The sequence below is a fragment of the Saccharothrix coeruleofusca genome (assembly GCF_017876325.1).
GTDB classification, from domain to species: Bacteria; Actinomycetota; Actinomycetes; order Mycobacteriales; family Pseudonocardiaceae; genus Actinosynnema; species Actinosynnema coeruleofuscum.
This window is the reverse complement of the sequence record NZ_JAGINV010000001.1, coordinates 3309061-3422432: the sequence shown is the minus strand read 5'-3', so window position 1 is coordinate 3422432 and position 113372 is coordinate 3309061. Positions and strand designations below refer to the sequence as shown.

Genomic DNA, 113372 nt, shown 5'->3' with positions numbered 1-113372 from the left:
CGCCGGACTTGAGCACGCCCAGCACTGCGACGACCAGGTCCAGCGAGCGGGGGAACTTCAACGCCACCAGGCGTTCCGGACCCGCGCCCAGGCCGATCAGGTGGTGCGCCAACCGGTTGGCCCGCTCGTCCAGCTCCGCATAAGTCAGATGGCGGCCTTCACAGGTGACCGCCACCGCGTCGGGGGTGCGGGCGACCTGGGCGGCGAACAGCTCGGGGATGGTGCCGGTGGGCGCGTCGACCACATCACCGTTCCACTCCACCAAGACCTGCTCGCGCTCCGCTTCGGACAGCCACGGCACGCCGCCCACCGGCCGGTCCGGATCGGCGACCAGGCTGACCAGCAGGGTCCGCAGCCGCTCGCCCAGCCGCTCCACGGTCGCCGCGTCGAACATCGCGGGTTCGTAGCCGAGCAGCACCTCCAGCCGCCGCGCCGGGTACACCGTGGCGCTGAGCGCGAAGTTGGTCGTCTCCACGGCTTCCAGCTCGCGCAGGCCCATCTCGTCGGCCAGCTCGGTCGGGTAGTTCTCGAACACCACGGCGCTGTCGAACAGCGCGGCGCCGGGCTCGACCCCGCTCCACGCCTGCAAGCGGGTCAGCGGCACGTGCTCGAACCGGCGCGACTCCACCTGCGCCGCCTGCAGCCCGCGCAGCCAGTCCGCCACCGGCGCGGCCCCGTCCACCAGGACGCGCACCGGCAGCGTGTTGATGAAGATGCCGGTGATCCCGTCCACGCCGGGCAGGTCGGCGGGCCTGCCCGACACCGTCGCGCCGAAGCACACGTCGCGCCTGCCGCTGTACCGGCTCAGCAGCAGCGCCCACGCGCCCTGCACGACCGCGCTGGGCGTCAGCCGGTGCTCGCGGGCGAACTCGTACAGCCGCGCCGACTCGGCCTCGGTCAGCGACACCGGCAACCGCGCGGACGACGAGGTGGGGCCCGTGGCCGGGCGGTCGGCGGGCAGGGGGGTGGGGGTGTCGAACGTGCCCAGCACGCCGCGCCAGTGCCGCTCGGCCGCCTCGTCGTCCTGCTCGGCAAGCCAGGCCGCGTAGTCGCGGAACGGGCGGCGGTCCGGCAGTTCCTCGCGGGTCAGCACGTCGGAGAGCACCTGGAACACGCTCCAGCCGTCCAGCAGCACGTGGTGGAAGGTCCACAGCACCCGAACGGAGTCGGGGGAGAGCCGGGCGATGGTCACCCGCATCAGCGGCGCCCGCGTCAGGTCCAGGCCCCGCGCCCGGTCCTGGTCGAGCAGGCCGCGCAGTTCCTCCGCCTGTCGCCGGGCGTCGAACCGGCTCCAGTCCAGGAAGGTGAACGGCACCCGCACACCGGCGTGCACCACCTGCACCGGCTCGGGCACGTCCTGCCAGCGCACCGAGCTGCGCAGCACCGGGGTCCGGTCGACCACCCGCTGCCAGGCGGCGGCGAAGGCCGCCGAGTCCGGCACACCGTCCACGACGAACGTGGTCTGCTGGAAGTAGGCGTTGGAGTCGCCCAGGCCGTGGAAGACCATGCCCGCCTGCATCGGGGTCAGCGGGTAGACGTCCTCCACGTCCGAGGGCAGCAGGTCGACCTGCTCCTGGGTCAACCGCGCCAGCGGGAAGTCCGACGGGGTCAGACCACCGGTCCGCGACGAGGCGCAGTGCACGAGGATGCCGCGCAGCGCGGCGGCGAACTCCTCGGCCAGGCGTGCCACCGTGGCGTCGTCGTGGACGTTGCGGCTGTAGTGCCACGAGAACTCCAGCCGGTCGTCCTGCACCTTGCCCACCACGTCCAGCAGGTGCGGTCGGGGCGCGGCGGGGTCGGCGGACAGCTCCAGGTCCCGCTGCTCGGCGGTGAACCGGCCCAGGTAGTTGAAGCTCACGTCCGGGTCGCAGGCCAGCTCGCGACCCGCCAGGTGGCGCAGCGCGCCGTAGCCGATGCCGCGTCGCGGGACCGCGCGCAGCTGCTCCTTGACCGCTTTGAGCGCCCCGCCCCAGTCGGTGCCCCGCTCAGCGCGGGGCAGCTCCAGCGCCACCGGGAAGATCGTGGTGAACCAGCCGACCGTGCGGGACAGGTCCACGCCGTCGAACAGCTCCTCGCGGCCGTGGCCCTCCAGGTCCACCAGCACGCGCCGCCGCCCGGTCCAGTCCGCCAGCACCCGACCCAGCGCCGTCAGCAGCACGTCGTTGACCTGCGTCCGGTACGCCGAGGGCACGTCCTTGAGCAGCGCCGCGGTTTCGCGCTCCGACAGCCGCACGGTGACCACCCGCTCGGAACCGGCGGTGTTCGGGCCTTCCCGGTCGCGCGGCACGTCGGCGGCCTCGGTGACGACCGAAGCCCAGTGCGGCAGCTCGTCGTCGAACCCGCCCGAGGCGGTGTGCTCCGCCAGCCGCAGCGCCCACTCGCGGAACGAGGTCGTCTTGCGCCCGATGTGGGTGGCCCGGCCCCGGCGGGCCTGCTCGTAGGCGGTCATCAGGTCTTCGCTGAGCACCCGCCACGACACGCCGTCGACCACGAGGTGGTGCGCGGTCAACCGGACCCGGCGCGGACCGACGACCTCGGCGCGCAGCAGCGGCCCCCACGACGGATCGGGCGCGGCCTGCGGCGCGGCGTTGACCTGCCGCCACCCGGAGGCGTCGCGGTGGAACCGCATCCGCAGCGCGTCGTGGTGCTCCACCAGCGCGGCCACCGCGGTGGCCAGCGCGCCCCGGTCCACGTCGGCGTCGAACTCCACCGCCACCGCCTGGTCGAAGTGCTCCGGCCGCACGGTGTGGCGGTCCAGGAACCAGCGCTGGACCGGGGTCAGCGGCACCTCGCCGGTCACCGGGCCCTGGTCGGCCGCGGTGGGCAGGTCGCGGGTGACGTGCGGGGCGATGGCCGCGATCGTCTGGTGGGTGAAGATGTCGCGCGAGGTCAGCACCAGACCGGCCTGCCGCGCGCGGGTGACCACCTGGATGCCCAGGATGGAATCGCCGCCCAGCGCGAAGAAGTTGTCCCGCACGCCCACCCGCCTGGCGCCCAGCACCTCGGCGAACACCCCCGCCAGCACCGCTTCGACCGGTGTGCGCGGGGCCACGTAGCGGGCCTGGGTGTCGTGCTCGGGCGGTGGCGCGGGCAGCGCGTCCCGGTCCAGTTCCGGCACCACGACGAAGGCCGATGGCACCAGGTGCGCGGGCAGGACCTGCTCCAGGAAGCCGCGCAGCGCGGCGCTGCCGGGCGTGGACGCCCCAGGGGTGACGTAGGCGATGAGCCGGTCGCCGTCGGCGACCACGGCGGCGGCGGACACGTCGTCGTGGCGCAGCAGCACCCGCTCCACCTCGGTCGGATCGACGCGCAGCCCGCGCACGCGCAGCACTCCGTCGTCGGGCGGGAAGTCCAGCTCCACCAGGCGGCCCAGCGGTCGGTCCGGGTCCTCGACCACCAGGCGCAGCAACGACTCCAGGTCCTCGGCCAAGCCCTGCGCGGTCGCCGCGTCGAACAGGTCGGTGTTGTACTCGACGGTCAGCACCAGCGAGTCGTCGCGCGGCCAGAACTCCACCACCACGTCGAAGCGGGCCGACGGACGGGGCAGGTCGTGCTCGCGCACTTCCAGCTCGCCCATCCTGGTGCGCCGCAGCAGCGGCTGCTGCAACGCCACCACGGCCTGCACCAGCGGGCCGCGGCTGGGGTCGGGGTCGGGGCGCAGCTCGGCCACCAGCCGGTCGAACGGCACCGCGTCGTGCTCGAGGGCCTCCAGCGTGGTGGCCCGCACCCGGTCCAGGAACGCGGTGAATGGCAGCTCCGGGTCGACCCACGAGCGCAGCACCAGCGTGCGCACGAAGAACCCGGCCACCCGCTCCAGTTCCGCGCGCTCGCGACCGGAGCTGACCGTGCCGACCGCGATGTCGCGCTGGCGGCTGCGAGCGGACAGCAGCACCTGCACGGCGGCGGTGAGCGTCATGAACAGGGTGGCGTCGTGCGCTCGGCCGACGCTCGCCAGCCGCCGCACCAGCTCGGCGTCCAGCGGCCTGCGCAGCACCGCGCCGGAGGTGGTGCGCAGTGGCGGGCGCGGCCGGTCGGTGGGCAGGTCCAGCGCCTCGACCCCGTCCAGCCTGCGCCGCCAGAACTCCAGGTGCGGGGCGAGGTCGTCGCGGGCGGCGTCCCACACCGCGAAGTCCGGGTACTGGGCGGCGGGCTCCGGCGGGCGCGCCCCGGCGTAGAGGTCGGCCAGCTCGTCGACCAGCAGGGCCACCGACCAGCCGTCGGTGACGATGTGGTGCTGGGCCAGCAGCAGCACGTGCTCCTCGGGCGCGGTGCGCACCAGCACGGCGCGGGTCAGCGGGCCCTTCCGCAGGTCGAACGGCTCGGCCAGCTCGGCGGCCAGCACGCCGTCCACGTCGTCGCTGTCGACCACCCGCAGGGGGATCTCACCCTCGGCGGCGACCAGCTGCACGGGCTCGCCGTCGGCGGTGTCGAACGTGGTGCGCAGCGCGTCGTGCCGCCGTGCCAGCGCGTCGAGCGCGTCGGCCAGCCGTGGCACGTCCAGCGGCCCGCTCAGCCGCAGTCCGATGCCGGTGGTGTGCTCGGCGGTGCCGTCGAGGGAGAACAGCCTGCGCTGCGTCGGTGACAGCGGCAGCGGCACGCCGCGCGGCGCGCGCGGCAGCGGAGCGGCGTCCGTGGGCTTCAGCCGCGCCAGCGCGGAGACCGTGCGCGCGTCGAACAGCGCCCGCGCGGGCAGTCCGCGGCCCAGCCTGGCCACCACCCGCGCGGCCAGGACCGAGTCGCCGCCCAGCGCGAAGAAGTCGTCCTCCGCGCCGACCAGCGGCACGCCCAGCACCTCCGACCACACCCGCGCCACCTCGCGCTCGGCGTCGGTGCGCGGCGCCACGTACCCCTCCGGCTCCGCGTCGCCGAACACCGGCGCGGGCAGCGCGGCGCGGTCGAGCTTGCCGTTGGGGGACAGCGGGAACGACTCCAGCGCCACGAACGCCGACGGCACCAGGTAGTCCGGCAGCGAGGCGGCCAGGTGCTCGCGCAGCCCGGTGGTGTCACCGACGACGTAGGCCACCAGCCGCTTGGGGCCGCCGTGGTCGTCGCGCGCCACCACCACCGCCTGCCGCACCGCCGGGTGCTCGCGCAGCAGCGCCTCGATCTCGCCCGGCTCGACCCGGAACCCGCGGATCTTGACCTGGTGGTCGGCCCGGCCGACGAACTCCAGCTGCCCGTCGTCCCCGCGGCGCACCACGTCGCCGGTGCGGTACATGCGGGAACCGGGCGCGCCGAACGGGTCCGCCACGAACCGCGTCGCGGTCAGCCCCGGCCGGTCGAGGTAGCCGCGCGCCAGCCCGACCCCGGTCACGTACAGCTCGCCCTCGTCGACCGGGCGCAGCTCGTCGTCGAGCACGCGCACCTCGGTGCCGGGGATGGGGCGGCCGATCGGCGGGGTGCCGCCCGGTTCCAGCGCGCCGCTCCAGCTGGTGACCACGGTGGACTCGGTCGGCCCGTAGGCGTTGATCATGGTTCGGCCCGGCGCCCACTGCCGCACCAGCTCCGGCGGGCACGCGTCGCCGCCGACGATCAGCAGGCGGAAGCGGGGCAGCGGCCGGTGGGGCACCGTCGCCAGCGCCACCGGCGGGATCAGCGCGTGCGTGACCCCGTACTCCTCCAGCACGTCGGCGAGCTGGTCGCCCAGCAGCGGACCGGGCGGCGGCACGACCAGCGCCGCGCCCGCGGGCAGCGCCATGCACAGCTCCAGCACCGAGGCGTCGAAGCTGGGCGAGGAGAACTGGAGCACCCGGTCGCCCGGCCGCACGCCGAAGTGCTCGATCTCGGCGGCGGCGAACGCGGGCAGCCCGCGGTGGGTGACCACGACACCCTTGGGCCTGCCGGTGGAACCGGAGGTGTAGATGACGTAGGCCGGGTCGTCGGGGGAGATCTCCACGCCCGGATCGGTGTCGGGCAGCCCGGACAGGTCCACCGGGCCGTCCAGCACCAGCAGCGGCTTGGCGTCGTCGAGCATGAACGCGATCCGCTCGGCCGGGTAGTCCGGGTCGACGGGCAGATAAGCCGCGCCCGCGCGCAGCACCGCCAGTCGCGCGACGACGTTGTCGACCGAGCGCGGCAGCGCCACCGCCACCACCCGTTCCCGCCGGGCGCCCTTGGCGATCAGCAGGTGCGCGAGCCGGTTGGCGCGCGCGTCCAGCTCGGCGTAGGAAACCGATTCCCCGGCGGCGAGGATCGCCGGCGCGTCGGGTGTGCGTAACGCTTGCTCCCGCACCAAGGCGGGAAACAGCACTTGGGCAGACGTCATCGTCACATGAGCCTTTCAACGACTCGGTGCGCGTGGGCACGGCAGTTACCCACGAATGGTGAAGTTCAAACTTCGGATATCCGATCAGGCCATTTCCGGAACCTGCCGGCGAGCCAACCGGCCGCCGATCTGTATCCACTCGATGCCGCCGTCGCGCGGGTTGCGCAGGAACCGGCCGGTCTGACTCGTGTCGCCGGTGTCGGAATCGCGCATGGCGAACACCAGCCCGTCGAACAACGACAGGTCGGCGAACGGTTCGCCGTCCACGGTGAGCACCAGGTGTTCCCGATCGGCGGCCCGGACCGCGTATTCGGTGTCGCCGTTGAGGAAGCTGCCGGTGCAGTCCGGGGGCGGCGGGATGCGGCGGGCGAGGTTGCGGAAGCCGTCGTAGTCGCCCACCGGCACCCCGGCCTCGGCCAGTTCGGGCACCAGTCGCCGCCACAGCGGCAGGCCGCTGCTGCCGTTGGTGGTCAGCGCCACCACGGTGCCGTCCTCGGGGTTGATGCGCAGGTGGCAGGAGGTGCCGTCGCCGTTGCCGTCGTGCCCCACCCAGGTGCTGCCGTCGCGCTGCCACAGCGCCATGCCCAGGCCCCAGCCGTCGGCCATGCCGAACGGTTCGGCGTGCCGCACCGGGGTCCGCATCAGGACCAGGTCCTCGGGGGCGACCAGCGGCGGGGCTCCGCCGCCGAGCATCCGGCCCAGCGCCAGCAGGTCGGTGGCGCTGGCCGCGAGCGCGCCCGCGGGCGCGTCGACCAGGGCCAGCGACTGGCGCACCGGGACCACCCTGCGGGTGCGCGGGTGCACCGCGTGACCGGGCACCACGGCCGGGTCGGCGCCGGGGCCCACGGTGAACCGCGCGGGCACGCCCAGCGGCCTGAGCAGCACCGAGTCCACGGCCTCCCACCAGCTCATGCCGGTCAGCACCTCGATGAGGTGGCCGAGCAGGACGTAGCCGATGTTGGAGTAGGAGAAGCCCGCGCCGGGGCGGTGCAGCGGCTCCAGCGTGCGGAACGCCTCCAGCACGTGGCGGCGCAGCGAGGTGCCGTGCGCGTCCTCGGGGTCCGACGGCAGACCGCCGGTGTGGCTGAGCAGGTGCCGGGCGGTCAGCTGGGTGCCCAGGTCGCTGGCCACCCGGCGCAGCTCGGGCAGGTGGTCCGACAGCGGCGCGTCCAGCTCCAGGTCGCCGTCGGAGACCAGCGCCATGACCACCGTGGCGGTGAACGTCTTGGTGATCGACCCGATCGGCACGGCCGCGTCGTCGGTGAGGGGCGTTCCGGTGCTCGCCTCACCCACGGCGCAGGTCCACGTCCGGCCGTGGCGGTGCACGGCGAACTGGGCTCCGGGAACCCCGTGCGCACGGGTCAGTTCGCTTAATCGCTGCTGGATCAGATCGGTGTCCATCACGGTCCTTCGCGAATGAGCCAATTGGCCTCGGTGTCACGTTGACGGTTCGCCCACGATCATCGCGACCGCCGAACGGAGCATTTATCAAAATGCAGGGTTCCCGGTTTGTCAACACGTAACCGCACGTTGGTGAAGGGCCTGCGGAGGTTCACTCGAACGGCATGTTTGGACTCGTTGGTTTCGTAATACCAGGGCTTTGAGCGGGCGGTTGGCCGGGTCTGCGGAGTAACCTCCGTCACGTCCGGAGGTCTTGAAAGGGATTAGACGAACCTTACCGAGCCGGTTCCGAAAAAATGTCCACCGGGCCGTAACCAATGGAGTTCCCGGTCGTTTGCGGGGGGCTATGCGTTGCCGGGCGCGTCGGTAGTGTCCACCACGCGGTGGCCGGAGTACAGCACCTGTCGCGCCGCGTCCCCCCGACCGACTCCCGCCCAGGGGTGGCGAGGGGGCGCGGCCCACCCCCGGCGATCGACTCGCGACTCCCCGCGGCGGGGGTCAGCGCTCGTCGCGCTGGACCTCCAGGTGCAGCGCCTCCATGCGCGAGTCCAGCTCGGCGGCGATGGCGGCGGTGCGGCCCAGTTCCTCCACGAAGCCCGTGGGCACCTGGTCGTCGTACTTGTAGAAGAGCTTGTGCTCCAAAGTGGCCCAGAAGTCCATGGCGATGGTGCGCAGCTGGACCTCGACCTTGACGTGCTCCACCCGGTCGGACAGGAACACCGGGATGCGGACGATCAGGTGCAGGCTGCGGTAGCCGTTGGGCTTGGGGTGGGCGATGTAGTCCTTGGTCTTGAGGATCTCGACGTCGCTCTGCCTGCCCAGCATGTCGCGCACCCGGTAGACGTCGGAGACGAACGGGCACACCACCCGCACGCCCGCCACGTCGTCCAGGTGGTCCGCGGCCAGCGACAGGTCCGCGGGCAGGCCCTTGCGGCGCAGCTTGTCCAGGATCGCGTCCGGCCGCTTGACCCGCTGCGTGATGTGCTCGATCGGGTCGTGGCTGTGCACGAGGTCGAACTCCTCGCTGAGGATGCGGAGCTTGGTCATCAGCTCCTCGACCGCGAACTTGTGGATCACCAGAGACCGCCGCAGCAGGTCGTCTGCGACGCCGACGTCCATGCTCACGAGGATACCGGTGGTCCGGGTGGGCTAGGCTGACGGCCGTGAGCACCCACTGGCACGTAGTGCTGCCCCCTCCGTGCGCCTGATCGGGCGCACCAGCTGAGGTCATCCCGCACCGGCCACGGCCGTGCGCCCGTTCGCGTCCCGATCCCGGTCGATGTGAACGGAGAAACCGTGTCATCCCTTGCGGTACGAGCACGTCCTCGATTCGTCCAGGGACCGCTGCCGATCCTGGCGGCGTGCTTCCTGTGGGGCACCACCGGCACCGCCAGTGCCTTCGCGCCCGCGTCCGCGCCCGCCTCGGCGGTCGGCGCGGCGGGCCTGGTCGTCGGTGGCTGCCTGCTGTTCCTGACCGCCCCCGGTGCGCGCGCGGTGCTGCGCCGGGCCGACTGGCGGCTGCTGGTGCTGGGCGCGGTCACCGTGGCGGGCTACGCGCTGGCCTTCTACCCGGCGGTGCAGCGCACCGGCGTGGCCGTGGCGACCACGGTGGCGCTGGCCACCGCGCCGATCGTGCTGGGGCTGCGGTCCCGGCCGGTGGTGACCGCGACCGCGGTGGCGGGCTGCGCGATCCTGGTGCTGGGCGGCGGTGACGCGCGCGTGGACCTGGTCGGCGTGGCGCTGGCCGTGGTCGCCGGGCTGTCCTACGCGGCCTACTCGGCGATCTGCGCCCACCTGATCGACCTGGGGCACCCCTCCCGCGCGGTGGTCGGCGCGGTGTTCGGCGGCGCCGCGGTGCTCACCGCGCCGGTGCTGCTCGCGCTGGGCGCGGGGTGGCTGGCCAGTCCGGCCGGGCTGGCGGTGGTGGCGCACCTGTCGGTGTTCACCACGTTCCTGGCCTACCTGCTGTTCGGGCGGGGGCTGCGGCACACCGGCGCGGCGGCGGCGACCACGCTGACCCTGGCCGAGCCCGCGGTGGCGGCGGTGCTGGGGGTGGTGGTGCTGCACGAGCGGCTGCCGCTGGTGTCGTGGGGCGGCATGGCGGTGCTGGCGGTCGCGCTGGCGGCGCTGTCCCGGTGAGACGTGGCGGCGTTCCGACCGGTGTCGGGACGCCGCCACGCCCGTGGGATGTCACTCGGGGCGGTGGGGGACCGAGCCGCCGAGGCCGTAGAGGATGCGCTGGATGACTTCGGGGTCGACTTCGGGCTCGTCGCCCAGCCGCTCGGCGGCCGGGGAGCGGCGCGGTTCGCGGCGGGGCAGCGGCACGGCGGAGGCGTTCATGCCCGAGGGCAGCGCCAGCTCGCACCACGCCAGGTGGCCACCCGCGGTGAGGTCGACCAGACCCGCGCGCGCGTTGGCCAGCTCCGGCGGCATGGCCACCCGATCGCCCTCGACCTCGACCACCAGGTAGGTGCCGGTCAGTCGCAGCCGCACCAGCAGGAAGCCGGGGATGCCGCGCTCGGCGACCTCGACCGCCGCCGCGACCAGGCGGCGCGCGGTCTGCGCCGCCTCGTCCCGCATGGAGGTCAGCCGCCACTCGCCCAGCGAGAAGCGCACGAACATGTCCGCGACGTTGATGGCTGTGGGCAGCGCTACCAGCCGAATGTCATCGACCTGCTCGGTCTGGGCGTTCACACGGATCCTCCTCGCCAGCGTCCGACGCGCGCTGCGCCAGATGGTGCCATGCGTCCGAGCGCCGTCACCCACGTGGTCTACCACTGCGGGCGAACCGCGTGGTACTAAGCTCTGCGGCTTCAGCGCCGATCGAAAGCGTTTCGGGTTCCACGTCTGTCACGGCTACTTACGGGCGTGACGGCGTTCCGGTTCACCCCGGTGATCGGGACGCCGATTGCCGGGCAACGTACCCCGATGCCGGTCCCAATGGAATACGCCACGGCGTGCGGACGCGAAAAGGGCCCGCCGTCGCGCGGCGGGCCCTCGTCGACCGGGAAGTGCTCAGCCCTGCTTGACGGCCTCGATCTCCAGCACGATCTTGACCTTGTCGCCGACGACCGCGCCCGCCGCGCCGCCGGTCACGCCGAAGTCGCGGCGGTTGATCTCGGTGGTGGCGGAGAAGCCCGCGACCTTGGCGCCCTCGAAGCCGTCGCCGAAGCCGTTGGGCTCCAGCTCCAGGGACACCGGCTTGGTCACGCCGCGCAGCGTCAGGTCGCCGTCGATGAAGAACTGCTCGCCCTCGGCGCGCACCCCGGTGGAGGTGAAGGTCAGCGTCGGGTACTGCTCGACGTGCAGGAAGTCCTCGCCCTTGACGTGCGCGTCGCGCTGCTCGTTCTTGGTGTCGATCGAGTCGGCGTGGATGGTCGCGGTGACCGTCGACTCCAGCGGGTTCTCCGCGGTGACGATCTGGCCCTCGACGCTGCCGAAGTGGCCGCGCACCTTGGACACGCCCAGGTGGCGGATGACGAACGAGACGTCGGAGTGCACCGGGTCGATGGCCCAGGTGCCCACGAGGTAACCGGGGATCTGCGCGGTGGAGGTCATGGTCGATCCTTCTCGCTCGGTCTGATTGAACTCTCAACCTAACGTAACGCATCCTGGTTGAGAGTTCAACCATCGCGTATGATGGAGGTATGGCAGACGTGCGGTGGCTCAGCGCCGAGGAACAGCGGATCTGGCGCGGCTTCATGACCGCCGTGACCACCTTCAGCGAGCACCTGGACCGGCAGCTCCAGCGCGACGCCGGGATGCCGATGGCCTACTACGAGATCCTGGTCGCGCTGTCCGAGACACCGGGGCGGGCGCTGCGGATGAGCGAGCTGGCGATGATGTGCCACTCCTCGCGCAGCAGGCTGTCCCACGCGGTGGCCAAGTTGGAGAAGGAGGGCTGGGTGGTGCGCCGGGCCTGCCCGTCGGACCGCCGCGGCTCGATCGCCGAGCTGACCGACGAGGGCTTCGCCGTGCTGGAGGCCGCCGCGCCCGGCCACGTCACGACCGTGCGCGAGCACCTGTTCGACGTGCTGACCCCCGAGCAGCTCCGGGCGCTGGACGGCATCAGCCGCGCGATCAGCGCCGGGTTGAGCACCGAGTGCGACCGCGCGCGGGCCGAGGTGCCCGAGTTCTGACCCGCCCGCTGGGACCGCTCAGGCACCTAACGGCTGGTCGGTCGCCGCGGGCGGCTGGTGGACATCGGGTCCTTCTCCCGCTCGCGGGTCACAGCCGCTGGTAGTGGTGCTCCCGGTGGAAGTGCCCGAGCGGACGACGGCCGCGGACCGCACCTCGCCGCCGGGGCGCGTTCCACATCGGATCAGTGCGGAAACCGTTGCCCCTCAACCGCTTCGAGGGCAACGGCGCTGATCGCCGGGCGGTTGCGGGAAGAAACCGGAGCTACCATGGCCGCCATGCTGCGCAGCACGTACGAAGGCCAGGTGTGCTCGGTCGCCCGCGCCCTGGAGGTGGTGGGGGAGCGCTGGACGCTGCTCATCGTGCGGGACGCGCTGCAGGGGGTGACCCGGTTCGACGGTTTCCTGGCCCGGCTCCCGATCGCCCGCAACGTGCTCAGCGACCGGCTCAGCGGGCTGGTCGGGCACGGGGTGCTGGAGCGCGTGCAGTACCAGGAACGCCCCCGCCGCTTCGAGTACCGGCTGACCGCGATGGGGCGGGAGCTGATCTCGGTGGTGGTCGCGCTGATGGAGTGGGGCGACCGCCACCTGTCGGGGGAGGCGGGGCCGCCGCGCGTCGCCGAGCACGCGGACTGCGGTGGCCACGTGGGCGCCCGGCTGGTGTGCGAGGACTGCGCCGCCGCGGTGTCCCCCGCCGAGGTCACCACCCGCGCCTCGGCCTAGTCACCGGTGCGGGTGACGCGTGCGATCCGGCGGCTGCCGGGTGCCTTCGGCGACGCTGCGACCGGCCGGGCGGAATCGGGGGCTGTGGGGGGCGTCAGCGGACGCCGCGCGGGCGGAACTGGACGCTGATCCGCGGCCCGACCGGCCTGGCGGTCTTGGGCACCGCGTGCTCCCAGGTGCGCTGGCACGACCCGCCCATGACGATGAGGTCGCCGTGCCCCAGCGAGTGCCGCACCGTCGGCCCGCCGCCTCGCGGCCGCAGCAGCAGGGGACGCGCGGCGCCCACCGACACGATCGCGACCATGGTGTCCTCGGTGCCGCCGCGCCCCAGCGTGTCGCCGTGCCAGGCCACGCTGTCGCGGCCGTCGCGGTAGAAGCACAGCCCGGCCGTGCGGAACGGCTCGCCCAGTTCCCCGGCGTACCGGGCGCTCAGCGCCTCCCGCGCCAGGTCCAGCACCGGGTCGGGCAGCGGCGCGCCCTCGCCGTAGAAGCACAGCAGGCGCGGCACGTCGACCACCCGGTCGTACATCCGCCGCCGCTCGGCGCGCCAGGGCACCTCGGCAGCCAGCCGCTCGAACAGCACGTCGGCGCCGGTCAGCCAGCCCGGCAGCACGTCGACCCAGGCCCCGTGGCCCAGCGTCGAGCGGCGCAGGTCCGCGAGCGGGCGCAGAGCGGGTTCCTCACCGCCGAACAGCGACCCCTGCACAGGCTGCGACACGGGGCGAGCCTAGCGCACGGTCGAACGCCTGTTCGACTTCGAACCGGGGGTTACCCCTGCGGTTCGGGTTTGCGTCGCCTGCCGCCGGTGCGGACCTGCGGAGACGGCTCGGCGACCGGCGGCGGGGGCGGCTCGGCGGGAGCCTGCGCGGCGGTCGGCAGGTCGGCGAGGTGGATGGCGGCCAACTCGTCGTAGATCGGCGTGTTGCTCATGGGCGGTCCCTTACCCCTTTTGGTCCAACGCTACACGGGCCTCTTGAGGGGAAACGGACGGGGGGCGGCTGTGGATCAAACACCGGTGAGGTGGAGCACATTTCCCTAGCACTTCCAATAGACGGATGTCCTAGTAATCTAGGGGTGCCCGCGATGTCGAAGGAGCCGTCGTGACCACCTCCAACACCTTGCACGTGCCCCGCAACCCGGTCCGCTTCGTGACCGCGGCCAGCCTGTTCGACGGCCACGACGCCGCGATCAACATCATGCGCCGCATCCTGCAGTCGCAGGGCGCGGAGGTGATCCACCTCGGCCACAACCGCTCGGTGCGCGAGGTCGTCGACGCGGCGCTGCAGGAGGACGTGCAGGGCGTGGCCATCAGCGCCTACCAGGGCGGCCACGTCGAGTACTTCACCTACCTGGTCGAACTGCTGGCCAAGCGCGGCGCCGGGCACGTCAAGGTCTTCGGCGGCGGGGGCGGCGTGATCGTCCCCGAGGAGATCGAGCTGCTGCACTCGCGCGGCGTGGCGCGGATCTTCTCCCCGCAGGACGGGCAGCGGCTCGGCCTGGCCCGCATGATCAACACCATGGTCCGGGAGTGCGACCGCGACCTGGCCCTGGACGCCCCGACCGACTGGGACGCGCTGTTCACCGGCGCGCAGGACGTGCTGGCCAGGGCGATCACCCTGATCGAGGCGGGCAGGCTGCCCGAGGACGTGCGCGCGGCGATGGCGCGCGCCGCGGCCTCGCGCCCGGTGCCCGTCCTGGGCATCACCGGCACCGGCGGCTCGGGCAAGTCCTCGCTGACCGACGAGCTGGTCCGCCGGTTCCGGCTGGACCAGCAGGACAAGCTGCGCATCGCGGTGCTGGCCATCGACCCGACGCGGCGGCGCGGCGGCGGCGCGCTGCTGGGCGACCGCATCCGGATGAACTGCCTGGACGGCGACCGGGTCTACTTCCGGTCGATGGCCACCCGGCGCGCGGGCGCGGAGGTGCCCGACGGGCTGGCCGACGCCGTGCTGGCCTGCCGCGCGGCCGGGTTCGACCTCGTGGTGGTGGAGACGCCGGGCATTGGCCAGGGCGACGCGGCGATCGTGCCGTTCGCCGACCTCTCGCTGTACGTGATGACGCCGGAGTTCGGCGCCGCGTCGCAGCTGGAGAAGATCGACATGCTGGACTTCGCCGACGCGGTGGCCATCAACAAGTTCGAGCGACGCGGCGCGGAGGACGCCCGCCGCGACGTGGCGCGGCAGCTGGTGCGCAACCGCGAGGCGTTCGGCCGCTCGTGGGAGGACATGCCGGTCTTCGGCACCAGCGCGGCGACGTTCAACGACGACGGCGTGACCGCGCTGTACCAGCACCTGCGCGACGAGCTGGCGCGGCGCGGGCTGGGCGTCGAGCGGGGTGCGCTTCCCGCCGTGGCGGGCAAGGTCTCCACCTCGGCCGCCACCGTGGTGCCGCCCTCGCGGGCCCGCTACCTCTCGGAGATCGCCGAGACCGTGCGCGGCTACCACCGCGCCACCGAGACGCACGTGGACGCGGTGCGCCGGGTGGCGCACCTGCGCGCCGCGCGCGAGGAGCTGGCCGCCGCCGGGCACGACACCGCGGTGGTCGACGACCTGCTGGCCTCGGCGCGGCGGCGGGTCGACGCGGACGTGGCCGACCTGCTGGCCCAGTGGCCCGAGGTGGTCGAGGACTACACCGGTGACGAGCTGGTGGTGCGCGTGCGGGACAAGGAGATCCGCACCCGGTTGACGCGGGAGACGTTGTCGGGCAACAAGGTTCCGCGCGTGGCGCTGCCCCGCTACGACGACGACGGCACGCTGCTGAGGTTCCTGCGCAAGGAGAACCTGCCCGGCCGCTTCCCCTACACCGCGGGCGTGTTCCCGTTCAAGCGCGAGGGCGAGGACCCGGCGCGCATGTTCGCGGGCGAGGGCGACGCCTTCCGCACCAACCGGCGGTTCAAGTACCTGTCGCGCGGCTCGGAGGCGACCAGGCTGTCCACCGCGTTCGACTCGGTGACCCTGTACGGCCGCGACCCGGACACCCCGCCGGACGTGTACGGCAAGATCGGCACCTCCGGCGTGTCCATCGCGACGCTGGACGACATGAAGGCGCTCTACGACGGGTTCGACCTGACCGCGCCGACCACCTCGGTGTCGATGACCATCAACGGACCCGCGCCGACGATCCTGGCGTTCTTCCTCAACACGGTGGTGGACCAGCGGCTGGACGCCTTCCGCGCCGAGCACGGCCGCGAGCCCACCGCCGCCGAGGCCGAGCAGCTCAAGGCGCACGCGCTGGCGACCGTGCGCGGCACCGTGCAGGCCGACATCCTCAAGGAGGACCAGGGGCAGAACACCTGCATCTTCTCCACCGAGTTCTCGCTGCGGATGATGGCCGACATCCAGGAGTGGTTCATCCAGAACAAGGTGCGCAACTTCTACTCGGTGTCGATCTCCGGTTACCACATCGCCGAGGCCGGTGCGAACCCGATCAGCCAGCTCGCCTTCACCCTGGCCAACGGGTTCACCTACGTCGAGTCCTACCTGGCGCGCGGCATGAAGATCGACGACTTCGCCCCGAACCTGTCGTTCTTCTTCTCCAACGGGATGGACGCCGAGTACAGCGTGATCGGCCGCGTCGCCCGGCGGATCTGGGCGGTGGCCATGCGGGAGCGCTACGGGGCCAACGAGCGGTCGCAGAAGTTCAAGTACCACGTGCAGACCTCCGGGCGGTCGCTGCACGCGCAGGAGATGGACTTCAACGACATCCGCACCACGCTGCAGGCGCTGTGCGCGCTCTACGACAACTGCAACTCCCTGCACACCAACGCCTACGACGAGGCGATCACCACGCCGACGGAGTCCTCGGTGCGGCGGGCGATGGCCATCCAGCTCATCATCAACAAGGAGTGGGGCCTGGCGGCCAACGAGAACCCCCTGCAGGGCTCGTTCGTCATCGAGGAGCTGACCGACCTGGTCGAGGAGGCCGTGCTGGCGGAGTTCGACCGGCTCTCCGAGCGCGGCGGCGTGCTGGGCGCGATGGAGACCGGTTACCAGCGCGGCCGCATCCAGGACGAGTCGATGCTGTACGAGCAGCGCAAGCACGACGGGTCGCTGCCGCTGATCGGGGTCAACACGTTCCTGCCCGAGTCGGGAACGCCCGAGCGGGTGGAGATCGAGCTGGCGCGGGCCACCGAGGAGGAGAAGCGGTCGCAGGTGGAGCGCACCCGCGCGTTCGCCGAGGCGCACGCGGCCGAGGCGGAGCCGGCGCTGCGCAGGCTCAAGGAGGCCGCCGCGTCGGGGGAGAACGTGTTCGCGGTGCTGATGGACGCGGCGCGGGTGTGCACGCTGGGGCAGATCACCGAGGCGTTCTTCGAGGTGGGCGGCCAGTACCGGCGCAACGTGTGAGGTCGGGCCAGCCGGACCGGCTGAGGACCTCCTCGGCGGCGTCCTCGGCGCTCAACGCCCCGGTGTCGATCCACAGGTCGCCGATGCCGGTGCGGCGCAGCGCCTCGGCGTCGGCGGCGGCCCGCTCGGCGACGCGGAGCAGGTGCGCGGTCGAGCGGCCCCGCAGCGGGTCGCCCGGCTGCCACCAACCGCCTCCCCGCCCGCGCGCCGCGATCCGCTCGGCCAGCCGGGCGCGGCCGGCGTGCAGCCCGCACAGCGTGATGGTCGCGGCGGGGAGCGCTTGGGCGTACACCTCGAACGCGGCCGCGTCCTCGACCGGGCCGACCACGACCACCGCCTCGGCCCCGGCCGCGCGGTAGGTCCCCCACAGCACGGCCAGGTTGCGGGCCCGCACGCCGTGGTCCGCCGGAGCGGGGCCGAGGAAGCCGAGCTGGTCCAGGTCGACGTAGGCGACCCTGCGCCCGGTGCGCAGAACCCGTCGGTACACGTCGAAGCCGACCGCCGACTTGCCCACGCCGGTGACCCCGCACAGCCACAGCACCGGCCCGTCGGCTCGCGGTGCGGCCGCGCTGGGGCAGGGGCCGGGGTCGGTGAGCACGGGCCACCCGTGCTCCAGCACCCGCCGAGCCACGTCGACCACCGGCAGACCAGTCGTGTCGACGCGGAAATCGGCGAAGTCGCGGGCGTCCAGGGCCTCGGCCTCCCGCAGGACGTGCTCGACCTGCTCGACCGGTTCCCCCCGGCCCAGGAAACGCCGTTCGAGTTCTTCCGGGGCGGCCCGCAGCAGGCACACGGTCAGCGCGACGCCCTGCAGCAGGTCGACCGGCACGCCGCGGTCGACGTCGACGACCCCGGACACGACGACGCACCGCGCCCCGGCGGCTCGGAAGTCGGCCACCACCCCGGCGAGGTTGCGCGCCTGCATCCGATGCCGTCCGGGGTCGTCGGAGGGCTCGGGGTAGCAGATGCCCAACTGGTCGATGTCGACGTAGCCGGTCCTGATGCCGGAGCCGGCGAGGCGGGAGTAGACCTCCCAGCCGACAGCGGTCTTGCCGACGCCCGGCGGACCGGACAGCCACAGGACGGGTGTGCTCAACGCTGTTCACCCCCACACCGGGAAGACCCGCATCCTAATGCCGGGGACTGCCGCCCCGGAAAGGACTTCCGGGTCGCTCAGCCCAGGTCGTGGTCGTCCAGCCAGGCGGTGACGGCCGCCGCGACGACCTCCGGGTGGTCCTCCGGCGTGTGGTGGCCCGCCGGTTCCGGGTGGTGGTGGACGCGCAGGCCCGTGATGTTCTCCCGGCACCACCGCACGGTCTCCGGCGTCGTCATCGCGCCCGGCCCCGGCTCGAAGGTGATCAGCAGCTTCGGGACCTCGCCGCTGGCCGCCAGCCAGCGGTCGTAGCGCTCGACGCGGGCCACCACGTCGGCGGGTTGGCCGTCCAGCGGCATGGAGCGCGACCACTGCAGCAGCGGGCGGCGGCTCCCCGGAGTCGGGTACGGGGCGAGGTAGACCTCCAGGTCCTGCTCGGCGATCGGGTTCGCGACCGTCATGGGCAGGACCTTCTCCAGGAACGCGTTCTCGTCCAGGACCATCGCCTCGCCGACGCCCGGTGTCCTCACGGCCCGGAACAGTTCGTGCCCGCCCTCGGGGAACTCCTGCCAGGACAGGGGTTTCACGATCGTCTCGGTGAACGCGACGCCCCGCACCCGCTCCGGGTGGCGGGCGGCCCAGTCCAACGCCAGCGCGCCACCCCAGTCGTGCCCGACCAGCACGACCTCCTCCAGCCCCAGTGCGTCGAACCAGGCGTCGAGGTAGGCGGCGTGCTCGGCGAAGGTGTAGGCGATGTCAGGCTTCCCGGACTCGCCCATGCCGACGAGGTCGGGGGCCAGTCGCCTGCGCGCCCCGCCGATGGCGGGCAGGACGTGCCGCCACAGGTGCGACGACGTGGGGTTGCCGTGCAGGAAGACGACCGGCGCTCCGGAGCCGACTTCCCGGTGGTGCAGCGTCGAGCCGAGGATGTTGGTGTGCATGGGGGTTCCCTTCAGCGGAAGATCGCGGCGTTGCGCTCGGCCCAGTCGGCGAAGGACCGCGCTGGGCGCCCGAGCAGTCGTGCGACGTCGCCGCTGACCCGCCGTTCCTCGGGCAGCGGGTCGCCGAGGATGGCCAGCGTGGCGTCCACGACAGGCTCGGGCATGAACGCGGTCATCCGCGCGCGGGCCTGCTCGCGCGTCTGCTCGACGAACCGCAGCGGCACGCCCAACACGTCGCCGATGGCCTCGGCGCGCTCGCGCGGAGTGGTCGGCTCGGGGCCGGTGAGCACGTAGGTCCGCTCCTCGTGGCCGTGGTCGAGCAGCGCCGCGGCGGCCACTTCGGCGATGTCGACCGGATCGACGGTGGGCAGCGCCACGTCGCCGAACGGGGCGGCGACCGTGTGCTGCTCGCGGATCGACCGGACCCAGGCGAACGCGTTGGAGTGGAAGCCGCCGGGGCGCAGGACCGTCCACGGCAGGCCGTGGTCCCGCACGGCCCGTTCGAACGCCGCCGGGTGCGGGTACTGGTGCGGACGCGTCCCCGCGCCCTGCGACGACAGCAGCACGACCCGCCGGACCCCGCCCGCCTCGGCGGCGTCGAGGACCGCCCGCGGGTCCCGGCCCGCGGTCAGCAGGAACAACGCGTCCGCGCCGTCGAAGACGGGCAGGAGGCCGTCCGGCTCCGCGAGGTCGGCGGACTGGTGCCGGACCCCTTGCGGCAGAGGCGGTTCCGGTGATCGGCGGGACACCGCCACCACGTCCTCACCGGACGACGCCACCAGACCCACCAGCGTCCGCCCGACGTTCCCGGTAGCCCCGGTCACCACGATCATGCCGCTTCTCCTCGCTCGTCCGGAAGATCGCGGCGAAGCTAGCATCGCGAAGATAGTAGGTACCTACAGGAAAGTGGCTTCCCGGGAGGAACCCTTGAGCGGTGCGACGGTGACGAGCCGGGTCGACCCGGAGCAGGCGTGCCCCATCGCCCCGGTGGTGGACCTGGTGTTCAGCCGGTGGACCACGCCGATCCTGTGGACGCTGAACGAGCACGGCAGGCAGCGGTTCGTGGAGCTGGAGCGCCGCATCGGCTCGATCACGCCCAAGGTGCTCACCCAGCGGCTGCGGCAGCTGGAGCGGGACGGGCTGGTGGTGCGCACCTACCACCCGGAGGTGCCGCCGCGGGTGGAGTACGAGATCAGCGAACTCGGGCGCAGCCTCGCCCCGCTGTTCGCCTCGCTGGCGCGGTGGTCGACCGAGCGCCTGCCCGAGGTGGAGCGGGCGCGGGTGGCCTACGACGCCGCCAAGGCCAAGCGCTAGCCCCACATCCCAGAGGATCGACCGCGCCCCCCGCGAACACCACCCGAGCTTCTCGTGTCGACCGCTGACCGCGATCCGCTGCCCGACCGCTGGGTCCGCGGTACCCCAACGCTCGGCTCGCGGTGTCCGGACGCTCGGTTCGCGGTGCCCGGACGCTCAACTCGCGCACTCGGATGCCTCGGACGGCGTCGGCGTGGGCCCGGTGGGCAGGCTTCCGGGCGGCCGAGCCGCCCCGGCGGAGGCGGGGCCATCGGACACGGAGGCCCGCACGACCAGCTTGGTGGGCAGGAAAGCGGGGGCGGGGGGCTCGCCGCCGTGCACCATGGTCAGCACCGCCCGCGCCGCCGCCACGCCGATGCCCGCCTTGTCCTGGGCCAGGGTGGTCAGCGGCGGGTCGACCAGCGCCGCCAGCTCGATGTCGTCGAAGCCGATCACGGCCACGTCCGAGGGCACGGCCAGGCCCGCGTGGCGGGCCGCCAGCATCGCGCCCACGGCCATCTCGTCGCCCGCGGCGAACACCGCGGTGGGCGGGTCGGGCAGGGCCAGCAGCGCGCGCATCGCGGCCTGGCCGCTGGGGCGGTAGAAGTCGCCCGCGACCACGTACTCCGGCGGCACGGGCAGGTCCGCCTCGGCCATCGCGGCGCGGTAGCCCGCGAGCCGGTCGGTGGCCGGGCGGTTGTGCGGCGGGCCGGTGATGGTGGCGATGCGCCGGTGCCCGGCGGCCACCAGGTGCTGCACCGCCATCCGCGCGCCCCCCACGTTGTCGGAGGTGACGTAGGTGGCGCGCGGCCCCTGCACGGCCACGTCCACGGCCACGCACGGCAGGCCGGACTGCGCGAACGCGGCGAACGCGGGCGCGTCCGAGCCGCTGTCGATGAGCACCAGCCCGCCCAGGTGGTGCCTGCGCGTCATGTTCACGTACGCCACCGGGTCGGCCAGCGACGCCCCCACCGCGCGCAGCGCGGCCGACCCGCTGGTGGCCAGCATCAGCAGGTGGTAGCCGTGCGCGCTGAGCGCGGACTTCAGCCCGATCAGCAGCTCCTGCAGGTACGGGTGCCGCCAGCCGGGCCTGCGGTGGTCGGTGTCCCAGACCAGGCCGATCAGGCCGGAGCGCTTGGTGGCCAGCGCGCGGGCCGACTCGTTGGGCCGGTAATCGAGTTCGCGGGCCACCCGCTCGACCACCTCGCGCTTTTCCCGGCTGACCGTGGAGGGCTGGTTGAAAACGCGCGAGACGGTCGCCACGGACACCCCGCAGAGTTCCGCGATCTCCCTGATGGTGGTCATCTGGGCTCTTCTCTTTGTAACCGGTTACAGCGTTCCAAGCCCACCGGGGCTTCTGTGGTCTGACCAGGCTGGATACCGTACCACCTGCGGAAACGCCAGCAGGGTGTCCGGGGTCACCGCACAACCAGGTTATCGCTTTGTTACTTGACGGTGTCGCCGGGCTGCGGTTGTCATGAACACCGCACCGGGCTGGCACCGCACCGGCTCATTCCCGGAAACCCCTCGTGAGGACGTTCCCGGTATCAGGTGCGCCCAAAAACGGAAGGGGAGTAGCGAAATGCGCCGCACCACGAGAGCCGCCGTACCCCTGCTGGGCGTTGGCCTGCTGGCCGCGAGCCTGGTAGCCGGTTGCGGCAGCGGTGCCGCTGACGGCAAGACCCGCATCACCATCGGCCTGTTCGGCAACTTCGGCTACCAGCAGCTGTTCGAGGAGTACGAGAAGGCGCACCCGGACATCGACATCACCGACCGCACCGCCTCCTACTCCGACCACCACAAGAACCTCGCCGCGCACCTGGCCACCAACAACGGCGCGGCCGACATCGAGGCCGTGGACACCGGCTACATCAACCAGTTCAAGACCAACCCGGACCGCTTCGTCGAGCTCGACGCCAGCCGCAAGGACCAGTGGCTGGACTGGAAGTGGGAGGCGTCGCTGTCCAAGGACGGCAAGCAGATCGGCTACGGCACCGACGTCGGCGGCCTGGCCATCTGCTACCGCCGCGACTTCCTGGAGCAGGCCGGTCTGCCCACCGAGCGCGACCAGGTCTCGGCCCTGTGGCCGACCTGGGAGGACTTCATGGCCAAGGGCCGTGAGTTCCAGGCCAAGGCGCCCGCGGGCGTGAAGTGGTTCGACGGCGGGCCGAGCCTGCTCAACGCGATCGTCGGCCAGGCCCCCACCGGCTACTACGACCGCGACGACAAGATCGTCGTGGGCAGCAACACCGACATCAAGAGGGGCTGGGACCTGGTCGCGAAGGGCGTGGCCGACGGCCTGTCGGCGGGCCTGCTCTACAGCACCCCGGCGTGGAACACCGGCTTCAAGCAGGGCCAGTTCGCCACCGTGATCTGCCCGGCGTGGCAGATGGCCAAGATCAAGGACCAGGCGCCTGACACCGCGGGCAAGTGGGACCTGGCCGCGGTGCCCGGTGGCGGCGGCGGCAACTGGGGCGGCTCGTACCTGACCGTGCCCAAGCAGGGCAAGAACACCGAGAAGGCCATCGAGCTGGCCACCTGGCTGACCGCGCCCGAGCAGCAGGCCAAGGTGTTCGCCTCGGCGGGTCTGCTGCCGTCCGCGCCCAAGCTCTACAGCGAGCAGTCGGTCGCCTCGAAGACCGACCCGTTCTTCAACAACGCCCCCGTGGGCAAGGTCTTCACCGACGCCGCCCAGGCGCTCAAGCCGCAGTACCAGGGCCCCAAGGCCGGTGACGTGCAGACCGAGCTCGGCAACGCCATGCTGCGCGTGGAGCAGGGCAAGCAGGGTCCGGAGGAGTCGTGGACGCAGTTCGTCGGCGACGCCGAGAAGCTGGCGAAGTAGGCCGCTGGTGAGGACGGACTGGCGGGAACGCCGCCACCGCTGGGACATCCGGTACGCGCCCTACGCCTACATCGCGCCGTACTTCCTGCTGTTCGCGGTGTTCGGCCTGTTCCCCCTGCTGTACACGGCGTGGGTGTCGCTGCACGACCGCAACCTGCTCGACGGCGACTCGGCCACCTTCGTGGGGCTGGAGAACTACGCGCAGCTGCTCACGGCCGACCCGTACTTCTGGAACGCCATGGGCAACACGCTGAGCCTGTGGGTGCTGACCACCGTGCCGCAGATCGCGCTGGCGCTGGGCATCGCCCAGCTGCTCAACCGGCGCATCCGCACCCGCACGCTGTTCCGGATGGGCGTGCTGCTGCCCAACATCACCTCGGTGGCCGCGGTGACGATCATCTTCGCGCAGCTGTTCGGCCGCGACTTCGGGCTGATCAACTGGGTGCTGGAGCTGTTCGGGGCAGGCCGCATCGACTGGCAGGCGGGCACCGCCAGTTCGCACGTCGCCATCGCCACCATGGTGGTGTGGCGGTGGACGGGCTACCACGCGCTGATCTTCCTGGCGTCGATGCAGGCCATCCCGTCCTCGGTCTACGAGGCCGCCCGGCTGGACGGGGCGAACTCGTGGCAGCAGTTCTGGCGGATCACCGTCCCCATGCTGCGCCCGCAGATCATCTTCTCCACGGTGATCGCCACCGCGGGCAACATGCGGCTGCTGGCGGAACCGCTGCTGTTCAACCCCGGAGCCGCCGCCGCCACCGGCGGCTCCGACCGGCAGTTCCAGACCGCCGCGCTCTACCTCTACGAGCAGGGCTTCGCCAAGTACGACTTCGGCTACGCCTCGGCCATCGCCTGGCTGCTGCTGGTGGCGACCGTGCTGATCACCGGGCTGAGCTACCTGGCCGCCCGCCGCATCCGGACCGACTAGGAGGGCCGACATGACCAGCGTGCTGGACCGGTCCGCGCCGTCCGCCGCCTCCCCGACGCCGCCCAAGCGGCGGCGTCGGGTCGCGGTGGTCGCCGGACCGTGGACCTACGCGGCGCTGATCGCCGTGCTGGCGGGCTCCGCCTTCCCGGTGTACTGGTCGCTGGTGGTGTCCTCGCAGACACCAGCGGCGGTGGACCGGGTGCCGCCGGTGCTGGTGCCCGGCGGGCACCTGTTCGCCAACATCGCCCGCGTCTTCGACACCACCGACTTCGCGCTGGCGCTGATGAACTCGCTGGTGGTGGCGGGCACCATCACGGTGTCGGTGGTGTTCTTCTCCACCCTGGCAGGCTTCGCCTTCGCCAAGCTGCGCTTCCGGGGCCGCTCGGCGCTGATGCTGCTGGTCGTCGCCACCCAGGCGGTGCCGACCGAGCTGGGCGTCATCCCGCTCTACATGATGATGAGCGACTTCGGCTGGGCCGGGGAGATCCACGCGGTGATCGTGCCCGGCCTGGTGACCGCGTTCGGCGTGTTCTTCATGCGCCAGTACTTCGAGCGGGCGGTGCCCGACGAGCTGCTGGAAGCGGGCCGCATGGACGGGTGCAGCTCGCTGAGGCTGTACTGGCACGTGGTGCTGCCCGCGGCGCGGCCCGCCGCGGCCGTGCTCGGGCTGTTCACCTTCATGCAGGCGTGGAACGACTTCTTCTGGCCGCTGGTGGTGCTGGTGCCGGAGAACCCGACGGTGCAGACCGCGCTGTCCACCCTGGCCAGTGGTTACACCACCGACTACACCCTGGTGCTCACCGCCGCCACCATCGGCACGGTGCCCGTGCTGCTGGTGTTCCTGCTGTTCGGCAGGCAGATCGTCGGCGGCATCATGCAGGGCGCGTTGAAGGGCTGACGTCCTCCCCGGTCGCGCACGACCGGGGAGCACCGCCGCGACAGCCTGCTCGGCACCCCGTCGAGGACGACGGGGACACCGGATTCCTCTTCCACCCGGTGGGACCGCGGGAACCTCCCCGCGGTCCCACCGGCTGTCAGCGCGGCACGAAACACCCGCGCATTCGCAACGGGAGCTTTAGATGACCGACTTCCCCGAGGGGTTCCGCTGGGGCGTGGCCACCTCGTCCTACCAGATCGAGGGCGCGGTGGACGCGGACGGCCGCGGTCCGTCCATCTGGGACGCGTTCGGCGCGGTGCCGGGCGCCATCGCGGGCGGCGACACCGGGGCGGTGGCGTGCGACCACTACCACCGCTGGGCCGAGGACCTGGACCTGCTGACCGCGCTGGGCGTGGACTCCTACCGGTTCTCGGTGGCCTGGCCGCGCGTGCAGCCCACCGGCAAGGGGCCGGTCGAGCAGCGCGGGCTGGACTTCTACCGGCGGCTGGTGGAGGGGATGCGGGAGCGCGGGGTCGAGCCGTTCCTCACCCTCTACCACTGGGACCTGCCGCAGGCGCTGGAGGAGGAGGGCGGCTGGCGCTCCCGCGAGACCGCGCTGCGGTTCGTCGACTACGCGCTGGTCGTGCAGGAGGCGCTGGGGGACCTGGTCGACCACTGGACCACGTTCAACGAGCCCTACGTCTCGGCCATGGTCGGCTACGGCGAGGGCAGGCACGCTCCGGGGGCCAAGGAGGGCCACGGCGCGCTGGCCGCCGCCCACCACCTCCAGCTCGGCCACGGCCTGGCGGTGCGGGCGCTGCGCGAGGCGGGCCGGTCCTCGCACCGCTTCGGCATCGTGCTCAACCAGTCGCCGTCCGTGCCCACCAGCGACGACCCGGCCGACGTGGCCGCGGCGCGCAGGCACGACCTGCTGCTGCGGCGGCAGTTCACCGACCCGATCTTCGGCGGCCGCTACCCGGCCGACTACGACGAGGTCTTCGGCGAGCTGACCGACAAGTCCTTCCGGCACGACGGGGACCTGGAGGTCATCGGCACGCCACTGGACTACGTGGGCATCAACTACTACTACCGCCAGCACGTCACCGCCGCGCCGCACCGCGACCCCGACCCGGCCACCCGGACCGCGGTGGACATCGGCATCGACACCACCCGGCTGCCCGACGTGCCGCGCACCGGCATGGGCTGGCCGGTCGAGCCCCAGGGGCTGACCGAGACGCTGGTGGGGCTCAAGAACCGCTACCCGGACCTGCCGCCGGTCTACGTCACCGAGAACGGGTGCGTGTACCCGGACACGCCGGGGTTCGACGACCAGGAGCGCATCGAGTTCCTGCGCACCCACCTGGCCGCCGCCCACGAGGCCATGGCGGCCGGGGTGGACCTGCGCGGCTACTTCGCGTGGTCGCTGCTGGACAACTTCGAGTGGGCGCACGGGTACAAGCACCGGTTCGGCCTCGTGCACGTCGACTACGCCACCCAGCAGCGCACCCCGAGGGCCAGCTTCCACTGGTACCGCGACTGGATCGCGGGCAAGCGCTGACCCGGCGCGTCCCCGGCCCCGCGAACCGCGCGTTCGCGGGGCCAGGGACGTCAGGTCGCCGCGCGGGCCCACTCCCGCGTCTGCGCCCGCAGCGTCACCGCCGCCCGCTCCAGCGTCCCGAGGACCCCGGCGGGCAGGTCGGCGCGCGGTCCCGCCACCTCCTGCAGCATCACCTGCATCGGCGCGCCCTCCTCGGCCTCCACCACCGCCAGCACCTTGAAGGTCGTGCCGGGCGGGAAGACCACCCGCTCCTGCAGCACTCCGCCGAACTGGTCGACCACGGTCACCCGCCGCCCGGCCACCGACCAGATGAGGAACTCCGTGCGGCCGTCCGCGGGCACCGGTCCGGCCACCGTGCTCAGCGGGCCGTGCTCCACCAGCAGGTCACCGGTCCGGTACTGGTGCGGCTCGCCCCAGCACACCGTCACCCCCTGGTACACCGGCAGCCTGCGCAGCCCCGACACCACCGCCGCCGCGTACGGCCGCAGCCTGCCCAGCTTGCCGAGGCGGAACGCCTCGACCATGACCTCCTCGTCCTGGGTCAGGCACGCCGACACCGCGGCCAGGTCGGTCACCACCGCCTCGAACGCCTCCGGGTCGTCCGGCCGCTCGACCAGGTGCCTGCACGCCACGGCGGCGTGCTGCCCGTACCGCTCGCCCAGCATCCGCCGCAGCGCGTCGCGCTCCTGCTCGGTGCTGCGGTGGTCGGCGGGCACGACCTCGTCGCCGGACAGCTCGCCCCACAGCGGCGCGGGTGGCGCCGCCAGCGGGCCGTCGACGCTGAGCGGGATCGGGTCCTCCGCCACCGCCGCGGGCGGCGGCTCCTCGGCCACCGGGGGCCGGGGCGGCGGCGTCGGGTCGCAGAAGACCACCCTCAGCAGCCTGCGCACCTCCGGCTCCAGGCGCTCCACCAGCGACGCGCCCGCCACGGCCACCGCGCCCGCGGTGGTCCGGCCGGGGGTGCCCACGGTCAGCCGCGCCCACTCCGGGTCCACCGGCAGCGCGCGCACCTCCGCCGCCCTGCCGTCCTCGGCGTCGCGCACCCACAGCCCGGACGGCACCACCTCCAGCACCACGCCGCCGCCCAGGTCGAACACCCCCGGCCCGCGCTCGACCAGGCCCTGCACCGGTGGCCGGTAGGCGGCCACCACGGGCGGCCCGCCCGGCTGGTAGCGCACCTCGGTCACGTACGGCCGCCACGTCTGCTGGCCGCGCGGGTTCACCGCCACCACCGCGGCCCCCGCCCGCAGCGCGCCCACCGGCAGACCGGTGTACAGCGACACCGGCTCGCCGAGCTGGTCGGCCACCGCCTGCGCCTGGTGCTCGCCGCCGTACCAGACCAGCCGCACCCGCGTCCGCGCCGCCGACGACAGCCCCGCCAGCAGCCTGCACACCTCCTCCACCGGGATCGGCGGCTGGCCGGGACCGCCCACCACGACGGTCAGCACCGCGTCCCGGCACGGCAGCGCCAGCACCGCCCGCGCCTCCGGGGAGGCCAGGTCCGGCGGCGTGCGCTGCGCCCGCAGCCACAGCCCCGCCGGGATCGGCTCGGAGACCCCCACCTCGCCGGTCGGCCACAGGGAGTTCGGGTCCACCGCCTCCCACTGCGGCACCGGGAACCGCCTGCCCATCGGCGTCGGCGAAGCCCCCGGCAGGAAGCGCAGCCAGCTGCCGTACCCGCCGCCCGCGCCGGTCACGAACGCCGCGCCGGGCACCGTGCTCAGCACCCCGTCGGGAGCCACCACCTCGGTCTGCAGCTGCTCGGCCAGCCACTGCGCGGGCGCGGTCGGGCGCATCGTGCCCGCGTGCGAGGTCGCCAGCCGCACCGGACCGCGGCCGTGCAGCGCGGCGGCCACGGCGTGCCAGAACGCCGCCTCCTCGCCCGGTGGCGCGTCCACCACGACCACCGTGCGCCCCCGGTCCACCGGCAGGCTCCTGGCCAGCGCCGCCGCCGCCGGGGACGCCCCGGACGGCGGCGCCACCACCAGCGCCGGACCCGAGAACGACGCCGAGTAGGCGGGCGGGGGCGGAGGCGGGGGCTCCTGCTCCACCACCGGTTCGACGGGCGGCGGCGGAGGCGCCTGCGGCGCGCTCTCCTTCGGGGCGGAACGTCGGAACACCAAGGCGCCCGATCACCTCCTGGCCGGACCTGCGGGGGATTCGGCGGCACTCTACCGGGGGTCACACGAACGGGTTTGGCCTCCCATCGCGGCCCGGTCCACAGTGGACCCGATACCCACCGTTCATCGCCTGTCGCTCGTTAGAGGTAGGATGAAAACTCACGCGGTGGGCCACCACACCCCGCTCTCCGGGACGGCCCCACCACGAGCGGCGCCCGCCGACACCGGCGAACCGCCCGCGGTGGCGACCACCACACCGTCCGACCCGGTCACCGAGCACGGTGTCCGCAGAAATGTCGGACCCGGTGGTTACCCTCCACTACCGTGAACCGCCCGATGAACGCCACGACCTGGGGAGTCCGGTGACCGCTGAGATCCTTTACGGGGCCGACGACCTGACCCACCTGGAGGGTCTGGAAGCGGTTCGCAAGCGCCCCGGCATGTACATCGGCTCCACCGACAGCCGCGGCATCAACCACCTGTTCACCGAAATCGTGGACAACTCCACCGACGAGGGCGTCGCGGGCCACGCCACCCGGATCGCGGTCACCCTGCACGCCGACGGCAGCGTCCAGGTCGACGACGACGGCCGCGGCATCCCCACCGGCGTGCACGCCAAATCCGGCCTGTCCGGCGTCGAGCTGGTGCTCACCCGCCTGCACGCGGGCGGCAAGTTCGGCGGCTCCGGCTACAAGACCTCCGGCGGCCTGCACGGCGTCGGCGCCTCCGCGGTCAACGCCCTGTCCCACCGCTTCGACGTCACCGTCCGGCGGGAGGGCAAGACCCACGAGATGTCCTTCGCCCACGGCGTGCCCGGCGTCTTCGACGGCCCCGGTCCCAAGGCCGCCTTCACCCGCCAGTCCGGCCTGCGCGTCACCGGCCGCACCAAGCGCACCGGCACCTCCATCCGCTACTGGCACGACGCCCGCTACTTCGAGAACGGCGCCGCGCTGGACGTCGAGGCCGTCCGCACCAAGCTGCGCAACACCGCCTTCCTCGTCCCCGGCGTCACCTACGTGCTGCGCGACGCCACCGGCGGCGCCATCTCCGAAGAGGTCTTCCACTACCCCGGCGGCCTGGCCGACATGGTCGACTTCCTCGCCCCCTCCGGCGAGAAGGCCGTCTCCGGCACCCTCCTGGTCACCGGCGACGGCGTCTACCACGAGAACGCCGCCGACGAGAACGGCGTCATGCGCTCCAAGGTCGAGCGGCACGCCGAGGTCGAGATCGCCCTGCGCTGGGGCACCGGCTACGAGCGCACCGTCGAGTGCTTCACCAACACCATCCGCAACGTGCACGGCGGCACCCACCGCCGCGGCTTCGAGCGCGCGGTGCTCAAGGCGGTCCAGGAGGCCATCGGCCGCACCAGGGGCCTGCTCAAGCCCAAGGAGGACCCGCCCACCCTGGAGGACGTGCTGGAGGGCATGACGGCCGTGATCCACGTCCGCATCCCCGAGCCCCAGTTCACCTCCCAGACCAAGGACGAACTGTCCACCGCGGGCATCACCAAGGTCGTCCTGGGCGTCGTCGAGCGGCACGTCAAGGCCTGGACCGAGGACCGCCGCACCAAGGCCGAGGCCAAGGTCGTGCTGCAGAAGGTCGTCGACGCCTCCCGCGTCCGGCTGACCCAGAAGCAGCAGAAGGACGCCGCCCGCCGCAAGACCGCGCTGGAAGGCGCGGCCATGCCCGCCAAGCTGGTCGACTGCCGCACCACAGGTGTTTCGCGAAGCGAACTGTTCCTCGTGGAAGGCGACAGCGCCCTGGGCTCGGCGCGCATGGCGCGCGTCTCCGAGTACCAGGCGCTGCTGCCGCTGCGCGGCAAGATCCTCAACGTCCAGAAAGCCAGCCTGGCCGACACCCTGCGCAACGCGGAGATCGCCTCCATCGTGCAGGTCCTCGGCGCGGGCACCGGCCGCACCTTCGACCTGGCCGCCATGCGCTACGGCCGCGTCATCCTGATGGCCGACGCGGACGTCGACGGCTCGCACATCCGCACCCTGCTGATCACCCTGTTCGCCAAGTACATGCGACCGGTCATCGAGGACGGCAGGCTCTACGCCGCGATGCCCCCGCTGCACAAGGTGGTGACCAAGGGCCGCAACCCGGAAACCCACTTCACCTTCACCCAGCGCGAGATGGAGCGCAAGGTCGCCCAGTTGGAAAAGGCGGGCAAAACGGTGGTCAAGCCCGTTCCCCGGTTCAAGGGACTGGGCGAGATGGACGCCGACGAGCTGTGGGAAACCACCATGAACCCCGCCACCCGCTCGGTCCGCCGGATCACCCTCGACGACGCCGAGGCGGCCGAGGCCGCGCTCGAACTGCTCATGGGGGAGAAGGTCGAGCCGCGCCGCGCGTGGCTCGTCGAGTCCGCCGCACGGGTCGACCAGTCCGCGATCGACGTCTGACGCCAGGAGAACGCTCAGCCATGGCACGCCGCAAGGGCCCCGTCACCAGGGTCGACCCGTCCGCCTTCGACCGCGCGGGCGCGCAGGTGTTCGACAACTCGCTGACCACCGAGATCGAGGACTCCTACCTGGAGTACGCGTACTCGGTCATCCACTCCCGCGCGCTGCCCGACGCGCGGGACGGGCTGAAGCCGGTCCACCGCCGCATCCTGTACTCCATGAACGAGCAGGGCCACCGCCCGAATTCACCTTACGTGAAATCGTCGCGAGTGGTCGGCGACACGATGGGCAAGTACCACCCGCACGGTGACACGGCCATTTATGACGCCATGGTCAGATTGGCCCAGGACTTCTCGCTGAACGCGCCGCTGATCGACGGGCACGGAAATTTCGGCAGTCCAGACGACGGGCCGGCCGCGTCGAGATACACCGAAGCGCGGATGTCGTCGGCGGCGATGCTGCTGGTGGGGGAGCTTGACGAGGACACCGTCGAGTTCCGGCCGAACTACGACGGCTCGTTGCAGGAGCCCTCGGTGCTGCCTGCGGCGTTCCCGAACCTGCTGGTCAACGGCACCTCGGGGATCGCGGTCGGCATGGCGACGAACATGATCCCGCACAACCTGGGCGAGGTCGTGGCGGCGGCGCGGCACCTGATCTCGCACCCGGACGCCTCGCTGGACAAGCTGATGGAGTTCGTGCCGGGCCCGGACCTGCCCACCGGCGGTGTGCTGCTGGGGCTGGACGAGGTGCGCAGGGCGTACGAGACGGGCCGCGGCGTGGTGCGGATGCGGGCCAAGGTGGAGACCGGGCCGCTGGAGGGCAGTCGGGGGCGGCAGGCCATCACGGTGACCGAGCTGCCCTACGGGGTGGGCCCGGAGAAGATCATCGAGAAGATCCACGACGAGGTCACCAAGTCCAAGCGGCTGACCGGCATCGCCGACGTGAAGGACCTCACCGACCGGGAGAACGGCGTCCGGCTGGTGGTGGAGTGCAAGGTCGGGGTGAACCCGCAGGCGCTGCTGGCGGACCTGTACCGGCTGACGCCGCTGGAGCAGTCGTTCGGCATCAACAACCTGGTGCTGGTGGACGGGCAGCCGCGCACGCTGGGGCTCAAGGCGCTGCTGGAGGTGTTCCTGGCGCACCGCTACGAGGTGGTGACGCGGCGGACCCGGTTCCGGCGGCGCAAGCGGGAGGACCGGCTGCACCTGGTCGAGGGCCTGCTCAAGGCGCTGGTGGACATCGACAAGGTGATCAAGCTGATCCGGGGCAGCGAGAACGCCCAGGCCGCGAAGGAGGGCCTGGTCAAGCGGTTCAAGCTCTCGGAGGTGCAGGCCACCTACATCCTGGACACGCCGCTGCGCAGGCTGACCCGCTACGACGCGATCGAGCTGGAGGCCGAGCAGGACCGGCTGCGCAACGAGATCGCGGAGCTGACCCGCATCCTCGAGGACGACAAGGTGCTGCGCAAGGTCGTCTCGACGGAGCTGGGCAAGGTGGCCAAGGAGCTGACCGCCCCTCGGCGCACGGTGCTGCTCGACGGTGACCTGAAGGAGGTGCTGGCGGCGTCGAAGCCCGCCGGGCCGCTGGAGGTGGCCGACGACCCGTGCCAGGTGATCCTGTCGGCGACGGGGCTGGTGGCGCGCACGGCGGCGGAGTCGGAGGAGGCTTCGGAGGCGCGCAGGCGCAACGGTCGGGCGCGGCACGACGCGGTGGCGGCGGTGGTGCACACCACGGCGCGCGGCCAGGTGCTGCTGGTGACCAACCGGGGTCGGGCGGTGAAGGTGGACGTGCTGCCGCTGCCGGTGCTGCCCGAGGCCAGCGGCACGGTGTCGCTCAGCGGCGGGATGGCGGCCAGTGAGCTGCTGGACCTGGGCAAGGGCGAGCGGGTGGTGGGCATCGCCCCGCTGGTGCCGGGCGAGTCGCCGGGGTTGGCGCTGGGCACGCGGCAGGGCGTGGTGAAGGTGTGCGCGCCGGAGTGGCCGGTGCGGTCGGACGAGTTCGAGGTGATCACCCTCAAGGAGGGTGACGAGGTGGTCGGGGCGACGTGGCTGGCGGGTGCGGACAGCACGCTGGTGTTCGTCTCGTCGGATGCCTCGTTGCTGCGCTACAGCGCGTCGCTGGTCCGCCCGCAGGGGCTCAGGGGTGGTGGCATGGCGGGCATCAACCTGGGCGCGGGGGAGAAGGTGGTGTTCTTCGGTGCGGTGCGCACCGATGACGACGAGCACGGCGAGCCGATGGTGGTCACCTCGACCGGGCAGAGCGTGAAGGTGACGCCGTTCGCCGCGTACCCGGCGAAGGGGCGGGCGACCGGCGGGGTGCGGGCCCACCGGTTCCTCAAGGGAGAGCAGGGCCTGGTGCTGGCGTGGGTTGGTCCTCGGCCCGCGGGCGCGGCGAGCAACGGGTCGGCGGTCGAGTTGCCCGAGGTGGACCAGCGCCGGGACGGCTCCGGTGCGCCCCACCCCGGTCCGGACGTGGTCGGCCACCTGGTCGAGCGCGGCTGACCCGCCCGCTCGCGGTGGCCTGGCCGCGCACTCCTCCGGGCCACCGCGAGTCGCGCGTTCGGGCATCACGAACCGCGCGTCCGGACACTGCGAACCGCGCGTCCACGCACCTCGGGTAGTAGCTGTCGGCCCCGATGTGGCCGTCGGGTGGTACTTGCAGGCGCTTTGGGAGGGGGCGGGGGCATGATCATCGCGGGATTGGCTTCGGTCACCTTCCGGGGCAGGGCCGTGGACGAGGTCGTCGACCTGGTCGCGGACGCCGGGTTGGGGGCGGTCGAGTGGGGAGCCGACGTGCACGTGCCGCCGGGCGACCCGGCGAGGGCCGCGCGGGTGGCCGAGCTGTGCCGGGTGCGCGGACTGGTGATCGGCACCTACGGCTCCTACTACAAGGCAGGCCGCGGCGACCCGGCCGAGTTCGCCGCCGTCCTGGACTCCGCCGAAGCGCTGGGCGCGCCGCGCGTGCGGGTGTGGGCGGGGGTGCGGGGCTCCGCGGAGACCGGCCCGGCCGAGCGCGCGCGGATCACCGACGACCTGCGCCGCTGCGCGGAGCTGGCGGCCGGGCGCGGCATCGCGGTCACCGCCGAGCACCACGCCTGCTCGCTCACCGACGACCTGGCCTCCGCGCTGCGGCTGCTGGACGAGGTGGACGGCCTGGTCGCGCACTGGCAGCCGAAGGCGAGCCCCGAGGTCGCCGCGTGCCTGGCCGAGGTGACCGCGCTGCTGCCGCGGCTGGCCGCGGTGCACGCCTTCTCCTGGGGGTCGGGCGGCTACACCGACCGGCTGGCGCTGGCCGAGCGCGCGGACCTGTGGCGTCCGCTGCTCGCGCTGCTGGCCGAGGACGGCCGGGACCGGCACGTCGTGCTGGAGTTCGTCGCCGACGACTCGCCGGAGTCGATGCGCCGTGACGCCGCCGCCCTGCTCGCCTGGCTGGGGGCATGAGGGTCGCCTCGGTCGCACTGCCCGCTCCGCTCGTGGTGGGCTGATGGCTGAGCTGTGGCCGGGCACGACTCGCGCGACCATGGGAGCATGACCGACATCGCGCCCGGCGGGCCCACGGACTTGGTGCGGCGGCTCTACGTCGCGGAGAACGCCCGCGACTGGGCCGGGGCCGCCATGCTGGTGCACCCCGACATCCGGTCGACCACCTGGCCCTCCGGCAGGACCGTCATCGGCGTGCGCGACTACCTGGCGGCGCTGGAGGAGGCGTACCAGGGGCGCGATGAGCCTTTGCGGGTGCTCGCGATCGCCGAGGACACCTGCAAGGCGACGGTGTTCGCCGAGCTGGAGGTGGCGGGCAAGCGCTCGATCGACGTCTTCCACCTCGTCGACGGCCTGATCCACCAGGAGCGCTCGTACCTGTGCGAGGGCTACGGCGGGTAGCGCCTGATCAGCGGGCGCGTGCCTCGCGCCACCCCGGCAGCGCCCCGGCGGCGGCCACCGCCGAGGTCCGCGCGGTCGAGCCGGTCAGCGCCTGCGGTCCGCCGTGCTCTGCACCGGGAAGGACTCCCCGGCGGCCTTGCGGGCGATGGCGTCGGCGAGCTCGGTGAGGTCCTCGGCCAGTTCGCGCTCGACCTGCACCAGCGGCACCGAGTGCCGGGGCGCGGGTCTGAGGCAGGCTTCGTCGACCAGGCGTACGACGTAGCGGCCCAGCCGGGTGTTGACGCTGGTGAGCCAAGCGTTGAAGAGCAGCTCGTCCCTGTCCATGCGATGCGGCCCTCTGCTGAGTGGTGGGGGCGCCCGGTCCGGGGCGTCTCGTAACCCCAAGGTAGGGACGGCCGGGGGTGGTCGGATGCACGAATGGGTAACTATCGGCGGCGGTCGGCGGGTCATCGGACCACTGCCCCCGGCGGGGTCGGAATAGCGGGGGAGGGGGTACTGTTGGAACAAGTAGTTGAAAGCGCAACTACCTGATCGAGGAGCGGACATGATGCAGTTCGGCGTCTTCACCGTCGGCGACGTGACGCCCGACCCCACCACGGGCCGGACGCCCACGGAGGCCGAGCGCATCAAGGCGATGGTCACCATCGCGCTCAAGGCCGAGGAGGTCGGTCTGGACGTCTTCGCCACCGGCGAGCACCACAACCCGCCCTTCGTGCCGTCCTCGCCCACCACCATGCTGGGCTACATCGCCGCCCGCACCGAGCGGCTGATCCTGTCCACCGCCACCACGCTGATCACCACCAACGACCCGGTGAAGATCGCCGAGGACTACGCGATGCTGCAGCACCTGGCCGACGGTCGGGTGGACCTGGTCCTCGGGCGGGGGAACACCGGCCCCGTGTACCCCTGGTTCGGCAAGGACATCCGCGACGGCATCGACCTGGCGGTGGAGAACTACGCCCTGCTGCACAAGCTGTGGCGGGAGGACGTGGTCGACTGGCAGGGCCGGTTCCGCACCCCGCTGCAGTCGTTCACCGCGACCCCGCGCCCGCTCGACGGCGTGCCGCCGTTCGTCTGGCACGGCTCGATCCGCAGCCCGCAGATCGCCGAGCAGGCCGCCTACTACGGCGACGGTTTCTTCGCCAACAACATCTTCTGGCCCAAGGAGCACTACATCCGGCTGATCAACCTCTACCGGCAGCGCTTCGAGCACTACGGGCACGGCGCCGCGCACCAGGCGTACGTGGGCCTGGGCGGTCAGGTGTTCATGCGCCGCAACTCCCAGGACGCGGTCCGCGAGTTCCGGCCCTACTTCGACAACGCCCCGGTCTACGGGCACGGGCCGTCGCTGGAGGAGTTCACCGAGCAGACCCCGCTGACCGTGGGCAGCCCCCAGGAGGTCATCGACAAGACGCTGACCTTCCGGCAGCACTTCGGCGACTACCAGCGCCAGCTGTTCCTGATGGACCACGCGGGCCTGCCGCTGAAGACCGTGCTGGAGCAGTTGGACTTCCTCGGCGAGATCGTCCCGGTGCTGCGCGCGGAGTTCGCGGTCGGCCGCCCGGCCGACGTGCCCGACGCCCCCACCCACCGGGGGCTGCTCGCGGCGAAGGCGGAGGTCGTGCGATGACCACCCTGGCCGTGGTGTCCGCCGGGCTCGGCGAGCCGTCGTCCAGCCACCTGCTGGCCGACCGGCTCGCCACCGCGGTGGCGAACCGGATCGACGTGGACACGAAGGTCGTGCACCTGCGCGACCTGGCCCGCGACGTGGCCGACAACCTCGTCACCGGCTTCCCCGGCGCGCGGCTGCGCCGGGTGGTCGAGGACGTGGTGGGCGCGGACGCGCTGATCGCGGTGACGCCGACGTTCAACGCCTCCTACAGCGGGTTGTTCAAGTCCTTCGTGGACGTGCTGGAACCGGGCTCGCTGGTGGGCAAGCCGGTGCTGATCGGGGCGACCGGCGGCACCGAGCGCCACTCGCTGGTGCTCGACCACGCGCTGCGCCCGCTGTTCGCCTACCTGCGCGCGATCGTGCTGCCGACCGGCGTCTACGCCGCGTCGTCGGACTGGGGCGCGCAGGCGGGGCTGGTCGAGCGCATCGACCGCGCGGGCGCGGAGCTGGCCGACCTGCTGGCGGGCCGCGCGCCCGCCGCGCCCGCCGACCCCTACGGCGACGTGGTGCCGTTCGAGCAGCTGCTCAACGGCGGGCGGCCCACGCCGTAGGGCGACGATCACGACCGCCGCGTCCGGGCAGGCGCGGCGGTCCGCTCGCGCTGCGCCCGCGCGGGCGTGGCGATCGGGGTCCTCGAACCCGGAGGGCCGGAATGCGGCGGATATCACGACCGCTCGCGAAAAATGTGGTGAACCGCTGGTGCACAACCGGTTTTCATTCCTTGGGATGCGCCCCCTGATCGGGTGACACGGACCCGGTGTGGGAGACTCGCCGCCATGGCTGCTCTACGCTTCGCCCTGCCCAACAAAGGGTCGCTGAGTGCTCCCGCCGCGCAAATGCTGGCCGAGGCGGGATACCGCGTCAACCGGTCCGGGCGGGAGTTGATCGTCGCGGACCCGGCCAATGACGTGCAGTTCTTCTTCCTCCGCCCCAGGGACATCGCGGTCTACGTGGGCGAGGGGTCGCTGGACGTCGGCATCACCGGCCGCGACCTGCTGCGCGATTCCACCGTCTCCGCCAAAGAAATCCTCTCGCTCGGCTTCGGCCGCGCCGCGTTCTACTTCGCGGGCAAACCCGGAGGCATTTCCGACGCCGCCGGGCTGGCGGGCAAGCGGATCGCCACCAGCTACCCGAAGCTGGTCCAGGAGCACCTGGCCGAATTGGGCATCGAGGCCCACCTGGTGCGGCTCGACGGCGCGGTGGAAACCGCCGTGGAACTCGGCGTGGCCGACGCCATCGCCGACGTGGTGGAGACCGGCACCACGCTGCGCACCTCGGGCCTGCAGACCTTCGGCGACCCCATCCTGAAGTCCGAGGCGGTGCTGATCCAGGGCGAGCAGGTCGCCGACACCCAGCAGACCGTGGACGCGGTGGAGGTCCTCACCCGCAGGCTCCAGGGCGTGCTGATCGCCCGGCGCTACGTGATCCTGGACTTCGACTGCCCGGTGGCCGCCCAGGAGGAGGCGTTCAAGCTGGTGCCCGGCATCGAGGCGCCCACGGTCTCCCCGCTGGCCCGCGAGGGCTGGGTCGCCGTGCGGTCGCTGGTCCCGCGCGACCACGCGCCGCGCGTCATGGACGAGCTGTGGCGCGTCGGCGCCCGCGCGATCCTGGTCAGCTCCCTGGACACCTGCCGGATCTGACCACCGCGCCTCCGACGCGGCCTCGCGTGGTGCCCACCGGCCACCCACCGCGCGTCGGGGGCGCCCGTCCGCGTGAGTTGAGCGTCCGGGTCGGCCGGTGACGCCGTTCTCAGCCGAGCCGGGCGGCGATCACCTCGGGCGGCGAGGGGGAGGCGAACAGCGGGCCGGAGCCGGTGTCCGCGCCGGCCTCCCGCCACCACCTCGCCTGCTCGACCGAGGACAGCCCGTCCACCGCCACCGCCACGCCCGCGTCGCGCACCACGGCCAGCAGGTCGGCCACCACGCGCCCGCCCGGCGGCCCACCGGGCACCGGCCCTCGGGACAAGGTGATGCGCACCGACGCCACCGGCAGTTCGGCCACCCTCACCAGCTCGCCCGGCGCGGCGCTGAAGTCGTCGACCTCCACCACCACCCCGCTCTCGGCCAGGATGCGCGCGTTGTCCGCGGCCGCCTCGTCCTCGTCGAGCACCGCCGCGGCGGGCAGGCCCAGCCGCAGCAGCCGCGGCGGCAGCCCGGTGTCGGCGAGCACGCCCAGCACCGCGCCCACCAGTTCCTGGTCGGCCGCCTGGCTCGCGGTCACGCCCACCCGCACCGGCAGCTCCCGGCCCCGGTCGCGTCGCCACGCCAGGGACTGCTCGCACGCCGTCCGCAGCAGCCACGCCAGCAGCGACCCCACCAGGCCGGTGTCCTCGGCCAGCGCCAGGCACTGCTCGTGGGGCAGCGCGCCCAGCTTCGGGTGGTCCCAGCGCAGCACCGCCTCGGCGGCGACCAGCGCCGAATCCGCCAGCCGCGCCAGCGGCCGGTAGCGCACCCGCAGCTCACCGCCCTCCCACGCGCCCGGCATGGTCACGGCCAGGCTGAACCGCCTGCGGTCGCGGCCGTCCTGCGTCGGGTCGGCCAGCTCCCACTGCCGCCTGCCGCCGCCCTTGGCCCGGCGCAGCGTCAGGTCCGCCGAGTCCAGCAGGTCCGACGGCGAGGCGTCGGAGGGCGGGCGGTGCACCACGCCGATGGTCGCCGAGGTGGCCACCCGGTGGCCACCCGCGTCGAACGGCTCGGACAGCCGGTCGTTGATCCGGCGCACCAGGGTGACCACGTCCGGCGTGCTGGCCGAGTTCTCCACCAGGATCGCGAACTCGTCGTAGCCGAACCGGGCCACCATGGCGACCTCCTCGGCCACCACCTCGCGCAGCCGCAGCGCCACGGTCTTGAGCACCTGGTCGCCCACCCGCCTGCCCAGCCCGCCGGTGATCAGCGAGAACCCGTCCAGGTCCAGGTGGAACACGCTGATGCCGGTGGCCGGGTCGGCGGTGCGCAGCGCCTGCTCCAACCTGCTGGTGAAGTACTGCCGGTTGGGCAGCCAGGTCAGCAGGTCGTGCAGCGACTGGTGGTTGAGCTGGCCCTGCAGCAGGCTCACGTCCGAGCTGTCCTCGGCCAGCACCACCACCTGGCCGCGCCCGTCGTGCAGCCGCAGCGGCGTCAGCGTCAGCGTCACCCACGCCGTCTCGCCGTCCGCGCGCAGCAGCCTGCGGGGCTGGCTGATCACCTCGCCGGAGCCCGCCGCGAGCCGGGCGAAGTCCGCGCGCACCGCGTCCCGCTGATCGGGGTGCACCAGGTCCGGCAGCGACAGCCCGGTGACCGCGGCGGGGGGCAGGTCCACGATGCGGGCCAGCGCGTCGTTGGCGCGCAGCACCTGCCCGGCCAGATCGGTGGTGGCCACCCCGCTGGAGGTGAAGGTCTCGACCACCTCGGTCCTGGCCTCGCTGGCCTGCAGGTCCAGCTGGACCTGCCGCATGGCGCGGTGCAGCGCGCGCCCCAGCTGCTCCTGCTGCTCCAGGGTGGCCAGCCGCAGCTTCTCGGCGAACCCGGAGGCCAGCGCGGCGACCACCTCGACCACCCGGTCGCGCCGCTGCGGGATGCCGCGCAGCGAGGTCATGTCCAGCAGGCCGCGGCTGATCACCTCCACGCTCAGCCGCAGGGTCTCGGCCAGCGTGCAGTTCATCTCCACCAGCGCCACGCCGACCTCGCGGCCGACCTGGTGGGCCAGCGGCCCGGTGACCACGCCCGCGCACAGCCGCTCGACCAGGCCCAGCAGCTGGCGCTCCAACTCGGCCTGCGACATCGGCAGGTAGGTCCGCTTGCTGAGCAGGTAGGCCCACTTGCGGGCCAGCTTCACGCGTTCGCGCAGCCCGGCCGCGTCGCGGGGGAGCGGGGCGGTCACGTCCCCCGCTCCCCAGGCGCGGGTTTGCGCCCGACGCCGACGTAGACCTGGGTGTTGTCCTCGGGGGTGTCGGCCATCGAACCCGCGCCGTCGGGACGCCACAGCGCGCAGCCGACGACGCCGGGCTCCTCCAGTTCGTAGCCGGTGAACAGGGCGGTGACCTCGGCGCGGTCGCGGTAGACCAGGTTGTCCCTGGACCGGGCGCGGCGCACGGTGTCCGCCGCGCGCCGCATGGTCTCGGCGCGCCGGTCGTCGGTGGCGTGCGAGACGACCAGGAAGCTGCCCGGCGCCAGCCGGTCCCGGTAGCGGCCGAGCAGACCCACCGGGTCCTCCTCGTCGGTCAGGAAGTGCACGACCAGCAGCAGCAACAGCGCCACCGGCTGGTCCAGGTCCAGCAGGCCCTTGACCTCGGGCCTGCCCAGCACGTCCTCGGGGTCGCGCAGGTCGGCCAGCACCACGTCGGTGCGTTCGTCCCCGGCCAGCAGCATCCGGCTGTGCGCGACGGCCACCGGGTCCTTGTCGACGTAGACCACGCGGCAGTCCGGGGCGTGCGCCCCGGCGACCTCGTGCACGTTGCCCGCGGTCGGGATGCCCGAGCCGATGTCGAGGAACTGCCGCACCCCCCGCCGCACCAGGTGGGTGACCGCGCGGCGCAGGAACGAGCGGTTGAGGCGGACCAGGTGCCGCGCGCCGGGCAGCACCCGGAGCATCTCGTCGGCCATCCTGCGGTCCACCGCCAGGTTGTGCGCGCCACCGAGCAGGTAGTCGTAAGTGCGAGCCACGCTCGGAATCGAGGTGTCGACACCCTCGGGCACCCAGTCCGGCTCGTCCACGGCGCGCTCCAGTTCATTCCCCGAGGGGTTCCGGGTGAGAGGTGCGACCACCCGGTTGGTGGTTGGAACGCGAGTATCCAACCGCTTGGGCCGGGCGGATGCCAGTCGATCCAATAAATTAACTCGATTGCGCTATCCCTCTCCGCCTGAACGGCCGCATAGAGTGCTCGCCGTTCATCGCCCGACCGAGTGGGGGCAAGTGACGTGATCGCACGCCGGAAAACCGGAAGCGCTCCTCGGTGCGAGGCTCCGGTGGTGCCGGGCCGCTGGCCGCTGCTCGGGCACACCCCCGCCATGCTGCGGCGACGCCTCGACTTCAGCGCCGGTCTGAGCGCTGTGGGCGATGTCGTGCGGATCTACCTGGGCAAGCGTGTGGTGTACGTGGTGACCACCCCGCAATTGGCTTGCGAGGTGCTCGCGGCGGAGACGTGCGGGGTGGGAAAAGGGCTGCCGGTGGGCAAGTTTCGAAAGTTTTTCGGAAACCGCCCTCCGGTCGCGGGTGGCGATTGCCGCCACGGCGAGCGGAAGGCGGTGCAAGCCGCTTTCCATCCCGACCGGGTGGTTCAGTATTGCACCGCTGTCACGAAAGGCGCCGCTGAGCTGGTCGATTCCTGGCGGCCTGGACAGGTGTTGGAAATCGATCGGGTGATGCGGGACTTCGCGATCGCCACTGTCGACCGGATGCTGCTCGCAACCGATTCCGATCCCGAGGTCGACGGCGAAATCCGGCGCTGGACGCCCGAGCTGATCCGGCACGGCGTGGCGCGGGTGCTGCCGCTCCCACGGGCGCGGAAGCTGGTCCGACCGGTCGACCGCCGCTTCGACGAGGCGGTGGGGCGCGTGCACGCCGCGGTGGACCGGGCCATCGCCTCCGCCCGCGCCGATCCCGTCGAGCGCCAGGACCCGCTGCGCTCACTGCTGTCGGCCCGCGACAGCACCGGCCGCGTCCTGTCCGACCGGCAGGTGCGCGACGAGGTGGTCACCCTGCTCGTGGCGGGCAGCGGGACCACCGGTCCGGCGCTGGCCTGGTTGTTCCACGAGCTGGCCCGCCACCCCGAGGTGCAGCGGCGGGTGCAGACCGAGGCGGACGAGGTGCTGCGGGGCCGCCCCGCCACGATCGGCGACCTGCCGAGGTTGCGGTACCTGCGCCGCGTCGTCAACGAGGTGCTGCGCCGGTACCCGCTGTGGTTCGTGGTGCGCCGCACCGCCGAGGACCTGGTCCTGGCGGGCGTGCGCGTGCCTGCGGGCGCGGAGGTCGCGTTCAGCCCGCACGCGCTGCACCACGACGAGCGGTTCCACCGGGACCCGTGGCGCTTCGACCCCGACCGCTGGTCGCCCGAGCGCGCGGGCGCCCTGCCCAGGGGCGCCTACCTCCCGTTCGCGGGCGGAGCGCACCGCTGTCCCGGCCACGCTTACGCCACCGCCGGGATCGCCATCGTCGCGGCCACCACCGCCGCCCGCTGGCGCCTGGTCCCCGTGCCGGGCAAGTCCGTGCGCACGAAGGTCGTCGGCACCATCCACCCCGGTCGGATGCCGATGGCCGCACTGCCCCGCCCGAGAACCACGACGCTGTGAAGGAAAGGACACCCCACTCTTGCGGTACCAGCGAGCACTCGCCGCCGGGCTCGCGGCACTGACCGTCGCCGCCACCCCCGCCCCGGCCGCCGGAGCCGACCCCGCCACCTGTCGCGAGGTGCGAGCGCCGGTGACGGTCCTGGCGACCCGCCACACCGTGCACGGCCAGCTGTGCACGCCCGCCGGGGGCGCGGACGCGGTCCAGCTGCTCATCCCCGGAGCCACCTACAACAGCTCCTACTGGGACTTCCCCGACGGCAGGCACTCCTTCCGAGCGGCCCAGAACCGCGCGGGTTTCGCCACCCTCGCCGTCGACCGGCTCGGCAGCGGCCGCAGCTCGCGGCCACCCGCGCCGCTGCTGACCGCGCTGGCGCAGGCCGACGCCATGCACCAGGTGGTGCGGGGCCTGCGGTCCGGCGCGTACGGGCCGAGGTTCGACAAGGTCGTCATCGGCGGGCACTCCCTCGGCGCGGCCGTCGCCGCGATCGAGGCGGGCGCCTACCGCGACGTGGACGGTGTGCTGCTCACGGGCATGACCCACCGGATCAACCCGGCGGGCGTGGCCGCCTCCTTCGCCAACTTCCGGCCCGCCAACCTGGACCCGAAGTTCGGCCCGCTGTTCCCGGTCGGCTACCTGACCACCGCGTCGGGCACCCGCTACGCCAGTTTCCACGCACCCGCCCCGTCCGCGTCCGACGTGATGGCGGTGGAGGAGGCGACCAAGGACGTCTTCTCACCCACCGAGGCCGCCGACGGGTTGGGAGTGGCGGTGCTGCTCCCGTTCAGCCGGAACATCACCGCGCCGGTGATGACGGCGGTGGGCGGCCGCGACGCGGCGGTGTGCGGACCGCTGGCCACCGATTGCTCGACCGCGCTGACCCTGCTGGCCGCCGAGCGGCCGTACTTCGGCCCGCAGGCCCGCCTGCAGGCGTACGTGCTGCCCGACTACGGCCACTCGATCAACCTCGCCCCGCACGCGGGCGCGTACTACGACGCGGTCGCCGACTGGGCGCGGACCGAGGTGGGTCCTTGAGCCGCGTTCCGCGAGGGTCGGCGTACGGGTGAAAGAGCGGGCGCTCGGGGGGAATCGCGCCGAACCGGTGACCGGAGGGTTCCCCTGGCACAGACTGGTGATCCACCAAGGGCAGGGGGCGTCATGGCTGGTGCGCGGGAAGCGGTCGTCGTCGGGGGCGGGATCGGCGGGCTGGTCGCGGCCAGGGTGCTGGCCGACCACTTCGAGCGCGTCACCCTGCTGGAGCAGGACGAGGTGACCGCCGACACCGAGTACCACAGCGGGGTGCCGCAGGCCCGGCACCCGCACGCCCTGCTGGCCAGGGGCGCCGAGGTGCTGGAGCGGTTGTTCCCCGGCCTGGGTGCGGAACTGGACCGGCTCGGCGTGCCGTCGGGTGACCAGGCGCGGAAGACGCGGCTGCGGATGGTCACCGGGTGGGCGCCCGAGGGCGTGCTGGGGCTGACCATCCGGTGCTTCACCCGCGTCTGCCTGGAGACCTGCCTGCGCCGTCGGGTGCTGGCGCTGCCGCGGGTGCGGCTGCGGGCCGGGGCCAGGGTGGACGACCTGTGCTTCGACGAGGCGGGCCTGCGCGTCACCGGGGTGCGCGTGGGCTCGGAGGTCGTGGCGGCCGACTTCGTGGTGGTGGCCGCGGGCAGGCACGCCAAGCTGAGGGACCGGCTGGCGGCCGCGGGTTTCGACGTCCCCGAGGACCTCGTGGTCAACGGCGGGCTCTCCTACTCGACCCGCCTCTACCACGTGCCGCCCGGCGCGCGGCGGGACTGGATCGCCACCGCGCAGGGCACGCACGCGCCGGTGGTGCGGCGCGGTGGCGCGGTGTTCGCCGTCGAGGCCGACCGGTGGCAGATCTGCCTCATCGGCTCGGGCGGCGAGCCGACCCCGACCGACCAGGACGGATTCCTGGCCTACGCGCGGTCCCTGGACAACCCGCTGATCGCCCAGTGCGTCGAGCAGGGCGTCCCGGCGGGCGAGCTGTACCGGGTGGTGGGCCTGGGCAACCGCTGGACCCCGTTCCACCGCATGTCCCGCTGGCCGCGGCGGCTGGCGGCGCTGGGCGACGTCGTGTGCAGCTTCAACCCCGTGTACGGCCAGGGCATGACGGTGGCGGCGCTGGAGGCCGAGGAGTTGGGCGGGCTGCTGTCCCGCTCGACGGACCTGGACGCGCTGGGGTGGCGGTTCCAGCGCCGCGCGGCGCGCGTGCTGCGGTTGCCGTGGCGCATGGCCACCAGCGCCGACCTGGGGTGGACCGCAACCAGGTCGGGCCCTGCCGCGCGACTGGTCCGCTGGTACCTGGACCGGATGATCGAGGTGCTGCCCGGCGACCTGGCCGTGTACCGGCGGTTCTTCCAGGTGGCCCAGATGGTCAAGGGGCCCTCGGCGCTGTTCGACCCCAGGGTGGTGGCGAAGGTGCTGGCGGGCCCGCGCTAAGCGCCGAGCAGGAAGTCGCGCAACTCCTCGTCGCGCGGGATCGGCGTGTCCCCCGGGTGGTGCGCCACGCACAGCAGCGCGTCCTCCACGTCGGCGTAGTCGTCGGAGCTCTCGCTCTGGGCCACCACGACCAGCGCGTCCCGCAGCCGCCACAGCGCGTGGTGCCACCGCCTGCCGTGCCGCCCGATCAGCGGGTCGCCCAGCCGAGCGGCCACCGCGTCGACCCCCTCGCGCCACCGGGCGTCGAAGTCCGCGCGGGTGGCGTCCGGGTCGACCGACCACCCGGCCCCCAGCGCGTCCGGACCGCCGAAGTCGGCGGCGTCCGGGTCGGCGCTGTCGGAGTAGGTGGCGAAGTCCACCGAGAAGCTGGTGATCTCGTCCGGGTCGAAGCGCATCCCCAGGCGCAGCAGGCGGTCGCCGGTGCCGAAGGTGTAGGTCAGGTCGTCGAACACCTGGGCCGCGAGCGGCAGCCCGCCGGGCAGCGCCCAGCCCGTGGCGGCCCAGGTCCGGTCCAACTCCGCCGGTGTCCACGGGGAGCGCGCCAGCACGAGCATCCGGTCGATGGTCTCGTCGTCGAGAGGTAACCACACCAGTGCCATGCGGGCACGGTAATGACCCCCGCGATGTCGTCACGCGGTTCCCGGTGGGAGGTCGGTCACTCCACCGTCAAAAGTCCGTAAAGGGCAGCCCATGAGACGAAGCGCGTTATCGTTAGTCGGTTCCGTATAGTAGGTTCCGACTAGTAGAGAGCGGTGATACATGGCGAAGAGGAAGATCACCAACACGGTCGCCCTGGCCGTGCTGGGGCTGCTGCAGGAACGCCCGATGCACCCGTACGAGATGGCCACGACGCTGCGGGAGCGGTTGAAGGACAGCAGCTTCAAGCTCAACTCCGGATCGCTGTACGACACGGTCGAGGCGCTGGTCCGGCACGGCTGGATCGAGCCGGTGCGGACCGTGCGCGAGGGCAGGCGCCCCGAGCGGACCGTCTACGCGCACACCGACCTCGGCCACCGCGAGTTCCTCGCCTGGCTGGACGAACTGCTGCGCAGACCGGTGCCCGAACACCCGAAGTTCGCGGCCGCGGTGTCCTACCTGGGCGCGCTCGGCCCGGAGGCGGCGGCGGACGCGCTCGCGGAGCGGGTGGAGCACCTGACCCGGCACGTCGAGGAGATCGAGCGGGTGCTGGCCTCGACGGTCGGCGCGGGGGGCCTGCCGAGGCTGTTCATGATCGAAGCCGAGTACCTGCTGCACGTGGCGCGGGCCGAGCTGGAGTGGACGCGGCGCACCGTCGCCGAGATCCGCGGCGGCAGCCTGGCCTGGCCCGAAGCGGAGCGCACCGACCAGGGCTGGACCTGGAGCGGCCAGGAGCGAGGGGGAAACGGGTGAGCGCCGACTGGGACACCGAGGTCGTCATCGTCGGAGCGGGACCGGCGGGGCTGCTGCTGGCGGCCGAGCTGCGGCGCGCGGGCGTGGCCACCACCGTGCTGGAACGCCACGCCGAACGGCCCGGCTTCTGCCGGGGGTTCACGCTCAACGCCCGCGCACTGGACCTGCTGGCCCGCCGGGGACTGGACGCGCCCTTCCTGGCCGAGGGCTGGCAGGTCCCGCAGGCGGCGTTCTCCGGCCTGCCGGTGACGCTGGACCTGACCGGCGCGCGCACCGACCACCCGTACACCCTGGGCATCCCGCAGACCAGGGTCGAGGAGGTGCTCGAAGCCCACGCGCTGGAACTCGGCGCGGACCTGCGGCGCGGCTGGGAGCTGCGCGCCCTGCGGCAGGACGCCGACGCGGTGACCGCCACCGCGGCGACCCCCGACGGCGAGCGCGTCCTGCGCGCGGGCTACCTCGTGGGCTGCGACGGGGGCCGCAGCACCGTCCGCAAGCAGGCGGGCATCGCCTTCCCCGGCACCCCGGCCACCCGCTTCTCCCTGCTGGGCGACGTCGAGTCGGCCGATCCGGACGGGCTGCCGCTCGGCGTGACCACCGGCCCCGGCGGTGCGGTGCTGGTCATCCCGCGCCCCGGCTACGTCCGGGTGGTGGTCGACGACCCCGAGCCGCCCGAGGACCGGGACACCCCGGTCACCCTGGAACGGCTGCGATCCGCCGTGGACGCCGCCCTGGGCAGGCGCGTGGAGCTGCGCGCGCCCCGCTGGCTGACCCGCTTCGGCGACGCCGCCCGGCTCGCAGAGCGGTACCGGACGGGCCGGGTGCTGCTGGCGGGCGACGCCGCGCACGTCCACCCGCCCGCCGGGGCGATCGGCGTCAACGCCGCCCTGGACGACGCGTTCAACCTCGGCTGGAAGCTCGCCGCCGCGGTGCGCGGCACCGCACCCGCGCACCTGCTCGACACCTACCACGACGAACGCCACGCCGCGGGGGTGCGGCTGCTGGCGAGCACCCGCGCGCAGGCGTTGCTGGGGACGGCAGGCGACGGGCTCCGGCCGGTCGCGGACCTGCTCACCCGCCTGGCTGAGCACCCCGACGGCAACCGGGCGCTGGCCGAGGTCGTGACCGGGCTGGACACCCGCTACCCCGCGCCCGCGGCCCCGGAGCACCCGTGGCTGGGCCGGATGGCCCCCGACCTCGTGCTCGGCACCGGGACTCGGTTGGCCCAGCTGCTGGCCCCCGGCCGGGGCGTGCTGCTGGACCTGGGCGACGGGACGGCCGCCGAGCGGGCCGCGGGGTGGGCGGACAGGGTCGGGATCGTCACCGACCGCTGCCCGGACCACCCGGACCTGCGCGCGCTCCTGCTGCGCCCGGACGGCCACACCGCCTGGGTGGGCGTCGTGGGTGAGCAGGCCGACGGGCTGCCACGGGCGCTGGAGCACTGGTACGGCCCGGCTCGTTCCGGCGTCCTCGCGACCGGCTGAACCGGTGCGGGGCCGCCCGGGCGGCCCCGCACCGGGTGCGTCAGCGGAACAGGCGCAGTGGCACCGAGTTCGCCATCGCCTCCATCCCCGCGTCGTTGGGGTGCAGGTGGTCGCCGCTGTCGTAGGCGGGCAGGAGCCGGTCGGGCTGCCGGGGATCGCGGACGGCGGCGTCGAAGTCGACGTAGCCGTCGTACTCGCCGCTGGTCCTGATCCAGTGGTTCACCTGCTGGCGGACGGCCTCGTTGTCGGGGTTGTAGAAGCCCAGCGTGTCCCCGCGGAACGGCGTGATGGTGGCGCCGTGGATCTCCACGCCCCGCTCGTGCGCGCGGGCGATCAGCTGCCGGTAGCCTGCGATGAGGTCGTGCGCGGTGACCTTCTCGCTGATCGGCGCGATGTTGCCGGGGTGGCCCAGGTCGTTGACGCCGATGAGCACGACCACGTGCCGCACGCCCGGCTGGAGCAGCACGTCGCGGTCGAAGCGGCGCAACGCGCTCTGCCCGAAGTAGGCCGCGTAGTCCTGCGCGGGCGAGCCCTCCGGCGGGTTGGGGTCGTGCAGCAGGCGGTTGCCGCCGATGCCCGAGTTGACCACGCCGAGGTGACGCAGCCCCCGGTCGGCCTGGAAGCGTCGGGCCAGGAAGTCCGGCCAGCGCCGGTTGGCGCCCGGCGTGGTGATCGCGCCGTCGGTGATCGAGTCGCCGAACGCCACGACGGTGCCACCGCGGCGCGGTTCACCCGCGACCCGCACACCGCTGAGGAAGTACCACTGCGGCAGCACGGTCGGCGAGTCGAAGTCGGTGCTGCCGGTGGCGTTGCCGGAGGTGAGGAAGCCGTCCTGGAACGGCGAGCCGTGCACGGTGGTGGCGGGCGTGCGCTCGGGCAGGTACAGGCTGATCACCAGGTCCGCGCCCGGCCGCACGGGCAGCGCGACCGGGTCGCTGAGCAGCGGGGCGCCCGCGGGCACCGTGGCGGTTGGCTTGCCGCCGAAGGTGATCCGGCGGTCCGAGCCGGGTTCGACGCGGGCGTCCGAGCCCTCGGAGGCCGACCGGGCCACGTGCGCCTCGCCGACGACCAGCGGCTGGGAGCCGAACTCGTTGGACAGCCGCACCCGCAGGGTGCTGCCGCCGACGCTGGTGTGCACGATCTGGCGCAGGGTCTGGTCCTGGAACACCGTGTTCGCCGACGCGGGCACGGAGGTGGACGAGGTGCCCCACGTGCCGATCCAGGTCGGTGCGGGGGCGGCGGTCGCGGTCTGCGCCCCCACCGCCAGCAGCAGGCCGGTGAGCAGGGCTGCCACGCGGGTGCCGAGGCGGTCGCGGCGTCTGGGGGGTAACTGCGGCAAGGGAGCTCCTCGGTGTCGGGTTCGGCCGCGGCGGCAGCGGGCGCGAACGCCCGCCGGGGGCGTGCCCCGATTCTGCCGCGATTCCCGCCGGGCAGGGGAGTACCCCGTGCGAGGGCGGATCCCGCACGGGGTGACCGGAGTCATCCGACCGCGCAAGCGGTTCCGTTGAGGGAGAACGAGGACGGCTCGCCCGCGTCACCGGTGTGCGAGGCCTGCAGGCCCACACCGATGGACGCGCCGGGGCTGATCGCGGGGTTGTGCGCGGCGTTGCGCGCGGTGACCACGCCGCTGGTGGGCGAGTAGGTCGCGCCCCAGCCCGAGGTGATCCGCTGCCCGTTGGGCAGGGTGAACTCCAGCGCCCAGCCGTTGACCGCGGTGGTGCCGGTGTTGGCGATGGTGATGGACGCGGTCAGGCCCTCGTTCCAGGCGTTGACGGCGTAGGAGACCTTGCAGGTGCCCGCGCCGGGTGGGGTGGTCGTGGTGGTCGTCGTGCTCGTCGGCGGGGTCCGGTCCAAGCCGAAGAACTGGATGGTGCGCAGGGCCATCCCCGACGCCATGACGTTGTGACCGGTGCCCTGCAAGGAGATGGCCTCGACCTTGTCGCCGTAGCGGGTGCGGGTCCAGTTGGCCTGCGGGCGGTCGGTGAAGGTCGGCGTGGTGGACAGGCCGTGGACGTTGGTCCACTGGTCGATCTCCTCGCCGAAGTTCGGGTAGCGCAGGGTGTCGTCGGCGGTGCCGTGCCACAGCTGCACCCTGGGCCGCTGCCCGGAGTAGCCGGGGTAGGCGGAACGGGCGATGTCGCCCCACTGCTGGGGCGTCCTGAGCACGTTCCCGTTGGCGCACGCGCTGTTCCAGCCCGAACCGTCGGTGGTCGCGAAGCAGCCCGCGGGCACGCCCGCGTACGCCGCGCCCGCCTCGAAGACGTCCGGGTAGTTGGCGAGCATGACGTTGGTCATCATGGCCCCGGACGAGGTGCCGGTGACGTACACGCGGCTCGCGTCGCCGTTGTGGCGTTGCAGCACGTACCGCACCATCGACATCAGCCCCACCGGGTCGCTGCCGCCGTCGCGCCGCAGCGCCTGCTGCGAGGAGACGTCGAAGCACTGGCCGCTGCGGGTGGCGGACGGGTAGATCACGATGAACCCGTGCTGGTCGGCCAGCCGCGCGAACTCGGTGCCGGAGTGGAACGCGGGGCCCGAGCCGGTGCAGTAGTGGATCGCCAGCAGCACCGGGGGCTTGCTGAGGACGCGGTCGGGCACGTAGAGGTGCATCCGCAGGTTGCTGGGGTTGGTGCCGAAACCGGTCACCTCGGTCAGCGAGGCCGCGGAGGCCTGCGGCGCGACGAGGACCGCGATGACCACGGCCAGCGCGGAGGTGACGGCGGCCAGTGCCTTCACGGCGCCACCACCACCGCTGGGCCTGTCCGGCCGGTGGTTCCGCCGGGACGCCGGACCTCCGCCTGCACGAGCATGAGCGCTCTGATGACCATCCCTCCTCCTTGAGAGATCGCCCCTGAAGTCAGCTCACTATGTTGCGACGCCGACACGCCGAGCAATCTCTTGCGGAGAAGTTTCGGGTCTCAACTGGCCCAACGTCTGCAAGTACTACCCGTGCCGCTCCGTCGAGCGCGTAACTACTACCCGCGCGGATCGACGTCGTGGGCCGGGTAGTGGTTACCGGCCCGTGGTGGTGGGGCGGGTAGTACTTGCCGACGCGGGTTAGTTGGGCAGCGCCAGGAGGGGGAGCACGGCGGCGATCGCGACCATGGCGACGGCGTTGGCCGCCTTGTACTGCGCCAGCAGCGCGACGAACTCCCGCACGAACGCGTTGGGCAGGAAGTACCAGGCCGTCCTCGCGCCGCGGACGTCGGCGCGCAGCCCCAGCCGCCGGGACAGCACGGCCGCGCGCAGCACGTGGTAGTTGCTGGTGACCACGAGCAGCCTTCCCTCCAGCCCCCGCGCGGCCAGCAGGTCGGCGGAGTAGCGCAGGTTCTCCCACGTCGAGGTGGACCGGTCCTCCTCCACCACCGCCTCGGGCGGGATGCCGCGCGCGTGCAGGTAACCGGCCATGACGCTGGCCTCGGACGCGGGCTCGTCGGGCCCCTGGCCGCCGGAGGTCACCACCACCGGACGGGCGCCCGCGGCCAGCTCCCGCCGGTACAGCTCGGCGGCCCGGTTGAGCCGCGCCGCCAGCAGCGGCTGCACCCGCCCCTGCGGGACACCGGCGCCGAGCACCACGATCGCCGCGTGGCCCGCCCGCTGTGGGACGCGGCCGTAGACCACCGAGTACAGCAGGAAGGCGGTGAAGGCGAATCCCAGGTAACCCGCGAGCAGCACGGCCGACCGGGCGGCCACCAGCAGCCAGTCGGCGGCGCCGGTGTCGTCCGCCGCCTTGGTCAGCGCGGTGGACACCCCGGCCACCAGCGCGATCACCGCCAGCCCGGCGGCCAGCGACAGCGCGTTGGCGAGCTGGACGCCTTCGCGCCGCAGCATGAGCCACCCGTTGGCGAGCAGGAACACCGCTATCACCGCCGCGAACAGCGGAGCGGCCCGCAGCAGCAGCGCCACCACCGCCTCATCGCTGCTGTAGCCGGTCAACGTGAGCAGCCACAGCGCCCCGAACGCCAAGGCGAGCAGCAGGTAGACGCCGTTGACGATGCGCCGGGGCTCCCGCCGCAGCCGCACCAGGAAGACCACCAGCAGCACCGCGGCGAAGATCAGCAATTCCACGAAGCGGTGATCGTAGTCGGACGAGATCGGCGAACCGCACTCGCGCCCCGCGCCGAACCGGCATGCTGTGAGGCCACCAGTCGCGGGTCGGGCGGGGGATCGGGATGGGCGCAGCGGACGGCGGACGGCCAGCCACCTTCAGGTCGGTGTTCGCCTCGGGCGAGTTCCGCGCGCTGTTCCTCGCCCAGCTGCTCAGCGTGCTGGGTGACCAGCTGGCGCGGGTGGCGGTGTCGGTGCTGGTCTACGAGCGCACCGCGTCGGCCGGGCTGACCGCCGTGACCTACGGGCTCACCTACGTCCCCGACCTGGTGTCCGGGCCGCTGCTGTCCGGCTTCGCCGACCGCTACCCCCGCCGCGCCGTGATGATCACCACCGACCTGTGCCGAGGGGGCCTGGTGGCGGTGATGGCGCTGCCCGGCCTGCCGCTGTGGTGCGCGGCCGTGCTGCTGGTGCTGGTGCAGGCGCTCAACGCCCCGCACGGCGCGGCTCGCGCGGCCACCCTGGCCGCGGCGATGCGGGGCGACCGGTTCGTGGTCGCCTCGGGCGTGCAGGACGTGATGGTGCAGACGAGCCAGGTCCTGGGGTTCGCCACCGGTGGGGCCGTGGTGGCCGTGGCGGGCACCAGCCAGGGCCTGCTGCTCGACGGCGCCACGTTCCTGCTCTCGGCGGTGCTGGTGCGGCTGGGGGTGCGGCACCGGCCCGCCCCGCTGGCCGACGCCGCCGCGGGCGCACCGGCCGTGTGGTCGTGGTGGCACTCGCTGGGTGCGGGCCTGGGCCTGGTGCTGCGCGACCGGAGGCTGCGCTCCTTGGTCGCCCTGGCGTGCGTGGCGGGCTTCTACATCACGGTCGAGGGCCTGGCCGTGCCCTACGCCGGGGAGATCGGCCAGGGCGCCACCGCGGTGGGACTGCTGCTGGCGGCGAGTCCGGCGGGCACCGTGGTCGGGATGCTGCTGCTGACCAAGCTGCCGCCGAGGACCAGGCTGCGCTGGCTCGGTCCGCTGGCTGTGGCGGCGTGCCTGCCCCTGGTGCTGTGCGCGTGGCGACCGGGGCTGGCGGCCACGGTCGCGCTGTGGGCGCTGTCGGGCGCGGCGTCGGGCTACCACATGGTGGCGCGGGCGGCGTTCGTGCAGGCGGTGCCCGACCGGCACCGCGGGCAGTGCCTGGGCTTGGCGGTCACCGCGCTGCGGACCGCGCAGGGCGGCGGGATCATGCTGGCGGGTCTGGCGGCCACGGCCGTGCCCGCCTCGCTGGTCATCGCCGGAGCGGGCGTGCTGGGCGCCGTGACCGCCGTGGCCGCCGGAGCGGCCTGGCGGCGAGCGGGCGCGGACGCCCCGCCGGTGCCGTCGTGATGTCACCGGCGGAGCGGTCCGGAGGGGTCAACGCCGGGCGGGCCACTCGTTGCCCCGGCAGGTCCACTCGTTGCCGCGCAGGGTCCACTCGTTGCCGCGCGCCCCCCACTCGTTGCCGCGGAAGGTCCACTCGTTGCCTCGGCTGGTCCACTCGTTGCCGCGCGTGATCATGGGGTGCTCCTGGGATTCGTGGGTGGTCGCTCCCACCCGGACGGTCTCGTGACGAGGGGTAGTTCTCTGGTTACGGTGCAGGGATACGAGGAAGTGCAGCCAGTAGAGAGCGTGGGATTCCCCATGAGTGTGAACGCGGAGTCACCGCAAGGGCGAATACACGAGCACCGACTGCGCCTGGTTCCCCCTTTCCGGTGGCGACTGTGGGGGCTACCCCGGCCCGTCCTGGCCTATGTGCTGCTGGTCGACGTCGCGGCGCTGGCCGTGATCGCCACCAGCGTCGCGTTCACCGGGGTGACCGGCGCGGACCTGACGCGCTTCCTGGTCCTCACCGCCGCCGCCGTGGTCCACCTGGAGGCCGTGCGCGGGATCGAGCGGCTGCGCGAGGTGGCCGTGGAGAGCGGGCCGTATGTCAACCTGAAGTCGTTGTGGGTCTTCGCGTCGGTCATCGTGCTGCCCCTGCCGCTGGTGATGGCGCTGACCGTTATCAGCTACCTGTACTGCTGGCTGCGCGTCTACGGCCACACGATGGTGTTCCGCAAGGTTTTCTCGGCCGCCACCTTCGTGCTGGCCTCCGGTGCGTCCGCCGCTGTGCTCGACGCGACCGGCCTGGTCGTCCGCCCCGGCATCCCGGAGGGGCCGCTGGGCGCACTGGCGCTGGTGGCGGCCGCCGCCGTGTGGTGGCTGGTGAACTTCGCGCTCGTGGTGGGCGCGATCGTGCTGTCCAACCCGACCGCCCCGGCCAGCCGGGCCGTGGGCGACCTGGCCGACCAGCTGGTGGTGGCCGCCGCGCTCGGCCTGGGCGTCGGGCTGGCCGCGCTGCTGGTGTTCGCGCCCTGGCTGGTGGCCGTCCTGATGGTCACGGTGCTCGCCCTGCACCAAGGCCTGCTCATGCCCCAATTGCAGCGCGCCGCGCAGACCGACGGCAAGACCGGTTTGATGGAGGCCACCTACTGGAGCCGGATGGCGGGCGCGGAGCTGGCGCGGGCCCGCCAGCACGGCAGGCCGGTGGCCATGCTGGTGCTGGACCTGGACCACTTCCGGCAGGTCAACAACGAGCACGGCCACGTGGCGGGCGACCAGGTGCTGCGCGCGGCCGCCGCGGTGCTGCGCGGCGAGCTGCGGCGCGGCGACCTGGTGGGCCGCTTCGGCGGCGACGAGCTGGTCGTGCTGCTGCCCGGCGCCACCGCGGGCGACGTGCGCGACATAGCCGCGCGCATCCTGGACCGCCTGCGGGCGCTGGTCGTCGCGGTGCCCACCGTCACCGGCCAAGTGGAGATCACCGGGCTCACCGCGTCCATGGGCGCGGCGCTGAGCCCCGACCACGGCACCGAGGTCGACCAGCTGATCCTGGTCGCGGACCAGGCGCTGCTGCGAGCCAAGCGAACCGGACGCGACCGGCTCTGCCTCGCCTCCTGACCGGCCCGCGCCCTCGGCTGAGCGCGGGCTCCCACGACGCGACCCCGCACCCGGTGTGACACCCTGGGAGCGAGTCCGCCCCGGACTCCCGGACGAGCGGCGCCGTACCCGGCCAGCGACAAGACGGCGTACTGGGGGACAACCGTGCACTGGCTCGTCCTCATCATCTCCGGCGTCCTCGAAGCCGTGTGGGCCGCCGCTCTGGACCGCACGCAGGGCTTCACCCGCCTCGCTCCGACCGTCGTCTTCGCGGTGGCGCTCACCGCGAGCATGGCCGGACTCGCCTACGCCATGCGCGGCCTGCCCCTGGGCACGGCGTACGCGGTCTGGGTCGGCATCGGCGCCGTGCTGACCGCCTGCTACGCCATGTGGTCGGGGCAGGAACCGATCTCCGCCGTCCGGGTGCTGCTGCTGGCGGGCATCGTCGGCTGCGTCATCGGTCTCAAGCTGACCCACTAGGCGACTTCCCCCGGAAGGCGGTTTCCGCGCGGGCGACTCCCGTAGCGTGGACTCGTCAGGCAAGGCATGAGTCACCGAGGAGCACCATGGCCGAGCGGCCCCGTACCAAGAGCGGGCACGTCGTGCGCACCGAGCGGATCACCCCCCACATGACCAGGGTGGTGCTCGGTGGTGAGGGGCTGGCCGAGTTCGCCGTCGGCCCGTTCACCGACAGCTACGTCAAGCTGCTGTTCCCGCTGGAGGACGTGGTCTACCCGGAGCCGTTCGACATCGGCGAGATCCGCGCGTCGATGCCGCGAGAGCAGTGGCCGCGCACCCGCACCTACACCGTGCGGCGCTGGGACGCCGAAGCGCGCGAGCTGTGGATCGACTTCGTGGTGCACGGCGACAAGGGCGTCGCAGGTCCCTGGGCGGCCAAGGCACAACCCGGCGACGTGCTGCGCTTCGCGGGCCCCGGTGGCGGCTACGCGCCCGACCCGACCGCCGACTGGCACCTGATGGCCGGTGACGAGAGCGCCCTGCCCGCCATCGCGGCGGCGCTGGAGGCGCTGCCCGATGGCGCACCAGCCAAGGTGTTCATCGAGGTCGAGGGGCCGGAGGAGGAGCAGGCCGTGGTCTCGCCCGGCGCGGTGGACCTGGTCTGGCTGCACCGCGCGGGGCGTCCGCTGGGACAGGCGGTGGTGGCGGCCGTGCGCGAGCTGGCGTTCCCCGAGGGTGATGTCCAGGTGTTCGTGCACGGCGAGGCGCACATGGTCAAGCAGCTGCGCGGGCACCTGCGCTTGGAGCGCGGGGTGGCGCGGGAGCGCATGTCGATCTCCGGCTACTGGCGGCTCGGCGCGGACGAGGACGGCTGGCAGTCCTCCAAGGCCGAGTGGAACCGGCAGGTCGAGCAGGAGCAGGAGCGCTCGTAGCGGTCGGCGTGAGGCCGCGCTGACCGCGCTGGTCGCGGTGGCTCTGGACGCCGCCCGGCGGCCGCCGGGCGGACGCCGCTGCGCGCCCTCACCTGCGGTTGCATGATCACCCGATGGCATGATGTGCGCCGTGAACCCGATCTTCGTCCTGGTCCACGGCTCCAACGGCAACTCGTTCAGCTGGGCCCCGCTGCAGCGCGAGCTGACCCTGCTGGGGCACCGCGCGCTCGCGGTGGACCTGCCGGGACACGGCTTCGAAGCGGATTTCCCCGCTGCCTACCAGGCGCCGCAGGACCCGGCCGCGCTGGCCACCGCGCCGTCCGCGCTCGCGGGTGTCCGGCTCGCCGACGCGGTCGAGCACGTGATCGGCGTGGTGCGCCGGGCCGCCGAGCACGGGCCGGTGATCCTGGTCGGGCACAGCCGCGGCGGGCTCGCCCTGACCGGCGTGGGCAACGCGGTCCCGGACCTGCTGCACCGGCTCGTCTACATCTCCGCCTGGTGCTGCGTCGACCTCACTCCCGGCGAGTACATGGCGGAACCGGAGTACGCGTCGAGCGCGCTCGCCGCCACCGCGGGCGTGCTGGTGGGCGATCCCGCCGAGCTGGGCGCGCTGCGGATGAACTGGCGCACCGCGGACCCCGAACTCCTCGCCGCGCTGAAGACCGCCATGCTCGCCGACGGCACCGAGCGGGAGTTCCTGGCCTACCTCAACACCCTCGAACCCGACGAGAGCATGGACGCGGGCACCGCGCACGACCGCGCCCGCGCCGACACCTGGGGCCGCGTGCCCCGCACCTACGTCCGGCTCACCGGGGACACCTCGATGCCGCTCGCCCTGCAGGACCGCTTCATCGCGGAGGCCGACGCGCTCACCCCGGACAACCCGTTCGACGTGCGGTCGCTGGACAGCAGCCACGTCGGGTTCCTGGTCCGCCCGGCCGAGGCCGCCGGGCTGCTGGCCGACCTGGCGCGCTGAGGGTCACTCCACCAGTTCGGCGACCAGCACCCGGAAGTGGAAGGTGGACGTGCGGCCGGTCGCGATCACCAGGTAGGCGTCCGGCGAGATGCGCAGCACCTGCCGGGCGCGCAGGAACCACGGGTGGGCCGGGACGTGCTCGCGGGCCAGGCGCAGCGCCTCGGCGCGGGCCGACTCGCGCTCGCCCACCGCCTGGGAGTGCGACAGCGTCCACTCCCGCTCGCCCGCGCCCTGGTTCTCCTCCAGCACGACCCACCAGCCCCCGGTCCCCATGCCGGTTCGACGCCCGGCCGCTGGGAGCGGTTCCGGGTGTGGCGCGCGCATCGGTTGGGCAGGCGGTCGCGCGGGGTAGCCGGTGGGGGAAGGTGAAACCGACACGGCGGAGGACGGTGCCGATGAGCGACACGACGACGGTGGACCGGCTGCGGACCGGCTTGCGGGACGTCCGGTACCCGGCGGAGAAGGGGCAGCTGGTCGACCACGCGTCGCGCAACAACTCCGACGAGGACACCGTGCACGCGCTGCACTCCATCCCGGAGAAGCTCTACGGCTCCTTCGAGGAAGTCCTCCGAGCGGTTCCGGTCGACCAGAGCCGCGAGAGCTGAAACGCCGCGGTGGCGTCGCCCGCGGGTCCGGCGACGCCACCGGCGCAGCAGCGGGAAGATCGGCGTTTACGTTTATCACGCCGGGGTTCGGCCGGTCGCCCCGTCGGGTACCCGGCGGCCATGGCACCCGATGCGGCGGTCGCCGCGTCCAGCCGGTGGGTCGACGAGGACGGTGTCCGCCAACCCGCCGGGGACGTGCACGCCTGGACCCGCGGCACGAACCAGACGCTGTGCGGGCTGGCGCTCAGCCGCAGCGAGTTGGCCCGGTTCCCGCACGTGCCGTGGGCGGACGCGGTGTGGCTGGCGCAGACCGGTGAGCGGTCGCTGTGGTTGTGCCCGCGCTGCTCGGCCGCGCTGACCCCGCGCAAGGAGCGTGGCAGGAGTTGGACGCGGGTCCGCCCGCGCCCCTGATCGCGCGATCTCAGATAACAGCTCAGGGTAAGCCGTTCGGGTGAATAAGTGCGTCCAAAGGCCGATTCCCTCCATCGGCCATTAAGCCCTGCCTACCCTGGAGCGTGGGCGAACGGGGGGCGGCGCGCACCGCGCCGAGGGCGCCCTGGACCGGTGTCGCGCGCGGATTCGCGCCGTACGACCCGCGTACCGGCGGTGGGGGCCGTCGTAAGGGGGAAACATGGCCGATGGGCTCGTGCTGGGGGTGGTCATCGGGTTCAGCGCGGGGATCAGCCCTGGCCCGCTGCTGACCCTGGTCGTCCTCGCCTCGGCGAAGGGCGGGTTCACGGCGGGGTGGCGGGTCGCGGTCGCGCCGCTGCTCACCGACGTGGTCATCGTCGTGCTGGCGATCACCGCGCTGGGCGCCCTGCCCGAGGGCGTGCTCGGCGCCATCGGGCTGGTCGGCGCCTGCCTGGTGGGGCTCATCGGGGTGCGCACGGTCCTGTCCTCGCGCACCGCCGAGCCGGTGGCGGCGGGGGAGCGGGAGGTCAGCGGCGTCTTCCGGCAGGCGGCGGTGGTGAACCTGCTCAGCCCGCACCCCTGGTTGTTCTGGGCGACCGTGGGAGCGCCGATCGTGCTGACCTCGTGGCGCGAGGAGCCCTCCCGCGCGATCGCCTTCGTGCTGGGCTTCTACCTGTTGCTGGTGGGGAGCAAGGCCGCCCTGGCGGGCCTGGTCGGCGGTGGCAGGAGGCTGCTGGCCCCGCGCGCCTACCGGCTCACCGTGCTCTGCTGCGGGCTCGCGATGGCGGTTTTCGCCGTCGTGCTCGCGGCGGAGTCGCTGCCCGCCGCGCGAGACCTGTTCCGGTGAGAGCAGTCGAAGAACTTCGGGGGGATGACGTGCGCACAGCAGAACTGCGGAGGACGGAGCTGCCGTGGCCGTCCTGGTCGGTGGTCATGGTGGAGCGGCGACCGGTGCTGCCCGCCACGGTCGACCGGGACATCCGGCAGGTGCTCGACTGGCTCGACGACTTCATCAGCGCTCCGCACCCGGACCTGGGCCGCTCCGGCGACGTGTGCCCGTTCGTCCGGGCCTCGAGGCTGCGGCGCGAGCTGTTCCTGGCCCTGCGCTACGACGTGGACGGTGACTCCGGCGAGGAGTTGGGCCGCGTGGTGCGCGAGGAGGTGGAGCGGTTCACCGCCCGGTTCCCGCTGCCCCCGTCCGCTCGCGGACCGGTGACCACCTCCCAGGTCGTGGCGTTCCCGGCGATCCCCGACCGGCGGTGGGAGGTGATCGACCAGAGCTACCCGGCGCTGAAGGAGGAGCTGGTCGCCGAGGGGCTGATGATCGGCCAGTTCCACCCGACGTGCCCGGAGCCCGCGGTCCGCAACCGCGACTTCCCGGTGTCCCGCTCGCCGTTGCCGATGTACGCGCTGCGCTGGATGGCCGTGCACGACATCCTGTTCCTGCGTGGCCGCAGGACGTGGTTCGAGCGGTACCGGTCGAGGTTCGGGGCGCTGCACGACAACGGCAGGGTCGCCGACCCGCTCCTGCGCCGGTACTACGAGGAGGCGTTGCGCGCCTACGGCTGAGCGGGCGGATCGGGCATCCTGGTGGGGCAGGTCGCGGGCGGCGGTCGAACGCGGCGCATCCGGGGGTGGACATGGCGTCGAGGCGTGGGGGCGGCGTCGCGCCGTACGTGGCGCTGGTGGTGGCGCTGGCCATCCTCGTGCCCCCGGTTCGGGAAGTGCTGCTCGACCTGCTCGCCCCGCTGCTCCGCCTGCTCCGGGAGTTCATCGCCGACCTCGGCTAGGGCGGACTTCCGCGCCACGCGACGGCCACTCAATTGGGTGCTCTTCGTAGTCGCCCGCATGCGCCGAGTGGGCTGCTGGTTAGTGTGATCGCGATCCGCCGACCCGCCCGCAGGAGCCGCCACCCCATGAGCCGACCGCAGCCCCGGCCCGCACCCAGCCCGGTCCGGCCGTGGGCGGCCACGGTGGTGGTGTGCCTGGGGGTGTTCCTGCTCGGCGTCGACCTGACCGTGCTCAACGTGGCGGTCCTCGACCTGCACCGCGACCTGTCGCCGACCATGGCCGAGGTCCAGTGGATCGTCGACGCCTATGCCCTGGTGCTGGGCGGCACCGTGCTGGCCGCGGGGGCGGTCACCGACCACTTCGGCAGGCGGCGCTGCTTCGTGGCGGGCCTGGCGGTGTGCGGCACGGCCGCCGCGCTGGGCGCGCTCGCCCAGCAGCCCTGGCAGGCCATCGCCGCCCGCGGCGGCATGGGCGCGGGCGCGGCGCTGCTGATGCCCGCCACCCTGTCGATCATCACCACGCTGTTCGCCGGCGCCACCCAGCGCCGCCGGGCGCTCGCGCTGTGTGCGGTCATCGCGGGACTCGGCGGCATGACCGGCCCGGTGATCGGCGGTTGGCTGGTGGGCCTGTCGTCCTGGCGCGCGGGCTTCTGGGCCACCGTCCCGCTGGCCGCCGCCGCCATCGCGCTGGCGCTGCTGGTGGTGCCGGAGTCCCGCTCCTGCCGGACCCGGCGGCCGGACCTGCCCGGCGCGGTGCTGTGCGCCGCGGCGCTGCTGGCGCTGGTCTGGGCGGTCATCGAGAGCCCCGGCCGGGGCTGGACCAGCGCGTCCGCGGTGACCGCGTTCCTCGTGGGCGGTGGCCTGCTGGCCGCGTTCCTCGTCCGGCAGTTCCGCGCCCCGACGCCGCTGCTGCCGCTGCGCCTGCTGCGCAAGCCCCGCGTCGGGATCAGCGCGGTGGTGCTGGTGCTGGCCTCCTTCGCCGTGTTCGGCGCGCTGTTCGTGATGACCTTGTACCTGCAGGGGGTGCTGGGCCGCACCCCATGGGAGGCGGGGGTGCGCACGGTCCCCATGGCGGTGGCGCTCGGGGCCGGCGCGGCCGCCGCGCTGCCGCTGCTGGCCCGCTGGGGCGAGCGGGTTCCCGTGGTGACCGGGCTGCTGGTGATCAGCGCCGCGTTCGCCCACCTGGCCACCGCCGGCGTCGAGTCCGGTTACCCGCACCTGCTGCTGTTCCAGGTGATCGGCGGGATCGGGGCGGGGCTGGCCGTCACGGCGGGCACCGAGGCGGTGATGAGCGCCGTGCCCGGCCATCGCGTCGGTCTGGGCTCGGCCGTCAACGACGCCACCCGCCAGATCGGCGCCACCCTCGGCGTGGCGGTGCAGGGCTCGATCCTGGCCACCGTGTCCGGTGCGCGGCTGGGGCAGGGGAGCGTCCTGGACGCCTGGGCCGTGGCCGCCCACCTGCCCGAGCGGGCACGGGCGGCGCACCTGCTCACCGCGCGGCACGCCTTCGTCGACGCCATGACGGCCACCGCCGTCACCGCGGGCGCGGTCACGCTCGTCGCGGCTCTGCTGGCCTTCCACTGCCTGCCCGCGCGCGGCGCCCTACGGCCGGAGGCAGCGGCCCGCGCCGCTGTTCGGCCTCCTCTATGACTTCAGTGTTGACCAAAAGAAATCATCGGGCGACGCGGCCCAGACCACGGCGGACCCGAGGGACGGACGGGAGCTCTTCCTGCTCCGGCTCGGCCAGCGCGTCGTAGACCGACAGCCAACCGCTGCCCCGGTAGTCGCCGCGACGGGTGAACACCGCGACGCCGGTGTCCGCGTCGCCCTGGTCCTGCGAAGACGGGTAGGGCAGCGCGGTGGTCGCCTTCGTGGGCGTGGCGGGTCCGTGCGCCCGGCCCCGCCACGCCACCGCCGCGGCGGCCACCGTGCCGGTCACCGATGCCTCGTCCGGCCGCACGGCCAGCACCGCGGCGGAAACGCGTTCGCGCAGCAGCGCGGTGTACCCGGCGTGGTCGAGCAGACAGCCTGCGGGCGGCCTGCCCGGCGGCCAGTCCGGCGAGCGCACGCCGCGCTCCACCGCCGACCGCCACATCCGCGGCACCAGCTCCTTGGCGTGGGCGCGGGTGGCCATCTGCTCGCACAGCCACAGCAGCCTGCCCGCGCCGCGCCGGGGCGCCAGGTGCCGCCACCGCACCCGCTGGTCCAGGTCGGCGGCCACGATGGCGATCCACGGGTGCACCGTGCCCAGCACGCCCTGCGCGGCCAGCCACGACAGGTGCCGGGGCGCCTGGTCGAACACCGGGTAGAGGGTGGTCAGCGGGATGCCCGCGGCCACCCTCCTGCCGGTGCGGGAGTCGGCGAACAGGTGCGGCGAGCGGGCGGCCAGCAGCAGTCCCGCCCAGGCCAGGTCGCCGGGGGAGGTGGTGGTGGACGAGCCGAGGCCCTTGACCGAGGTGGTGTCGGTGATCCGCGAGGTCCGGCCGCCGGACTTGATCGCGGTGGCGACCGCCGGGCGCACCGGCTCCGGCACCGCGATGCCCGCCAGCTCGGGGACCGCCACCGACAGCACCAGGGCCAGCGCCTCCTCGGCGGCGTCGGCGTCCGGCGGCAGCGGGAGCAGGCCCAGCGCCTCGCGCAGCCGGTGGCCGGTGTGCGTGGACACCATCATCCGGGCGGTGAGCCGCCCCAGCTCGGTGGTGGCCAGCACGAGGTCGTCACCGCGCGGGACGGCGGTGAGGTAACCGTCCTCGACCAGGAAGGACACCGCCTCGGCCACGGGTTCCTCGTCGTCGTCGCCCTGGGCGTGCGCCAGGGTCTCCCGCCACCACGCGGTGGCGTCGGACAGCGTGCCGATGCGGCCCTGCAGCACCTCGGCCAGCACGTGGTCGGCCAGGCTCTCCCGGATGCGCGAGTACACCGAGTACCCGGCCACCAACCGGGCCTGCCATGCGGCGCGCTGGGTCTCGTCCACCACGAGGTAGGACCACCCCTCGGTCTCCCCGGCGCCGATGCGCCCGGCGCGGCCGAACATCTGCAGCACCATCGAGGTGTCCATGGTCTCGCCGCCGACGGTGGTGTCGCGGATGACCACCGCCCGCGCGGGCAGGTTGACGCCCGCGGCGACGGTCGAGGTGGCCACCAGCACGTCGGCGGTGCGGTCGCGGAAGGCGCGCTCGGCCGCGTGCTTGTGCTCGTAGTCGGAGTAGTGCAGCCGCACGCCGACTTCGGCGCACACGCGGGTGAGCCCGTCCACGTCGTCGGCGGCCACGGTGTGCACCGCCGCGCCGCGGTCGGCGGCGATGGCCATGGCGGTGGAGCGGACGTTGCGCTTGGAGCCGCAGAAGACCAGCACGCTGCCCTTCTCGGCGGTGTGCCTGCGGGTCAGGTCGACCACCACCTGCTCGCGCAGCCGCGAGTTGGAGGCGTAGCCGGAGGCGGCCGGGACGGTGGGCAGCTGCCAGGTCACCCGCGACGGCCGCCAGGTGGTGCTGACCAGCTCGGCCTGGAGCCACTCGGCGACCTCGGCGGCGTTGGTGACCGTGGCGGACAGGCCGACGATGCGCACGGGGGAGTCGGCGCCGCGGACGCGGGCCAGCAGCGCCTCCAGCAGCGCGCCGCGGCCGGGGCTGCCCAGCAGGTGGATCTCGTCGACCACCAGGCAGCCGACTTCGCCGAGCGCGGCCTGGAGGGAGCCCGCGCGGCAGATGGCCTCGAACTTCTCGGTGGTGGCCACCCACAGGTCGGCGGCGCGCACCGCGGCCACGTCCACGGTGTGCTCGCCGGAGAGCCGCTCCACCCGCAGGCCCCGGTCCCGCCAGGTCTCCAGCTCGCGGTCCAGTTCGTCGGTCAGCGACCGCTGCGGCACCAGCCAGGCGGCCTTGCGGCCCTCGTCGAGGATGGACTTGAGCACCGCCAGCATCCCGATCGCGGTCTTGCCCGCGCCGGTGGGCGCGGTGATCAGCAGGTGCTCGTCGCCGTCGACGATGTGCGGGGCGGCCTGGGTCTGGGCGGGGTTGAGCACCGGGAAGGGCAGGAACGGCAGCCACCGCGCGGGCACCAGGTCGGCGACCGGCACGGGTGCGGGGACCGATGCCGGGTCGGCCGCCTCGTGCAGGTCCCACAGCACCTGGAAGGCCAGCCGGGCGGCCCACGCCCGCTCGCCCTCGGCGGGCTCGCAGGACTCCGGGACGATGCCGCCCGCCTCGGACAGCCACGCCTCGGCGCGCAGCGGGGCGGCGGAGCCGTCCGGGGCCAGTGAGGAGACCACCTCCTGCTCCAGCCAGTGCCGGACGGCGCGGAACGGCACGCCCGCCTCGTCGAGCAGGGCGCGCAGCGCGTCGAACTCCGGCTGGTCGGGCAGCACCACGCGCAGGTCGGCGCCGGGGGCGACGGGGGGCGGCTTGAGGGTGGGGTCGGTGGTCTTGCACCACCACGACGCGCCCGGCTCGACGGCGGTCAGCCCCGGCGGCAGGGCGGGCGCGGGGTCGGCGCGGTCGGCGGGGACCGGTGCGGAGCCGCCCAGGATGGACCTGATCCGCGCGGCCATCGCGGTCGTGGTCATCCGCCTGCCGGTTCGTGCCGGTGGTGCTTCGACCCGGGGTTGCTCGACCTCGGCAGTGGTGGTCGGGGGTGTGGCGGTCGGGAGTGCGGTGTCCTCGGGCGGGGCGGAGTGCGGCGGGCTGGCGGCCACGGCGGTCTTGCGCCTGGTCGGGCGCTTGCGGGGGCGTGCGGCCTGCTGCGGCACCGGCTGGTCCGGCGAGGGACCTGCCTCCGGTTCCGCTTCCGGTTCCGCCCTGGTCTCCGCGGCCAGCGCGGCGAGCTGGGCCTCCTCGGCCAGCCGTCGGGCCACCGCCTCGGGCCGCAGGTCGCCCAGCACGGTCCGCTGCGCCAGTTGCAGCTCGCGCAGCGTGAACGAAGCCGGGCAGGCCGGGCACACCACCGCGGCCTGCAGCTGCTGGCGGACCTGACCGGGGTGCGCCCGGTACAGCCCGTGCAGCACTCCGCCGCAGCGCGGGCACGGCTTGTCGATCGGCAGCGGCGAGAACTGCCAGCCCGGCTCGGCGTAGCGGGCGATGGCGGGCGCGGGCCGCACGCCCCAGCGGGCCTCGACGACCCCCGCCACCGACGTGTCGGGGGCGGGGGAACCGGATGAGCCCAGGACCACTCACCGCCTCCCGCGCCTCGCGCCGACACCGACCCAGACGGCGATGCTAGGCCCCACCCCCGACAACCACCGCCCCAGCCGTGGCGGTGCCCGCCACGGCCGTGACGGACGGTGACTGATGAAGCACTGTGGTGGGTGTGTGGCGAGTCGGGTGGAGTCCCGCTCGGTGCGGCGGAGCGGTGATCGTCCCGGCCTACCCGACAGGCTCCGCGCGGCTCACGCCGCCCGCCGGGTCCACTGCTGGTTGCCGCCGCCGTTGCAGCTGTGCTGCTTGATCACGGCGCCATCGGCGGTGGAGCCGCTGGTGACGTCGAGGCACTTGCCGCTGTGCCGGGCGGTGATCCGGTGGTGGACGCCGCCCGCGTCCTGCAACTGCCACTGCTGGTTCGAGCCCCCGTTGCACGTGCGCTGCGCCACGGCCGCGCCATCGGCGGTGGAGGAGTCGCCCACGTCGAGGCACTTGCCGCTGTGCCGGGCGACGATCCGGTGGTGGCCGCCGCCCGCGTCCTGCAACTGCCACTGCTGGTTCGCCCCGCCGTTGCAGCCGTACTGCTTCACCGCCGTGCCGTCGGCCCTGGAGGAACTGGGGATGTCGGCGCACTTGCCGCTGTGCCGCGCCACGAACGTCTCGTACGCACTGCCGCTGCCCACGCCGGTGACCACCCCGGTGGCGGTGTCGATGCCGACCTGCGGCGTCCAGCTCATCGCCAGGCTGGTCGCCGAGGGGAACCGCAGTGGCAGCCACACGTACTGCGAGTCGATCACGCGACCGCCCCACGCCCCGGCCCACCGGTCGCCCAGGTACAGGTACGAGGTCGTCTGCGAGCCCTGGACCGGGACCACGTGCGCGGTCTGCGAGCCGTAGGCGGTCGAGTCGCCGACGTCGACCGGTGAGGTCCACGACCCGGCGACGCTGCTGGCGGTGGCGTACTTCTGCTGGTTGGGGTTCCACCCGGTGGCGCCGGAGGTGAGCAGGAAGTAGGTGCCGCCGCGCTTGAACATCGCGGGCGCCTCCCGGTACGAGCCCGGCCACAGGGTGTGCACCAGGGAGTTCACCCCGAGGTAGTCCGGGGTGAGCCGGTAGACGTGCAGGTCGGCGTTCTCCCGCGCCGCCGAGATCATGTAGCCGGTGCCGTCGTCGTCGCGGAACAGCGTGATGTCGCGGGACATGTGGCCCAGCGGGCGGAAGCTGCCCCGGTAGGTGTAGTTCCCGTCGACCGTGGCGGAGGTCGCCACGGCCGCGCGGGCCTCGCCGTAGTCGCTGCCGTTCTCCTTGTGCATCCACATCACGAACTGCCCGGTGGAGCTGTTGTAGACGACCTTGGGGCGTTCGATGTTGGCCACGTTCAGCTCGGCGGCGGAGGACTGGGTGAGCACGTTGTTGCGGAACTCCCACGTGCGCAGGTCGGTGGAGCGGTAGACCGAGACCGCGCGGAAGGTGTTGTCCGCGTTGCGGTTCTCCCCGAACCAGTAGTAGTGGTCGCCGACCTTGATCATGCCGCCGCCGTGGGCGTGCACCGCAGCCCCGGTGGTGTCGGTGAACTGGGTGCCGTTGGACACCGTCACCGCCGCGGCGTGCGCGGGCGGCGCGACGACCAGACCGGCCAGCACCGCGAGCACGACGAGCGCGCCACGTCCTTGTGGCATCGCGACTCTCCTTCCCTGGGTGGAGGTCGCCCGGCGGCGTGGGCGTGCCCGCGACGTTACGGACTTGATCGGTTCCGCGGAAGACCGGCGGGTTTTCCGGGTAGCCTGGCCTGATGCGGCTCCGCCCGTGCATCGGCAGGCGCGGCCGGAACGCCTCGACGAGCGTCCGGTTCGACCCCGTCACGGCCGAACTCGTGCGGCTGGGAACCTTGCTGGAGGTCGTCGTGCAGGCCGTGGCGCTGCAGGACGAGGCGGACGCGGTGATCCTCGGGTGCGCGCGGCCGGGGGAGGTCCCGTGCGAGGTCGCCAGGGTCGGCAGGGCGGTCGCGGGCCAGTACGGCAGGTTGTGCGGCTGGGTGGCGGACCTGGTCGTCACAGCCGGTTCCGGTCCGCTGCCCCGCCGCACCGGAGAGTTGCTGCGCTACCACCTCGCCATGATCGACACGGCGTTGAAGCTGGCGTTCCCCAAGTGCCGCAGCGAACGCCTTGAGCGGCACCGGTTGGCGCTGACCGGGCTCGGCGCGCCCGCGCGTGAACTGCGCGACGTGGAATTCGCGCTGCGCGAGAGGATCGTCGAGTTGGAAAGCTCCCGCTGAAGCGGTTCCGGTGAAAAATCCCCACCACGGCCGGGTGTGACGGCGCACACTGGGCCTGCGGTCCGGGGGAGGGAGCGGGCCGCGCCGAGGGGGTTGGTGTCGGTGGCGCGATCGGTGGATGAGGGCGTGCGCGCCCGGCCTGGTGAGCGGGTCAGGTTGGTGGTGGCCCTGGTGATCGTCTGCTTCGCGGTGGTGGCGAGCCTGGTCGCGTCCTGCGGGTGAGCGGGGCGTGGCCAGTGGGTGACCGCCGCGCCACCACCGTCCACACTGGACTGCGGCGGCGCGCGGTCACCTCGCCGGGCTCAGTGCCTCGGCCCGGACCGGTGGCGCGCAGCGGAGGTTGCGCTCCATCAGCGCGGCGGACTCGGCCACTCCCACGGGGCCGTCCTCCAGCACCCCGTCCTCGGCCTTGAGCCTGGTCAGCGCGCCGTCGATGGCGGCCTGCGCGGCGAACAGGCAGGGCGTGCTGTAGATCGCCACGCCCACCCCGAGCGCGGCCAGTTCGGTGAGCGAGAGCCTGGGCGACCTGCCGCCCGCGATCTGGTTGAACACCAGGGGCTTGTCGCCGATCACCCGCTTGACGCGGCGCAGCGTGTCCACTGTGGGCACACCGTCGACCAGCACCGCGTCCGCGTCGGTGGCCGCGAAGGCGGCGGCCCGGCGCAGCATCTCGTCCTCGTCGGTGGCGTCGGTGCGGGCCACCACCAGCAGGCTGGTCCTGCTCTCCAGCACCAGTTCCAGCTTCTCCAGGTACTCCGGCAGCGGCAGCACCCGCTTGCCCGCCACGTGCCCGCAGCGGCGGGGGCGCTGCTGGTCCTCCAGGACCACGCCGGAGGCGCCCACCTGCTCCAGACCGCGGGTGACGTGGCGGGCCACCGGGAGGTCGACGTAGCCGTCGTCGATGTCGACCAGCAGGTGGTGGTGGGGGAAGGCCAGCCTGAGCCGCTGGGTGAAGCCGACCACGTCCGGCCAGGCGATGAAACCGATGTCGGGCAGGCCGTAGTGCGAGGCGGCCAGGCCGAAGCCGGAGACGAACAGACCCCCGTAGTGCCGCGCCGCCACCGACGCCGACAGCATGTCGAAGATGCCGATCAGCGGGGTGACGCGGGTCGACCGCACCTGCTCCCGCAGCGCCGTCCCATGATCCATGCGCCGAAGGTAGCCATCGCTGTCGCGCCGGTCGAGATATCGGAAGGATGAGGCGATCCGCTCGCGGGGCGCGGTTACCGCTGCTGCGCCGCCGCGTGCAGGGCGTCGACGAGACGGGCGACGGGCTCGGGCGGCGGGCCGGGCAGCCGCGCCAGCACCACCCTGCGCCGCTCCCGCGGGCCACCCCGCACCGCCAGCACCCGCACCCCCGGCGGCACGGCCCCGGTGAGCCAGGCGGGCACCGCGGTCAGCCCGCCCCCGGCGGCCACCAGGTGCAGCTTGGCCAGCCAGTCGCGGGCGGTGTGCGCGATCTCGGGCCGCTCGTCCAGACCCGGCCACACGCCCACCAGTCCGTCCTCGCCCGACGAGGCGCCCGCCACCCACCGGTGCCCGCGCAGGTCGGCGACGTCGACGGAGTCGGCCCCGGCCAGCGGGTGCGCCGCGGGCACCGCGAGCCGCAGCCCCCGCTCGGCCAGCGTCCGCACCTCCAGCGGCGGCGACCCGGTGTCCGGTGGGCCGAACGGCGGTGCCGAGCCCAGCAGCACCAGGTCCAGCGCGTCCGCCCGCAGCGCCCGCACCAGGGCGGGCGTGCCGCCCTCGCGGGTGGTGACGGTGATGCCGGGATGGGTGCGCCGCAACGCGGCCAGCGCCGCGGGCACCAGGGACGCGCCCGCGCTGGTGCACCAGCCCAGCCGCACCGCGCCCGCTTGCGCGGGCAGCCCGGACAGCTCCCGCCTCGCGGCGTCGACCTGGTCCAGGGCGGCCACCGCGCAGCGCAGCACGACGTGGCCTGCCGGGGTCAGCCGGACGCCGTCGCGGCGGCGCTCCAGCAGCGCCGTGCCGGTCGCCCGCTCCAGTGCGGCGATCTGCCGCGAAACTGCGGACTGGGTGCAGCCCAACGCCGTCGCCGCCGCGGTGAGCGTGCCGTGCTCGGCCGCCTCCCGGAAGACGCGCAACCCGACCAGCGAGACGTCCATGAGCTCTACGCATACCAGCCGCGCTCGGGCTCCGCCTTCCGCATGGCGTGTCGGTCCTCGGCCGGGTGGCGGCGAGTCCGATGAGGACAGCGGGGGGCGCTACCCCCGTGGGGGTAGTCGGCTATACCTCTTCGGACGGGCGACCGGGGTGGCGCCGCGCGACTACCTTGGCATCGTGTTGGCGAACCTCAAACCGATCCGGCTGGACCTGCTGCTCGCGGTGGTGCTGACCGGGTTGACCCTGGCCACCCTGGCCAGCTTCGGGGCGGGGGCGCAGCAGTGGCCCGCCTACGTGCTGGCCGTCCTGACCGCGGCGCCGATCGCGCTGCGCCAGCTCGCCCCGGTGACCACGATGGCGATCCTCGTGGCCGCGCTGGGCCTGTACACCCTCCTGGGCTACGGCGACTTCCCCAACTCGGGCATCGGCCTGCTGGTCGGCATGTTCACCGTGGCCATGCTGCGCAGCCGCGAGGTGGCGGCGCTGGTGTTCGCGGGCACGATGGTCGTGGTGGGGCTGGCCTGCCTCCGGATGTCGATGCCGGTGGTGTGGTCGGAGGTGGCGCAGACCGGCCTGGTGGTGCTGGGCGCGTGGACGCTGGGGGAGGGCACCAAGCGGTGGAGCGCGCGCTCCGAGCGGCTGGCCGAGGAGGCGGTGCAGGCGGTGGCCAACGAGCGGGTGCGCATCGCCAGGGAGCTGCACGACGTCGTCGCCCACCACATGTCGGTCATCTCGCTGCAGGCGGGGCTGGCGCAGTACGTGCTCGACAGCGATCTGGCCACCGCCCGGCAGGCGCTGGCCACCGTCGGCGACACCAGTCGCGAGGCGCTGACCGAGATGCGCCGCCTGCTCGACGTGCTGCGGGTCGACCAGTCCGACGAGTACCAGCCGCAACCGGGCCTGGCGGCGCTGGACGAGCTGGTCGCCCGCGCCCGCGGCGCGGGGCTGCCGGTGGAGACCGTGGTCACCGGCCGGGCCCGCCCGCTGCCGCCGGGTCCGGACCTGTGCGCCTACCGGGTGGCGCAGGAGTCGCTGACCAACGTCCTCAAGCACGCGGGCCCGGCCACCGCGCGGATCGACCTCGACTACGGTGAGAGCACGCTGACCCTGAAAGTGACCGACACCGGGGCCAAGCCCGCCGCGCAGCAGGTCTCCACGACCTCGCACGGCATCCGCGGCATGAAGGAGCGCGCCGAGCTCTACGGCGGCGTGCTCACCGCGGGCCCCGGCCGGGGAGGTGGGTTCTCCGTGGTGCTCCGACTGCCGATGAGCGAGGAACGATGACCATCCGCGTGCTCGTCGCCGACGACCAGGCGCTGATCCGAGCGGGCCTGGTGGCCCTGTTCCGGGCGGCGCCGGGGTTCGACGTGGTGGGCGAGGCCGCCGACGGCGCGCAGGCCGTGGCGCTGGCCGCCAGCACCGGCCCGGACGTGATCCTGATGGACATCCGGATGCCCGTCATGGACGGGATCGCGGCCACCCGGCAGATCCTGTCCGGGCCCGCCGAGGACCCGCCGAAGGTGGTCGTGCTGACCACCTTCGACCTGCCGGAGTACGTCTACACCGCGCTGGGCGAGGGGGCCGCGGGCTTCCTGCTCAAGGACACGCCGCCGGACCGGATCATCTCCGCGGTGCGCACGATCGCGGCGGGCGACATCCTGATCGCGCCGAGCATCACCCACCGGTTGATCGAGACCTACGCCCAGCACCACCGCACCACGGCGGTGGGCGAGCCGCAGCTGGCCGGGCTGACCGCGCGGGAGACCGAAGTGCTGCGGCTGGTGGGCAACGGCCTGACCAACGCGCAGATCGCCGAGCGCCTGGTGCTCAGCGAGGCCACGGTCAAGACGCACGTCAAGCGGATGATGGGGAAGCTGGGGCTGACCAGCCGGGCCCAGGCCGTGGTGGTGGCCTACGAGACCGGGCTGATCGTCCCCACCTCCGCGGCGCCTAGCGCTGGTACTCCTCCCAAGTCACCTTGGGGTTGACCGCGGGGCCGTCGTCCGCGCCCCGGCCCGCCAGGCCGTTGAGGCCCAGGTAGTAGTCGCCGGACTGGTGCTGCGCCTGGGTGGACTGGTCCGGGTCGGCCAGTGCGACGGCGTGGATGTGGTAGGCCCAGTTGCCCTGCTCCGGGGTGCGCAGCCAGGCCGCGAACCCGACCTCGCGCAGCGCCCTGACCACCGAGGTGCGGGTCGACGTGCTCATCCCGGACACCGAGATGTCCAGCACCCCGCCGCCGTCGTGGGTGCCCGCCGAACCGGCGTTGCCGGTGTTGTAGGAGCCCTGGGTGATGGTCAGCTGCCTGCCCATCCGGCCTTCGGCGGCCAGCAGCATCGCCTTGGTGCGGGTGTTCATGGTCACGCCCCGGTAGCCGACCCGGCTGCCCGCGGAGACCGGGTTGATGACGGTGTAGCGCTGCTCGCCCAGCCGCTGCAGCGACGAGGGGCCGGGCAGGCCGGAGGCGTCGAGCCCGCTGTAGCCGAGCGACCGCTGGTAGGCGGCGTAGGCGTCGATGGTCCTGGTGCCGAAGTGCCCGTCCACGTAGGAGGCGTCGAGCAGCCCCTTGGCGCTCAACGCCTCCTCCACCAGTCGCACGCTGTCGCCGCTGCCGGGGGTGATCGCCGAGTCCGCCCGTCGCGGGTCGATCTGCGCGGCCTTGAGCACCGCTTCCATGTCGGCCTCGGGCAGCGCGGCGGCCCCCGAGGGCGCGGCCGAGCCGAGGAATGCCGCGATCACACCGATCGCGACGACGAACCTGCTGAACACGCGCACCTCCGGTCGACTTCGGACGGACGGCGCCCAGTGAAGCGCGACCGAGTCGTGGTCGGCAAGAGTTGGCGAAAACTGGGTGTAGTTGGTTGGCGATTTGCCATCGGACACCCGTAGCGGCGTGGGGCCGCTCAGGCGAGGCGGGAGACGAGGTCGTGCCAGCCCGCCTCCAGGCGTTCCGGGGACATGCCGCGGCGGGTGAGCAGGTGGTCGATCAGCGCGCTGTCCAGGTAGCCCATCAGCGCCAGCGCCCGTGGCTGGACGTCGCCACCCGCGCCCGCCTGGCGCAGCAGCACCGCGACGTGCGTCAGCCGCAGCGAGTAGGCGGGGACCTCGAAGCGGCGGCCCGTGGCCGGGACGGCCGCCAGGTAGAGGTCGCGGTGGGTGTGCTCGTGGCGGATGACGGCGGGGCCGAAGGCGTGCAGGCGGTCCACCGCAGGGGCTCCGGGGCCCAGCGGCGGGGGGCCGTTCATGAACTCCGCCTGCAGTCGCTGCTCGCTGTGGTCGAGCAGGGCCTGCAGCAGTCCGGTGCGGTCGCCGAAGCGCCGGAAGACGGTGCCCTTGCCGACGCAGGCCGCCGCGGCGACCGCGTCCATCGTCAGGTTCGCCGCTCCGTGCTCCTCGGCCAAGCGCGCGGCGGCCTCCAGCAGGCGTGCCCGGTTGCGGGCCGCGTCGGCGCGCAACGGCGGGGTGCTGCCGACCGGGGTGAGGGCGATGTCCATGGGAATGAGCGTAGCCGCGCGCGGGTTAAATGGACCACGGTCCGCTTCATGTGGTAGACCTTAAGCGGACCACGGTCCGCTTTCACGCCCACCTCGACATCCGGAGTTCGCCATGTCCGCACGCATCCTCGCTCTCGTCGGCAGCCTGCGCGCCGCCTCGCACAACCGCCAGCTCGCCGAGGCCGCCGTCAAGCACGCCCCCGAGGGTGTGACGATCGAGCTGTTCGAAGGGCTGGAAACGATCCCCTTCTACAACGAGGACATCGACGTCGAGGCATCCGTGCCGGAGCCCGCGGCGCGGCTGCGCGCGGCGGCGGCCGAGGTGGACGCGCTGCTGCTGTTCTCCCCCGAGTACAACGGCACCATGCCCGCGGTGCTGAAGAACGCCATCGACTGGCTGTCGCGGCCCTACGGCGCGAGCGCCATCGCGGGCAAGCCGGTGGCCGTGGTCGGCACCGCGTACGGCCAGTACGGCGGCGTGTGGGCGCAGGACGAGGCGCGCAAGGCCGTGGGCATCGCGGGCGGTACGGTGCTGGAGGACCTCAAGCTGTCCATCCCCGGCTCGGTGGTCCGCTTCGCCGAGACCCACCCGGCCGACGACGCCGAGGTCGCCACCGCGCTGGCCGAGGTCGTCCAGCGGCTGTCCGCGCACGCCTCCGGCGTCACCGCCTGATTCCCGCGGCCTGATTCCCGCGGCCTGATTCCCGCAGTCGGGCCCGCACCCATGGGCGGTGCGGGCCCGGCGACGCGCCGAGGCGCTGGTGACCGGCGGACTCGGAGGTCACAGCGGCGGGTGCGCGTTGCGCAGCAGCTCCTGGAAGTGCGCGGAGAACCAGGCTCCCGCGGGCGGCGCGTCCGGCCGCGCGCCCGTCGGGTCCGGCGTGGCGTCCGGACTGCCGGTGTAGCTCGGATCGCACATCGGGTTGAAGTTGTCCTCACCGGTGGGCAGCGGGATGCTGGCGCCGTCGGACACGCCCGGCGGCTTCATCCACACGTAGGCGTCGACGCCGGGCTCCGGCGCGGCGACCGGCCGCTCGCCCAGCCCGGCACCGACCTGGTTGCACCAGTTGTAGATCCTGGCGCGGCGATCGAGCCTGCTGCCGTCCACGTAGTCGTCCACGCCGGTCTTCGGTCCGGGACCGGTCGGCCGGTTCGGACCACCCCACCCGTTGCGCGAGGTGTCGACCAGCACACCCACGCCGGGGTCGAAGCCCGCCTCGACCAGCTCGGCCCGGAACCGCCGGGCGTAGGAGAGCTCGTCGACGAAGTCGTTCCAGTCCACCCACCGGCTCTGCAGCACCGGTCGGCCGCCGACCACGTCGTCCCTGCTGAAGTACTCCTCGCGCAGCACCGAGTAGTCCGCCGTGTTGGCGATGAAGCCGTGCACGTTCGCCGGGGTGCTGCCCGCGGCGCGGGCAGCGGCGGCGAACACCTCCGCCGCGGGCAGGCGGTCGGAGGCCCAGCCGAGCCACCCGTGGTGGGCGATGTCGAGGTAGTTGTAGACGTTGGGGATCGCGCCCAGCTTCGCCAGCGCGTAGCCGACGCCCTCCACGTACACACCGGTCTCCTTGACCCGGTCGCACTCGGGGGTGGCCAGGTTGGCGGGGCTGGTGTGGGTGACCAGGAACGGCAGCGAGTCGTGCTCCACCACCACGACGACCCGCAATCGCGCGTACGCCGGATCGGCCAGGATCTCGGCGATCGGGTCGATGAACTCCTGCCGGTACCGCGGCAGCTCCCGCACGTCCAACTCGCCGTTGGTGGACAACCTGCCGCAGTCCCGCTGCGGCAGGTTGTGCAACACCAGCTGCACGAGGTCGGCCTCTTGGCGCAGCGCCTCGTCCAAGTGGTCGCGCAGGCCCATCCGGCCGCTGAAGCCCTCGATGGAGGCGATGCGGTCCAGCCACACGCCCGTCGGCAGGTTCGCGACGGCTGAACCACCGGGTTCGCGCGCGGCCCGCGCGGACCACTCGGGGTTCACGTACACCCGCGCCCCCGCGTAGGGGTTGTCGACGCGGGCGGTGCCCGCCGCCGCCGCGGGCCACCCGGCGAGCGCGGTCACCAGCAGCAGTGCCGCTGAGGCCCGGCCCAGCCGGGACGGTCGGAGAACGCGCGCGGACACCATCGAAGACGACCCCCGATCACCACAGCACTGTGCGTTCCGCAGGGCGCCACCGACGGTAGTGGCTCGGCAACGGCGCGTCAGCCGCCGTCCGCCGTCTTCGCCGCGTGCTCCAACCGGTCCCGGTAGCTCTTCCACCACGCCTCGTCGCCCGGCGCCATGTTGTCGTTGCCCGCCTGCATCCCCACGGCCCCGTCGACCAGCTCCCGGACGATGTCCGCGTGGCCCGCGTGCCGGTGCGTCTCGGCGATCATGTGCACCAGGATCAGGTGCAACGTCGCGTCACGGCCCTTCTCCGACCACCACGGGACCCGGCCGGGCGCAGTCAGGTCCAGCGCCTCGATCGTCGCGTCCGAGTGCGCCCGCGCCCGGCGGTAGAGCCCCACCACGTCATCACGCGACTCCTCCGGCGTGGCCCACATGTCGGCGTTGGGCTCGGCGTCCTCCCGCAGCCACGGCAACTCCTCCGGGAAGGGCCTGCCGAAGCAGCGGCCGAAGTACCCGATCTCGCACCCGGCCAGGTGCTTGACCAGGCCGAGCAGGTTGGTGCCGGTGGCCGTCAGCGGGCGGCGGATGTCGTACTCCGACAAGCCCTCCAGCTTCCACAGCACCGCGTCGCGCGCGGAGTTCAGGTAGCGGTGCAGGTCCGACTTCACATCCGTCCCGGTCATGCCGGACAGCCTGCCACGCGACACCGACACGACCGAGCGCGCGAGCCGGCCGGTGTCACACGATCGCATGGACCGCGCCGCGCGCCGCCATCCTCTGTGGACAGACGCTCGCCGCCGTCGGCAGAATGCTCTTGGTCGAAGGGCGGTCTCACGCGGAGATCCTGCGAGCCGCCGGTGGCCCCTCCCACCCACAGCGCCGAAGACGGCCGCAGCCCGGCCCAGGCGCCACCGGACCACCCGCTCCGCGCCCGCAGTCAGGACTCGCCATGCACCCCGCCGCCGAGCACCACCCGCTACCCCTGCACCTGGTCGGCTCGCTGCCGCCCCCGCTGTGCGCCGACCCCGTCGCCGCGATGAGCTGGTTCCTCCGCCACCGCGGCGACGTCCCGCTGACCGCGCTGCCCTACGAGCGCGATCCCCGCTGGATCATCGACTGGCTCACCGACGGCCTGGCCGCGGTGCCCGCGCTGGAGCGGGTCCACGACGGGGAGAGCCGCGACTACGAGGACATGCCCCGCTACCGCGTGCGCGAAGGCCACCTGCTCAGCCCCGGCGACGTGGCGCCGGGGCGGCCCGCACAGGCCGAGGCCGCGTTCGCGGCGCTGGCCGCGCTCGACCCGCCGGAGCCGGTGCGGGTGCAGGTGGGCATCCCCAACGCGCTGGACCTGGCGCTGTTCGCGTTCGGCTCGGTGGAGGCGGCCCAGCGGCACCTGCCCACCGTGCAGGCCGCGGTGGCCGGTGAGGTCGCCCAGCTCGCCGCCCGCTGGGGCGACCGGGTCCAGCTGCAGCTGGAGACACCGGCGGTGCTCATCTCCTACCACCGGACTCCGCGCGAGGCGTGGCCGCCGCTGACCGCCGAGCTGGTGCGGCAGGTGACCGGCGTGCTCGCCGCCGCACCGCACGTCCGCTGGGTGCTGCACCTGTGCTACGGCGACCTGGGGCACGTCCCGGTCTTCACGCCCACCGACCTGGAACCCGCCGTGGAGTTCCTCAACGCACTGGCCGACGCGGCGCTGGAGCGCCGCACCCCGATGCCGGTGGTGCACCTGCCGGTCACCCACGGCGACGCCGCGCCACCCACCGACCCGGCGTTCTACGGCGCGCTGAGGCGGCTGCGGCGGGGGATCGCGGTCATCGCGGGCGTGGTCGCCGAGAACCACCCCGAGCAGACCCGCCGCGCGCTCGACCTGACCGCGCGGGCACTGGGCGGACCGGTCGCCGGAGTGGCCGCCGCCTGCGGGTACGGGCGGCGCACCCCCGCCGCCGCGGCGGCGAACATGGCGCTGGCCGTGCGGCTGGTCCACGAGCGCACGCCGGTGCGCGCGGCCTAGTTTGGCGGCATGGCGGAATCGGACGAGCAGTACGACGCGCTCGGTGAACTGTACGAGCGCACCAAGCACATCCCGACCGGGTTGGCGGAGCGCGCGACGCTGCTGTCCGCGCTCCCCGACCTGGCGGGCAGGTCCGTGCTGGACGTGGCCTGCGGCACCGGCTTCTACCCGCGCCTGTTCCGGGAGCTCGGCGCGGCCCGCGTCCTCGGCGTGGACTCCGCGCGGGAGATGGTCGCCCACGCCCGCGCCGTCGAGGAGCGCGCCCCGCTGGGCATCTCCTACGCCCGGCACGACGCGGCCTCGCTGCCGGTGCTGGGCGCTTTCGACGTGGTGACCGCGATCTGGTTGCTCGGCTACGCCGAGGACGTGGCCGCGCTCGACCGGATGGTCGGCAGCCTGCGCGCCAACCTCGTCCCCGGCGGAACCCTCGTCGTGCTGGTGCCCAACCCCGACGCGGACTGGGACCTGCTCGCCGACTACGGCCGCTACGGCTACGAGGTGACCAGGACCGGGCCGCCCGGCCCCCGGCAGCAGGTCCTGGTGCGCGTCCCCGGTGAACCGCCCTTCGAGTTCGGCTCGTTCTTCTGGGAGCCCGGCGTGTTCGACGCGGCGCTGGCGCGGGCGGGACTGGCCGAGGTCCGCAGGCACCCCGCGGTGGTCCCGCAGGACGGTCGCGGTGAGCGTTTCTGGGGCCCGCTGCGGCGCAGCCCCAGCTTCGCGGTGTTCAGCGCCCGCCGCTGAACCTAGGAGTACCGCACCCCCCTTCGCGGGCTCCACGACGCCGCGAGCTGTCCTAACCTCGGGGGCATGAGCAGCCGCAACGCACTCGGCCAGTTCCTGCGGGCCCGGCGGGAACAGGTCCGCCCGGAGGACTCGGGCCTGCCGGTGCAGGGCAGGCGGCGGGTGGCGGGCCTGCGCCGCGAGGAGGTCGCCGTCCTGGCGGGCGTGAGCACCGACTACTACGTGCGCCTTGAGCAGGGCCGCGAACGGCACCCCTCGGCCCAGGTGCTCGACGCGCTGGCAGGCGCGCTCGGTCTGGAGCACGAGGCGATCGGGCACCTCCACGCGCTGGCCCGCCCCACTCCCGCCAAGCGGCGCCCCGCGCCCCGGCGGGAGCGGGTGAGCCCGACCCTGCTGCGCATGATGGACGGCTGGCCGGACAACCCGGCCGTGGTGCTGGGGCGGTGCCTGACCGTGCTGGCGCACAACGCGCTGGGCGAGGCGCTGTTCAGCGGCCACCGCTACAGCGCCGACCTCGTGCGCCTGGTGTTCCTCGACCCGGACGCGCGGGAGTTCTACCCGGACTGGGACCGGGTGGCCGTCAACGTGGTCGCCGCGCTGCGGGCCGCGGCGGGCGCCGACCAGGACGACCCCCAGCTGGTCGAGGTGGTCGGCGAGCTGTCGGTCAAGAGCGAGGTGTTCCGCAAGCTGTGGGCCCGGCACGACATCCGGCAGAAGACCCACGAGACCAAGCGGTTCCGGCACCCCCTGGTCGGGGAGCTGACGCTGGAGTACGAGTCCCTGGCCGTCAACGGCGCGCCCGGTCAGCAGTTGGTGATCTACCAGGCCGAGCCGGGCAGCGCGTCAGCGGAGTCGCTGCGGCTGCTGGGCAGCCTCGCCGCCTCCCGCGCCGACGACCGCTGAAAGGCCCCCGTGACTTCTCCCGCGACTTCTCCCGTGTGGTTCATCACCGGCTGCTCCACCGGCCTCGGCCGGGCGCTGGCCACCGCCGTGCTCGACCGGGGTTGGCGCGCCGCGGTGACCGCCCGCGATCCGCGTGCGGTCGAAGACCTCGTCGCCGCGCACGGCGACCGGGCGCTGGCGCTGCCCCTGGACGTCACCGACGCGACTCGGGTCGACGCGGCCGTGCGGCGCGCCGAGGACGCCTTCGGCCGGATCGACGTGCTGGTCAACAACGCCGGGTACGGCTACCTGGCCGCCGTCGAGGAGGGCGAGGACGAGCAGGTGCGGGCGCTGTTCGACGCCAACTTCTTCGGCCTGGTGGACACCACCAAGGCGGTGCTGCCGGGGATGCGCGCCCGCCGCTGCGGGCACGTCGTGAACATCTCCTCGCTCGGCGGCCTGGTGGCCTTCGGCGCCACCGGCTACTACCACGCCACCAAGTTCGCCGTCGAGGGGCTGTCCGAGTCCTTGGCCGCCGAGGTGGCACCGCTGGGCATCCGGGTCACCATCGTCGAACCCGGCGCGTTCCGCACCAACTGGTCGGGTCCGTCGATGCGGCAGTCCGCCACCCGCATCGACGACTACGAGGGCACGGCGGGGGCGCGTCGCGCGGCCACCCTGGCCACCTACGGCAGCCAGCCGGGCGACCCGGCGCGGGCGGCGGAGGCGATCATCACCGCGGTCGATGCCGACGAGCCGCCGCTGCGGCTGCTGCTGGGCGGGGCGGCGCTGGGGGTGGCCGAGGCCAGGCTCGACTCGCTGCGGACCGCCTTCGACGCCTGGCGCGACCTCACGGTCAGCGCCGACTTCCCCGCCGACGTCCCCGAGGAAGCCGGGGGATGAGTCCCGACTGGCGGCGGCAGGGCCGGTTGAGCGCGGTGATCGAGCGCGTGCGCGGCCGGTCGGCCGGTTTCGTGGGGGCGCGGATGGACGTCGCCGCCTCGGCGGTGTGGCTGTACTGGCACCGGGAGGTTCCGCCGGAGGCGGCCGAACGCGCCCGCGCGGAGGCGGACGGGGGCGTCGTGGTCGAGTTGCGCACCACGCCGTACGCGCTGGACGAGTTGACCGCCGAGGCGGCCCGCGTCCTGCGGACCTGCCCGGCGGCGGTGAGCGCGGGCCCCAACCGCGACTACGACGGCCTCAGGATCGGCGTCAACGCGAGCGAAACGCCCCTGGACGCTGTTCGCGTGGAGAGCCGGATGCCGGTCGAGCTGATGGCCAGGGGTCGGATCATCCCGATCCGCCGGGGCTGACCGGGCCCCTGTCGAACACCGCGCGGCGGGCGGCGCGGCGCAGGGTGCGCAGCAGCACCGGGCCGGTGGCCAGCACCAGCACCGCGGTGGTGACCGCCCGGCCGACGTCCCAGGCCAGCGAGGTGGCCAGGCTGAACACCACCAGGCGGGACAGGTTCTCCGCGAGCGGGGCGCCGGGCTGGAACGACAGCGCGCTGCCGGTGCCCAGGGCGAACGGCCAGAACGACAGGTTCAGCAGCAGGCCGTAGACCAGGGCCGCCGCGGCGCCGTAGACCGCCAGCAGGGCCAGTTCCGCCCCGCCGCGCCACCGGGGCAGCAGGCCGGCGCCCAGCGCCACCCACGCCGCGCCGAGCATCTGGTAGGGCAGCCACGGGCCGACGCCGCCGGTCAGCAGCGCCGAAGCGAACAGCGCGGTGTTGCCCAGGACGAAGCCGAAACCGGGGCCGAACACCCGCCCGCCCAGTACGAGAAGGAAGAACACCGTCTCCACGCCGCCGGTGCCCGCGCCGAGCGGGCGCAGCGCCGCGCCCAGCGCGGAGAGCACGCCCAGCACCGCCACCGCCTTGGCGTCGATGCCGTCGGAGCTCAGCTCGGCCAGCACGACAGCCACCACCAGCGGCAGCAGCAGGGCGAACAGCCACGGCGCGTCCACCCCTTGGGCCAGGCCCGCCTCCGGCGCGACGATCAGCGGCCACCCGAACGCCGCCACGCTGATCAGCGCCGCGAACACCAGCACGAACACCACGCGGGGCCTCACCGGGCCGCCATCGCGGTGCGGACGTCGTCCACGGTGAGCCACGGCCGCGGCGCGAGCACCTTGGCCACCTGCGGGGAGAAGATCGGCGAGGCGGTGACCACCTCGGCGGTCGGGCCGTCGGCGACCACCTCGCCCCCGGCCAGCACCACCACGCGGGTCGCGCACTCCGCGGCGAACTCCACGTCGTGCGTGGCCAGCACCACCGCGTGACCGGCGCGGGCCAGCTCCCGCAGCGCTTCCGCCAGCCGTGTCTTGGCGGGGTAGTCCAGGCCGCGGGTGGGCTCGTCCAGCAGCAGCGCGCGCGGCTCGGGCGTCAGCGAGATCGCCAGCACCAGCGCCAGGCGCTGCCCCTCGGACAGGTCCCTCGGGTGCGCGTCGTCGGCGATGCCGGGCGCGATGCGCTCCAGGATCGCCCGGCAGGTCCCGGCGGACCGGTCGGACTCGCGGTCGGCCTGCGCGCACTCCCCGGCCACGGTGTGCAGGTACAGCAGGTCGGCGGGCTGCTGCGGCACCAGCCCGACCGAACGCCGCCGCACCGCCGGCTTGAGGTCGGCCGGGTCCACCCCGTCGAGCCGCACCGAACCACCGGACCGGCGTCCGCTGCCCTGCACCGCCCACAGCAGGCTGGACTTGCCCGACCCGTTGCGGCCCATCAGCGCCACCAGCTCGCCGCCCGCCACCGCGAGGTCGACCCCGCGCACCGCCTCCACGCCGGAGTAGGACACCCGCACGCCACGAGCCCGCAGCAGGTCGCCGGTCGGTCGCGGTGCGGCGGCAGGGGGAGCGGGCAGCTCGTCGCGCAGCGGACCCGCCAGCCGCCGAGCGTCCCGGACGGACACCGGGACGGGCTGCCACCCGGCCAGCCGCGCCAGCCGCACCACCGGCGGGGCCACGGGCGCCTCGGCCAGCACCGCGCCCGGATCACCCGCCACGGCCGCCCGCGCGCCGCCGGGCAGCCACACGACCCGGTCGGCGTACTGGGCCACGCGCTCCAGCCGGTGCTCGGCGATCAGGACGGTCATGCCCAGGTCGTGCACCAGGCGGTGCAGCGCGGCGAGCACGTCCTCGGCCGCGCCGGGGTCCAGGGCGGAGGTCGGCTCGTCGAGCACCAGCACGCGCGGGTGCGCGGTCAGCGCCGCCCCGATCGCCACCCGCTGCTGCTGCCCGCCGGACAGCGTCGCGAGCGCGCGGTCGCGGACCTCGACCAGCCCCAGCAGGTCCAGCGTCTCCTCGACGCGCTTGCGCATCACCGGGTCGGGCAGTCCCAGCGACTCCATCGAGTAAGCCAGCTCCTCCTCCACGGAGTCGGTCACGAACCCGGCCTGCGGGTCCTGCGCCACCAGGCCCACCACGTCGGCCAGCTCGCGCGGCGGGTGGTCGCGGGTGTCGCGGCCGTCGACCAGGACGCGGCCCTCCAGACGCCCGCCGGTGAAGTGCGGGACCAGGCCGTTGACCGCCCGCAGCAGGGTCGACTTGCCCGAACCGGTGCGGCCGACCACCAGGCACAGCTCGCCCTCGGGCACGACCAGGTCCAAGTCGGCCAAGGCGGGCCGGGTTGCGTCGGGGTAGGTGACGGTGACGTGCTCGAACCGGATCACGCGCTCCTCCGGTGGGCCGCGACGAGGGAGGGGAGGAGCCCGACGAGCACGCCGACGGCGGGCAGCGCGGGCAGGTGCGGCGCGGACAGCGGCGAGGTCTGCACCACCATGTCCGGCCCTCCCGACAGCACCGCGCACATCGCCGCCACCGCGCCGGAAGCGGCCACCAGCAGTTCCCGCGCCCGCCAGCGGTCCGGCCGGTACCGGCTGCGGCGCACCCGCCGGGAGCCCGCGACCAGGCCCGCCACCGCCAGCAGCACGCCCACCAGCAGCACCGGAACCCCCGCCGAACTGCCGTCCAGCAGCGCGTACACCCCCACGCACAGGCCGATCACACCGCCCAGCACCAACACCGCGGTGAGCAGCCGCGCCCGCCGCGACAGACCCGCGTTGCGGCCGTAGCCGCGCGAGTCCATGGCCGCGGCCAGGCTCAGCGACCGCTCGAACGCGCCCTCCAGCACCGGCACCAGCAGCGTGCGGACCGCACCCCGACCGCGGATCGCGTCACCGCGCAGCCGCCGGGCCCGCCGCACCGAGCGGGCGCTGGCCGCCAGCTGCGGGGCGACGGTCAGCGCCACCACCACGGCCACGCTGACCTCGTAGAGCGCGGCGGGCAGCGACCGCAGCAGCCGCTTGGGGTTGGCCACCGCGTTCACCGCGCCGACGCACCCCAGCAGCGTCGCCAGCTGCAGGCCCTGCACCAGCGCGAACACCAGTCCTTCCGCGCTCACCGGGCCGCCCAGCCGCAGGGCGGGTGGCCACAGCGGCAGCTGGGGCAGCGTGAACAGCACGGTCGGTCCCTGGACACCGCCGAGCAGCACGTGGAACACCACGCGCAGGGCGATCACCACCAGCCCGAACTTCAGGAAGACGCCGTAGGACGACGCCCACGGGGTGTCCTGCGCGCACGCCACCGCGACGTACCCCGCCACGACCAGGACCAGGCCGAGCAGCAGCGGGTTGGTGGTCCGGGCGGCGACCACGGCCAGCCCGAGCGCCCACAGCCACCACGCGCCGGGGTGCAGCGCACGGGTCACGGCTCGGCCCTGCGCCTGCGCGCGGTCCACGCGCCGAGGCAGGCCAGCACGGCGATCACGACCAGGCCCGCGAGCCAGCCCAGCCCGTTCGACCGGTCCTCGGAGGTTGTCGCGACCGGCGCGGGAACGGCGGTCGACGACGGTGCTCCGCCCGGTGCCGGGGAGGTGGACGACGGGGTGCTCACCGCGCTGCTCGGGGTGCTTTCCGGGGCGCTGCTGGAGGTGTCGCCGCTGGTTTCGCCCCCTGGTTCGCTCCGGGGGGTGTCCTCGGTGCCGCCGCGGCCGGTCGTCGTTGTGGGCGTCGCGGGCTGCGGCACGCCGGGACGCGGCGGCTCGGGCGCGGGCGGCTCGGCGGCCCCGGCCCGCGTGGTGGTGGGCTTCGGCGCGGGCGCGGGGGGCGCGATGCCGGGCGGCTGGGCCGCGCCGAACGCCCAGCCCTCGACCGAGCCCGGCGCCGGGTCGTGCCCGCCCGCGCCACCGCTGCTGTAGGTCCAGCCCGCGCCGGGCTGCCCGTGCCAGTACGACCAGTAGGCCGTGGTGGGGGAGGGGGTGACGCACGGGTCGGCGGCGGGCTGCCCGTCGATGCGGCACACGTAGCCCGGCTGCCGCGAGGCGAAGGTGTAGCCGAACCCGGCCGCCGCCAGCGCGGCCAGCCCGCTGGCCGGGTCGCCGGGTGCGCAGCCGGTCCGCACGCCACCACCCAGCGGCCCCCGGTCGACCACCACGGTCACGCCCGCGCACTCCGCCGCCTGGGCCGTGCCCACCGCCGTGGCGCTGATCAGCCCGGCCACGACGACACCGGTCGCCAGCACCGCCAGCAAGCGCCGCATCACCGCTCCGCGCGGCGCGGGCGGGCCAGCAGCAGCGCCAGGACGCCCGTGGCGATCAACAGCACTCCCAGGGCCAGCGCCGGACCCGGCTCGAAGCCGGTGCGCGCCAACTGGCGGGTGCCGTTGCTGGTCACCGGCGCGGCAGCGGCGGGTTCCGAGGACGTGGACGTGCCGGCGGTCGTCGTGGTGGCGGGGACAGCCGTGGTGGTCGTGGTCGTGGTCGTGGTGGTGGTCGTGATCGGGCAGTCCGATGCGGGCGCGGTCGCCTCGCCGTGCGCGGACAGCTCCAACAGGCCCACGCCGACGATGCCGGTGATGCCCTGGGTGGTCGCGCGCGTGGCGTTGCCCTGGTCGAAACCGGTGGCGTCGTAGGCGATGGCGCCCGCGCGGGCCGCGTCACCGCAGCCGACCTGCAAGCTCTTGAGGAACGCCACCGCCTTGTCCGCCGCCGCCGTGCGCCCGCCCACGCGCAGCGCCTGCGCGGCCAGCCCGGTGCTGTTGGCGTTCTCCTGCGGCGTCGGACCGCTGCCGCGGAACCCGCCGCCGGGCCCCTGAACCCCTTCCAGCCACTCCAGGGCCCTGGCCGCCTCGGCCTGCCTGCCCGAGGCCAGCAGTGCCTGCGCCGCGTAGCCGGTGGTGTCCGCGTCTGAGGCGCAGGGCGTCTGCTCCAGGTACAGCGGGAAGCCGCCGTCCTGGCAGGCGGCGTCCACCAGGTAGTCGACGGCGGCCTCCGGGGCGGTGCCGTGCCGCTCCAGCGCGATCACCGCCAGCGACTGCGTGATGCCGTTGCTGTAGTCGCCGTAGGCCGACTTGTCGCTGAACCGGCCCGAAGGGGCCTGCAGCGCGGTCAGCCGGGAGATCAGGTCGACCCCGCCGAAGGACCGCGGGTCGCGCCCCTGCACCTGCGCGACCAGCGCGAGCTTGGCGTGCGCGCCCGCGTAGGACTCGGTGGTCCCGTCACCGAGGTAGGCCGCCAGCGTCTGAGGCCGCGCCAGCCAGTCGGTGGCCTTGGTCGCGTTGTCCTGCGCCACGCCCGCGGCGGCGAACGCCAGCACGGCGTCGGCCGTCGCGCCCTGGTCGGGGTAGGGAACCTGGTCCACCACCGTCTCCAGGCGCTCGCCGTCCACCAGTTGCCTGGCCAGCCACCCGGCCGCGGTCGGGGCGGGGGAGGAGGGGGCGGCGTGCGCCGGGGTCAGGCCCGCCGACCAGGTCAGCAGCAGGGCGACCGCGGCGGTGCTCGTGGCGATCTTGCGGTTCAGCACGGTGGCGCCTTTCCGGGGCGAGGCGCCGAGCGGAACCCGGACGTCGCGGTGGCGGCGTCCTCGGGCTCCGACCCGCTCTCCTCGACGGTGTCAGAGCGAAACCGCGCACGCCGGGTGTTCGGGCTCGGCGTCCGCCTCGGACGCCCCACCGTTGCGGGCCAGCGCCGGATTTCGACCGGCTTCCCCCGCCGTGCGCGGATGCTGTTGTCTCGGTGGCCGATGGTCGGTCACGCTCACGCGACGTGTCAACGTGACGGGTTCGGCGGGGAACCGGAACCGCTTCAGGTGGTGACCTCGGCCCAGACCGTCTTGCGGGTGCCCTGCGGCACCACGCCCCACAGTGCGGCCAGGCGGTTGACCAGCAGCAGCCCGCGGCCCTCGGGGTGCAGCACGCTGCCGAAGCGGCCCAGCACCGGCAGCCGTCCCGGACTGCTGTCCTCCACCTCGATCCGGACCACCCCGCTCGCGCGGGGGCGCAGCACCCGGTACCGGCGTGGCGAGTCGGCGTGCCGGAAGGCGTTGCTGAGCAGCGCGTTGGCCACCAGCAGCACATCGGTGAGGCGGTCCTCCGCGACGTCGGCCAACAGCCCCGAGGTCCACTGCCTCATGCGCGCCAGCGGCGGTCGGTCGCCGTGCAGCACGACCTCCACCCACTCGTTGGGGCGTTCCACGATCCGCACGCGTGCAGCTCCTCCACTGAAACTCGTTTAAGTGCGCGGGATACCCGCAGAGTAGACGGTGAAACCTCGGCGTTGGTCCGGTGCTCCTAGGGCGGGTGCCGCATCCGGCGCACGCGAGGGCGACGATGAGCGCAACCGGCGGGCGCTGCCGAGGTGCCCAGCCCGCCGTCGAGCGGATCTTCCCGCCCGTCCGCCGGAGCCCCGCTCCCGCGCTCGCGCGACGCACTGAGAACATTTCGTGAGAAAAGCTCATTCTCGGGTGGCCGATCCGGTCGTGGAACCACCCAGGACGCGGGAGGTCGCGTGACGGTGCGCACGAACTGGGCGGGCAACTTCGCCTTCTCCGCCGAACGGGTGCTGGCTCCCGCGTCGGTCGAGGAGGTCCAGCGGGTCGTCGCGGAGGCGAGCACCGCGCGAGTGGTCGGCACCGGCCACTCGTTCAACCGGATCGCCGACACCACCGGCACCCTGATCAGCCTGGAGGGCCTGCCGGAGGTCTTCGAGCCGGGCGCGGACACCGCGCGCGTGGGGGCCGGGATGAAGCTGGCACGCCTGGCCGAGCTGCTGCACTCCCGCGGCCTCGCCCTGCCGACCATGCCGTCGCTGCCGCACATCACCCTCGCGGGCGCGTGCACCACCGCCACCCACGGCTCGGGCAACCGGGTCGGCTCGTTCGCCGACATGGTGCGCTCGGTCGACCTGGTCACCGCCGACGGCTCGCTGCGCACGCTGCGCCGGGGCGAGCCCGGCTTCGAGGGCGCGGTGGTGTCGCTGGGCGCGCTGGGCGCCGTGGTGGCGCTGGAGGTGGCCGTCCAGCCGGACTTCGACGTCGAGCAGCGCGTCCACGACCTGCCGTGGGACTCCCTGGTGGAGCACGTCCAGGACATCTTCGCCACCGCCTACAGCGTCAGCGCCTTCACCCTCTACCGCGGCACCGCCGAGGTGTGGGTCAAGCGGCGGCTCGACGACGAGCCCGCGGACCTGGCCGCGTTCGGCGGCCGCCCCGCCGACGGGCCCCGGCACCCGGTGCCGGGCCAGCCCGCGCTGCACTGCACCCCGCAGCTGGGCGAGCCCGGCCCGTGGCACGAGCGCCTGCCGCACTTCCGCGCCGACTTCACCCCGAGCGTGGGGGAGGAGCTGCAGTCGGAGTACTTCGTGGCGCGCGAGCACGCCGCCGACGCGCTGCGCGCCCTGGCGGAGCTGGGCGAGCGGTTCGCCCCGGTGCTGCTGACCTCGGAGATCCGCACCGTGGACGCCGACGAGCAGTGGCTCAGCCCGGTGCACGGGCGACCCGGCGTCGCCTTCCACTTCACCTGGCGCCAGGACACCGACGCGGTGCTGGAGGTGCTGCGGCTGGTCGAACAGGCGCTCGCGCCCTGGTCACCCCGCCCGCACTGGGGCAAGCTGTTCGCCCTCGCGCCGGAGCAGCTGCGCGCCCGCTACCAGTGGTCCCGCTTCGCCGACCTGCTGGAGGAGTTCGACGCGGCCGGGAAGTTCCGCAACGAGCTGGTGACCCGCTGGTGCTCCGGCTCGTCCACCACCGCCACGCCGTAGCGGGCGGCCGTCAGGGCAGGATCGAGTCCACGTAGCCGCCGTCGACCCGGACCGCCGCGCCGGTGGTCGCCGAGGCCAGCGGAGAAGCCAGGTACACCACCAGGTTGGCGATCTCCTCGGGCTCGATCAGCCGCTGGAGCAGCGACTGCGGCCGGTGCAGCCGCATGAACTCCCGCTGCGCCCGGTCCCAGGGCAGGTCCCGGTCCACCAGCTGGTAGACGAAGTCCTCCACGCCGCCGGTGTGCGTGGGGCCCGCGATGACGCTGTTGACCGTCACCCCGCTGCCCGCGGCCTCCTTGGCGAACCCGCGCGACACCGCCAGCAGCGCGGTCTTCGACATGCCGTAGTGGATCATCTCCGCCGGGATCACCACGGCCGAGTCGCTGGCGATGTACTGCACGCGCCCCCAGCCGCGCTCGCGCATCCCCGGCAGGTAGGCGCGGGTGAGCCGGACCGCGGCCAGCACGTTGACCTCGAAGTAGCGCCGCCACTCGTCGTCGGTGATCTCCAGCGGCGGTCGCGCGCCGAAGATGCCCACGTTGTTGACCAGCACGTCCACCTCGGGCAGCGCGGCCAGCACGGCCGCCGCGCCCTCCTCGCTGGACACGTCGCCCGGCGCCGCCACGAACTCGGCCCCCGCGACCTCCTCGCGCAGCCGCGCGACGGCGCCGCCCACCGAGTCCGCGCCACGACCGTTGACCGCGACGCGGGCGCCCGCGCGGGCCAGCCCGGCCGCGATGGCCTGGCCGATGCCCCCGGTCGATCCGGTGACCAGTGCGGTCCTGCCGCTGAGGTCCAAGCGCATGTCGAGAAGTCCCTCCGCCGAGTGCGTCCATGATCGCGCGTCCGGAGCGGCGGCGCCGCGCGGCGGGCGCGGGCGCTGCACCGATCGGGCGAAGATCGCCCGCACCTGCGCGAACCGCACCCGGCGTGGCTAGATTCCCGGTGGTGACGGAGAACTCGCGCGGGACCGGCACGGCGCTGATCGTCGGGGACGTTCAGCGCGGCATCACCGAGGGCTACCCGTTCGCCAGGACCGTCGTGGGCCCGATCGCGGCACTGCTGCCGCGCGCCCGCGCCGCGGGCGTGCTGGTCGTGTTCGTGCGCATCGCCTGGCGGCTCAACGGCGCGGACGTCGCCGAGGGCAACCCGGTGATCACCGCCCTGTTCCAGGACCCGTCGTTCCTGGAGGGCTCGCCCGGCACGGAGGTCGACCCCGCGCTGGAGGTCGGGCCCGAGGACGTGGTCGTGCTCAAGCGCCGCGCCAGCGCCTTCGCGGGCACCGACCTGGACCTCGTGCTGCGCGCCAGGGGGATCGACTCGCTGGTGCTCACCGGGGTGGCCACCGGGGCGATGGTCACCGCGACGCTGTTCGACGCCGCCGACCGCGACTACCGGATCACCGTGCTGCGCGACTGCTGCGCCGACGCCGACCCGGCGGTGCACGACTTCCTGGTGGACGTGCTGTTCCCCTCGCGGGGCGTCACCGTCACCGACAGCGCGTCCTGGGACCTGGGCTGACCGGTCACCCCCTGCTGTTCACCCCCCTGCTGTTCACCCCCCTGCGGGCAGGCCCGCGCGGGCCTCCTGCGCGGTCAGCGGCCGCAGCGCGAGCGCGTACTCGTAGGTGGTGTCCGGCCGCACCTGGCTGCGCTCGCGCACCGGGTTGGGCGTGTCGCCGACGCCGGTCGCGGCGTGGCTCGCGTGCAGGGTGAACCACCCGTCGTTGCGCTGCAGCTGGAACGGGTACGCCGCCCGGTCCAGGTCGTCGTACGGCGTCACGGACACGTCCTTCGCGCCCGCCACCAGCAGGCCGCCGGTGCGGCCGTCGGTGAGCAGCGCCCAGCGGGTGTCGGTGTGGTTGCCGTGGTCCTGGGGGCGGTGGTACTCGACGTACTGCTCGTCCACCGTGCTGGAGTGCACGCCGATCGGCGTGCCGTCCTTGCGGTCGACGTAGCTCTCCGCCTTGCGGCCGTACCAGGCGAACCGGTCGTAGCGGTCCGGCACGGCCAGCGAGACGCCCACCCGCGGCAGGTACGGCAGCGTGCGCGCGGCGCCCTGCGGGGTGACCTTGTGGCCAAGGCGCAGCGTGCCGGTGCCGTCCACCTCGTAGGTCATGGTCTGGTCGAACCACGCGCCGCTCACGTCCGGCGCGGCGACCCGGCTGTCCACGACCACCTTCGGCCCCGGCTCCACCCGCACGCCGGTGACCGCCGTGGCCAACCGGTCCAGGCCCGCCCTGCGCCAGTCCTCGCCCTCGGCGCGGCCCCACGCCCAGGTCTCGTTGCTGATCGGCGCGCGCCACACGTCCAGCTTCGGCCCGCCCGCCAGCAGTTCCCGGCCGCGCACCACGATCGAGGACAGCGCCCCGGTGCGCTTGTCCACGGTGTAGCGGACCTCGCCCGCGGTGGCGGTGACCTTGTCGGCGTCCTCGTGGGTGGTCACCCGTTGCGCCGGGGGAGTGCGGTCCAGGCCCGGCACCCGCGTGCCGCCCAGCGAGAACTGGTCGTGGGCCAGCACGTGCCCGGCGCGCAGCAGCGGCTGCCCGGACCGGGTCACCGCCTCCACGGTCAGGAAGCGCTCGCGGTCCGAGCCCGCGACCGGCAGTCGGATGGTGCCGGTCGAGGCGGCGGCCACCCGCAGCGGCTGCTCGCCCTCGACCACCGTGCGCGATCCCTCGGTCACCCGCCAGCGCAGGTTCAGGTCCTCCGTGCCGGTGAACTGCCGCTCGTTGTGCACCGACAGCACGCCGTCGGCGTAGCCGAACCGCAGCGGCTGGTGCGCCCAGGCCATCTGCGCGGTCTCCGGCTGCGCGTCGCGCTCCGCGCCCACCAGGCCGTCCACGCCGGACATGCCGGAACCGTAGGACAGGTGCGTGCCGCGCTTGTCGATCCGGTCGAAGTCCAGCGCCAGCACCGCGCCGCCCACCGGCTCGGCCGCCCGCAGCTCCTGCGCGCTCAGCGGCCGGTCGTAGATGCGCACGTCGTCCACGGCGCCGTGGGCCATGCGGCCGACGTTGCTCGGGTCGTTCCAGGAGGTCTCGAAGTCGCGGCCGATGTTGACCTCCGCAGACGAGGGGTCGATCGGCCCGCTGAACGGCGTGCTGCCGACCTCCACGCCGTCGATGTAGAGCCGCAGCGCCGTGCCGTCGTAGGTGCCGCTGACCCGGTGCCAGTTGCCGTAGAAGTCCGCGGGCACCGGGGCCTGCACGTACCGCCACGTGCCGCTGTGGATGAAGAACTCCAGGGTGTTCTCGGTCTTCATCTTCAGCGCGTACTGGTGGTCGCCCTTGCCGACGATGCGGAACTCGCCGCTCCACCGCGCGGGCTTGACCCAGGCGTCCAGGGTCAGCCGCGTGCCGGTGATGTCCAGCCTGCGGTCGCGGTAGACCTCCACGAAGTCGTCCAACCCGGACATGAACAGCGCCTTGCCGCGGTGCCCCTCGACCAGTTCGGGCGCGCCCGTCAGGTGGGCGGAGATGTCGTTGCCGGAGCTGTCGGGCACGATCCGCACGTCCTGGCGGATGCTCTGCTCGGCCCAGTCCCAGATGAAGCCGCCCTGGGTGGCGTGGTTGGCGCGGGTGATGTCCCAGAACTCCCGGAAGTTGCCCAGGCTGTTGCCCATGGCGTGGGCGTACTCGCCGAAGATCAGCGGCTTGGTGGTGGACTGCGCCTGGCCCGCGAACTTCTCCGGCGACGGGTAGCGCGGCCCCCACACGTCGGCGAACGGCGCGTCGCCGTCGGGGTTGTTGGACTGGTGGTAGATCGGCCGGGTGGGCTCGTTGGCGTCCAGCCACTCGGCCATCGCGTAGTGGTGCGCGCCCAGGCCCGCCTCGTTGCCGGTGTCCCACATGAACACGCTCGGGTGGTTCTTGTCCCGTTCCACCATGCCGACCAGCCGGTCCAGGAAGGCGTCGCGCCACTCGGGCTGGTCGGCCTGGCACCAGCGCGAGCAGTCCTCGTGGTTGTGGGTCTCGATGTCGACCTCGTCGTCGATCCACAGGCCGTGCTTGTCGGCCAGCTCGTAGAAGTACGGGTCGGACGGGTAGTGCGCGGTGCGCACGGCGTTGACGTTGAGCTGCTCCATCAGCGCCACGTCGCGCTCCTGGGCCGCGCGCGGCACGTGCCTGCCGTGATCGGGGTCGGTCTCGGCCCGGTTGACGCCCTTGAACAGCACCTTCTTGCCGTTGACCAGCAGCTGCCGGTCGCGGATCTCGATCTCCCGGAAGCCGACCGTCTCGCTGGTGACGTGCGTGGTGCGGCCGTCGGGGCCGGAGAGGGTGAGCACGACCGTGTAGAGGTTGGGCGTCTCGTCGGTCCACTTGGCGGGATCGCGCACCGGCAGCGAGAGGTCCACGGCGGTCGGACCGGTCACGTCCACGTCTCGGCTCGCCGAGCCGACCTGGCGGCCCCGCGCGTCGCGCAGGCTCGCGGTGACGCGGTGCGCTCCGGTGCTCCCGCCGTCCTTGTGGCCGAGTTCCACCCGCGCGGACAGCGTGGCGTCGGTGTAGGTGGCGTCGAGGTCGGTTCGCAGGGTCACGTCCTGCACGTAGGTGGCGGGCGTGGAGAACAGGCCGACCGAGCGGAAGATGCCCGAGTAGCGCCACTGGTCCACGTCCTCCAGGTAGGCGCCCGCGCTCCAGCGGTGCACCTGCACGGCGACGCGGTTGCGGCCGGGGCGCAGCGCGGCGGAGATGTCGAACTCGGCCGGGGTGTAGCCGCCCTGGTCGTAGCCGACGTAGCGGCCGTTGACCCAGACGAGGTAGGCCGAGGTCACGCCCTCGAAGCGGAGGAAGGTCCGGCGGTCGCGCCAGTCGTCGGGCAGGTCGAAGTCGCGGGTGTAGGCGCCGGTCGGGTTGATGTCGCGGGGCACCCTGGGCGGGTCGTCCGGCTGGATCTCGGTGGCGATGTTGCGGAAGATCGGGTGGTCCAGCCCGTCGGTCTGCCAGGTGTGCGGCACCGACACCTCGCGCCAGCCGGAGGTGTCGTAGCCGTCGGCGTGGAACCCCGCGGGCACCTCCTCCGGCCGGTCGGCCATGGCGATGCGCCACCGCCCGTCCAGCGACCGGGTGTAGGGCGTGCGCTCCTCGCGGCGCACCGCCTGCTCGACGTCCCGGTAGGGGCGCAGGTGGGCGTGGTGCGGTTCCTGGCCCTCGCCGACGAGGGCGGGGTTCTCCAGGTAGGAGTAGAGGTCGGTGGGCGCTCCGGCCGCGGACGCGGGCCCCGCGCCGCTGAGCGAACCAGTCGCAATCAACAACATCGCCGCGAAACCGCGCAGAACCCGCACGCTGAACCTCCACGTTCAGACACAACTGAACAGGAGACAACAGCAGTGCGCTGCGGGCGTCAATCCCGCATTCGCTCGCAGCGCTGTCTCGTCTCGATTGGTAGCGCCGAACGGACCAACCCGCTTCCCCGATGGACAGGCGTTCGGGGGTTGCCGCTTGCGTTCGCCCCACGGGGGACTAACATCGGGATCGCAGCAGGTTCAGCCTGGTAGCCGCTGCCTTCCACACTCGGTGAGGAGGCGTGGCCGTGTCTGAGTTCGAAGAAGTGCTGCGAGTGCGCCGGGAGACCAGCGGCACCGCGGTGGTGGTCAGCGCCGAAGGTGAAGTCGACCAGGCGACAGCGGGGCTCTTCCACCGCGAGCTGCTGCGCGCGCTCGCCGAGGTCGGCCCGCCATCGCCCGTCGTGGTCGACCTGTCCGGCGTCGAGTTCTTCGGCTCCGCGGGGTTGAACGAGCTCGTGCTCGCCCACGTGCAGGCCGAGCTGCTGGGCGCGCAGCTGCGGGTGGTCGCCCAGCACCGCGAGGTGCTCAGGCCGCTGCGGATCACCGGCCTGGACGAGCAGCTGCACCTGAGCCCGACCGTGGACGCCGCGCTCGGCACCCCGGTCTGACCCGCGCCCGTGCGGGCGGTCAGCAGCACCACCGGCGGTCGGAGCGGGGCAGCGTCGCCGCCTGCCGACGTCGCCGGAGCGGCATGTTAGGTGCCCGAACGGGGGAACGCACGACGGCAGCCACCCGGCCGGGCGAATGTCCGCGACACGCCGGTTCGGCGGGCAGCGCTGCTCCCACCGCCGTTTGCGGGCCCCGATTCAGGGAACTTGTGTCCCATGTGGCTGCTGAGACCGCCCGGTGTGTACCCCCCGCAGGACGACACCAGGCTGCTGGCCGAGGCGATGGCATATGCGGGAATCCGTCCGGGGGCGCACGTGCTGGACGTGTGCACCGGAACCGGTGCGCTGGCGGTGGCCGCGGCACGCGCGGGCGCGGGCGAGGTGACCGCGGTGGACAGGTGCAGGCGGGCGGTGTTCGCCGCGTGGGCCAACGGCCGCGCCCACCGGGTGCGGGTGCGGGCCCGGCACGGGGACTTCGGCGACCTGGTGGGGGAGCGGCGGTTCGACGTCGTCACCGCCAACCCGCCCTACGTGCCCAGCCAGGACGTGCCCGACCGCGGCCCCGCGCGGGCGTGGGACGCGGGCGAGCGCGGCCGGGCGGTGCTGGACCGGCTGTGCGCGGTGATGCCGCTGCTGCTGGCGGAGCGCGGGATCGGGCTCATCGTGCACTCCGGCCTGTGCGGCGAGGAGGCCACGCTGCACCAGCTGCGCGGCGGCGGGCTGAAGGCATCGGTGGTGGCCCGGCGGACGGTCCCCTTCGGACCGGTGATGCGCGGGCGGGCGCGGTGGCTGGAGGACAGGGGGCTGATCGCCCCCGGCCAGCGGCACGAGGAGTTGGTGGTGATCCGTGCCGACCGAGCCGACGCGGCGGCGTGACGCGCGACGGGTGACCGTCGTGCCGGAGGGGCCGATCCTGGTGGAGGGACCGGTCGACATGGTGCTCGAGGACGGCACGCGGGTGTGCTCGGACCGGTTCCTGGTGGCGGTCTGCGGGTGCAAGCGGAGCAAGCGGTACCCGCTGTGCGACACCAGCCACCGCAAGCGCGTCCGCCTGGACGACTGACACCCGGTTGTGGGAGCGGGCCGCCCCGTGGACGGCCCGCTCCCGTCGTTTCACGGCAGCGGTTCGCGCAGCGAGGTCGCGTCGTTCTTCCACGACCCCAGCAGGTGGTCGGCCAGGTGCTGCTCCAGCAGCTCGGTGGCGCGCACGCCGAAGACCACCGAGCCGGTCAGCTCCGGCTCGCGCTCCAGCAGGTCGCCGATGACGTCGCGGCGCATCACCTGCTCGTGCACCGCGTCGGCCTCGATGTGCTCGGTGAAGAACTCCACGCAGTCGGGGTGGGCGTCCAGCCTGCGCAGCGCGTCGGCCATCCGCTTGGCGCTGGGCGCGGTGGTGATCTCGGCCGCCGCGAAGTGCCCGACCAGCGCGCCGCGCAGGTCCCGGTGCAGCCCGAACAGCGACATCATGTTCACGTTCGCCAGCATCGGCGCGGGCACGTGCTCCAGGTAGGCCAGGTAGCCGTCGTCCAGCCCGGCCCCGGCGAGCAGCTTGGCGTACAGGTGCGAGTGCATCCGGTCCCCGCGCCCGCCGCCGAACTCGTCGAACTCCACCGCCACCAGCGACGCCTTGGCCCGGCCCTGCAGGCGCGGGATCACCCAGGCGTGCGGGTCGGCCTCCTTGTGGTGGTAGATCGACCGGTGCACCAGGTACTCGCGCATGTGCCACCACTGACCCTCGTCGCGCAGGAAGTGGCTGACGCCGTTGCCCCCGATCGGTTCGACCAGCAGCTCGTCGAGCACCTCGGTCAGCGTGGGCCCTTCGGGCAGGTCGGCGCGCAGGGCGGCGAGGAAGACCTCCTCCAGCACCGCGCGGAACCGGATCAGCTCAGGCTCCCACTCCCACCGGGGGGAAACACCGGTGAAGCCCCGGTAGTGCAGCTCGTAGCAGACGTGCAGGGCGAGCTGGAGGTCCTCGCCGTAGGGGTCGGCGCGGCGGGCGTCGTCCAGGGGCAGGACGGGCGGCGGGGGATCGGCCCGCAGGGCTTCGACGACAGCCGCGGACAGCGGTCCGCGAGGTGACGGGAGCACGGCCGTGTTGGTCATGAGCGGGGATTACCCGCTCGTCCCCCGATGTGCACGCCCGGTCGGTGTGATCACGTCCGCGCCCAGGAACGCCGCGGCCAGCGCGTCCACCGCCGCCGCCGGGCCGTCCGCCGCCGCCCGGCGCTGCCGCCGCGCGCCCTCGCCGCCGACCAGGGCCGGTGCTCGCAGCGCGGGGTCCAGCACCGGAGCCACGTGGTCCAGCAGCGCCCGCACCAGGTCGGTGGCGGGCACCCGCACGCCCCGCCACGGGTCCACCGCGGGCCCGTCCAGGCCGTAGCGGGCCGCCGACCACACCGCCGCGGCCAGCACCTGCTCGTCGAAGTCCCCGGCCTCCCTGCCCTCGGCCAGGTCGGCCAGCGCGGTCTCCACCAGTGCCCTGGTCAGCCCGGCCTGCAGCACCGCCTCGTCGACGGTGGCCGCCGCGTCCGCCGCGCGCACCTCGACGGTCGGGTACCGGGGCGAGGGCCTGGCCAGCCAGAACGTCATGCTCGCGTCGGCCAGCACACCGCAGTCGACCAGCCTGGCCACCCGCTCGTCGTGGTCGGCGGCGGAGGTGAACCGGGGCGTGACCCCGGAGCCGGGGAAGCGGGCCTGGTGCATCATCCGCCAGCTGCCGTAACCGGTGTCCCGGCCGTGCTCGAACGGCGAGTTCACCGACAGCGCCAGCAGCGTCGGCAGCCACGGCCGCAGGTGGTTGACGACCGCGACGGCGGTGTCGCGGTCGGGCACGCCCACGTGCACGTGGCACCCGCAGCACTGGTAGTCGGTCACCTGCTCCCGGTACAGGTCGGTGATCAGGTCGAACCGCTCGCCGGGGCTGATCGGCGCGGCCCCGCCGAGCACCGGGGTGCCCGAGGACACCAGCCGCGCGCCCTCCGCCGCGGCGGCCTCGGCCAGCGCGGCGCGGCCCGCGGTCAACTGCTCGCGCAGCTCGGCGAGGTCGCCGCACACGCCGCTGGCGAACTCCAGCTGCGAGGTCAGCATCTCGCCGTGCGCCTGCCCGCCGGGCGGCAGCGCCCGGCCGCGCACCCGTGACAGCACAGCGCGGGCACGCGGCGTCGTCCGCCGCGTGCCCGCGTCCACGAGGAGGAACTCCTCCTCCACTCCGACCGTGGCGCCCATCAGGGGGCCGAGTACCCCGGCGCGATCATGCCGAACCGACCTGTTCTCATCGGGCGGGCTCGCTGGGCAGGTCGACGCTGTTGCGCAGCGTGATGGGCTTGAGCAGCAGCGCCGCGATCACGCCGACCACCGCGATGCCCGCCGAGATCAGGAAGATGTGGCCGGTGGCGTCGCCGTAGGCGGCGCGCACGATGTGCTGCACGGCCTCGGGCAGCGCGGTGATGTTGAGGTTGCTGCTGCCGCTGCTGGAGGCCGCGGGGAAGCCCGCCGCGGTCAGGTCGCGGGTGATCTGGTCGCCCACCCGCCGGGCCAGCACCGCGCCCAGCACCGACACGCCGATGGTGCCGCCCAGCGAGCGGAAGAACGCCACCGTGGAGCTGGCCGCGCCGATGTCGCGCAGCGACACCGTGTTCTGCACCGCCAGCACCAGGTTCTGCATGGTCATGCCGACGCCGATGCCGACCAGCAGCATGGCCCCGCCCAGGAACACCAGCGAGGTCTCGTGGTCGATCACGCCCAGCGCGGCGAACCCGGCCACCAGCACGACCGAGCCGGTGACGATGTAGGGCTTGACCCTGCCGCTGCGGGTGATCATCCGGCCCGCGACGATCGACGAGCCCAGCACGCCGACCATCATCGGGATGGTCAGCAGGCCCGCCTCGGTGGGGCTGTAGCCGCGGCCGATCTGGAAGTACTGGCCGAGGAACACCGCGCCGCCGAACATCGCCATGCCGACCGCCAGGCTGGCCAGGATCGCCAGGGCCGTGGTGCGCTGCCGGACGATGGCCAGCGGCACCACCGGCTCGCTGGCGCGGGACTCGACGTAGACAGCCAACGCCAGCAGCAGCAGCCCGCCACCGACCATGGCCGCGCTCTGCCAGGAGATCCAGGCGAACGAGTCGTCCACGAAGGAGATCCAGACCAGCAGCACGCTCACGCCCGCCGCGATCAGCGTCGCGCCCAGGTAGTCGATCTTGACGTTCTCCCGCCGGATGGTGGGCACGTGCAGGGTGGCCTGGAGCACGACCAGCGCCAGCACCGCCACCGGCACGCCGACGAAGAAGCACCAGCGCCAGCCCAGCCACGAGGTGTCCACGATCAGCCCGCCCAGCAGCGGTCCGCCGACGGTGGCCACGGCCATGACGCCGCCCAGGTAGCCGTTGTACCGGCCGCGCTCGCGGGGCGGGATCATCGCCGCGATCACCACCTGCACCAGCGCCTGCAGGCCGCCCACGCCGATGCCCTGGAAGGCGCGGGCGCCGATGAGCTGGCCCGCGCTCTGCGCCAGCCCGCTGATCACCGAGCCGATCACGAAGAGCACGATGGCCACCTGGACCAGGGTCTTCTTGTTGAACAGGTCGGCGAGCTTGCCCCAGATGGGGGTGCTGGCGGTCGCGGTGAGCAGGGTTGCGGTGACCACCCAGGTGTACTGCGTCTGCGAGCCGTTGAGGGCGCCGATGATCTGGGGCAGCGCCGTGGACACCACCGTGCCGCTGAGCATCGCGACGAACAGCACGAGCAGCAGACCGCTGAGCGCCTCCATGATCTGCCGATGGCTCATCGGCTCCGTGCCGGTCGTGCTGACTGCGCTCATGGCGCGGCCTCCATTGTGCTAGCGGAGCCGACGGCCCCTTCGATGTCGGTGGTCAGGCGGGTCAGCATCGAGATCAGCGCGGCCACCTCGTCGGTGCGCCAGTCGGCGAGCGCCCTGCTCATCAGATCGTCGTACCAACCCCTGGCCGCCGCCAGCGCGGCGTGCCCCTCGGGGGTGATGGCCAGGATGCTGGCGCGTCCGTCGCCGGGGTCGGCCCGCCGCTCGACCAGGCCGTGGGTGACCAGGGCGCCCACCGCCCGGCTGACCGTGGACGGGTCGAGCCCGGCCCGCGCGGCCAGTTCCTTGGCGTGGCAGCCGGTCGGGTGCCCGGTGAAGTTGTCGATCATGGACAGCGTGCCGATCAGCCCTGGGGGCAGGGCCGGTGAGCTCTCGCCCTGCGACTGCTTGACCAGGCGGACGGTTCGCATGAGGTCGCGGATCCGGTCCTGCAACGCGTCGCGCTGCGCCTTGGTGTCCACGTCGACACCTCCCTATCGATGCTTGCCGCATACAAGTATTCACCGAACTTGCCCACTGTGCAAATTTGCCTATTGGGCACGTTGAGTGGCGTGCGTACGCTGGGGCGGTGGAGACGACGCTGGGGCTGCGCGAGCGCAAGAAGGCGGCCACGCGCCAGGCGCTGCACGAGGCGGCGCTGCGGCTGGCGCTGGAGCACGGCTTGGAGCGGGTCACCGTGGAGGCGATCGCGGACGCCGCGTCGGTGTCCCGCCGCACGTTCTCGAACTACTTCGCGAACAAGGAGGAGGCGATCCTCCACCGGGACCAGCAGCGGCTGCGCAGGCTGCTGCGACTGGTCCGGGAACGCCCCGAGGGGGAGCCCCCGCGCACCGCGTTGTCACGAGCGGCGCTGCAGGTGGTCGAGGACGGCTACGACCCCGTCTGGCTGGCCCACCGCGACCTGCTGCGCGGACACCCGAGCCTGCTCGCGCACCAGGTGGCCGCCTACGGCGCGGTCGAGCGCGACCTGGCCGCCGAGCTCGCCCGCAGGCTCGCGGACGACCCGGCGGCCGCGCTGCGCGCCCGCGTGCTGGCCGCCACGTTCCTGGCGTCCCTGCGCGCGGCCATCCAGCACTGGGTCGAGCACCCCGAACTGGTGCTGGCCGACGTGGTCGAGGCGGCCCTGCGGTACGGGGTGCGGGGGTGAGTGGTCAGCAGCCCACGCGGGTGGTGCTCAGCGCGATGTCGTCGATCCGCACGTCGTAGCCCGACGGCGTGGGGTCGCCCTGGTAGAGCTGCCAGCCCAGCTTCACCGTGTCGAACCGGGGGAAGACGAAGTCCACGTCGTTGCCCCCGTGCTCGCGGGTGGACACGGTCAGGTCCGGCTGCGGCACGCCGTCGAACCACACCGTGATCCGGTTGTCGGCGGCCTCCATCCGCCACTCGAAGCACAGCCAGCGGCCCGCCACCGAGGGCGCGGACTCGCGCCAGTTGGTCCAGTCGCCGGTGGGACCGCCGTCGGCGCCGACGCCCCACAGCGCCCGGTCCAGCGTCGGCACGTACTGGCCGCCCAGCGGTCGGACGATCTCCGGCCCCGTCCCGGTGGCCTCGACCAGCGTGTAGTGCGCCCAGTCCGGGGCGACGGGGAAGGCGTCGACCTTCAGCCGCACCCGGCCGTAGAAGCTGTTGCCGGGCGGGGCGAAGTCGTCGACCTTCAGGAACGCCCGGCCGTTGCCCTCGGTGTGCACGCGCAGCACCTTCTGCCCGCGCCTGCCCTCCCGCTCCACGGTGAGCGTGCCGTGCTTGGTGTCCACGCCCCAGTCGAGGCTGCTCGCCCCGCCGGTGGGCAGGTCCTGGAAGTCCTCGCAGAACAGCAGGGCCGACTTGGCGCAGGTGCCGGGGCCTCGGCCCGGTGACGACGCGGCGGCGGTCGCGGTCGTCGTCAGCGGCAGCAGCAGGATCAGGGCGAGCGTGGGTAACCGGTTGCGCAACGCGAACTCCTCCTCGAGTCGGTGGAGCAGCACGCTACGCGATCTGGGAACGCTCCCATACCTGCTGTCGGCGGGTTGCGGTGGGCGTCGGCCCGCGCCGTGGCCCAGCGACGTCACGGCACAAGGCCTGGTCCCCGATCCGGCTGATCCGCCGATGAGCGGGTGCGGGTCAGCCGCTGCTCTGGGATCGCCCTGGGCCCGATGGCAGAGCGCTGCCGAACACCCTCTCGCCCTCGGTGGCGAAGCGCGGCAGCAGCAGCCCGAACATCGCCCGTTCCTCGGGCGTCCAGTCGGCGCAGATGCGCCGGATCAACGCCCGGTTGCGCACCCGCATGTCGTCGAGGAAGCCCTGGGCCGTCGGAGTCAGGCTCGCCACCATCGCGCGCCGGTCCCGCTCGTCGGGCCGCCGGTCCACCAGACCGCGGGACTCCAGGTCGTCGAGGTGACGCGTCACCGTCGTCCGGTCCAGGCCGAGCTCCTCGGCGAGCTGCGACACCCGGAGCGGCCCGACCCGGTGCAGCACGAACAGCGGCGAGGCGGTGCCCCGGCGCAGCCCCGGCGAGATGCTGCCCGCGATCCGCTCGAAGAAGTCCTCCGTCGTCCGCGTGAGCAAGGACATCGCGTCGAGGACCCGTGTCTCGAGTGTCTGTCGCGTCATGGGGCCGCTCCGCTCCTGTCCGTCCCGACCGCCGAGGAGGGGGCACGCGGTCCGCGCTGCGCCGCTTGATGCGAATTCACGTGTACCCCGCTTCCTAAACAGTGTACGTGAGGGCCTGCCTCAAGGCTCCGTCGGCTCCAGCGACAGCAACGGACCGCGTTCGAACTACGTGTAGACGGCATCATAATTTGCGTGTACGTTGCCTCATATCTGAACTGCGAGCGGTGCTCCTGACGGCCATGCCGGAGCGCAGCGCCGCGCACACCACCACGGAAGGGAACCAAGCGTGGAGCCGAACTACCCACTGCACCTGCCGGACTTCTACATCGGCGACCCCGCACCGGCCTACCGGGACTTGCGCCGCAACTCCCCCGTCCACTGGACCAGCGCCAACGGTGGGTTCTGGGGCATCACGCGCTACGAGGACGTCAAGTTCATCGGCGCGCGGCCACACCTGTTCTCGTCGGCGAAGGGCGTGCTGATGCCGGACGGCAAGCCTCGGGCGGTGGACCCGCGCCCGATGCTCATCACGACCGATCCGCCGCGGCACAAGGCACTGCGCCAGCTGATCTCGAAGGGCTTCACCCCGAAGCACATCAACGCGATGGAGCCCGACGTCCGCGCGATCGTGCGCGGCGTGCTGGACTCCGCGAAGCCCGGCGTCGAACTGGAGTACGCGGAGGGGATCGTCGCCAAGGTCCCGGTCCGGATCATCGCCGACCTGCTCGGAGCGCCGCCCGAGGACTGGGAGCGGTTCCGCGCCTGGTCCGACGCATCCGTCGGCTCGGCCGACCCCGACATCACGTTGTCCTCGCAGGACGCGTTCGGGGCGCTGACCGCCTACTTCCGCCAGCTGATCGACCTGCGCCAGCGGAACCGCACCAACGACCTCATCTCGATCCTGATGGACGCCGAGGTCGACGGCGAGAGCCTGTCCGACGACGAGCTCATGTCGTTCCTGCACCTGCTGCTCGTCGCGGGCAACGAGACCACGCGCAACCTGATCGCGATGGGCACCATCGCCCTGATCAACCACCCCGAGCAGCTGCGGGTGCTCGTCGAGGACCCGAGCCTGATCCCCACCGCGATCGAGGAGATGCTGCGCTACATCTCCCCGGTCACGCACATGACCCGCTGGGCCACCGAGGACGTCGAGCTGCGCGGCAGGACCATCAAGAAGGGCCAAGCGGTCGTGCTGCTCTACGGCGCCGCCAACCGGGACGAGGACGTCTTCGGCGACACCGCCGAGCAGTTCGACATCACCCGCAGGCCCAACCCGCACCTGGCCTTCGGCACCGGCGAGCACGCCTGCCTCGGCCTGTCGCTGGCCAGGCTCGAGGCACGGGTGTTCTTCGAGGAGTTCCTCGCCCGCTTCGACCGCGTCGAACTCACCGGCGAGGTGCTGCGGATGCGCTCGACCATGGTGCCCGGCGTCCGGACCATGCACGTCCGCCTGGGTGCCGCGAACGAGAGGGCCACCGTCCGATGAGGATCATCCTGGACCGGGCTAAGTGCACGGGCATCGGGATCTGCGAGGCCCTCGCACCCACCGTGTTCGAGGTGGACGACAACGGTGAGCTGGTCGTGCTGTCCGCCGAGGTGCCCGAAGACGCCCGCAACGAGGTGGCCGAGGCCGTCGAGGGCTGTCCCACCATGGCGCTGAGGCTGCGGTCGTGAGCACCGCGACGGTCCGCACCGGGCCCGGCTCGCTCGTTGTCGTCGGCGCCTCGCTCGCCGGCCTGCGTGCGGTCGAAGCCGCGCGCAAGACCGGATTCGCGGGCCGCATCACCCTGATCGGCGACGAGCCCCACCTGCCCTACGACCGGCCGCCGCTGTCGAAGGAGTTGCTGGCACCAGGGGGCCCGACTGATCCGGTGACCCTCCGCAGCCGTGCCGAGCTCGTCGACGAGCTGGGCGTGGAACTGCTGCTCGGCGCTCCGGCCACCGGACTCGACCCGGACGCCGGGGTCGTGCACGCCGGTGGCGAAGACGTGGCCTACGACGCGCTGATTGTCGCCACCGGTGCCGCCGCCCGCGGCCTGCCGGGCACCGAGGGCTTGGCGGGGGTGCACGTCCTGCGCACGCTCGACGATGCGCGCGCGGTTCGCCGCGCCCTCGACGAGGGTGCTCGCACCGTCGTCGTGGGGGCCGGGTTCATCGGGTCCGAGGTCGCCTCGGCCGCGCGCAAGCGCGGTTCGCCGGTCACGATCGTGGAGGCGCTGCCTGCCCCCCTGGTCCGGTCCGTCGGGTCCGACCTCGGTGCCGCGCTGGCGTTGCTGCACACCCGCAACGGCACCGCGCTGCGCTGCGGGCAGGCCGTGGCCGCGCTGGAGGGCACCGGCCGGGTCGAGGGAGTCCGTCTCGCCGACGACACCGTGATCGAGGCCGACCTGGTCGTCGTCGGGATCGGGGCGGTGCCCCGCACCGACTGGCTCGCAGGCAGCGGACTGCCCGTCGACGACGGCGTGGTCTGCGACGAGTTCCTCCGTGCGGGCGCCCCCGGTGTGTACGCCGCGGGGGACGTCGTCCGCTGGCACAACCCCCTGTTCGACCGCTCGATGCGGGTGGAGCACTGGTCCTCCGCCGCCGAGCAGGGGGCGCGGGCCGCGCGCAACGCGGTGTCACCGGCAGATGCCCAGCCCTACGCGACGGTCCCGTACTTCTGGTCGGACTGGTACGGCTCGCGCGTCCAGTTCGCCGGTGTCGCCACCCACGACGGCTACGAGATCGTCTCGGGCGACCCGGCCGGTGACCACTTCGTCGCGCTGTACCGCGAGGGTGACCGGCTGACCGGGGTGCTGACCCTGAACGGGCAGCGCCACGTCATGAAGTACCGCCGACTCATCGCCCAGCGCGCCCGCTTCGACGAGGCCATCGCGTTCGCCCGGACGTCGGCGCCCACGCGCCCCGCCAGCACCGCTTCCTGACCTTCCGCCCCGCCAACGCCGGCGCACCGCCGGAAAGGACGAATCGACCATGGCCAAGCTGCAACAACAGGACACGACGGACACGACCACCCCGTCCGGCACAGGCCCTGCCAGGGACGAGGCGGTGGTCGCCCGCATGGGCGGGCGGAAGGGCTTCGTCTACTCCACTATCCCCGTCGTCGTGTTCGTGACAGCGAACCTCCTGCTCCCGCTGGCGATGACGATCACCCTCGCCCTGCTGGCGGGAGCGGGGTTGACGGTGTTCCGACTCGTGCGCGGTGAGCGCTGGACCTCGGCTGTCGGCAGCCTGGTCGGCGTCGCGATCGCTGCGGGGATCGTGGCGCTGACCGGGTCGGCGAAGAACTACTTCGCGGTGGGGATCTGGGCCTACTTCGCGGGCTTCGTGATCGCCCTCGGCTCGGTGCTGGCCCGCAGGCCGGTCACCGGGATCATCTGGAACTTCGTGCACGGCCGCAAGTACCGGTGGCGGACCGATCGGCGGGTCCTGCGTGCCCACACCGTCGCCACCCTCGCCGCCGCCTGCGTGCTGGGCGCCCGGTTCTCCCTCCAGCAGTGGCTGTACATCACCGACAACACCAGTGCGCTCGGTGTCGCCCGCATCGCGATGGGCACGCCGCTGTCGGCACTCGTCGCGCTCGTCATCGTGTGGGCCTTCCGGGTCAGCAGCAAGCAACTCGGCCTGAAGAAGGCGGACACCGGTCACAAGCAGGCGGAGTGACCCCGTGAACCAGCCGGAACCCGTGACATCGCCACCGAGAGCGCTCGTCGCCGTGCTCGCCATCGCCGGGACCACGGTGTCGTTGCAGCAGACCTTCGTCATCCCCCTGCTGCCCCACCTGCCCGCGCTGCTGCGCACGACCCCCGACAACGCCTCGTGGGCCGTGACAGCCACGTTGATCGCGGGGGCGGTCTCGATCCCGATCGTCGGTCGGCTCGCCGACATGTGGGGCAAGCGGCGCGTTCTGCTGTCCTGTCTGGCGTTCCTGGTCACGGGTTCCGCGGTGACGGCGCTCAGCGCCTCGCTCGGCTGGTTCGTCGCCGGTCGCGCCTTGCAGGGCACCGCCGCGGGCGTGGTGTCGCTGGGCATCAGCCTGCTTCGCGACCACCTGCCCCAGCACCGCCTGGCCTCCGCGACGTCGGTGATGAGCACGTCGCTCGGCGTCGGGGCTTCGCTGGGAATCCCGCTGTCGGCGTTGCTCGCGCAGCACGCCGACTGGCGGGTCCTGTTCTGGACCGCGGGCGTGCTGGCCGCCGCGACGGGGGTTCTCGTCCTGCTCGTCGTGCCCCGTACGTCCCGGCCGCCGGGCGGGCGGTTCGACCCATTGGGGGCGCTGCTGCTCTCCAGCGCGCTGGTCTGCCTGTTCCTCGCCATCTCCAAGGGCGGTACGTGGGGATGGACCGGCGGCGTCACCCTCGGGTCGTTCGCCTGCGCGGCCACGCTGCTGGTGCTGTTCGGCGCGTGGGAGCTGCGCACCTCGCAGCCGCTGATCGATCTGCGGGTGAGCCGTCGGCCACAGGTGCTGCTCACCAACACCGCCTCGCTGGTCTTCGGCTTCTCCATGCTGACCAGCTCGCTGGTGTTCACCCAGCTGCTGCAGCTGCCCACGGCGACGGGGTACGGGTTCGGCGAGTCGATGCTCGTCGCCGGCCTCCTGCAGGCTCCCGGCGGAGTGTGCATGATCGCCATGTCGCCGGTGTCGGCCATGATCACCGACCGCTGCGGACCGCGGGCGACGCTCACGGCCGGTGCCTCGGTCGTCGTGTGCGGCTACGGCTTCGCGACGCTGCTGCACACCCAGCTCTGGCAGTTGCTCGTCTGCTCCGCCCTCGTCGGATCCGGCATCGGGCTCGCCTACGGGGCAATGCCCTCGCTCATCATGAGCGCGGTCCCCGTCAGCCAGACCGCGGCGGCCAACAGCCTGAACAACCTCTGCCGGTCGTTGGGCACATCCACCGCCAGCACGGTGGCCGGACTGCTCCTGACCACCATGAGCACGACGGTGGGCGGGCACGTCGTCCCGGACCGGACCGCGTTCACCACCATCCTGCTGATCGGCGCGTCGGCGGCGCTGCTGGCCCTGGTCATCGCAGCTTTCATCCCCCGCCCCCGCCCGGCCACGACGGCTGACCTCCCGCTCGTCGCACCCACTGCCGTGCTGCGGCACGAGCCGAATCCCAGCCCCTAGCCACCGGAGCCCCATCCGCCGCCGGCGAGGCAGCAGCCAACCCCCGGTCCGGATGGGCTTCCTCTCCGCCACTACCGAACAGGACCCCCATGGCGCAGGCGCCCCCCACCCCGACCTCGTCCCCTACTCGGCCCACCGCCCCGGCGGCGGTCGACGACGGCGGTGCCGCGAGCCGTCCCCGCGGCGCCCGAACCCGCCTCACCCTCGTCCACGGCCAACTGCGCGCGATCCGCGTCCGGATCGAGGACCGTCCTGTGCTGCGCCGAGTCTGGCAGCTCTGCGTCGCCGTGGTCGGATTCGCCGTTCTCGGGCTCGGCGTACTCGCCATTCCCTACCCAGGGCCCGGCTGGCTCATCGTGTTCGCCGGTCTGGCGGTCCTCGCCAGCGAATTCGTCTGGGCCCGCCACCTCCTGCGCTACGCGCGGCGGCACTACGACGGCTGGACCGCGTGGGTCCGTCGGCAGGACCGGCCGGTCAAGTTCGCGGTGCTCGCCGCAACTGCGGTCGTCATCGGGATGACCCTGTGGCTGATGGGCGGCCTGTGGCTCGTGGCGAGCCAACTCGGGCAGGCCGACTGGACCTGGTTGCGGAGCCCGCTGCTGGGGTGACGGTCCGACCTGGGGGCGGGTGCGCCACCCCTGCCGACCACGGCGCCCGTGGTGGGGGAGAGCTTGCCAGAGCACCGCCGCCGGGCGGCTCCCGGCAGCGCCTGGTCTGTCGCGTACCCGGTTCTGGTCATGGGACCAGCGTCGGTTCCCGGACCCGGCGCAGACATCGGCACGAGCACGTAGGTTTCGCCCCCGGCGCTACCGGCTCGCCGCCTCGCACACGATTCTCCCCAGTACCCCCACCGCGTCTGCAAGTACCACCCGAAGTGCCCGCGCGGAGCGGTAAGTACTACCCGGCGGCGCGAATGGCGAGTTCGGAGTGCGTGAATGTTCAGTTCGGGGTGACGTGTCGTGATCGCGGGTCCGGGAACTGGTGGGAGACGGCGAGGCTGTACAGCATGAAGCCCTGGCAGTGCAGGTCGCCGATCCGCTGGCGCACCTGTAGCGAGCGGATGAGGTGGACCAGCGATTCGTCCGCCGCCGGGGGTCGATGAGCATCCGGTACATGGCCGCGCCCACGACCATGTCGGTCACCGAGTCGACGTCGGCGTCGCCGGCCGGATGTGCTGCTCCCGGTAGGTGGCCAGCAGCGCTGGGTGGCTGACGCTGGTGCCGATGAGTTGGGGATCAGGCTGCGGTCCGGCAGGCCGCGCACCGCTCGCGGCAGCGCGAGGTCACCGATCGGCACCGTCGCCTACCAAGGCGTCGAGCCCGCCGGCACACCGCCACCCACGACGTGGTCGACCCGGACAAGCTCCGGGCCGTCGCGGGCGGCACCGCGCACGACCTCAGAACGCGGTGAACCGGCGGTAGAAGGCGATCTGGTCGGCCAGGACGCGATCGCGGGTGGCGGGGTCGTTGTAGAAGGAGAAGTGCGTGCCCTCGTAACGGCGCAGTTCCGCGCGAGGGGCGCGCTCGGCGAGTTCCCGCGTCGTCTGCTCCGGGGTCTCCCGGTCGTCGGCGGCGATGCAGACGAGCAGCGGCGCCCCCAGGCGGGAGGCGTCGGCGGCCGGGCGGTAGCGGGCCATGGACAGCAGTCCGCGCGGGGCGACGGAGTTGCGCCACAGCGTGTCGCCGTCCCCGCTGAGCGTGCGGATGTGCTGCTCGGCCTCCTCGGTCGCGGTGACCGCCAGTTGCCCCGGCTTGGCGAGCATGGGGATGTAGTGGGGCGCCAGGCCGAGCTTCCCGCGCAGGGCGTCCCAGAGGATGACCGCCCGCAACTTCAGCACCTCCGCGGTCGACCGGCCCTCGACCTGCTCCGGGAAGCCGTTGAACGGGATCTGGGCCACGACGGCGACCACCCGCGGGTCGTCGGCCGCGACGGTGATGGCGTGGGCGCCGCCGAGCGAGTTTCCCCACAGCAGGATGCGGTCGGGGTCGATGCGCCGGTCGGCGCGCGCCCACGCGATGGCGGCCCGCAGGTCGTCCTGCTGGCCGCGGACGTCGACGAGTTGACGCGGTTCGCCGCCGCTCTCGCCGAAGCCCCGGTAGTCGAACACCAGCGCCGCCGCCCCCTCGGCGGCGAACCGCCGGGCGTGCGGGAAGAGCCGGTCCATCGTGCCGCTGAACCCGTGGCACAGCACGACGCACGGCAGCGGGCCGGAGCGCCCCTCCGGCAGGTGCAGGTACCCCGCGCACCGGGTGCCGCCCGACTCGAACGACACGTGTTCCCGTTCCACCACGCCGCATCCCCCCAGCACTGAATCCAGGTCAGTAAAATAGCAGGAGAATTGACCAGCGGTAGGGGGATTCATGACGGGGACCGGGACGACCGCCGAGCGCATCCTCGCCGCTGCCGGGGCACTGTTCGCCGAGCGCGGGTATCGAGCGACGTCGATGCAGGCGATCGCGCGGCGCGTGGACATCACCAAGGCCGCGCTGTACTACCACTTCCCGTCCAAGGACGAGATACTGCACCGTCTCACGGTTCCCCTGCTCGGGGAGTTGGAGCGTGCCCTGGACGAGGCGGGGACGCACCACGACCCCGAAGCGGTGCGCTGGCGGGCCGTCGAGGGGTTCCTGGACGTCAGCCTGCGCCACCGCACCACCCTGCTGATGCTGGTGCGGGACATGACCCTGCTGGCGAGGCCGCCGGTCGCGGAGCGGTTCCGGGCCGTGGTGCGCCTGGCCAACGACCTGGTGTGCGGGCCGGACCGCAGCCTGGAGCGGCGGGTGCGCGCCGCCCAGGCGGTGGCCTGCCTGACCGACCCGGTCGTGCTGTTCCACGACGCCCCGCCCGAGCGGGTGCGGGCCCTGCTGCTCGACGGCGTGCGCGCCCTGCTGGGCGAGCCGTCCGCCCGACGCCCGCGGCCCAGGGGGAGCGGTGGCGGGCGGCCCCTCGCGCTGACCGGCGAGCAGGTCGAGCAGGTGCGGCGGCTGCACGCCTCCGGAGCCTGCACCGCCGAGCAGCTCGCCGCCCGGTTCGGCGTCTCGCGGGCCACGGTCTACCGTTGTCTCAAAACCTGAAGAAATGAGACTTTGATTCTGAGACGGCGGCTGCGCTCGATTCCGGGAGGAGCGCGGAGCGGCGGGCAGGGGGACCATTCGGATAATTCGGTCGGCGTCTTGTAGCCTGGTGTCCACAGGGGAGTATCCCGGCACGGTGCACGTCGTCAACACGATCGAGGCCGAATCCGATCCGGCGTGCCCGGCCCGTCCGCGGGTGGGGGAGACCTGGCCGTCTCGTCCTGCCCGGAGGTCCCGTGGACACCCCCACCTGGGTCTGGCTCGTCACCGTCGGCGTCACCATCGCCTTCTTCGTCTTCGAGTTCCTGGCCCACGTGCGCACGCCGCACGAACCCACCATCCGCGAGTCGGCCGCCTGGTCCGCGTTCTACATCGGCCTGGCCCTGCTGTTCGGCGTGGGCATCGGCCTGGTCAACGGTTGGGGCTTCGGCGGCGAGTACTTCGCGGGCTACCTCACCGAGAAGGCGCTCTCGGTGGACAACCTGTTCGTGTTCCTGCTGGTCATGAGCGGGTTCGCGGTGCCGAAGCGCTACCAGCAGAAGGTGCTGCTCATCGGCATCGTGATCGCGCTGGTCATGCGCGGCGCCTTCATCGCGGTGGGCGCCACGCTCATCGCCAACCTGTCGTGGGTCTTCTACCTGTTCGGCGCGCTCCTGCTGCTGCTGGCCTGGCGCCAGCTGCGGCACGACGACGGCAAGGACCCCGGCGACAACGCCATCACCCGCTGGGCGCGCCGGGTGCTGCCGGTCACCGACGACTTCCACCGCGACCGCCTCGTCACCCGCGAGGCCGGACGCCGCATGGTGACGCCGCTGTTCATCACCGTCGTCGCGATCGGCTTCATCGACCTGATCTTCGCCGTGGACTCGATCCCGGCCATCTACGGCCTCACCGAGCAGCCGTACATCGTGTTCACCGCGAACGCGTTCGCGCTCATGGGGCTTCGCCAGCTCTACTTCCTGCTGGGCGGCGTGCTGGAGCGCCTGGTCTACCTGGCGCAGGGCCTGGCCTTCATCCTGGCCTTCATCGGTGTGAAGCTGATCCTCCACGCGCTGCACGTGAACGAGCTGCCGTTCATCAACGGCGGTCAGCCCGTGCTCTGGGTGCCCGAGATCCCGACCTGGTTCTCGCTGCTCGTCATCGCTGCGGCCATCGCGGTGGCCACCGCGGCGAGCCTGGTCAAGACCCGAGGCAAGCTGCCGCGGAAGAGGTTCGAGCCCACCGCGAGCCCTCGCACGAATAGCGCAGGCCGGGTCGACGCTACGAAGGGTCACGTGGAAACCTCCGAGGGGTGACGGTTCGAGAGGAGCGCGAGGGCGGCGCCGCCGACTTCCTGCGCGGGCGATGGCGGGTGCGGCGGCGCATCGTCGACCACCGCAACGGGGTCGAGGGCGACTTCGTGGGAACGGCCGAGTTCGGCGACGACCTGTCCTACCACGAGGAGGGCGAGCTGCGCTGGGGCGACCACCGCGGGCCCGCGACCCGCTCCCTGCGCTACATCGACCGGGGCGGGCACGTCCTCGACGTCAAGTTCGCCGACGGCCGCGACTTCTACCGCCTCCACCTCAGCGACGGCGGCTGGTCCGCCGAGCACCCGTGCAGCGCCGACACCTACGTGGTGGCCGGGCGGATCACCGGGCCGGACAGCTTCACCGAGCACTGGCACGCCACCGGCCCCGCCAAGGACTACGAGCTGCTGACCGACTACGAGCGCGACACCAGGTAGTGGCTGGTCAGAGCGCCTCGCACGAACACGTCCCGGATACCAGAGGCCGCCTCCCGCGCGAGGAGGCGGTGAGCGTGGTGCCGCCTCAGCACCGGGTCTTCACCAGGAACTGATACCGGGCGAAGCTGTCGTTCCCGTAAACGACCCGGTAGCACTGCTGCGGGGAGGTCCACGAGGAGACGCAGGTCTTCCGCGCCTCGTTGCACTTCGACAACGTCGGGTAGAGCGGGCTGTTGCAGTCCGCGTACGCAGGCGAAGCCGTGCCCAGCGCCAGACCACCGGCCAGTGCCGCGCCGATCACGGCGATCGACCCCTTGGCGGCGGTGAGCCGCGTGGGGACTGGTCCCGAATTGGCGCAACACACTGGGCGCCGACACGTCGCGGAGGAGGTCGCGAAGGAGTTCGCATCCCGTGCCCGCGTGGGCGGCACGGGTAGTCGCTCCGGGCGTGGTGGCAGAGGAGGCGATGCATGGACTTACAACGAGCTTGCCGTGCGGTTCTGGCCGTGGCGCTGGTGGCCGGGGCGGTGGGGGTCTCCGGCTCGGTCGCGGTGGCGCAGGATTCGCCGTTGTCGGTCGTGGGCGTGGCGGCCAGCGGGGACGACGGCAATGTCGCGGCCAACACGCTGGATGGCGACCTGGGCACCCGGTGGTCGGCGGAGGGCGACGGGGTGTGGATCCAGTACGACCTCGGTTCGGCGCAGACCATCGGGTCGGTCTCGATCGCCTGGCACAAGGGGGACACCCGGAGGAACACCTTCGACGTTCGGGTGTCGGATGACGCGTCGTCGTGGATTCCGGTGTTGAGCGGGCAGAGGAGCAGCGGCAGTTCGGTCCGGTTGCAGGACTACGACTTCCCCGACGCCTCGGGCCGGTACGTGCGCGTTGTCGGTCACGGCAACACTTCCAACGACTGGACCAGCATCACCGAGGTGAGCGTGAACGGCGCCACCTCGGAGCCGGGCGACCAGACCAGTGCGGCGGTGAGGTACGGGTGGGGCGCGCCGCTGCCGATCTCCGACGAGTTCGACTACACCGGACCGGTCGACCCGACGAAGTGGGCCGTGCCGAGCGGCAACGAGGGCGGCACGCCGGGGTGCTGGAAGGGGCACGCCGAGAACGGCCGCCGCTGCGCGAAGAACAGCACGGTCGCCGACGGCATCATGACGATGCGCGGGGAGGCCAACGGCGACACCGGCTGGCTGAGGCAGCAACTGGACCGCCAGTACGGTCGCTGGGAGATCCGGTCCCGTTCGCGCAACACCGGCACCTCCGGCGGGTTGTACCACCCGCTGCACCTGATCTGGCCGACCTCGGGCAAGCGCCTGCAGGACGGCGAGTACGACTGGGTGGAGTACTCCAACCCCGACGCGCAGTGCCTGCAGGCCTTCCTGCACTACCCGAGCAGCCCGTCGGACAAGAAGGAGCGGCGCGAGCGCTGCCCGGTCGACATGACCCAGTGGCACAACTTCGCCTTCGAGTGGACCCCGGCCGGGGTGGCGGGCTACGTCGACGGAGTGGAGTGGTTCCGCCTGTCCGGTGGCGCGGGCTCCGACCGGGGCGACATCCAGGACATGCCCTCGGGTCACCTCAACATCCAGCTCGACAACTTCACCGGCAGCAGCGGCCTGCGCCCGGCGGTGTTCGAAGTCGACTGGGTCCGCGTCTACTCCTGAACTCCGCCGGACGGGGAGCCTGCCGATCAGGTGCTCGTCCGCGCCCTGCTCAGTGCGCCACGCCTCGGCGCAGTGGAGGGCAGAGCTGCATGGCGACTTCGCGGACGATGCCGAAGATGGTGTTGTTGCCCGCGTTGCTGGGGTGGACCAGGTCCTCGTGGTAGCCGCCCCAGCGGTTGTCGCCGGGGAAAGCCCATTCCAGGTTGATCATCGGCAGGTTGTTGGCCAGGGCCAGGTCGCGCATCGCCACGGCGTAGGGCTCCTGGGGGCCGCGCTCGGCGGTCTGCTGCGGGTTGTAGACCCAGGGGCTGTGCAGCAGCACGATGAGGCTGTCGGGGCTGTAGCCCCGGACCTCGTCGATGATCGCCTGGAACTGCTGCCGGTAGGTCTGCACCGGCACCCG

General features: G+C 73.1%; 103 protein-coding genes and 2 riboswitches (2 of these 105 only partly in view). Of the genes, 57 read left to right on the top strand and 46 right to left on the bottom strand.

The window, feature by feature from the left end; genetic code table 11:
* From JOF41_RS15475 to JOF41_RS15465, 3 genes are all read right to left on the bottom strand, one after another.
* A protein-coding gene (locus tag JOF41_RS15475; protein ID WP_209619787.1) for a non-ribosomal peptide synthetase crosses the window boundary here: on the bottom strand, window positions 1-6265 show its 5' portion. Its footprint begins 1448 nt before the window's first position; only the first 6265 of its 7713 coding nucleotides appear in the window; the start codon lies at window positions 6263-6265; the stop codon falls past the left edge of the window.
* Between the two features lie 84 nt (window positions 6266-6349).
* Window positions 6350-7666 carry a serine hydrolase domain-containing protein gene (locus JOF41_RS15470; RefSeq protein ID WP_209619785.1) on the bottom strand — a complete coding sequence of 439 codons (1317 nt, stop codon included), beginning with the start codon at window positions 7664-7666 and terminating at the stop codon, window positions 6350-6352.
* 498 nt (window positions 7667-8164) lie between these two features.
* Window positions 8165-8785 (bottom strand): GTP pyrophosphokinase, encoded by a 621-nt coding sequence (locus JOF41_RS15465; protein ID WP_189227134.1) that lies wholly within the window; start codon window positions 8783-8785, stop codon window positions 8165-8167.
* 177 nt (window positions 8786-8962) lie between these two features.
* Between JOF41_RS15465 and JOF41_RS15460 the strand changes: the two genes are divergently transcribed.
* Window positions 8963-9805, top strand: coding sequence for an EamA family transporter (locus JOF41_RS15460; protein WP_209619782.1), 843 nt, complete (start codon window positions 8963-8965; stop codon window positions 9803-9805).
* Window positions 9806-9856: 51 nt separating this feature from the next.
* Here the strand turns inward: JOF41_RS15460 and JOF41_RS15455 are convergent, their stop codons facing one another.
* A complete protein-coding gene (locus JOF41_RS15455; RefSeq protein WP_209619779.1) occupies window positions 9857-10360 on the bottom strand; it encodes an ATP-binding protein in 504 nt (167 codons plus the stop codon).
* Between the two features lie 321 nt (window positions 10361-10681).
* On the bottom strand, window positions 10682-11224 hold the full coding sequence (locus tag JOF41_RS15450; protein WP_189227137.1) for a YceI family protein: 543 nt from the start codon (window positions 11222-11224) through the stop codon (window positions 10682-10684).
* Between the two features lie 89 nt (window positions 11225-11313).
* On the opposite strand from JOF41_RS15450, the gene JOF41_RS15445 reads away from it, so the two are divergent.
* Together JOF41_RS15445 and JOF41_RS15440 are read left to right on the top strand one after the other, a co-directional pair.
* A complete protein-coding gene (locus JOF41_RS15445; protein WP_189227138.1) occupies window positions 11314-11805 on the top strand; it encodes a MarR family winged helix-turn-helix transcriptional regulator in 492 nt (163 codons plus the stop codon).
* Between the two features lie 276 nt (window positions 11806-12081).
* Window positions 12082-12525, top strand: a complete 444-nt coding sequence (locus JOF41_RS15440) for a winged helix-turn-helix transcriptional regulator (protein ID WP_209619777.1) — start codon at window positions 12082-12084, stop codon at window positions 12523-12525.
* A 94-nt stretch (window positions 12526-12619) separates the two neighbouring features.
* Here JOF41_RS15440 and JOF41_RS15435 read toward each other — a convergent pair whose 3' ends face one another.
* Both JOF41_RS15435 and JOF41_RS15430 read right to left on the bottom strand, forming a co-directional pair.
* Window positions 12620-13243 (bottom strand): alpha-ketoglutarate-dependent dioxygenase AlkB family protein, encoded by a 624-nt coding sequence (locus JOF41_RS15435; RefSeq protein ID WP_209619774.1) that lies wholly within the window; start codon window positions 13241-13243, stop codon window positions 12620-12622.
* A gap of 50 nt (window positions 13244-13293) precedes the next feature.
* A complete protein-coding gene (locus tag JOF41_RS15430; RefSeq protein ID WP_209619772.1) occupies window positions 13294-13455 on the bottom strand; it encodes a hypothetical protein in 162 nt (53 codons plus the stop codon).
* Window positions 13456-13625: 170 nt separating this feature from the next.
* Here JOF41_RS15430 and icmF point away from each other — a divergent pair, with 170 nt between their 5' ends.
* A complete protein-coding gene (gene icmF, locus JOF41_RS15425) occupies window positions 13626-16868 on the top strand; it encodes a fused isobutyryl-CoA mutase/GTPase IcmF (protein WP_189227141.1) in 3243 nt (1080 codons plus the stop codon).
* On the opposite strand, the gene JOF41_RS15420 is transcribed toward icmF, so the two are convergent.
* The 3 genes from JOF41_RS15420 to JOF41_RS15410 form a co-directional block, all read right to left on the bottom strand.
* The gene (locus JOF41_RS15420) at window positions 16819-17964 is read right to left on the bottom strand and encodes an AAA family ATPase (protein ID WP_209619769.1); all 1146 of its coding nucleotides are present in this window, start codon (window positions 17962-17964) and stop codon (window positions 16819-16821) included. The genes icmF and JOF41_RS15420 overlap by 50 nt on opposite strands.
* 77 nt (window positions 17965-18041) lie before the next feature.
* The gene (locus tag JOF41_RS15415) at window positions 18042-18902 is read right to left on the bottom strand and encodes a haloalkane dehalogenase (protein ID WP_209619766.1); all 861 of its coding nucleotides are present in this window, start codon (window positions 18900-18902) and stop codon (window positions 18042-18044) included.
* A gap of 11 nt (window positions 18903-18913) precedes the next feature.
* Window positions 18914-19735 carry an NAD(P)H-binding protein gene (locus JOF41_RS15410; protein ID WP_209619763.1) on the bottom strand — a complete coding sequence of 274 codons (822 nt, stop codon included), beginning with the start codon at window positions 19733-19735 and terminating at the stop codon, window positions 18914-18916.
* A 94-nt stretch (window positions 19736-19829) separates the two neighbouring features.
* Here JOF41_RS15410 and JOF41_RS15405 point away from each other — a divergent pair, with 94 nt between their 5' ends.
* Window positions 19830-20216, top strand: coding sequence for a winged helix-turn-helix transcriptional regulator (locus JOF41_RS15405; RefSeq protein WP_229796310.1), 387 nt, complete (start codon window positions 19830-19832; stop codon window positions 20214-20216).
* 156 nt (window positions 20217-20372) lie between these two features.
* On the opposite strand, the gene JOF41_RS15400 is transcribed toward JOF41_RS15405, so the two are convergent.
* Complete coding sequence (locus JOF41_RS15400; protein ID WP_209619757.1) at window positions 20373-21500, bottom strand: LacI family DNA-binding transcriptional regulator; 1128 nt, start codon at window positions 21498-21500, stop codon at window positions 20373-20375.
* A gap of 277 nt (window positions 21501-21777) precedes the next feature.
* Between JOF41_RS15400 and JOF41_RS15395 the strand changes: the two genes are divergently transcribed.
* The 4 genes from JOF41_RS15395 (at window position 21778) to JOF41_RS15380 (ending at window position 26400) form a co-directional block, all read left to right on the top strand.
* On the top strand, window positions 21778-23037 hold the full coding sequence (locus JOF41_RS15395) for an ABC transporter substrate-binding protein (RefSeq protein ID WP_209619754.1): 1260 nt from the start codon (window positions 21778-21780) through the stop codon (window positions 23035-23037).
* A 7-nt stretch (window positions 23038-23044) separates the two neighbouring features.
* Window positions 23045-23965 carry a carbohydrate ABC transporter permease gene (locus JOF41_RS15390; RefSeq protein ID WP_189227148.1) on the top strand — a complete coding sequence of 307 codons (921 nt, stop codon included), beginning with the start codon at window positions 23045-23047 and terminating at the stop codon, window positions 23963-23965.
* A 10-nt stretch (window positions 23966-23975) separates the two neighbouring features.
* A complete protein-coding gene (locus JOF41_RS15385; RefSeq protein ID WP_189227149.1) occupies window positions 23976-24863 on the top strand; it encodes a carbohydrate ABC transporter permease in 888 nt (295 codons plus the stop codon).
* A gap of 181 nt (window positions 24864-25044) precedes the next feature.
* Window positions 25045-26400 (top strand): GH1 family beta-glucosidase, encoded by a 1356-nt coding sequence (locus JOF41_RS15380; RefSeq protein WP_189227150.1) that lies wholly within the window; start codon window positions 25045-25047, stop codon window positions 26398-26400.
* A gap of 50 nt (window positions 26401-26450) precedes the next feature.
* Here the strand turns inward: JOF41_RS15380 and JOF41_RS15375 are convergent, their stop codons facing one another.
* Window positions 26451-28520, bottom strand: a complete 2070-nt coding sequence (locus tag JOF41_RS15375; RefSeq protein ID WP_209624229.1) for a hypothetical protein — start codon at window positions 28518-28520, stop codon at window positions 26451-26453.
* 362 nt (window positions 28521-28882) lie between these two features.
* Between JOF41_RS15375 and JOF41_RS15370 the strand changes: the two genes are divergently transcribed.
* The 4 genes from JOF41_RS15370 (at window position 28883) to JOF41_RS15355 (ending at window position 34806) form a co-directional block, all read left to right on the top strand.
* Window positions 28883-30925 carry a DNA gyrase/topoisomerase IV subunit B gene (locus tag JOF41_RS15370; protein WP_189227151.1) on the top strand — a complete coding sequence of 681 codons (2043 nt, stop codon included), beginning with the start codon at window positions 28883-28885 and terminating at the stop codon, window positions 30923-30925.
* A 20-nt stretch (window positions 30926-30945) separates the two neighbouring features.
* The gene (locus JOF41_RS15365) at window positions 30946-33426 is read left to right on the top strand and encodes a DNA gyrase/topoisomerase IV subunit A (RefSeq protein ID WP_209619753.1); all 2481 of its coding nucleotides are present in this window, start codon (window positions 30946-30948) and stop codon (window positions 33424-33426) included.
* A gap of 183 nt (window positions 33427-33609) precedes the next feature.
* Complete coding sequence (locus JOF41_RS15360; RefSeq protein ID WP_209619750.1) at window positions 33610-34365, top strand: sugar phosphate isomerase/epimerase family protein; 756 nt, start codon at window positions 33610-33612, stop codon at window positions 34363-34365.
* 87 nt (window positions 34366-34452) lie between these two features.
* Window positions 34453-34806, top strand: a complete 354-nt coding sequence (locus JOF41_RS15355; RefSeq protein WP_189227153.1) for a nuclear transport factor 2 family protein — start codon at window positions 34453-34455, stop codon at window positions 34804-34806.
* 84 nt (window positions 34807-34890) lie between these two features.
* Here JOF41_RS15355 and JOF41_RS15350 read toward each other — a convergent pair whose 3' ends face one another.
* Entirely contained in the window at window positions 34891-35130 is a 240-nt protein-coding gene (locus JOF41_RS15350) for a hypothetical protein (RefSeq protein WP_189227154.1), read from the bottom strand.
* Between the two features lie 223 nt (window positions 35131-35353).
* Here JOF41_RS15350 and JOF41_RS15345 point away from each other — a divergent pair, with 223 nt between their 5' ends.
* The 3 genes from JOF41_RS15345 to hisG all read left to right on the top strand — a co-directional run bounded on the left by JOF41_RS15345 (window position 35354) and on the right by hisG (window position 38118).
* Window positions 35354-36436, top strand: a complete 1083-nt coding sequence (locus tag JOF41_RS15345; RefSeq protein ID WP_209624227.1) for an LLM class flavin-dependent oxidoreductase — start codon at window positions 35354-35356, stop codon at window positions 36434-36436.
* On the top strand, window positions 36433-37029 hold the full coding sequence (locus JOF41_RS15340; protein WP_209619747.1) for an FMN reductase: 597 nt from the start codon (window positions 36433-36435) through the stop codon (window positions 37027-37029). The genes JOF41_RS15345 and JOF41_RS15340 overlap by 4 nt, the downstream gene beginning before the upstream one ends.
* 225 nt (window positions 37030-37254) lie before the next feature.
* Window positions 37255-38118 carry an ATP phosphoribosyltransferase gene (hisG, locus tag JOF41_RS15335; protein ID WP_189227156.1) on the top strand — a complete coding sequence of 288 codons (864 nt, stop codon included), beginning with the start codon at window positions 37255-37257 and terminating at the stop codon, window positions 38116-38118.
* Between the two features lie 109 nt (window positions 38119-38227).
* Here hisG and JOF41_RS15330 read toward each other — a convergent pair whose 3' ends face one another.
* Together JOF41_RS15330 and JOF41_RS15325 are read right to left on the bottom strand one after the other, a co-directional pair.
* The gene (locus tag JOF41_RS15330) at window positions 38228-40336 is read right to left on the bottom strand and encodes a putative bifunctional diguanylate cyclase/phosphodiesterase (protein WP_209619744.1); all 2109 of its coding nucleotides are present in this window, start codon (window positions 40334-40336) and stop codon (window positions 38228-38230) included.
* Complete coding sequence (locus JOF41_RS15325) at window positions 40333-41169, bottom strand: SAM-dependent methyltransferase (RefSeq protein ID WP_209619741.1); 837 nt, start codon at window positions 41167-41169, stop codon at window positions 40333-40335. The genes JOF41_RS15330 and JOF41_RS15325 overlap by 4 nt, the downstream gene beginning before the upstream one ends.
* A 189-nt stretch (window positions 41170-41358) precedes the next feature.
* On the opposite strand from JOF41_RS15325, the gene JOF41_RS15320 reads away from it, so the two are divergent.
* The 3 genes from JOF41_RS15320 (at window position 41359) to JOF41_RS15310 (ending at window position 45202) form a co-directional block, all read left to right on the top strand.
* A complete protein-coding gene (locus JOF41_RS15320; RefSeq protein WP_307867424.1) occupies window positions 41359-42744 on the top strand; it encodes a cytochrome P450 in 1386 nt (461 codons plus the stop codon).
* 19 nt (window positions 42745-42763) lie between these two features.
* Complete coding sequence (locus tag JOF41_RS15315) at window positions 42764-43777, top strand: alpha/beta hydrolase (RefSeq protein ID WP_209619738.1); 1014 nt, start codon at window positions 42764-42766, stop codon at window positions 43775-43777.
* Between the two features lie 123 nt (window positions 43778-43900).
* Window positions 43901-45202 carry an NAD(P)-binding protein gene (locus JOF41_RS15310; RefSeq protein ID WP_209619735.1) on the top strand — a complete coding sequence of 434 codons (1302 nt, stop codon included), beginning with the start codon at window positions 43901-43903 and terminating at the stop codon, window positions 45200-45202.
* Here JOF41_RS15310 and JOF41_RS15305 read toward each other — a convergent pair.
* Entirely contained in the window at window positions 45199-45801 is a 603-nt protein-coding gene (locus JOF41_RS15305) for a hypothetical protein (protein ID WP_209619732.1), read from the bottom strand. The two genes, JOF41_RS15310 and JOF41_RS15305, sit on opposite strands and share 4 nt — an antisense overlap.
* Window positions 45802-45961: 160 nt before the next feature.
* Between JOF41_RS15305 and JOF41_RS15300 the strand changes: the two genes are divergently transcribed.
* Together JOF41_RS15300 and JOF41_RS15295 are read left to right on the top strand one after the other, a co-directional pair.
* Entirely contained in the window at window positions 45962-46591 is a 630-nt protein-coding gene (locus JOF41_RS15300; protein ID WP_189227163.1) for a PadR family transcriptional regulator, read from the top strand.
* Window positions 46588-48075 (top strand): FAD-dependent monooxygenase, encoded by a 1488-nt coding sequence (locus JOF41_RS15295; protein ID WP_209619729.1) that lies wholly within the window; start codon window positions 46588-46590, stop codon window positions 48073-48075. Before JOF41_RS15300 ends, JOF41_RS15295 begins: the two co-directional genes overlap by 4 nt.
* Before the next feature lie 40 nt (window positions 48076-48115).
* Here JOF41_RS15295 and JOF41_RS15290 read toward each other — a convergent pair whose 3' ends face one another.
* The 3 genes from JOF41_RS15290 to JOF41_RS15280 all read right to left on the bottom strand — a co-directional run bounded on the left by JOF41_RS15290 (window position 48116) and on the right by JOF41_RS15280 (window position 52143).
* Window positions 48116-49414 carry an SGNH/GDSL hydrolase family protein gene (locus JOF41_RS15290; protein WP_209619726.1) on the bottom strand — a complete coding sequence of 433 codons (1299 nt, stop codon included), beginning with the start codon at window positions 49412-49414 and terminating at the stop codon, window positions 48116-48118.
* 140 nt (window positions 49415-49554) lie between these two features.
* Entirely contained in the window at window positions 49555-50811 is a 1257-nt protein-coding gene (locus JOF41_RS15285) for an extracellular catalytic domain type 1 short-chain-length polyhydroxyalkanoate depolymerase (RefSeq protein WP_209619720.1), read from the bottom strand.
* Between the two features lie 321 nt (window positions 50812-51132).
* A complete protein-coding gene (locus JOF41_RS15280; RefSeq protein WP_189227166.1) occupies window positions 51133-52143 on the bottom strand; it encodes a YdcF family protein in 1011 nt (336 codons plus the stop codon).
* Window positions 52144-52289: 146 nt separating this feature from the next.
* On the opposite strand from JOF41_RS15280, the gene JOF41_RS15275 reads away from it, so the two are divergent.
* Complete coding sequence (locus JOF41_RS15275) at window positions 52290-53492, top strand: MFS transporter (RefSeq protein ID WP_307867423.1); 1203 nt, start codon at window positions 52290-52292, stop codon at window positions 53490-53492.
* 27 nt (window positions 53493-53519) lie between these two features.
* On the opposite strand, the gene JOF41_RS15270 is transcribed toward JOF41_RS15275, so the two are convergent.
* Window positions 53520-53663 (bottom strand): hypothetical protein, encoded by a 144-nt coding sequence (locus tag JOF41_RS15270; protein WP_189227168.1) that lies wholly within the window; start codon window positions 53661-53663, stop codon window positions 53520-53522.
* A gap of 234 nt (window positions 53664-53897) precedes the next feature.
* On the opposite strand from JOF41_RS15270, the gene JOF41_RS15265 reads away from it, so the two are divergent.
* The 4 genes from JOF41_RS15265 to JOF41_RS15250 all read left to right on the top strand — a co-directional run bounded on the left by JOF41_RS15265 (window position 53898) and on the right by JOF41_RS15250 (window position 57428).
* Window positions 53898-55082: a GGDEF domain-containing protein gene (locus JOF41_RS15265; protein WP_209619715.1), complete on the top strand. Its 1185-nt coding sequence runs from the start codon at window positions 53898-53900 to the stop codon at window positions 55080-55082.
* A gap of 68 nt (window positions 55083-55150) precedes the next feature.
* Window positions 55151-55215, top strand: a riboswitch (guanidine-III (ykkC-III) riboswitch).
* An 11-nt stretch (window positions 55216-55226) separates the two neighbouring features.
* Window positions 55227-55541 (top strand): DMT family transporter, encoded by a 315-nt coding sequence (locus JOF41_RS15260; protein ID WP_189227169.1) that lies wholly within the window; start codon window positions 55227-55229, stop codon window positions 55539-55541.
* Between the two features lie 86 nt (window positions 55542-55627).
* Entirely contained in the window at window positions 55628-56452 is an 825-nt protein-coding gene (locus JOF41_RS15255; protein WP_189227170.1) for a siderophore-interacting protein, read from the top strand.
* A 130-nt stretch (window positions 56453-56582) separates the two neighbouring features.
* Window positions 56583-57428 (top strand): alpha/beta hydrolase, encoded by an 846-nt coding sequence (locus JOF41_RS15250; protein ID WP_189227171.1) that lies wholly within the window; start codon window positions 56583-56585, stop codon window positions 57426-57428.
* A 3-nt stretch (window positions 57429-57431) separates the two neighbouring features.
* Here the strand turns inward: JOF41_RS15250 and JOF41_RS15245 are convergent, their stop codons facing one another.
* Complete coding sequence (locus JOF41_RS15245; RefSeq protein WP_189227172.1) at window positions 57432-57701, bottom strand: hypothetical protein; 270 nt, start codon at window positions 57699-57701, stop codon at window positions 57432-57434.
* Window positions 57702-57823: 122 nt separating this feature from the next.
* On the opposite strand from JOF41_RS15245, the gene JOF41_RS15240 reads away from it, so the two are divergent.
* The 6 genes from JOF41_RS15240 to JOF41_RS15215 all read left to right on the top strand — a co-directional run bounded on the left by JOF41_RS15240 (window position 57824) and on the right by JOF41_RS15215 (window position 61884).
* Window positions 57824-58033, top strand: coding sequence for a DUF2795 domain-containing protein (locus JOF41_RS15240; protein ID WP_189227173.1), 210 nt, complete (start codon window positions 57824-57826; stop codon window positions 58031-58033).
* A 120-nt stretch (window positions 58034-58153) separates the two neighbouring features.
* Complete coding sequence (locus JOF41_RS15235; protein WP_189227174.1) at window positions 58154-58444, top strand: hypothetical protein; 291 nt, start codon at window positions 58154-58156, stop codon at window positions 58442-58444.
* Between the two features lie 220 nt (window positions 58445-58664).
* Window positions 58665-59291: a LysE family translocator gene (locus JOF41_RS15230; RefSeq protein ID WP_189227175.1), complete on the top strand. Its 627-nt coding sequence runs from the start codon at window positions 58665-58667 to the stop codon at window positions 59289-59291.
* Window positions 59292-59320: 29 nt separating this feature from the next.
* Entirely contained in the window at window positions 59321-60013 is a 693-nt protein-coding gene (locus JOF41_RS15225) for a DUF6875 domain-containing protein (RefSeq protein ID WP_189227176.1), read from the top strand.
* A 71-nt stretch (window positions 60014-60084) separates the two neighbouring features.
* On the top strand, window positions 60085-60234 hold the full coding sequence (locus JOF41_RS15220) for a hypothetical protein (RefSeq protein WP_189227177.1): 150 nt from the start codon (window positions 60085-60087) through the stop codon (window positions 60232-60234).
* Window positions 60235-60360: 126 nt separating this feature from the next.
* Complete coding sequence (locus tag JOF41_RS15215; RefSeq protein WP_209619712.1) at window positions 60361-61884, top strand: MFS transporter; 1524 nt, start codon at window positions 60361-60363, stop codon at window positions 61882-61884.
* Window positions 61885-61906: 22 nt separating this feature from the next.
* On the opposite strand, the gene JOF41_RS15210 is transcribed toward JOF41_RS15215, so the two are convergent.
* Entirely contained in the window at window positions 61907-65401 is a 3495-nt protein-coding gene (locus tag JOF41_RS15210) for a DEAD/DEAH box helicase (RefSeq protein WP_307867422.1), read from the bottom strand.
* A gap of 216 nt (window positions 65402-65617) precedes the next feature.
* Complete coding sequence (locus JOF41_RS15205) at window positions 65618-67048, bottom strand: RICIN domain-containing protein (RefSeq protein ID WP_209619709.1); 1431 nt, start codon at window positions 67046-67048, stop codon at window positions 65618-65620.
* 113 nt (window positions 67049-67161) lie between these two features.
* Here JOF41_RS15205 and JOF41_RS15200 point away from each other — a divergent pair, with 113 nt between their 5' ends.
* A complete protein-coding gene (locus JOF41_RS15200) occupies window positions 67162-67644 on the top strand; it encodes a hypothetical protein (RefSeq protein WP_189227179.1) in 483 nt (160 codons plus the stop codon).
* Between the two features lie 288 nt (window positions 67645-67932).
* Here JOF41_RS15200 and JOF41_RS15195 read toward each other — a convergent pair whose 3' ends face one another.
* Together JOF41_RS15195 and JOF41_RS15190 are read right to left on the bottom strand one after the other, a co-directional pair.
* On the bottom strand, window positions 67933-68793 hold the full coding sequence (locus JOF41_RS15195; RefSeq protein WP_189227180.1) for an isocitrate lyase/PEP mutase family protein: 861 nt from the start codon (window positions 68791-68793) through the stop codon (window positions 67933-67935).
* A 74-nt stretch (window positions 68794-68867) separates the two neighbouring features.
* Window positions 68868-69770: a LysR family transcriptional regulator gene (locus JOF41_RS15190; protein ID WP_189227181.1), complete on the bottom strand. Its 903-nt coding sequence runs from the start codon at window positions 69768-69770 to the stop codon at window positions 68868-68870.
* A gap of 175 nt (window positions 69771-69945) precedes the next feature.
* Here JOF41_RS15190 and JOF41_RS15185 point away from each other — a divergent pair, with 175 nt between their 5' ends.
* Window positions 69946-71052, top strand: coding sequence for a sensor histidine kinase (locus tag JOF41_RS15185; protein ID WP_229796319.1), 1107 nt, complete (start codon window positions 69946-69948; stop codon window positions 71050-71052).
* Complete coding sequence (locus JOF41_RS15180; RefSeq protein ID WP_189227183.1) at window positions 71049-71756, top strand: response regulator; 708 nt, start codon at window positions 71049-71051, stop codon at window positions 71754-71756. The genes JOF41_RS15185 and JOF41_RS15180 overlap by 4 nt, the downstream gene beginning before the upstream one ends.
* Here JOF41_RS15180 and JOF41_RS15175 read toward each other — a convergent pair.
* Together JOF41_RS15175 and JOF41_RS15170 are read right to left on the bottom strand one after the other, a co-directional pair.
* A complete protein-coding gene (locus tag JOF41_RS15175; protein WP_209619707.1) occupies window positions 71719-72534 on the bottom strand; it encodes a peptidoglycan-binding domain-containing protein in 816 nt (271 codons plus the stop codon). The two genes, JOF41_RS15180 and JOF41_RS15175, sit on opposite strands and share 38 nt — an antisense overlap.
* Window positions 72535-72668: 134 nt before the next feature.
* Window positions 72669-73259, bottom strand: a complete 591-nt coding sequence (locus JOF41_RS15170) for a TetR/AcrR family transcriptional regulator (RefSeq protein ID WP_189227185.1) — start codon at window positions 73257-73259, stop codon at window positions 72669-72671.
* Between the two features lie 112 nt (window positions 73260-73371).
* Here JOF41_RS15170 and JOF41_RS15165 point away from each other — a divergent pair, with 112 nt between their 5' ends.
* Window positions 73372-73932, top strand: coding sequence for an NAD(P)H-dependent oxidoreductase (locus JOF41_RS15165; protein WP_189227186.1), 561 nt, complete (start codon window positions 73372-73374; stop codon window positions 73930-73932).
* Between the two features lie 108 nt (window positions 73933-74040).
* Here the strand turns inward: JOF41_RS15165 and JOF41_RS15160 are convergent, their stop codons facing one another.
* Window positions 74041-75381: a glycoside hydrolase family 6 protein gene (locus tag JOF41_RS15160; protein WP_307867421.1), complete on the bottom strand. Its 1341-nt coding sequence runs from the start codon at window positions 75379-75381 to the stop codon at window positions 74041-74043.
* 80 nt (window positions 75382-75461) lie between these two features.
* Window positions 75462-76052 (bottom strand): DinB family protein, encoded by a 591-nt coding sequence (locus JOF41_RS15155; RefSeq protein WP_189227188.1) that lies wholly within the window; start codon window positions 76050-76052, stop codon window positions 75462-75464.
* Between the two features lie 266 nt (window positions 76053-76318).
* Between JOF41_RS15155 and JOF41_RS15150 the strand changes: the two genes are divergently transcribed.
* The 5 genes from JOF41_RS15150 to JOF41_RS15130 all read left to right on the top strand — a co-directional run bounded on the left by JOF41_RS15150 (window position 76319) and on the right by JOF41_RS15130 (window position 80319).
* On the top strand, window positions 76319-77383 hold the full coding sequence (locus JOF41_RS15150) for a hypothetical protein (protein WP_189227189.1): 1065 nt from the start codon (window positions 76319-76321) through the stop codon (window positions 77381-77383).
* Between the two features lie 9 nt (window positions 77384-77392).
* Window positions 77393-78124 (top strand): class I SAM-dependent methyltransferase, encoded by a 732-nt coding sequence (locus tag JOF41_RS15145; protein WP_209619704.1) that lies wholly within the window; start codon window positions 77393-77395, stop codon window positions 78122-78124.
* 66 nt (window positions 78125-78190) lie between these two features.
* Window positions 78191-79027, top strand: coding sequence for a helix-turn-helix transcriptional regulator (locus tag JOF41_RS15140; protein WP_189227191.1), 837 nt, complete (start codon window positions 78191-78193; stop codon window positions 79025-79027).
* A 33-nt stretch (window positions 79028-79060) separates the two neighbouring features.
* A complete protein-coding gene (locus JOF41_RS15135; RefSeq protein WP_307867420.1) occupies window positions 79061-79909 on the top strand; it encodes an oxidoreductase in 849 nt (282 codons plus the stop codon).
* Window positions 79906-80319, top strand: a complete 414-nt coding sequence (locus JOF41_RS15130; RefSeq protein WP_209619700.1) for a hypothetical protein — start codon at window positions 79906-79908, stop codon at window positions 80317-80319. The genes JOF41_RS15135 and JOF41_RS15130 overlap by 4 nt, the downstream gene beginning before the upstream one ends.
* On the opposite strand, the gene JOF41_RS15125 is transcribed toward JOF41_RS15130, so the two are convergent.
* From JOF41_RS15125 to JOF41_RS15100, 6 genes are all read right to left on the bottom strand, one after another.
* Window positions 80297-81076 carry an ECF transporter S component gene (locus JOF41_RS15125; RefSeq protein WP_209619698.1) on the bottom strand — a complete coding sequence of 260 codons (780 nt, stop codon included), beginning with the start codon at window positions 81074-81076 and terminating at the stop codon, window positions 80297-80299. The two genes, JOF41_RS15130 and JOF41_RS15125, sit on opposite strands and share 23 nt — an antisense overlap.
* Entirely contained in the window at window positions 81073-82674 is a 1602-nt protein-coding gene (locus JOF41_RS15120; RefSeq protein WP_209619696.1) for an ABC transporter ATP-binding protein, read from the bottom strand. Before JOF41_RS15120 ends, JOF41_RS15125 begins: the two co-directional genes overlap by 4 nt.
* Window positions 82671-83711: a CbiQ family ECF transporter T component gene (locus tag JOF41_RS15115; RefSeq protein WP_209619694.1), complete on the bottom strand. Its 1041-nt coding sequence runs from the start codon at window positions 83709-83711 to the stop codon at window positions 82671-82673. Before JOF41_RS15115 ends, JOF41_RS15120 begins: the two co-directional genes overlap by 4 nt.
* Window positions 83708-84541 (bottom strand): RAD23 family protein, encoded by an 834-nt coding sequence (locus JOF41_RS15110; RefSeq protein WP_209619692.1) that lies wholly within the window; start codon window positions 84539-84541, stop codon window positions 83708-83710. The genes JOF41_RS15115 and JOF41_RS15110 overlap by 4 nt, the downstream gene beginning before the upstream one ends.
* On the bottom strand, window positions 84541-85803 hold the full coding sequence (locus JOF41_RS15105) for a peptidase (protein WP_209619690.1): 1263 nt from the start codon (window positions 85801-85803) through the stop codon (window positions 84541-84543). The genes JOF41_RS15110 and JOF41_RS15105 overlap by 1 nt, the downstream gene beginning before the upstream one ends.
* Before the next feature lie 92 nt (window positions 85804-85895).
* Window positions 85896-86011: riboswitch (cobalamin riboswitch) on the bottom strand.
* A 73-nt stretch (window positions 86012-86084) separates the two neighbouring features.
* A complete protein-coding gene (locus JOF41_RS15100; RefSeq protein ID WP_209619688.1) occupies window positions 86085-86483 on the bottom strand; it encodes an ATP-binding protein in 399 nt (132 codons plus the stop codon).
* A 303-nt stretch (window positions 86484-86786) separates the two neighbouring features.
* Here JOF41_RS15100 and JOF41_RS15095 point away from each other — a divergent pair, with 303 nt between their 5' ends.
* Complete coding sequence (locus JOF41_RS15095) at window positions 86787-88037, top strand: FAD-binding protein (RefSeq protein ID WP_209619686.1); 1251 nt, start codon at window positions 86787-86789, stop codon at window positions 88035-88037.
* A gap of 10 nt (window positions 88038-88047) precedes the next feature.
* Here the strand turns inward: JOF41_RS15095 and JOF41_RS15090 are convergent, their stop codons facing one another.
* Complete coding sequence (locus JOF41_RS15090; protein ID WP_189227201.1) at window positions 88048-88842, bottom strand: SDR family NAD(P)-dependent oxidoreductase; 795 nt, start codon at window positions 88840-88842, stop codon at window positions 88048-88050.
* Between the two features lie 143 nt (window positions 88843-88985).
* On the opposite strand from JOF41_RS15090, the gene JOF41_RS15085 reads away from it, so the two are divergent.
* The gene (locus tag JOF41_RS15085) at window positions 88986-89558 is read left to right on the top strand and encodes a cysteine hydrolase family protein (RefSeq protein ID WP_307867419.1); all 573 of its coding nucleotides are present in this window, start codon (window positions 88986-88988) and stop codon (window positions 89556-89558) included.
* Window positions 89559-89591: 33 nt separating this feature from the next.
* On the opposite strand, the gene JOF41_RS15080 is transcribed toward JOF41_RS15085, so the two are convergent.
* Window positions 89592-93296: a glycoside hydrolase family 2 TIM barrel-domain containing protein gene (locus tag JOF41_RS15080; RefSeq protein WP_209619682.1), complete on the bottom strand. Its 3705-nt coding sequence runs from the start codon at window positions 93294-93296 to the stop codon at window positions 89592-89594.
* 275 nt (window positions 93297-93571) lie between these two features.
* Here JOF41_RS15080 and JOF41_RS15075 point away from each other — a divergent pair, with 275 nt between their 5' ends.
* The 3 genes from JOF41_RS15075 (at window position 93572) to JOF41_RS15065 (ending at window position 94997) form a co-directional block, all read left to right on the top strand.
* Window positions 93572-93934 (top strand): anti-sigma factor antagonist, encoded by a 363-nt coding sequence (locus JOF41_RS15075; protein ID WP_229796322.1) that lies wholly within the window; start codon window positions 93572-93574, stop codon window positions 93932-93934.
* Between the two features lie 216 nt (window positions 93935-94150).
* The gene (locus JOF41_RS15070; protein ID WP_189227204.1) at window positions 94151-94810 is read left to right on the top strand and encodes a HemK2/MTQ2 family protein methyltransferase; all 660 of its coding nucleotides are present in this window, start codon (window positions 94151-94153) and stop codon (window positions 94808-94810) included.
* Complete coding sequence (locus tag JOF41_RS15065) at window positions 94782-94997, top strand: CDGSH iron-sulfur domain-containing protein (protein WP_209619679.1); 216 nt, start codon at window positions 94782-94784, stop codon at window positions 94995-94997. The genes JOF41_RS15070 and JOF41_RS15065 overlap by 29 nt, the downstream gene beginning before the upstream one ends.
* A gap of 50 nt (window positions 94998-95047) precedes the next feature.
* Here the strand turns inward: JOF41_RS15065 and JOF41_RS15060 are convergent, their stop codons facing one another.
* Genes JOF41_RS15060 through JOF41_RS15045 form a run of 4 tightly spaced genes read right to left on the bottom strand, consistent with a single transcriptional unit; the run spans window position 95048 to window position 99232 of the window.
* Window positions 95048-96037 carry an iron-containing redox enzyme family protein gene (locus JOF41_RS15060; RefSeq protein ID WP_189227206.1) on the bottom strand — a complete coding sequence of 330 codons (990 nt, stop codon included), beginning with the start codon at window positions 96035-96037 and terminating at the stop codon, window positions 95048-95050.
* A gap of 9 nt (window positions 96038-96046) precedes the next feature.
* Complete coding sequence (locus tag JOF41_RS15055) at window positions 96047-97159, bottom strand: carboxylate-amine ligase (RefSeq protein ID WP_209619676.1); 1113 nt, start codon at window positions 97157-97159, stop codon at window positions 96047-96049.
* 46 nt (window positions 97160-97205) lie between these two features.
* Window positions 97206-98753 carry an MDR family MFS transporter gene (locus tag JOF41_RS15050; protein ID WP_189227208.1) on the bottom strand — a complete coding sequence of 516 codons (1548 nt, stop codon included), beginning with the start codon at window positions 98751-98753 and terminating at the stop codon, window positions 97206-97208.
* The gene (locus JOF41_RS15045) at window positions 98750-99232 is read right to left on the bottom strand and encodes a MarR family winged helix-turn-helix transcriptional regulator (protein ID WP_307867418.1); all 483 of its coding nucleotides are present in this window, start codon (window positions 99230-99232) and stop codon (window positions 98750-98752) included. Before JOF41_RS15045 ends, JOF41_RS15050 begins: the two co-directional genes overlap by 4 nt.
* A gap of 107 nt (window positions 99233-99339) precedes the next feature.
* On the opposite strand from JOF41_RS15045, the gene JOF41_RS15040 reads away from it, so the two are divergent.
* Window positions 99340-99918 carry a TetR/AcrR family transcriptional regulator gene (locus tag JOF41_RS15040; RefSeq protein ID WP_189227209.1) on the top strand — a complete coding sequence of 193 codons (579 nt, stop codon included), beginning with the start codon at window positions 99340-99342 and terminating at the stop codon, window positions 99916-99918.
* 4 nt (window positions 99919-99922) lie between these two features.
* Here JOF41_RS15040 and JOF41_RS15035 read toward each other — a convergent pair whose 3' ends face one another.
* The gene (locus JOF41_RS15035; protein ID WP_209619673.1) at window positions 99923-100735 is read right to left on the bottom strand and encodes a hypothetical protein; all 813 of its coding nucleotides are present in this window, start codon (window positions 100733-100735) and stop codon (window positions 99923-99925) included.
* 136 nt (window positions 100736-100871) lie between these two features.
* A complete protein-coding gene (locus JOF41_RS15030; RefSeq protein WP_189227211.1) occupies window positions 100872-101321 on the bottom strand; it encodes a MarR family winged helix-turn-helix transcriptional regulator in 450 nt (149 codons plus the stop codon).
* Between the two features lie 325 nt (window positions 101322-101646).
* Here JOF41_RS15030 and JOF41_RS37075 point away from each other — a divergent pair, with 325 nt between their 5' ends.
* From JOF41_RS37075 to JOF41_RS15000, 6 genes are all read left to right on the top strand, one after another.
* Window positions 101647-102849, top strand: coding sequence for a cytochrome P450 (locus tag JOF41_RS37075; RefSeq protein WP_209619671.1), 1203 nt, complete (start codon window positions 101647-101649; stop codon window positions 102847-102849).
* Window positions 102846-103037, top strand: coding sequence for a ferredoxin (locus JOF41_RS15020; RefSeq protein WP_189227212.1), 192 nt, complete (start codon window positions 102846-102848; stop codon window positions 103035-103037). Before JOF41_RS37075 ends, JOF41_RS15020 begins: the two co-directional genes overlap by 4 nt.
* Complete coding sequence (locus JOF41_RS15015; protein ID WP_209619668.1) at window positions 103034-104287, top strand: NAD(P)/FAD-dependent oxidoreductase; 1254 nt, start codon at window positions 103034-103036, stop codon at window positions 104285-104287. Before JOF41_RS15020 ends, JOF41_RS15015 begins: the two co-directional genes overlap by 4 nt.
* Before the next feature lie 49 nt (window positions 104288-104336).
* The gene (locus JOF41_RS15010; RefSeq protein ID WP_209619665.1) at window positions 104337-105026 is read left to right on the top strand and encodes a DUF3159 domain-containing protein; all 690 of its coding nucleotides are present in this window, start codon (window positions 104337-104339) and stop codon (window positions 105024-105026) included.
* A gap of 22 nt (window positions 105027-105048) precedes the next feature.
* Window positions 105049-106494 carry an MFS transporter gene (locus JOF41_RS15005; RefSeq protein WP_307867417.1) on the top strand — a complete coding sequence of 482 codons (1446 nt, stop codon included), beginning with the start codon at window positions 105049-105051 and terminating at the stop codon, window positions 106492-106494.
* Window positions 106495-106748: 254 nt separating this feature from the next.
* Window positions 106749-107102 carry a TIGR02611 family protein gene (locus tag JOF41_RS15000; RefSeq protein WP_307867416.1) on the top strand — a complete coding sequence of 118 codons (354 nt, stop codon included), beginning with the start codon at window positions 106749-106751 and terminating at the stop codon, window positions 107100-107102.
* A 788-nt stretch (window positions 107103-107890) separates the two neighbouring features.
* Here JOF41_RS15000 and JOF41_RS14995 read toward each other — a convergent pair.
* Window positions 107891-108784 carry an alpha/beta hydrolase gene (locus tag JOF41_RS14995; protein WP_209619659.1) on the bottom strand — a complete coding sequence of 298 codons (894 nt, stop codon included), beginning with the start codon at window positions 108782-108784 and terminating at the stop codon, window positions 107891-107893.
* Between the two features lie 70 nt (window positions 108785-108854).
* Here JOF41_RS14995 and JOF41_RS14990 point away from each other — a divergent pair, with 70 nt between their 5' ends.
* The 3 genes from JOF41_RS14990 to JOF41_RS14980 all read left to right on the top strand — a co-directional run bounded on the left by JOF41_RS14990 (window position 108855) and on the right by JOF41_RS14980 (window position 111294).
* On the top strand, window positions 108855-109568 hold the full coding sequence (locus tag JOF41_RS14990; protein ID WP_209619655.1) for a TetR family transcriptional regulator: 714 nt from the start codon (window positions 108855-108857) through the stop codon (window positions 109566-109568).
* A gap of 236 nt (window positions 109569-109804) precedes the next feature.
* Complete coding sequence (locus JOF41_RS14985; RefSeq protein WP_209619652.1) at window positions 109805-110863, top strand: TerC family protein; 1059 nt, start codon at window positions 109805-109807, stop codon at window positions 110861-110863.
* Complete coding sequence (locus JOF41_RS14980; RefSeq protein WP_189227221.1) at window positions 110860-111294, top strand: DUF6314 family protein; 435 nt, start codon at window positions 110860-110862, stop codon at window positions 111292-111294. Before JOF41_RS14985 ends, JOF41_RS14980 begins: the two co-directional genes overlap by 4 nt.
* Window positions 111295-111379: 85 nt before the next feature.
* Here JOF41_RS14980 and JOF41_RS14975 read toward each other — a convergent pair whose 3' ends face one another.
* Entirely contained in the window at window positions 111380-111595 is a 216-nt protein-coding gene (locus tag JOF41_RS14975; RefSeq protein ID WP_209619649.1) for a hypothetical protein, read from the bottom strand.
* Window positions 111596-111763: 168 nt separating this feature from the next.
* On the opposite strand from JOF41_RS14975, the gene JOF41_RS14970 reads away from it, so the two are divergent.
* A complete protein-coding gene (locus JOF41_RS14970) occupies window positions 111764-112969 on the top strand; it encodes a discoidin domain-containing protein (RefSeq protein ID WP_209619645.1) in 1206 nt (401 codons plus the stop codon).
* A 49-nt stretch (window positions 112970-113018) separates the two neighbouring features.
* On the opposite strand, the gene JOF41_RS14965 is transcribed toward JOF41_RS14970, so the two are convergent.
* Window positions 113019-113372, bottom strand: partial view of an SGNH/GDSL hydrolase family protein gene (locus JOF41_RS14965; protein WP_209619642.1) — the 3' portion only. The gene runs 336 nt beyond the window's last position; 354 of the gene's 690 nt are visible here — the last part of the coding sequence; its start codon lies beyond the right edge, outside the window — the gene reads right to left on this strand; it ends in the stop codon at window positions 113019-113021.

What these genes read in the sequence shown, in the direction of transcription:
- JOF41_RS15470 (WP_209619785.1), bottom strand. Translation starts at nt 7,666, where the DNA reads ATGGACACCGATCTGATCCAGCAGCGATTAAGCGAACTGACCCGTGCG.
- JOF41_RS15465 (WP_189227134.1), bottom strand. Translation starts at nt 8,785, where the DNA reads ATGGACGTCGGCGTCGCAGACGACCTGCTGCGGCGGTCTCTGGTGATC.
- JOF41_RS15450 (WP_189227137.1), bottom strand. Translation starts at nt 11,224, where the DNA reads ATGACCTCCACCGCGCAGATCCCCGGTTACCTCGTGGGCACCTGGGCC.
- JOF41_RS15445 (WP_189227138.1), top strand. Translation starts at nt 11,314, where the DNA reads ATGGCAGACGTGCGGTGGCTCAGCGCCGAGGAACAGCGGATCTGGCGC.
- JOF41_RS15440 (WP_209619777.1), top strand. Translation starts at nt 12,082, where the DNA reads ATGCTGCGCAGCACGTACGAAGGCCAGGTGTGCTCGGTCGCCCGCGCC.
- JOF41_RS15430 (WP_209619772.1), bottom strand. Translation starts at nt 13,455, where the DNA reads ATGAGCAACACGCCGATCTACGACGAGTTGGCCGCCATCCACCTCGCC.
- JOF41_RS15415 (WP_209619766.1), bottom strand. Translation starts at nt 18,902, where the DNA reads ATGCACACCAACATCCTCGGCTCGACGCTGCACCACCGGGAAGTCGGC.
- JOF41_RS15410 (WP_209619763.1), bottom strand. Translation starts at nt 19,735, where the DNA reads ATGATCGTGGTGACCGGGGCTACCGGGAACGTCGGGCGGACGCTGGTG.
- JOF41_RS15400 (WP_209619757.1), bottom strand. Translation starts at nt 21,500, where the DNA reads ATGACCACCATCAGGGAGATCGCGGAACTCTGCGGGGTGTCCGTGGCG.
- JOF41_RS15395 (WP_209619754.1), top strand. Translation starts at nt 21,778, where the DNA reads ATGCGCCGCACCACGAGAGCCGCCGTACCCCTGCTGGGCGTTGGCCTG.
- JOF41_RS15385 (WP_189227149.1), top strand. Translation starts at nt 23,976, where the DNA reads ATGACCAGCGTGCTGGACCGGTCCGCGCCGTCCGCCGCCTCCCCGACG.
- JOF41_RS15380 (WP_189227150.1), top strand. Translation starts at nt 25,045, where the DNA reads ATGACCGACTTCCCCGAGGGGTTCCGCTGGGGCGTGGCCACCTCGTCC.
- JOF41_RS15365 (WP_209619753.1), top strand. Translation starts at nt 30,946, where the DNA reads ATGGCACGCCGCAAGGGCCCCGTCACCAGGGTCGACCCGTCCGCCTTC.
- JOF41_RS15360 (WP_209619750.1), top strand. Translation starts at nt 33,610, where the DNA reads ATGATCATCGCGGGATTGGCTTCGGTCACCTTCCGGGGCAGGGCCGTG.
- JOF41_RS15355 (WP_189227153.1), top strand. Translation starts at nt 34,453, where the DNA reads ATGACCGACATCGCGCCCGGCGGGCCCACGGACTTGGTGCGGCGGCTC.
- JOF41_RS15350 (WP_189227154.1), bottom strand. Translation starts at nt 35,130, where the DNA reads ATGGACAGGGACGAGCTGCTCTTCAACGCTTGGCTCACCAGCGTCAAC.
- JOF41_RS15345 (WP_209624227.1), top strand. Translation starts at nt 35,354, where the DNA reads ATGCAGTTCGGCGTCTTCACCGTCGGCGACGTGACGCCCGACCCCACC.
- JOF41_RS15340 (WP_209619747.1), top strand. Translation starts at nt 36,433, where the DNA reads ATGACCACCCTGGCCGTGGTGTCCGCCGGGCTCGGCGAGCCGTCGTCC.
- hisG (WP_189227156.1), top strand. Translation starts at nt 37,255, where the DNA reads ATGGCTGCTCTACGCTTCGCCCTGCCCAACAAAGGGTCGCTGAGTGCT.
- JOF41_RS15310 (WP_209619735.1), top strand. Translation starts at nt 43,901, where the DNA reads ATGGCTGGTGCGCGGGAAGCGGTCGTCGTCGGGGGCGGGATCGGCGGG.
- JOF41_RS15305 (WP_209619732.1), bottom strand. Translation starts at nt 45,801, where the DNA reads ATGGCACTGGTGTGGTTACCTCTCGACGACGAGACCATCGACCGGATG.
- JOF41_RS15300 (WP_189227163.1), top strand. Translation starts at nt 45,962, where the DNA reads ATGGCGAAGAGGAAGATCACCAACACGGTCGCCCTGGCCGTGCTGGGG.
- JOF41_RS15270 (WP_189227168.1), bottom strand. Translation starts at nt 53,663, where the DNA reads ATGATCACGCGCGGCAACGAGTGGACCAGCCGAGGCAACGAGTGGACC.
- JOF41_RS15255 (WP_189227170.1), top strand. Translation starts at nt 55,628, where the DNA reads ATGGCCGAGCGGCCCCGTACCAAGAGCGGGCACGTCGTGCGCACCGAG.
- JOF41_RS15245 (WP_189227172.1), bottom strand. Translation starts at nt 57,701, where the DNA reads ATGGGGACCGGGGGCTGGTGGGTCGTGCTGGAGGAGAACCAGGGCGCG.
- JOF41_RS15240 (WP_189227173.1), top strand. Translation starts at nt 57,824, where the DNA reads ATGAGCGACACGACGACGGTGGACCGGCTGCGGACCGGCTTGCGGGAC.
- JOF41_RS15235 (WP_189227174.1), top strand. Translation starts at nt 58,154, where the DNA reads ATGGCACCCGATGCGGCGGTCGCCGCGTCCAGCCGGTGGGTCGACGAG.
- JOF41_RS15230 (WP_189227175.1), top strand. Translation starts at nt 58,665, where the DNA reads ATGGCCGATGGGCTCGTGCTGGGGGTGGTCATCGGGTTCAGCGCGGGG.
- JOF41_RS15220 (WP_189227177.1), top strand. Translation starts at nt 60,085, where the DNA reads ATGGCGTCGAGGCGTGGGGGCGGCGTCGCGCCGTACGTGGCGCTGGTG.
- JOF41_RS15215 (WP_209619712.1), top strand. Translation starts at nt 60,361, where the DNA reads ATGAGCCGACCGCAGCCCCGGCCCGCACCCAGCCCGGTCCGGCCGTGG.
- JOF41_RS15205 (WP_209619709.1), bottom strand. Translation starts at nt 67,048, where the DNA reads ATGCCACAAGGACGTGGCGCGCTCGTCGTGCTCGCGGTGCTGGCCGGT.
- JOF41_RS15200 (WP_189227179.1), top strand. Translation starts at nt 67,162, where the DNA reads ATGCGGCTCCGCCCGTGCATCGGCAGGCGCGGCCGGAACGCCTCGACG.
- JOF41_RS15195 (WP_189227180.1), bottom strand. Translation starts at nt 68,793, where the DNA reads ATGGATCATGGGACGGCGCTGCGGGAGCAGGTGCGGTCGACCCGCGTC.
- JOF41_RS15190 (WP_189227181.1), bottom strand. Translation starts at nt 69,770, where the DNA reads ATGGACGTCTCGCTGGTCGGGTTGCGCGTCTTCCGGGAGGCGGCCGAG.
- JOF41_RS15180 (WP_189227183.1), top strand. Translation starts at nt 71,049, where the DNA reads ATGACCATCCGCGTGCTCGTCGCCGACGACCAGGCGCTGATCCGAGCG.
- JOF41_RS15170 (WP_189227185.1), bottom strand. Translation starts at nt 73,259, where the DNA reads ATGGACATCGCCCTCACCCCGGTCGGCAGCACCCCGCCGTTGCGCGCC.
- JOF41_RS15165 (WP_189227186.1), top strand. Translation starts at nt 73,372, where the DNA reads ATGTCCGCACGCATCCTCGCTCTCGTCGGCAGCCTGCGCGCCGCCTCG.
- JOF41_RS15155 (WP_189227188.1), bottom strand. Translation starts at nt 76,052, where the DNA reads ATGACCGGGACGGATGTGAAGTCGGACCTGCACCGCTACCTGAACTCC.
- JOF41_RS15150 (WP_189227189.1), top strand. Translation starts at nt 76,319, where the DNA reads ATGCACCCCGCCGCCGAGCACCACCCGCTACCCCTGCACCTGGTCGGC.
- JOF41_RS15145 (WP_209619704.1), top strand. Translation starts at nt 77,393, where the DNA reads ATGGCGGAATCGGACGAGCAGTACGACGCGCTCGGTGAACTGTACGAG.
- JOF41_RS15140 (WP_189227191.1), top strand. Translation starts at nt 78,191, where the DNA reads ATGAGCAGCCGCAACGCACTCGGCCAGTTCCTGCGGGCCCGGCGGGAA.
- JOF41_RS15130 (WP_209619700.1), top strand. Translation starts at nt 79,906, where the DNA reads ATGAGTCCCGACTGGCGGCGGCAGGGCCGGTTGAGCGCGGTGATCGAG.
- JOF41_RS15110 (WP_209619692.1), bottom strand. Translation starts at nt 84,541, where the DNA reads ATGCGGCGCTTGCTGGCGGTGCTGGCGACCGGTGTCGTCGTGGCCGGG.
- JOF41_RS15090 (WP_189227201.1), bottom strand. Translation starts at nt 88,842, where the DNA reads ATGCGCTTGGACCTCAGCGGCAGGACCGCACTGGTCACCGGATCGACC.
- JOF41_RS15080 (WP_209619682.1), bottom strand. Translation starts at nt 93,296, where the DNA reads ATGTTGTTGATTGCGACTGGTTCGCTCAGCGGCGCGGGGCCCGCGTCC.
- JOF41_RS15070 (WP_189227204.1), top strand. Translation starts at nt 94,151, where the DNA reads ATGTGGCTGCTGAGACCGCCCGGTGTGTACCCCCCGCAGGACGACACC.
- JOF41_RS15060 (WP_189227206.1), bottom strand. Translation starts at nt 96,037, where the DNA reads ATGACCAACACGGCCGTGCTCCCGTCACCTCGCGGACCGCTGTCCGCG.
- JOF41_RS15055 (WP_209619676.1), bottom strand. Translation starts at nt 97,159, where the DNA reads ATGGGCGCCACGGTCGGAGTGGAGGAGGAGTTCCTCCTCGTGGACGCG.
- JOF41_RS15050 (WP_189227208.1), bottom strand. Translation starts at nt 98,753, where the DNA reads ATGAGCGCAGTCAGCACGACCGGCACGGAGCCGATGAGCCATCGGCAG.
- JOF41_RS15030 (WP_189227211.1), bottom strand. Translation starts at nt 101,321, where the DNA reads ATGTCCTTGCTCACGCGGACGACGGAGGACTTCTTCGAGCGGATCGCG.
- JOF41_RS15020 (WP_189227212.1), top strand. Translation starts at nt 102,846, where the DNA reads ATGAGGATCATCCTGGACCGGGCTAAGTGCACGGGCATCGGGATCTGC.
- JOF41_RS15010 (WP_209619665.1), top strand. Translation starts at nt 104,337, where the DNA reads ATGGCCAAGCTGCAACAACAGGACACGACGGACACGACCACCCCGTCC.
- JOF41_RS14990 (WP_209619655.1), top strand. Translation starts at nt 108,855, where the DNA reads ATGACGGGGACCGGGACGACCGCCGAGCGCATCCTCGCCGCTGCCGGG.
- JOF41_RS14970 (WP_209619645.1), top strand. Translation starts at nt 111,764, where the DNA reads ATGGACTTACAACGAGCTTGCCGTGCGGTTCTGGCCGTGGCGCTGGTG.